Genomic DNA, 114,012 nt, shown 5'->3' with positions numbered 1-114,012 from the left:
CTTTGATATCCAAGACATCGTTCCGGTGTTGTCAAAACCACTTAAGGAGGTCGAGACTGCCTGGAAAATTTTACAACCGCACTTCGGCGCTCAATTGAGCTTTGGCTGCCACAGAGTTGTGGCAGTGCCGAATTTCTTCGACGTCATCGCAATGACTGTACTTACTGAAATTCTTAAGGCACCTCAAAACGTCGAAAATTTGAAGATAACCTCAATAGAATTCGCCGAAAATGTAGCAGTCTTTCTGGACCAGTCCGAATTCGAAAACCCGTTCGATCATCAACAAAGAACCTTAGTTCTCTCTCATTTAGTTTCCTTGTTTGACAAGGGCGCTTTTCAAAATGGTGTCCGACTTGACTTCAACGAATTCTGGGCTGTCGCAACGAGTATAGTAGCCGTATTCAAGAATATCCAGTTATCCCTTGAAAGCAGCGTTCCCGCCGAACTCTATTGCACGAAAAGAACGCGACCACAAATTGACCAAACCGCGTGACATCATATGCAGATTAGTCTTCCGCGCTGGAATAGCGAGTTTTCCCGCTTGCGATGACATTACGTGGAAAGGCTATCGGGTAACAGATCATTCAAAACACGTTGAATTTGGGAGACACAAACGCATCCCCCAAAGTCTCAAAGGTTATTAGCTTCACAATCGACTCTATTTAATTAGGAGTCAAAAAATTTTCATCTTTGGTAATTCAACTCGCTAGATTTTCTTGTATTCTCCTGCATCAAGGCATAAACAACTTTTTTTTCTTCCTCAGTTAGATCAGATTCATCGCAAAACACAGATAGTGCCGTGCGCAACCCATTCAAAACATTAAAAAGGTTATCTCGCTTTGCGTCGTCGACCATCTCTGATACCGCTGCGACGAACCAATGGTTGTTTTTCATGGAACACCTCGAGTTTTGTTTTTTACAACTACAAGGCGTCTTGGTTAACACTCGGTTAAATCAGACGGTTCTTCAGATGTTTTTCTGTCATTCCGCGCCGCCGTGTGCTCGGAATGCTCCAAAACGTATGTATTGACAACTTGCCTGATCGCTTCGGCAGTGAGAAACATCCCCTCTGCCTCCAGCCTCAACTCAATGTCGGTGGCGCGCTGCAAAAAGTTCTCATCCATCACTAAAATTCCCATTGCCACATCTGTGCCGAATTTGAACCGATTCCATTAATAAATGGTAAATTGTCCGAGTTTTCGCTATCATTCGTATGTATTTTGAGATCACCAAACACAATATATACGATTGCGCTCACCCAGACTGGCTTTTACTACAGCTTTGTTTCCAAATCGCGTTCAACGCGGTGGTAGCGTTCCTCTTGCTCGACCCGGTGAAGTGGGGGTTAGTGACTTAGCGTCGCTCGCGACACTCTTTCCAGTCATCAGAGGTAAACAAGACCTTACTTGTCTACCGGGTTAGCGACGAACTTTTAACCACGATCCAACACCACTTGTTTCCGTCACAGAATCAGGAGGTGAGGTTGATGCTCAGGTATGTTTATGCGGACGAGTTGCACAGATATTCATTGCTGTCTGAAGGGATGTTCAAGGATAGAGCGGATCAATTCAAAGCAAGGTTGGGTTGGGACGTTCAAGTTAATTCTCGGGGAGAAGAAAGAGACCAATACGACGAACTGAACCCGCTTTATGTAATCTGGGAGGAGGCTGATGGTAGCCATGGCGGATCAATGAGGGTTTTGCCTACGACCGGTCCAGTAATGATAAATGATGTGTTTGGGCATCTTACCGGCGGCTCTCCGGTGCGCGACCCGCGGATTTGGGAGGTAACCCGTTTCTGCCTGTCGCGGACAGCGAGTCCACACACAGCCGGATCCATAATGTTAGCCGGTGGAGAGTTGATGGAGAAATTCGGCCTCACTCATATCGCTGGTGTTTTCGACGCAAGAATGATCCGAATATACCGCATGATTGGGTCTTCTCCGATCGTCTTGGGGTCGGAAGGACAAGGCCGTGAAGAAGTCTCGGTGGGACTTTGGCCTTATTCTGCGGAAGATTGCAATCGGGTTGCGTGCAGAGCTGGTGTTTCCAGAGATCTTTCCAGGGTCTGGATAAACACTGCATTTGATCGTTTTGGGCCCGCCACGATGCGGTTTCAACGCTCGGCTTAATGAGAAGAAACTTAAGCGGATCCGGTAACTAGCGCCCTGGTTTCCTTCGCTGTTCTTATAGCAGTTCCAACCATTTTGGAAAAGGATGCCGTACGTACAGGGCTATGAAAACTAGGTAAAGAGGGGTTAGAAATGGTATCACACCAAGGTGTTTTGGGAACAGCAAACCTGCGTATTTTGTCTGACGTCAGCGTCAGCGGGACAATTTAGGGCGATTTGATAAGGGAGGGTTTCTGGCTCATCGTAACCGCCAAGGAGTGGAGATGAGACAGAAGCCCAGAACCACGGTGATCAGCCCCACCTGAGTGGTCCAGTTTGATTGTTAGTGCATAACCGGCCTTTGGTCCATCGGGACGACGGTTTCCGGCGCAGGTGGGCGAGATAGCCGAGAGCACTGTGCGGTCATTTGGTGTTGTAATGTTACTTCCATCGTTCGATAGGGGTTTGCGCCTCCAGCAGATTGTAGAAGACTTCTCCGTTTATGATCCCTACAGATACCTCGTTTGGCTGTTTGATGAGTTGTCGGTGTTATTCGCTCATGGGGCATCACGGGTAATCGATTACCGGAAATTCTTGCCCTGGAATGCCCCGGAGCAGTGTAAGGCTGGCATGAAGCAGGAAGACGGAGATGTGCCGCAGGCTGCTTAACGGCCAGGGCGGGAAGCGGGAGTTCGCCGCACGCGCGCCCTGCAAATTGGGTAGTTCTGATAGCGGACGTTCACGCCAATCATTAAAAGCTCAAGTTAGGTAGCACGAACCGAGGAGCCTAACCTTTTCCATTATTCGCCACCAAGATATCCAAGTAAACCGTCCGTCTTCGACTTCCCGTGCAAGCCTTTTATTGCGTGCAGATGAGCAGATTCTGGATTTCTATGTGACGTTGATGTGCTGCATTGAGAGAGTGCCATAGCGCCATCTGATCCAACTTGTGTCTAGAACAGGAGGTCTTCAACGAGCTGTGAGATCAATTGGCTTTTGCCAGACACTCCTGCCTTTCTGTAAATCGCAGTACATTGAGCCTTAACAGTTCCAATTCGGGTTTGCCTCAGATTGGCGATTTCAGCCATAGACATCCCCTTCAGAACAAGCCATGCGATCTCTGTTTCCGCGCTGGTCAGGCCGAGCTTCTCGAAATACCCCTCTACTACGGTTGTGAACTCGCCGGACGTGATCCGGCGGGCAGTTTCGGCCCGATGTGTCGCTTTTTGGGCCACGAGCGCAAGCCGGACCCCCAGAAATGCGCCAAGTATCAGCCCGATACTGGCGCCTGCTTCGACAAGCTCTCGCACACTCCAACGTAGCGGAACCGATGGGATGCCCAAAATAGATGCCAGGATTTCCCACAGGAAATACGCACCACACAGGCACTGGATGAGGACAAGGGTCCACACGACCCATGCGCGGTTCATCATGCGCGGCACTCTGTGCAGGTCAATTCCGTTACAGTAGGTTGCCTCATGTCAGATCACCCACCGTTTTTTCCGTGGCCGCCATGTCCGCCGCCACCTTTGGGGCCGTTGGATTTGCCAGCTCCTTTGGGGCCGCTATGCGCATTTGGTTCGCTCGGCTGGGCACGTTTGTCTGGTTCATTGGCTGGCGGAGCAGGGCGCTCGTCGCCATGTGTTTCCTTTGAGAACCTTTGGTCTCGCAAAACCTCTCCGGACGTACGGTTCAGCACCACTTCGCGCAGTTCATTCTGATCACTCGCGGTGATGACGATACGGCCGAGCCAAGACCGTTTTACTTCGTCGATCGTGAAACCTTCGGCCTCAATCCGCGCGATGACGCCGTCAGCAACGGAAACCTGAGCCTGCGCCGGCGAGTGCAATAGCATGAACACCGCCAGGCTTGCGAGGATATGTGATCTACGCATAATAAAGTTCCCGTACATTTGCACATTGGCTAAGTGGTTACCGCGCACCGTGTCAACCGGTGCACGGTGGCTTTATGTTACCCGCGAGGACCGCCTCGACCGCCGTGGCCGCCACGACCTTCGCCGCCGCGCCCTCCACGACCTTTGCCACTGCCGTCCCTTTCGCCAGAGTCAGCCGTCTCGCTGCCGGACTCTGCACTTCGGCCTTCACCGCCGCGCCCTGCTGGGATCCCTTGTTCGGCCAGTTGATCGCCGATGTTTCGCCGATCTTCGGGGCTCAGGCTCGAGTGGTCGATATCCCCCAGCGCCACGGTTTCACCGGATGAAGGGTCGACGACCTCAACCTCTGAAATATCAATGGCGTTCCGATCACGGCCTCGGGGCTGGACTCCCTGTTCTTTCAGCTGATCCCGAATATCGGCGCGTTCTTCCTCGGACAATGCTTCGAAATCCACTTCGGACAGCTCGACGGTTTCGCCTGTACTCGGGTCAACAACCGAGATGCTTTTGGCAAGTAGCGGCTGGAACGACACTGCGGTGATTAGGGCTGCAAGGATCAACGGGCTGTGAGGGAGTAAGAGAGTACGCATGTTTATTCTTCCTGTTAGTAAGATTTAACGCGGCTTGGATTGGCGCCGTGAAGCCTAGATGCAGTGAAAACTACGATCGGAATACTGGACGCGGGCCCGATCTTTGGCGCCATAAGCCAAAGTCATAGATCGGTGTAGCAGGACCGAAATGCTCAAGATCGACACGCTTACAATGTGTTCTTACGGTGAAGTTTTCGGTGTCAGACGTCTATATGACTTTGGCTTAGACCGCGCATTTGCAGCCTGGGTTCAATGGTTTTCAGGTGGAAAAACATGCCACTCAAGTTCCTTCAGCCGTCACGAATAGACTGGCCAGCAACCGAGAAGTGGACACAATATGCGATCAAGAATTCTGTGCTTTGTTATGGCAAGCCTAACACCAATGGCGGTCTTAGCAGAGGAGGAACCTGCGCCCGTCGATCAGCACAAATTATCGCGCATGATACAGAACGGAGAAGCAACCAAGGCGTTTTTAGAGGCCTTCGAGGCAGGGGATGAACTAACCGAGTTCGGTATTGACCGTATACACTTCTTGAATGTTAGAGCCAAAGCTCGGAAAGGCCTATAGTTGAAACGTTTGATAATTCATATCGGTTGGGAAAAAACGGGTACAACGTCGCTACAAACCTTTATGAGTAGGAACTCTGGCAAACTTGAAAACGTTGGCATCTGCTACCCTAATGATCCCCACCTAACGTTTGTCCAACAAAATGGGCATTTCCCGCTGGCGGGAGCTTTGATGAATCAGAATAAAAAGAGAGAATTCATCATAGAGCGCAAGCAAATCGATGGACAAACCATTCTTTCCGACTTTGTTTCTTACCTGCAAGACGCCGAAAAAACCACGGTGGTTTCTTGCGAGCATCTCTCCTCTAGAGTTACCTCCGAGAAAGAAATTGAGCTGCTCAAAAATAGCATAGAAACCGCGGAACGCGATGTGAAAATTGTTTGTTATATTCGTGATCCAGTGAGTTTAGCTACATCGTCATATTCTACGAGCGTCAAAGCTAGTAATCGTCACAAGCTACACTGGTATAGCGTAGGCCCGCAGAATGAGTACCTAAACCCAGTTCAATGCCTTCGTAGATGGACCAAGGTCTTCGGAAGAGAAAATGTAATTGTGCGAGAATATCACCCTAGTAAATTGGTGGATGGCGACATTTGCAAAGATTTCTGTGAATTGATTGGGATCGACTCTAAGGATTTCGCATTTCCAAACCGGCTGAATACTGCTCTTTCTGCAGATCACTTGGAGATATTGCGTCGTTGTAATCTGTTCTTGCCAACCCCCGAAGAGAATATGGCAGCTTGGCGAAAGAGTATTCCTGTGAGAAAAATTTTGACAAAGGTCAGTACACAACGAGAAATCGCTGAGTCAAATTTTTCCATCCCAGTTGGGGTATTGGACAGGTTCTCGGAGACTTGTGACGAAATTGAGCGTGAGTTTTTGCCGGAAGGGCTGTCTGAAAATTGGCGTAGGGCTAAACGGCCACTGGAAAACGAATCAGACAGAGACCCTCCAGAAACCGCTTCGAAATTGGATGATCTTTCGGCAGAGTGGTTAGTCTGCCTGGCAAAAAAATCAAGGGAGCTTCAACAGGAGCTTGATAAGGCAATCGCCGAACGTGACAAGGCAAGACGATACCCTTGGAAGTACTTCAAGTATGCCGTAAAGTTACGTCTCCACCAAAAGTAGTGACCTATAATCGACATGGAAATTGATGTGATTGGTGTGCTGCCAACCCGACAGCATGGAATGCGCGGTGCGCCACGTAACATATGACCTTTAAATGTGCGGAAAACTCATTTCGTATTTTCCGTAATATCGCACTTCAAGAGATGTTAAATGCGTAGGTTACACTCCCAGAGGTATTGCCAAGTTGAATAGGTGGGTATTGAAGTACTCGTCTATAGTTGCTGCACGGGCGCAATCGAAGAAGCGACCAACGCTGAAATCCTGGCGTATGGACGAAACCTGAGCAGCCTCATCTGACTGGTCCAAGTTGATTGTTAGTGCATCATTGGCCTTTGATCCATTGAGATGATGGTTTCGGGCGCTGGCGGGCGGTAGCCCAGAGCACTGTGGGGGCGTTTTGTGTTGTAGTGTCTCCTCCATTGTTCGATCAGGATTTGTGCTTCGCGCAGGCGGTAGTAGACCTCTCCGATTAGCCCAGCGCTAAAACCCCAAACCATATTGACCGGCAATTGAATCGACGCACGCGAACTAATAACGCTGCGCAACTTGTAGCAAGCCGCAAAACCTCTCAGTTGCCGACCTGGTGGATTCCAGTTTTGTAACCAGCCCGGCGCAGTATTTCATTGGCGCGTATTCGCCGCTCTTCCAATGACTTTTTTTCTTCTGATCTTCGAATAGGCCGGCTTGTAGTGATCGAGGCATCCTCTATGCACATAGTCGAAGACCCTGACTCGAGAGCAATTCGTGCTGCCCGAATTGGCCCCATAATCGCTCGGCACTGTTCGACAATATCGCCTTCCAAAGGACGTTTGCGGCGATTGGGGTTATCTGCCGATTTCCACCAACGGGCCGCACTCTGAACAGCCCATAGGGGATATTCAGAAAGTGCTTCTGCCCAATCCTCCGCTTCCATCTGCCGAATACTCTGAGGTACATCCTTTTCAAAGTATGGGCTAAGCAACGCAGCAACTCTGGCCATCGTCCATGTGGGATTTGCAGGTTTGGTCAGTGCCGGCAACATCGCCTCAACTTCCAGTCTCGTCACGTTGCATTCGCGCAGCAACGGCAGCGAATGCCTCAACCGTTCCAGATCGCACGCAGCCTGATCCACTGATTTTTCGTTCGCTCTTACGCCGGTTACTGCCGCTGCCATGATTTTTGCCTATTGCTGTGAAATACCATTCCGGCTGAACCGTCGACCACCCGCGCTCCTCAGCCATTCCAAGCGCATCATCCACGTCCCCGCCGGCGGCGAATATCTCTTGTAAGTGGTTTGCTAACCGCTTTGCCGCCGTGTCGGTGAGGGGACCGCCCTTTTTCTTGCGGCGGTAGGAAATGAAACTGCGCGCCGCGTCCGCGGTTGCAACTGTGCTGAGGATTTCCAGAACTTCACGCGCGTTACTATTTAGAGAAGGTTCCTTTACCGGTTCTCTTACTGGTTCCTCTCCGATGGAATGGAGTTTGCTTGCTCCATTTGTGGAGTTTGCTTGCTGGCAATCTCCAGAGAGTTGGAGTTAGGCTCGTCTCCAATTGTTGGAGTTTGCCCAAGAGCTACCTCCAGTGGCATAGAGCTTGCATCTTGTTGGCAAGCCTCCATTTGATCGTTGGTTAGCTTTAGTAGGTAGTATGTTCGGCGCGTAGACGATCCGGGAATTGTACTTCGAACCCGCTCAATATGCCCAGCGCGTTCTAGACCGTTAAGGGCGTTATTCAGCGCCCCGTTGGATAATCCTGTTTTGTCTCTTAGCAAGCTTTGTGATGGGTAACACGCAACATCATTCGGCTTGCCAGCGTTGTGATGTTCACAGAGGAAAAATAGGATCTTAAACTCGGACCCCTTAAGGTCTCTGGTATCGAGGCTTGCAAGCCAATCTTTCGCAAAGTGACTCACTTCCAGACTCCCACCCCTACCATGCTCAGAATAATCTGAGTCGAGTGTCTATAAGGCTTAGGGCTGGCCTCTGTGCCGCAACTATTGTACTTTTCCATTATTCATCCACGCTTACAGATGAAGTTTGTTTAAGCGCCTCGGTTGTGCCGACCGGGGCGCTTAATTCTCATGCGCACGTGGCGTCACGGGCTTCAGAGAGATCGGCTAAATAAGCTTCCAACTCGGATTGCCACCATCGCGAGCATGTGCCCATTTTCAGTGGTTTCGGTAGATCTCCACACGCGACCCAACGATGAAACGTTGACCTTCCGATGCCCAACAGAGCCGAAGCTTCTGTGTCGCGTAGTAGCCGGTCGGGACGATTACGAAAGTGGAGATTTGGTACGTTCTTGCTCATTGCGCTCTCCTGCGTGGTAACAATGTCCCCACGATTCCCGCTCCGCCCCAGTGTTCCCTCTGGCGGTTCCCCCACTTTTCAAAAAGCGGGGGGATAAGAACTTGATTTTTCAGGTATATTTTTTCTATTTTTTTAGTGAGAAACCCGGATCCGAGCAGCCCTTTCGGCGGCTTCAAAACAGAAGTGGTCGTGCCGCATCATAGAGTACGCAAAAAGCTTCCCCCATGCCTTGAATTCCGTTTCATCAGGGACGCAAGTCTTGATCCGCTCCAGTAAGCTGAAATCGGCGCAGGGTACCTCTGAGCTTGCCTGTTTATCTCCCTTGTAGATGCGCTCGAAACATACCTTCAACGCATCGGCGAGTTTGGCCTGCTTGTCGGCGTAGGCTGTGAGCAAGAGATAGAAACATGACTGTTCTTCTGGATTGAGCTTTTCGTAAAACTTGAGGATCTTTTCGTCACTCTTCCCTGTGAGGTTAGCATCCTCAAAAGAGTTTTCCTCAGCCAAGCCATTCCCATTCGCGCGGGCGCGTTCGATTTGCATTGTCGTATTCTCCAAACTGGGGTAATAGTAACAGTGTTATAAAACCGTCACGCTCGACCGTCAACCAAAATGATAACAGGGTTATAAATGAAAGATATTCAATGCCGGATGGCCCGCGTGGCTTTGGGACTCGGCGTCCGAGACCTGGCCAAGCTTTCAGGGGTATCGCAGGGCACAATTTCACGTCTTGAGCGTGGCGAGGAGCTAAAACAAAGCACAGTTGAAAGTATCCGCAATGCCCTTGAGACTGCTGGCGTAGAATTTATTGCGGAAAATGGCGGAGGGCCGGGTGTACGGCTTCGAGAACCAACAAAAACTATCTGACAAGGCGCCAACTAAGCCCCGCGAACGAGTTCCACTACGTCGCCGGAATCGCCGCTGCAGAACCCTCCCCAGGCGTCCATAAGAGTACGACGGCGCTCAAAGAGATCGGAACGGCTGTATGCCTGTTCGACGGAATTGCCGATTGCATGAGACAAGGCCGCTTCTGCGACTTCACGATTGGCGTTAGCGGCTTCGTTACACCAATCGCGAAAACTACTTCGAAACCCATGAAGCGTGATATGGCCGTACCCCATCCTTTTCAAAAGTGATGTTCCGGCGTTGATCGAAAGCGGCTGATCGTCAGTGGCGCCAGCGCGCCTCTGTCTGGAAGGAAACACCAGGTCAGGATTTAGCAGCTTGACACGTTCAAGTACGCCCAGCGCCGGCTTGCAGAGTGGCACTCGGTGCTCCCTACCCCGTTTCATGCGGTCAGCTGGGACAGTCCACACATTGCCCTCAATCTCATCCCATGTAGCAAGCCGAGCCTCTACGGATCTGGCAGCGGTATAAATAACCCACTCGACCAGTCTCGCCGCAGTACCATCTTTTTCTTTCAACTCGCAGATCAACTTTGGGACTTCCTGCCATGGTAGAGCGGCCATGTGTTCCGGCCTTCGATCTACCTTTGGCAACGCACGTGTCACCCCATTGGCAGGGTTTTCGGCACCATAGTGGCCGGCAGTCTTGGCCCAATCGAAAATCACGGTCAACCGCTGCAGGATACGTCGCGCTGTTTCTGGTTTCTTTGTCCAGATTGGGCCCGGCACTTCCAAAATCTCCGACGAACCGATAGTCTCAATCGCTCAGAAACCAATTCTTGGCAAAACGTGAATTTCAAGTGATCGAATCCACGTCTCAGCGTGCTTGGCATTCTTCCAAGTTGGTCGTTGAGCCTCGTAGACCTTTCGAGTGGCCTCCTCGAGGGTCAGAGTTTGGCGAGCGCGCACAGATTCCGGAACCCCACCCATTCTCGCCTCTTTGCGCATTTCACGGGCCATTTCCCGGGCTTCTGCGAGAGAGACCCATTTGACGGAACCCAGTCCGAATTCACGTCTTTTCCCGTGCACCGCGATGCGCAAGACCCAAGATTTCGAACCGCTGACAGCGACGCGCAACCAAAGCCCTTCACCATCGCCATACATGCCTGGTTCGGACATCCCCTTGACGCCTTTGTGGGTCAACTTTCCCATTTTGACTGTCCACCCTTTGTTCCACCCTTGGGCTCGCGCTTAAAAACCTAACAAATTCAATGACACAAGCTACACGGACTACTTCTTGCGATACAACAAGATATAGCGTGAGACAAGTCGGGACACGCTTTATGTGGACCTAGGCTCCACCAAAACCTAACAATACAACTAGATAGCAAGCATTAGAGCGGTGTGACACACAGGTGTGACACAAAATGAAGCTGCATGCGTATCTCTCACTGTCCCGACATGGCATCTACTACATCCGTTGGCCACTGCCCGACACACGACCAAATCCCCGCACTAGACCAAGCACCACACGTAGGACCCTTCGGGTTTCGTTGCGTACTAGATGCCCTAAAGAGGCTGGTATTCCGCTCCGGATTTGTGGCCGAGCTCGAGGCTGTAGCCGCCGCCACAAAAAAACCGTTTGCGGACAAAGTACTGCTTGTTACCGAAAAGCAACTAGATCGGAGGGCCGCCGTAGAAGCAGCTCGCCAGCTGATGCATGCACGCCCTCAACTCACGGAGGCGGTCGCATGACTTACTGTTTCAATCCAAAGCTGTCGGACCTCCTCGTGGTGTCCTCGGTTCGGTATCGCCCCTGCGACGTCAACTCTGAGCGTATTCTGTTCGAAAACGCGGACCTGCCTGGCATTGTTGAGAGTTTCACCCACGAAGAACTTTCCGACCTGCTCAAGTCGCCGGACGTTGGGGGCCTTGGGAACTTCTAGTAGAGCAGCGAAACGACTTGATCAGTTTCGGGCCTTCGCCTCGAATCTTCGGGCAGTCGAGCGCACAAATGACGCCCCGTACGGCAGGTACGCTCGCTGGTACGTTTCAGCGAACCGTTCGCGAGCGCTTCTTCGATCAGGCACAGATGCCCGATCAAGACGCCGGCACCGGCTTTGGCCTCTTCCACGGCAAGGCTGTAGAGGGAAAACTTCGGACCGTGTATCGGATCGCTTGTGGGCGTGGATGTCGCCTTTGACCAAACGGCCCAGTCATCTGCCCATGTCTGGTCGTGGAGAAGCGTCGTTGTCTCGAAGTCTACGACCCGTTCAAGAAGCGCGGGTGCGCAGACCGGTGCAATCTCATCGGCACAAATTGGGACCTGATCGGGGGATCCATCGGGCACATCGAAGAAAATCGCCAAATCGAACAGTTCTCTCGACAGGCTCGGCGGGGTTTCCATGGCGGTGACCGAGAAGTTGATCATGGGCAATTGCGCTCTGACCTTGCTCAGTCTTTTCGGCAACCAAAGCTGAGCGACGGAAGGAAGGGCTGCGATGTGAAAATCCACGTCCGGACCAAGGTTGCGCAAGGCGCGCGTTGCATCCGCCAACGCGTCAAAGGCAGATGTGAACCTTGAGACCAGCGATGCTCCGGCCTTCGTCAACTCCACCCCTTGGGCGTTGCGGCGAAAGAGTGACATGCCTGCCCAATCTTCCAACGTCTTGATATGCTGAGAGATCGCGCCGGGAGTGACGCAAAGCTCATCCGCAGCCGCAACAAAACTCACATGCCGCGCAGCAGCTTCAAATGCCCGCATGGCGTTCAGCGGTGGGCCCTTCGGACGTTTGGGGACGATGCTCATTTCCTAGCCTTAGTTTTTCTACGTCCAGAAATAGCAAATCTGCTTTGCGCTGTCACGCTCAAGGCGCCAGATTGGTGCAAACAGGAGGATGGCGCATGACACTTGCACAACGAAACTGGGTTCCCGTAACGAGTGAAACTCTGATTCAGGACATTGCCACCAAGGCTGCGTCCACGTCCTCGGCCGATCTTCTGGCCCGGGTCCAGACACTCGCTGAGCGGAACCGTGTGATCCACGAGGAAGAATGCTTCAACCTCAATCCGGCGACCAATGTTATGAACCCCAAGGCAGAGGCGCTCTTGTCGTCAGGTATCGGATCGCGTCCGTCCTTGGGCTATCCCGGTGACAAGTATGAAATGGGATTGGAGGCGATCGAAGAGATCGAGGTTATCACCGCCCAGCTTTGCGCAGAGGTGTTCGATGCCAGTTTCGCAGAGGTCCGCGTGCCCTCTGGCGCGATTGCCAACCTGTATGGCTTCATGGCGACCTGCAAACCGGGTGACACGATTATCGCTCCGCCCGCGTCGATTGGCGGGCATGTGACGCACCATATCGCAGGCTGTGCGGGGTTTTATGGCCTGCGCACGGTCGAGGCTCCCGTAAACAAGGATGGCTACACGGTCGATCTAGATCAGCTTCGCGCATTGGCCCTGGCCGAACGACCCAAGCTGATCACCATCGGCGGCAGTCTGAACCTGTTTGAGCACCCCGTGGCCGACATTCGTACCATCGCGGACGAAGTCGGCGCTAAGGTCATGTTCGACGCTGCCCACCAATGCGGGATCATAGCCGGGCGGGCGTGGTCGAACCCGCTGAAGGAAGGCGCGCATTTCATGACGATGAGCACCTACAAAAGCCTTGGGGGACCGGCCGGGGGACTGATCGTCACCAATGATGCCGAGATCGCAAAGGCGCTGGATGCCATCGCGTTCCCCGGGATGACTGCCAACTTCGATGCTGCGAAGACGGCCGCTCTTGCGGTGACCATGTTGGATTGGAGGGACTTTGGGAAAGCCTATGCCAGGGGGATGATCGCAATGTCGCAAGCATTGGCGACCGCATTGGACACAGAGGGCGTTCCGGTCTTTGCTGGGGCCGAAGGCTTTACGAACTCCCACCAGTTCGCCGTATTGGCCGAACCCTTTGGAGGCGGTCAGGCGGCGTCGAAAAAGCTGCGCCCGAATGGGTTCCTTGCTTGCGGCATCGGACTGCCTTTGGCCGTGGTTGACGGCGATATGAACGGATTGCGCATTGGTACGCCAGAACTGGTCCGTTGGGGCATTACGACGGCCGATGCAGGTCAGCTTGCCGCGCTAATTAAACGCGGTCTCAACGGCGAAAATGTTGGAGAAGAGGTGGCGTCTTGGAGGCGAAACTTTGACACTCTCTGCTTTGTTCACTGAGACAGAAAGCGGACATTTGTGCATTCTTGGTGAACGTCAAGAAAGTCCGCAACGGAGCCATCTGCAAATTACAAAGTCAATGTCCGGTTTGCGCGGTGTGCGACCTGCTGCATGAACGAAAGGCTGCAATCGGATCAATGGCAGCTCTGGGCTCTTACCTCCCATTGATGCCCGCTGCGGAAAACGGCGGGAGAGAGCCCATAGTTCCGAATGCTGCACCTTGCACCAGTAGCTGCGAAGCGTTGATTGCTGACATTGGCGTTGGTCAGGACAGCCCCAAGCTGCCATTTGACCACATCGTCGGTGCTGCAGTGCAGCTTCGCTAACGCGGACATCGGACTTTCTGGCAAACAGTGTCGTGGATGTTCAGATAGTTGAGTTACCAGCCTTCTCGTTAACGATCTCGAGTATCCTGTTTCTTTGGATTTTCCCTGACGGCCCCTTAGGAAGATCAAGCAAGATATGAACTTCATCGGGCGATTTGAAACGGCCTAATTGGGCTTCGCAAATCTCGTAAAGTTCCATTGGCGTCAATTTCGAACCTTCGCGAATTTTAACTGCCGCCTCGACGGTTTCGCCGTAGCTGTGGCAGGGGCGGGCAAATGCCGCTGCTTCCACAACATCGGGGTGAGAGTAAAGTGCCTCGTCGATCTCTCGCGGGGCGATGTTCTCGCCGCCTTTGATGATCAATTCTTTCAGCCGGCCGGTGACGTATACATAACCGTCCTCATCCATGCGGGCGAGATCTCCGGTGCGCAACCAGCCTTCAGCGGTAAATGTATCAGCCGTCGCTTCGGGGTTCTTGAGGTACTCCACCATGACATTCGGCCCGCGTACGACCAACTCGCCTTCCGTTTCGCGCGGCACTGGTTGGCAATGCGCGTCAAAGATTGCCGCCTCATTCCCGAATGCAATACCCGGCGACCCAATTTTACGGATGCCCGGCGGCAATGGGTTGGACAATATCTGTGCAGCGGTTTCAGTAAGCCCCATAGTCTCAACGATCGGGATTTGAAACCGGTCTTCAAACGTACGCTGTACATCTGGTGCCAATGCGGAAGACGCAGAACGCCCGAACCGCACCCGCTGGCGGGTTTGGACGTCCGGTTTGGTATCGGACTGCAGCAGATGGGAAATTATGGTAGGCACGACCGAGAACCAAGTTGCTTCTACATTTCCCAAGTTTTCCCAGAACCGGCTGGCGGAGAACCGTTCGCTCACAGCTAGTGATCCACCCGCAACCAGCGTTCCCATGACCGTCACGCACAGCCCGTTGATGTGGTAGATCGGCAAAACGCAAAACCCGCGATCAGCCTCAGACAACTCGTGCGCAATTGTAGTCGTCCAGCCCCCTGCCAACAGGCTGGAATGCGTGTGGACCACGCCCTTGGGGCGCCCGGTAGTGCCGGACGTATACATCAATAGCGCATGACTGTCGGACGAGATGCTATGTAAGTTGTCGTCGGTATCGGTGGCATCCGCCGCGTGCAGCGGTGTGATCTTAGCGGGATCGGCGGTCCGATCGAATAACTCCGTTTGTCCGGGATGTACAAAGCTATAGCGTGCGCCACTGTGTTCCAGTGCGTAAGCTACGGCGCTGTCGCCCGCGACAAGGTTAATCATCGTCGCCCGGAATCCTCCGTAGAGAACGCCGAAAAGGACCTCAATCGCCTCCCGGCAATTGGGGTAGAGGATGGCGACGCTTTCTCCCTTTTCCACTCCCATACCAGTTAGCATGACTGCGATGTGGCGGGCTGTTTCGTGCAAGTCACCCCAGCGCAGGTCCGGCGCCCCGTCCGGGAAAACAAATCCGGTTCCTCCTTGGCTTGCTCTCTGAATCAACCAGTCGCGGACGGTTCCCTTGGGCGGTTCCATCATCGTCCAGTCTCCGACCAGTAGACGCCGAATATCTCGTCCAGCTCAGGTTCGCGCGGCGATGTTTCACGCACGATTTTAGTGGTTTGGATGAAATGTCGCCAGTGCAGGTTGGTGTCGATGGAATTCCCCCCCCAGCTGCCACAGCCCATCGAGAGGGAAAACGGCATTCCGTTAGTAAAGCTGCCACCGGTGGCAAAGGTATGCGCCTGATTTACGATCACCCGACAGGTGGGTAGGTCACGGCCCAATCCAACCGCACGGGTGTCGTCACCTGTATGTATGCCAACTGAATGCCCCGCCCCTTGATGCGCCAATATGCGGGTGGCGGTGGCCTTGGCCTCTTCGAAATCCGCCGCGCGATAGAGCGCCAACACCCGGCTAAGTTTCTCGCCTGACAACTGATGATCCCGGCCTATTCCGTCAGTTTCCACCGCTAGGAACTTGGTCCCCTCGGGTACTTTATCTGCCATCTCCAAGGCTTCGAGCATTTTGTCGGCGTCCTGTGCAATGACGGACCGGTTAAGATAACCGTCAGGCCACAGCCGTGCGACGATGTCATTTGCACCGGAAGACGGCACTAATGCACCGCCCTCGGCAGCCATCGCTGCGACAAAGGCATCATAGACCGCGTCCACTACGACCAGCGAATTCTCAGAAGAACACGAGGTCGCGTTGTCAAAACACTTTGACGCGGCAATCTTAGCCGCGGCGTCTTGCAGATCAGCAGTCTCATCCACAATCACCGTGACATTGCCAGCACCAACCGCCACAGCCGGCGTACCGCAGGACTGTGCGCGGTGGACGTTGTTTTGACTGCCGGTGCAGATCACCCGATCGACTGTTTCCATCAGTCGTTGTGTCTTGGCCTTTGATCCGGGCGCGGGGATCATCTGAACCAGATCGCGATCCAGTCCCAGCTTGTCGAATTCTGTGTGTATATAACCGATCAGCATCTCGCAGGATGCCACACCCTTGGGCGACGGTGCCACCACGATGGCATTTCCGCCTTTGAGTGCGTTGATGATGTTGTTCGCGGGCGTTGCGGCGGGGTTGGTCGACGGCACGACTGCGCCAATCACGCCGATAGGGCGCGCAATCTCGGTAATACCGGTGGTCGGGTCGTCGCTGATGATGCCGTGGGTGTTCACCTCAGCTATGTCACGCAATAGGCCAAGTGTCTTGCGATGGTTCTTTGTAATTTTGTCGGGCACATTGCCCAGACCGGTGGTCTCGACAGCAATCTCGGCCAGCGCCCGATTGCGCACAGGTTCCATGATGGCCCACCCCACTGCAATTGACGCTTTGTCATAAAGCGCCTGACTGCCACCAGCTTCGAAAGCCGCCTGAGCCTTACGCGCACGTGCTACGATTCGATCTAATTCAGCGATTTCAGGGGAAACCCCATCCTGAGCGTTCATCTTGGTCCTCGATTGGTTGTTTGGGGCGGACCTACTCCGCCCCGTAAAGAGCGATTGGATCAGAGACCGGCAAGCAATTCGTTCAAAGTCTGCTGGCGCTGCGCCCACATCTCGATCACTTCGTCGCGTGTCATGATGTGCATGGGCGAGCCGCCTGCTTCCATCTTCTTGGCTACGCGGTCGTTCGCGAACATCTCGGGCACGGTGGCGGCCAGTTTCTCGATCACTTCGGGAGGTGTTCCTTTGGGCACCATCACACCCCGGAAGTTGACTGACGAGTTATCCACGTCCAGCCCCTGTTCCTTCATCGTCGGTACGTCCGGCAGGAATGCGCTGCGCTCTAGGTCTGCAACGCCCAGGATTTTGACATTACCCGCCTCTTGCGCGCGGAACGCATCGGACAGGTTGTTGATGCCGCCCATGACTTCACCGGCGATCACGGCTTTCATGGCGGCTGCACCACCGCCTTTGGTCGGGATATAGGCCATCTTGGTCCCCGCTGCCTTGTCGATCTGTAGGGCCGCAATGTGGTGACCTACAAAAAGACCCGCGCCGGATACAGTAAGCTTGCCGGGGTTTTCCTTAGCAAAGGCAACGACATCCTCCATCGAGTTGAACTCACTGTCGGCACCAACCACAAACACAGCCGGATCTGCACCCCAGTTTGCGATGGGTTCAAAGCTGTCGGTCGAATATTCCACGCCACCCTTTATCGACTGGGCAATGAAATGCGGAACGTTATAGGCCGCCAGCGTATATCCGTCCGGATCAGCCTGTGTGGCGAACCAGTTCCAGCCAACGCGCCCACCGGCGCCGGGCTTGTTGATGATGGCGACGGGCATCCCCAACGCATCCTCATTCCCGGCGGTCATGGTCACAATCCGCGCCTGAAAATCCGTCGCGCCACCGGCACCATAGCTGACCATCAACATAAGCGGCCGTTCCGGATATTCCTCAGCCACAGCGGCACCGGTCAGGCTCATAAGGGCTAGTGCTGCCCCAGCAATCATTCGTTTCATTTGCGTTTCCTCCCAGATTAGGTTCAGCCACGTCGCTCGTGTGGTCAGAACAGAAATTCTTTTGGCGTGTAGACGTTCAGCAGCATGGCAAAGAGTCCGTACATCACCGCCACAAAGACCACCGTGATGATCACGCGTTTGATCCAGCTTTTGGCCTCGCTGTGCGGTGCAGGATCGTAGATCGACAGCAGGATGAAAAAGGCGATGGATGTTGCGGTGTAGAAACCCAGCGACTTGGCCGCCCAGAAAACATAGATCAATGTGATGATCAGACCGGGCAGCATGTTTATGAACATCGTGCGTGTCACGCCGTTTCCGACCTTGGACAATCCCATCACCGCTTTGCCGAATGTCCAGCCGGCCAGAACCACGAACACGGATGCGATAAGACGTGGGAACAGGAACGCCTCGGCCGGTTGCTGGGTATAACTGACCCATGTCACCCAGAGACCAACCGCAAAAACCAGACCCGACCCGAAAATGTGCTGCGAGCGGTTCATGCCTGCGCCTCCTCTTTGGTGGTGTAGCGACGGTTACGCAGTTCCATCCAGACCGAGTATGCGATCGAGGCCAGCACAACGGCGATCAACAGCAAGTTCAATCCGCCGGTCAGAAAGTACGACGCTTTGCCGACGGTGGCGTCGGCGATCATGCCGCCTTGGATAAAGTTCGCCTCGGCAATCGGTCCAAGGATAAGACCCAGAACCAGCGGCGCAGCAGAAAAGCCAAAACGTTCCAGAAAGAACATGCCAATACCAAGGCATGCCATGACATAGACATCACCCATCGAGCCCTGCACCGAATAGGCACCGAAGACCGACAAGGCCAAAACGATTGCGGCCATCACCGATTGCGGCACCTGCGCGACGCGCGCTGCAAGTCCAGCTACGTAAAGGCCGAAGATGCACATCAAAACTTGGCCGATCAGCATGGAATTGATGAAAGTCCAGGCTACATCGGGATGGTTATCGAACAGGTCAGAGCCCGGGAAGATCCCATGGATCAGCAATCCTCCCAACAGAACGGCGGCTGTTGGGCTGCCCGGGATTGAAAGCGTCAGCAACGGCACCAATGATGGGCCGACCATAGCGTTATTGGCGGATTCCGCGGCGATAACGCCTTCGGAATGACCAGTACCGAACTTTTCTTTTTCGGATGAAAACTTCTTGGTTTGATCATAGGCGACCAGCCCGGCGATCTGCCCACCCACACCCGGGATCAGGCCGATGATCGAACCGGTCATCGTACCAATGCTCAACGCCCGGGTTCGGCTAAACAGTTCCCGAAAGGCTGCAAGGATCGAATGGCGCTGAACTTCGATCACTTCAGCACCCTCCGTTTGGCGGCCCTTGGCAAACATTGTCAGCACCTGGGGAATTGCGAACAATCCGATCAGGGCGGCGATGATATTGATTCCTCCACCAAGTGCAGGATGAAAAATGAACCGCTGCGCACCCATGATGTCGTCGAATCCGATGGTGGCCAGCCACAACCCGATACACCCAGAAAGTAGCCCCTTGACGACCGAGGCGGAATCCAGCGTTCCGATTACAGTCACCCCTAGGATGGCAAGCCAGAATAAATGCGAGGGGCCAAATGCCAGCGCCCATTTGGCCAGAACCGGAGTCAGAAAGATCAACAGCAGCACGCCAAAGATGCCACCAACGGCAGAAGCCAAAAAGGACAGCTGCAATGCTCGCGCACCTTGACCTTGTTTGGCCATAGTGTGCCCGTCCAACGTCGTAGCGATATTGGCTGGCGCACCGGGGATCTTGAGCAGAATAGCACTGACGGCACCGCCGGCCACGGTCGAGGTGTAGGCTGCGCCCAGCAAGATCAACCCCTGAGCCGCTTCCAGTTGGAAAGTAAACGGTATCAGAAGGGCAACGGCCATTGTGGGCGAAAGCCCTGGCGTCGCACCCAAGATCAACCCACCAATCGTGCCACCAAGCAGCAGCAGAAACGACAGCGGCGTGAACACATCTCCGAAGTAATAAATGAATTCCATTCAGGGCCTCCCAACCCGTCGGTTCACACTTTTACTTTTGTTGACAAATCAGGGTAGGCGATGAAAATAGTATTGCAAATGTTTTCATAAATTCGACCGAACGGGAGAATATTATGGCCAGTTTTCAAAAGGGTAAGGTGGATATTGTGGCGGTCGCAAAGGCTGCAAAAGTGTCACCATCCACAGTTTCCCGCACATTCAATCACCCGGATCTGGTGAATCCTGCGACTCGCAAAAAGATCAACAGGGCAATTCAGAAATTGGGGTACATTCGCAACCGGGCAGCACAGACGATGCATGGCAAACGATCAGGCACCATCGGTTTAGTTGTGCCCACAATCAACCACGCCATTTTTGCCGAAGTGATACAAGCCTTTTCGGATTCAATCGGTAAAGCAGGGTTCAGTCTTTTGCTGGCATCGCATGGGTATGACCTTGACCGGGAATACGCGATGGTTCGAAAGCTGCTGGAGCATCGTGTGGACGGAGTGGCGCTGGTCGGATTGGAGCATTCCAACGCTACCGCCCGACTGATCGAGCAGCAGAAAATACCGGCGCTGGCAATTTGGAATTACTCGGAGGATTCTGCACTTCCATGCGTTGGGGCTGACAATCGGTTGGCCGGGCGTCTTGCGACAGAACATCTGCTGGCATTGGGGCACCGCGACATTGGGCTGATTTTCCCAAATACCACTGGCAATGACCGCGCGCAAAATCGGCTTTCTGCCGTACATGATGCACTTAACGAAATTGGCATTTCCGTTCCGAGTGAGCATGAGTCGGAAACCCCGTATAGTGTGTCTCAAGCCAAGCAAGCTGCCATTTCCCTATTGACTGAACGCTCTCGCCCGACCGCTCTGCTTTGTGGAAATGACGTCATTGCGCAGGGTGCATTGTTTGCAGCCCAGAGCCTTGGTTTGAGGGTTCCTGATGACTTGTCGATCATCGGTATCGGTGATTTTAAAGGTTCCGCAGACGTTGAACCGGGGCTTACCACCATCCGTATTCCTGCAGAAACCATCGGGAAGCTCGCTGGCGAGCGGTTTACAAACTACATTACATCAGACGACCCGGTACCCTTTAGAATCTGCTGCGAGTTGGAGCGCGTCGTTAGAGAAACAACAAGTCTTGCATCGACTTAACAGGCAACTAAGACATACGCATTCTCGCAAGGAATTTACGAGTTTTTGACGTCTGACTGAATGCAGAGACTAATTGCCTTGGTATACTAGGGTCAGGATTCATAACCAATAGGTGACGGTTGCTGCGAGGGCGATTGCGTAGAGGAAGACCTTGGGACAGCGATCAAAACGTGTGGCCACGCGTCTCCAATCCTTGAGCCTGCCAAACATAATCTCTATGCGGTTGCGTCGTTTGTAGCGGCGCTTGTCGTACTTCACGGCAGTCTTGCGTTGCTTTCGACTAGGTATACAGGCGCGTATCCCTTTGTCTTTCAACGCATCTCGGAACCAGTCGGCATCATAGCTACGATCCCCGAGCAGCCAGTCCACATTTGGAATACTGCTGAGCAGAGCCCGAGCACCAATGTAATCGCTCACTTGCCCCGCAGTGACAAAAAGGCTGAGCGGCCGCCCTTGGCTGGTCAAAAGGTGAGTTTCAGGGGTGTCGAGGCCAATTTCCCTGCACAATTGTATGAAGGCAAATTTGTTGTGAACCCGTTTCAGCAAGGCGAATTCTGGCGCGAACAGCTCGGCCTCCATGCGGTTCTGCGCCCACATCGCGCCCAGATGCAACGCTTCCTCGCAGGTGGGAATGACGAGTTCGATGTCTTTGGACGCAATGATCTCTGACAGCGCCGCACGGGCAGCTTGGGGCTCGGCCGCGAAGGTGGGAATGCAGTGATACCCGAGATCCAACCGGCTGGCGGCAGCAACCGGGTATTTCAGGTGATCAACCAGGGTCACCGGGTGGCCAGCCTGAACAAGCAATCGCGCCAGATGCAGCGCAACCGGCGCACGGGCACCCGAAATCAAAACCGGCATTGCTGATGCCATCACACCTTCACCGAAATGGCCGCCATGGACGGGGCCTCATTCATAGGATCAGTCGACCCAACCCCATATCCACAGAGTTTACAAGCGGGCATTGACGCAGGGCCGGGATGTATTGCGTGGGTCCCAGCTGTGCTCTCCCGCGCTGGTTCTCAAGGGGATAATTTGACAGAACACAAAGTCGATGTTTACCTGAGCGCAGCGCGATACAGGTAATCTGAATTTCCAAGGTTTATCAGCGTACTGAGACGTCTTTCGAGGCGGCGTTAAGACCAGACTTGCAACCTGGAGATTTTGAGATGGAATTGATCACAGAACAGCTTCGCGCCTTTCCAATCATGGCGTTGTTTCTTTGTCTGGGCCTGGGTTATGGCTTCGGCAAGTTCCGGGTCGGAAAATTCGAACTGGGCGGCATCGCCGGAACCCTGCTGGTGGCGGTCTTCGTGGGTCAGATCGGCGGCATCAACCTGAGCACCGATGTTCAGAACGTCTTTTTCTCGCTGTTCATCTTCATGGTCGGCTATAATGGCGGGCCGCAGTTCTTTGCGGCCTTGAACCGAACCGCCCTGACCAAGCTGCTGGCCGCATTCATGATGACCCTTTGGGGGCTGTTCTTTGTCATCGTCGTCGCTCGATTGGCCGGGCTGGACAAGGGGCTGGCGGCCGGACTGGCCGCAGGTGGACTAACGCAATCAGCCATAATCGGCACCGCAGGCAACGCCATCGACCTTCTGGGGCTGGCCGCGGATGAGGCGGAAAAGCTTAAGACCAACATCGCGGTGGGGTATTCGGTCACCTATATCTTTGGCTCGATCGGTCCGATCCTGGCCGTCAGCGTCATCCCGATCATCATGCGCGTCGACCTGCGGCAAGAGGCGATAAAACTGGCCCAGAAGCTCAGCGGTGGCGGCCGCAAGCTGGAGGAAGGCGAGTTCCTTCCGATGAACCGTTTTGATGCGCGCGCCTATCAGGTAAATGACGACGCCGCCATCGCGGGCCAGACGGTGAAAGCCATCGAAGGCGGATATGACGGCGACCTGATCGTCGAGAAGCTGCTACAGGACGGCGCCCCGGTCGATCCGACACCCGAGACGGTCGTCAGTGCGGGTGACGTAATCGTCGTGTCGGCGCTGGTTGCAACCCTGACACAGTTCGAGGGCACCGCAAGCGGTGAGATCGGAGAATACCCGCCCGAACTGACCGTTGTGGAAGAACGCCGCAACGTCGTCATCACCAACCGCAAGCTGGCGGGCAAGACCCTTTCAGAACTGCGCGAGGCACTGACAGCGGATCAGCGGCGCGGCGTCCATATCTCGAAGATCACGCGCATGGGGCATGACGTGCCTGTCCTGCACAACACCGAAATCCACGCGGGCGACGAGGTTTCAATCGTCGGCCACAAGGACGATCTGAACCGGGTGTCGAAAGTGGCGGGTTATGTGCCGCCCTCGGCCTCGGTCACGAACTTCATCGCACTGGGGATCGGCGTGGCGGTTGGTTACCTGATCGGGGAGATCAGCTTTGTCATCGCGGGCACCAAAGTGGCGCTGGGGTCCGGCCTTGGGTGCCTCGTGACCGGGCTGATCATCGGGTACCTGCGCATCCGGCGGCCCAAGATCGGCGGCATCAACCGGGGTGCTGCGAATTTCCTGCAAAGCTTTGGCCTTGCGGTGTTCGTCGGGGTCGTTGGCCTGAATGCGGGCAAGCCCGCGCTCGAGGCGATACAGCAATACGGCATTATACTGTTGCTGCTGGGCGTGGTCGTTACGCTGATGCCGATGATCGTTCAGTTCCCGATCAACTATTTCGTCCTGCGCATCAAAAACCCGGTCGAGGCCTGCGCGGTTGTCACCGGGTCACGCTCGGGCAATCCGGGCTTTGCGACGCTGTTGGAAAAGACCGGGAACGCGACCCCGACACCGGCCTTCACCATGACCTATGCGGTGGCGAACATCTTCCTGACCTTGTGGGGGCCGTTGGTGGTCGCCTTCGTGCCCTAGGTTACATCAGCAGGATCACGATGACCGAGCCCCACAAGGCCAACAGCACATTTCCCACAGCATAGCCGAGGCCGTAACCCAGCGTCGGAACCTGGCTCTGTGCGGCCTCCTGCACCGCGGCCAGACCGGGTGCCGACGTCCCTGCCCCGCAGCACGTGCCAGCCAGAACGCCTTCGTTTATGCCAAAGACCTTGCGGCCGACGAAAACCGCAGTCCCGTGGGCCAGCAACACGATGGCAACCGAGCCAAAGATCAGCGACGGCCCGCTTTCCATCACCCCTGTCACAAAGCTGGGTCCCGAGGTGATGCCCACGCAGGCCACGAACACGCACAACCCCAGCGAGTCGAAGATCCACAGCGTTGCCTCGGGCACAAAGCCAAACGTCCGATGGACCGAGCGCAGCCACCCCGCCACCAGTCCGCCCAGCAGCACCCCGACCGAGGTGCCCAAACCCAGTTCAATCGCGCCATATTTCAGCGCCGGGATGCCGATCAGCCCACCCAGCAGGATGAAAAAGGCCACAAAGACCATGTCGGTCTTGTTGGTCTCGCGATCCAGATAGCCCAGCCGCTTGGCGGCATCTTCTATATGGCCGCGGGTGCCCGATACGGTCAGAACATCGCCCTTGTGCAGGGTCACGCCACGAAAGACCGGCAGCCGCTCACCGCTGCGCATGATGCCGCGCAAATAGATTGTGCGTGCTTCGGGGCGCGCCGACAGTTCGGCCAGCGTTTGGTTGACCACCTCTTTATTGGTCACGACGATATCGTTGGTCTGAACCGGCAGGTCCAGAAGTTCGGGGTCTTCGACCTCTTCCCCCAGCATGGCCGTGTGGTCGATCAGATAGGACCGCACGCCTGCGATGGCAGCGATGTCGCCCTGTTGCAGCACCATATCGCGCGAGGTCGGCAGGATCTTGTTCCCGCGCCTCACCCGATCGAAAAAGGCGCGTACATGATCGGGAACGCGGGCCTCAAGCTCGGAAATTCTGTGACCCGCAAATTCGGGATTGATGCGATAGGCGCGGGCCTCGAAGTCGCGATGTTCCGACACCATCGGGGCGCCGTTGTTGTCTAGCTCGGCCTCATGTTCCGCGCAGGCCTCTTGCAGCGAACGGCCATAGAACCGGGGCGCCAGTTGAGTGTGGAAAAAGATCGTGGCGATCACGCCGACGAAATAGGCCACGGCGAAACCGGTGGCGATCTCACCATCGAAAATCTGCTGTGCGGCTTCGTCTGCCCCGGTTTTGGCAAAGGCATCAATAGCCACGCCCAGCGTTGCGCTTTCGGTCACACCTCCCGCCAAAAGGCCTGCTGCAATCCCCACCGACAGCCCCATCAGCGGGGCCAAAAGCGCAGCAACAACCAGCGCCACAACACACAGCAGCACGGTGACGGCAATCTGCGGCAAAGCGTGCAGATTCAGGGATCGAAAGAACTGCGGCCCGGTTCGGTAGCCGATGGAAAACAGGAACAGCAGAAAGAAAGCCTGTTTCAGGTCATCCGACACCACCACCCCGGTCTGGCCGACCAGCACACCAGCCAGCAAACAACCCGCCACCGATCCAACCGAAAATGAACCGATAGTGATTTTACCTAGCGCATAGCCAAGGGCGAGGCTGCAGAACAAGGCAAGGGCTGGATGATGACCAAAGATCGACCCGATCAGTTCCAAAGCAGCAGCCTCTCTGCAGTTCCGTCTCAGCCGTGCAGCGGCAACCCTTTCGAGGCACGATAGGCCTGCACATATCCTATGGCTACCGCTCGCACCGCCCGGCCGATCTGACGATAGGCGCTGTCATCCAGATTGGCGAAGGACACTCGCGCCGACCAGTTCGGGGCATCAAAACCCGACCCGTTCAACAGCACGATCCCGTGGTCCTGCGCCAGCTTGAAGGAAATATCCAACGGGTGGACATTCTCCTTGATCCACTCGACCACCTCTTCGCCGACGTATTTGCGCAGCCAGAATTCGAAATCGATGATGCCGTAATACCGGTCAAACAGCGGGTTGTCGGGGACTTCGATACCCATCCCATCGACCAATTCATCAAAGCGGTGCTTCAGGATGCCCCAGCAGAACTTCTGATAGGCCTTGTCCTCGTCCATCAACTCGACCAACGAAAATAGCGTCATCATCACCTGCTGCGGCAGCGACAGTCCTGCCGTGTGGTTCAGCGCCACGTCGCGGCTGTCGGCAACAATCCGGTCGATGAACTTAAACGAGTTCGGGTCCGGGGTCAGAGTCTCGTACCGCGCATTCACAACGGCTTTGGTCTCTGCCGGGGCCTCGGCGATCATCTTGTCAAAGATGTTGTTCTCGGCCACCAGAATAGCGCCCAGCCGCCAGCCGGTGCAGCCGAAATACTTGGAATAGGAATAGACCCCGATTGTATTCTCGGGCAGGTGCCCCATCACAGACTGAAAGTTCGGAATGAACGTGCCATAGACGTCGTCGGTCAGGATGATCAGGTCCGGACGGCGGGTTTTGACGAACTCGACCAGCCGGGCCATCACCTCGGGGCTGATTGCAACCGAGGACGGGTTGCCCGGATTGACCAGGAACAGCGCTTTGACCTTCGGATCGGCCAACTGTTCCAGATCGTCATCGGTGAGCTGGAAATGATTTTCCTCTTCCGAGGACACATCCACGACGTTCAGCCCGTAATCTTCGAGCACCGGTATTTCCAGGTATGGCGTGAAGATCGGCGTGCCCAGAGCGATGGTGTCACCCGAATTCAGCAGTCGCTGGTTCTTGAGCGCCTTGAAGATATAGCACATCGCGGCGGTGCCACCTTCGACCGCGTAGATGTCGAACTTTGCGTCAGGCCGATGCCCCGCACACATCGCCCACATCACGTATTCATGGACGATCGCCTCATTGTACTTCATGCACCGGTCCGGCATCGGATAATGGTCGCCAACGACGCCGTCGGTCAGTTCCAGCACGAAATCGTCAGGCGTGAAGCCGAATTTCTCAATCGCAAAGTCCACTACGGCGGCCAGAGTATCCGCGCCCGGAGGACCGTTCTTGGCAACTGAGTCCGCACAATACGCCTTGAGCCGATCATAGCAGCCCGGCCCTTGCGGCATCCCGGCCAACCCAACCTGCGGCTCATTGCGGTGACGCTGAGCTTCGGTCATTGCGAACTGACCCAGCAGGAAAAACGCTTCGCGGGCCTTGGTGGCGATCCAGTTGGGATTGCCTCGTCCTGCATTCAGATAGGGCAAGGCCATCTGGCGCGACTCTTTCTCGGCCAACTTGATGAGTTCGTCTTTGATCTGGAAAGGACTCAGATTTTCAAACTTATGCAGGTCCAGTGTTTCTGACATCGCATCAAACCCTTGCGTTAAATCAATCGGAGAAATTCAACCGGATGGTACGCAAGGGTTTGTGTTTGTGTAAACTGTGCAGTCAGACTCTGACGTGGGGGCAACCGCTGCCAATGCGTCAGTTGATCCGTGCCGACGCTGCCAGAGCGCCGGCCAGCGCGTGCTGAATCTCATCCGGGAAATCCCGGCCTTTTTCATGCAACCCGGCGGCAACCCAGCCCACGGTGTGCCCACGGCTACCGATATCATTGGCCCGTACCACCGTGGGCGACGTGCGCTCGACGCTGACCAGCGCCATCGAGCGTTCAATCTCGCGTTCGGTCAGAACCATCTTGACCGCGCTGAAGATGTCCACAGACACCTGTAGGGTTTGATGCTCCAGCCGATGCTCGGCATCCGTCAGTAGACGCGTGCAAAAGGCCGAAAGAAAATACCAGCGGAAGATGGAAAACACCCGATCCTGCAATTCGCTATGCACCGCAACACCACCGGTAGCCGCACCGGCGATACGTTCAAACGCGGCTTCGGCTGCTTTGGACGCCTGGCAGATCTGCCGCTCGCGCTTGGCAATAGAAATAATACGCGGCGCAAACTCCACTGCGGCTTGGTGGGATTCCAAATTCATATGCGTCCTCCAAAGTTAACTCCTGATGAGGACTTGGAAACTCTCAAAGAAATTCGGTTGCGATTTAACGCCATTATTTGCAGAAATCGTTCATTTGTTGGCTAAATAAAAATGACACAAAGCAAGTAATAACGCAAACATAACTCACCTCCGGCACTCAGCGCCTGTTTGTTTGCGTGGGTTTTCTGCTCAATCTGAATTGGGGCACGAACGGTAGGTTAGGCCACAACCTACATATATCTGACACGATCTTGTAATAGTTATGCCCATTTTGGCATCTATGAATGCTTAATCCTGCTGATCAGTTTACGAGTTTGAATTTAACGAGGGGGTACGAGCGGGACCAGGGGGTGAGCGCCTGACCAGCCGGGCTCGCCGACGGCCAGAGCAGCTCCCCCCGCCGCTGACACTCAGTCGATTTTGCTTTTCTGTGCATGTGGCGTGACGCCAAAGCTGGACCGATACACCCGCGAAAAATGCCCGGGGCTTTCAAACCCGCAGGCCATGGCAACCTCAGTCACCGACGCCTCGGTCTGAAGCAACAGCTTTTGGGCCCGCTCCAGGCGCAATTCCATAAAGTACTTCTTGGGAGACGAGTTCAGGTACTTGCCGAACAACCGTTCCAGCTGTCGGGTCGATATGCCCAGGTCCGCGGCGATTTGCGACGGCGACACCGGTGCCTCGATACCCTCCCGCATGATGTGGATCGCCTTGGCCAGATGGGCGTTCCGCATCCCGTTGCGCGACTGTAGCGACACCCGCTGTTTCGCTGTGGCGTTGCGTACCGCGTTATAGACCATCTGATCTGCGACTGCGATGGCCAGTTCTTCACCGTGGTCGCGTTCGATCAGGTGCAGCATCAGGTCGGCGGTCGCAGTACCACCCGAGGCCGTGATGTGCTTTTCGTCAGCGACAAAGACGCTGCGCACCAGATTCACTTCGGGGAACGCCTCCATGAACGCGTCATGGTATTCCCAGTGGATCGCCGCCTGCATCCCGTCCAGAAACCCGGCCTCGGCCAGCAGCCAGGCACCAGAGCACAACGCACCTATGGCGGTTCCCTTCGCACGTTCGCGCCGCAACGTTGCCAGCAACGAGCGCGTCGCATGGTTACGCATATTGATGCCAGAAAGCACGAACAGCTGATCGGTCTTCTGCAGCGCGTCCAAACCGCCATGCACCAGCGTGACCGACCCGTTGGAACAAACCGCCTGTTCGCCATGTTCGGAAAGGAAGCTCCACTCGTAAAGCTCCTCACCACTGACGAGATTCGCGATCCGTAATGGCTCGACCGCGCAGGAAAAGGCGAGGTGCGAAAAGTCCTCGACAAGAATGAAGGTGATGTGGCGCGGTTGGCGCATCGGGTGTTCCGTTCAGTTTTACGTAGTCAATAGTCTATGCTGCACGATTCTTTTCTATATACAATATGTATTTTCTTCGAATACTAGTGATGCATCGAAGCAACTCCGCGATTCGCGCCATACGTCCGGGGAGGGCGAATGAAAGACGACGCCAAATCCCGCAAAGCCAAGCTGGTCCAGTATTTGCGGGCCACGATCCTGCCTCCGCGCGTGCATCCTGACGCGGATCGGGCTGAGTCAATTGCGGGGGAGTTGGCGATTGATCATTGGAATCTGTCGCGCGACCAGATTGAGCTGTTTGTCACGCCCACGGGGCTTGACCTGCCGCTGGGATCGACGGCGCGCAAAACCCCTGCATGAGGAATTAGATGACACCCCTGTTCAACTTCGAAGGGATCTACACGCCGGTCGTGACCCCTTATCACGCCGATGGCAGCGTCAACCGGGACGCGTTGTCGGATGTGATTGAATACCTGATCGAAAACGGCGTGCATGGCCTGATCTCGGGCGGTTCGACCGGCGAGAACTATGCCCAGACCGTGGCGGAACGTCTGGAGCTGGCCAGGTTCACCCACGAGCGCCTGAAGGGCCGCCTGCCGCTGGTGGTGGGCACGGGGGCGATGATGACGCCGGATTCGATTGCGTTGGCCACCGGCGCGCGCGAGATCGGGGCGGATGCGATCCTGCTGGCCAGCCCGGCCTATTCGGTGCCGACCGACCGCGAGAACGCGCTGAACGCATTGGCCATCGACAAGGCGGCGGATCTGCCGGTGATGCTGTACAACTATCCGCACCGCACCGGCACCATGATGGGCCCGGAATTCCTGGACCGCGTGGGCCGCAGCCGCAACTTCTGCGGCATCAAGGAAAGCTCGGGCGACATCAACCGGGTGCACCTGCTGGCGCGCGACTATCCGCATATCCAGATGGGCTGCGGTATGGACGATCAGGCGCTGGAATTCTTTGCCTGGGGCGCCCCGTTCTGGGTCTGTGGCGGGTCGAACTTCCTGCCCGCGGAACATGTGGCGCTGTACAATGCCTGTGTGGTCGAAGGCAATTTCGACAAGGGCCGCCGCATCATGAGCGCGCTGCTGCCGTTGATGCATGTGCTGGAACAGGGCGGCAAGTTCATCCAGACCATCAAGCATGGCGTCACCATGAACGGGTTCGACGCAGGCGCCATGCGCGCGCCGCTGAAGGGTCTGAACAAGGATGACAAGCGCGCGCTGGAACAGGTCACGCGCGTATTGAAACGCAAAATCGCCGACATCGTGGCAGAAGGATAAGACACATGGATCTGCTGACACAGGACGAATACAAATCCATTGCCGCGGGTCTGGACCTGCCCACCGGCGCGTTCATCGACGGCACCTTCCGCCCGGCGATTTCCGGCAAGACCTTCACCAGCACCAACCCGGCCACCGGTGAAACTCTGGCCGAGATCGCCGCCTGCGGATCCGGGGATGTGGATTTTGCCGTCGAGAAGGCGCGCGAGGCGTTTGACGATGGCCGCTGGTCGAAACTGCACCCGTCCGAGCGCAAGGACGTGCTGATCCGGCTGTGCAAGCTGATGACCCGCAACGCGCGCGAATTGGCGGTGATGGAAAGCCTCGACAGCGGCAAGACGATCTACGACTGCGAGACCGTGGACGTGCCGGAAACCATCCACTGCCTGAAATGGCATGCCGAGGCGATCGACAAGATCTATGATCAGGTGGCGCCCGCCAGCGACGATCACATCGCCATGGTGGTGCGTGAGCCGATCGGCGTGGTCGGTCTGGTGCTGCCGTGGAACTTCCCTCTGCTGATGCTGGCGTGGAAGATCGGCCCGGCGCTGGCGGCGGGCTGTTCGCTGGTGATCAAACCGGCCAAGGAAACCACCCTGACCGCACTGCGCCTGGCCGAGCTGGCGATGGAGGCCGGTGTCCCTGCCGGTGTTCTCAACATCCTGCCCGGCGGCGGTGGTGACGTGGGCGAGCCCATCGGCCGTCACATGGATATCGACATGGTGTCCTTCACCGGCTCGACCGTGACCGGCAAGAGGTTCCTGACCTATTCGGCGGAATCGAATGCCAAGGAGGTTGTGCTGGAGATGGGTGGCAAGAACCCGGCCATCGTGATGGACGATGCCGAAAACCTGGACCGCGTGGCCCAGCATCTGGTCAACGGTGCGTTCTGGAACATGGGCGAGAACTGCTCGGCCAGCTCGCGCCTGATCGTGCACAAGGACGTCAAGGCCGAGTTGCTGGAGCGCATCGCGCATCACGCCAAACAGTGGAATATCGGCGACCCGCTGGACCCGGAAACCCGCATGGGCGCGCTGGTCAGCGAAAGCCACTACACCAAGGTCTGTTCCTATCTGGATCAGGCCGAGAACGTGGTGATCGGCGGCAAGGCCAAGGACGGCTTTGTCGAGGCCACGGTGGTCGAGGTCGCAGACAACAACGCCCTGCTGGCCCGCGAAGAGATCTTTGGCCCGGTGCTGTCGGTGATCGAGGTCTCGGGCTTTGACGAAGCCATTCAGGTTGGCAACGACACCGAATACGGCCTGTGCGCGTCGATCTTCACCGCCAATGCCAAACGCGCCATCCGCGGTGCCCGCGCCCTGCGGGCCGGCACCGTGACAGTCAACAGCTTTGGCGAGGGTGACATCTCGACCCCGTTTGGCGGGTTCAAGCAATCGGGCTTTGGCGGCCGCGACAACTCGGTCCATGCCCATGATCAGTACACCCAGCTGAAAACCATCTGGATCGACCTGGCCGATGACGCGGACGAGGCAGTCGATTGAGCAAATACTCTGCCAGATCCCTGCCGGTTCACCGCGGACCGGCAGCCTGGAGCGCCATCCTTGGCGCTCCTGCCGCCGCGCAAGAGCTGGCCGGTGACCTGACCGCCGACGTCACGATCGTCGGTGCCGGTTTTGCGGGCCTGGCGGCGGCGCAGCGGTTGCAGCAGTTGCAGCCCGACGCCAAGATCGTCGTGCTCGAAGCCGGGCGCGTGGCCGAGGGCGCGGCGGGGCGCAACTCGGGCTTCATGATCGATCTGCCGCATGACCTGGCCTCGGATGATTACTCGGGCGGCGGCGATGACCGCAAGATGATCGCGCTGAACCGGCAGGCGATTGCCTTTGCCCGCGCGGCGGTCGAGCAATATCAGATCGACCCGAACTTCTTTGACCCCGCAGGCAAGGTGAACGGTGCCGCCAGCGCGGCGGGCCATGCCCATAACGTCAGCTATGCCCAGCATCTGGAGACATTGGGCGAGGCCAGCGAGATGCTGGATTCTCAACAGATGCACGACCTGACCGGCTCGCGCCACTACCGGTCCGGGCTTTATACATCCGGAACGGTCATGCTGCAGCCGGCAGGCTATATACGCGGGCTGGCGGCCGGATTGGCCCGCGCCGGTGTGGCGCTGCATGAAAACTCGGCCGTCACCGGGTTCGAAAAGCAGGGCGGCGCGTGGCAGGTGAAAACCCGGCGCGGCACGGTCAGCACCGGCGCGGTGATCCTGACGGTCAACGGCCATCTCGAAAGCTTCGGCATCGAACGCAACCGCCTGATGCAGCTGTTCCTGTTCGCCGCGATGACGCCCGAGCTGGACGCCGACGCGTTGGCCAAACTGGGCGGGCAGCCGCGCTGGGGTGTGACCCCTTCCGATCCGATGGGCACCACGATGCGGCGCATCGATACCGGACAGGGCGGCAATCGCATCATCACCCGCACCTGCGCGGCGCTGCGCCCCGGCATGGCGGCCTCGGCGCGCGATCTGACGCGGGCATCGCGGGTCATGCAGCGCAAGTTCGAGCAGCGCTTTCCGCAACTGGCCGGGACAGAGATGCAGTACCATTGGGCCGGCCACCTGTGCCTGAGCCTCAACAGCGTCTCCGTCACGCGCGAGATCGAACCCGGCGTCTATTCCGGCTGCGTCCAGAACGGCCTGGGCACCGCACGCGGAACCCTCACCGGCATCGCCGCAGCCGAACGCGCCTGTGGCCACAGCTCGGACATCACCCGCCACTTCGACGCCGAAGACAAACCCAAACGCCTGCCCCCACAACCCCTCCGGGAAATCGCCGCAAACGCCATACTCAGATGGAAAGAATGGAAAGCACGAGAGGAATAACCCGGGCAGACCTGGCTGAACCAACTGCCCGCCATTGACGGTGTAGATCAGCCCGGTGGCGATATCTGTTCGCAGGTCACGACACCGTTTTTCGGAACGAAAAACGCCGCCCCAACGGGGCGGCGTCTGATTTGATCGTTGGTGCGTTCTTACTCGGCGGCCTGCGCCGCGACGCCGTGCTTGTCACGCAAGCTGTCGCGATAGAGCGCCTTGGCCAGAGCAACCATCATCAGCCCCATCACCATGGTAAAGGGCAGTGCGCCGATGATCATTGCATTGCGCAGCGCATCCATCGGGTTGTTTTCCCCCGCCGCCAGGATCAGCGCACCGATCACTGCCGTCAGGATCACGCCCCAGATGATGCGGTGCTTGATGCCGGTTTCCTGGTTGCCGCCGGACATGATGGTGTTCATCACCAGGATACCCGAGTCCGCAGACGTCACCAGGAAGGTCATGATCAGGATCACGCACATGACGTTCAGCATGGACAGCAGCCCACCGTCGATCATGTAGGACAGGGTCACGAACAGCTTGTTGGTGTTCGACGCCCCAATGATCGCACCTTCAGCAGCTCCCGCCAGTTCCAGATCGATCGCGGTACCACCCAGAATGGTCATCCATGCAAAGCACACCAGCGCCGGTGCGAACACGCAGCCCAGGATGAACTCGCGCACCGAACGGCCTTTCGAGATGCGCGCCAGGAACAGGCCCACAAACGGCGAGAACGCGATCCACCACGCCCAGTAGAAGGTGGTCCAGCCTGCCTGCCAGCCAAACTGACGGCCCTGCTCACCTGCGGCGTAGGCTGCGGCCAGAGTTGCTTCGTCCAACTCGGCCGCTGCGCCTTCAAGCCCGCTCTTGAAGCCGTCAAAGCTGCCCCATGCGTTGGTCGCGCCACCCACCAGGTCTGCCGCATGCGCCTGTGCCTCGGCGGGCAGAGCTGCCGCGAAGGCCTCGGTCGACAGCGGGCCATAGGCGTTGAAGCTGAGCGACAGGAAGTGCAGGATATAGTCGACCATCGCCGTGCCATAGGTCGTCATGGCAAAGACGAACGAGCCGAACACGACAAAGGTACCCAGCAGGATGATCGACAGCACCAGGTTCAGGTTCGACAGGTACTTAACGCCGCGGCCAACACCCGACACAGCCGAGATGATCGACAGCCCCATGATGACGATCAGTCCGGAAATCAGGCCCACTTTGCTGGGGGTCGGAACCTCGCCACCCAGATCCATGATCCACTCCATCCCGGTGATGGCATAAAGACCGTCGATAAACTGGCTGACGCCATAGCCGATGGTCACGGACACGCCAAGGATGGTCGCAACGACGCCCAGGACGTCGACCACGTGGCCCAAAAAGCCGTTCATCAGCCTGCCGAACAGCGGCGTCAGAGCCGCACGGATGGTCAGCGGCATGTTGCGGGTATAGGCGTAGTAGGCCAGCGACAGGCCGGTGACGACATAGATCGCCCAGGCGTGAAAACCGTAGTGCAGATAGGTGAAGCGATAGGCCGATTGCAACGCTTCGGGCGAGTTGCCCTCGACCGCGCCTGCCACAACCTCGGGATTCGACCCCCACAGGCCCAGCGGTTCAGCCGTGGCAAACACCATCAGACCGACGCCCAGGCCGGCACCAAACATCATCGAAAACCACGAGAAGTTCGAAAACTCGGGCTTTTCCCCGGGCACCCCCATGATCCGACGCCCGGTGGCAGGGATGATGGCGACAATGGCCAGAAAAAAGAAGAACAAACCTACGATGATGACGTAGAAGCTGTTGAACACTTCCAGCAGCTTGAAGTTCCAGCTGCCCAGCGTGCTGTTTGCGTTCGCCGGGGAAATCAGCGCCCACAGTACCAGCGCAACCATGATCCCCTTGCTGATAAGCGCGATAGGGGTGCTGTAATTTTCATAAAAACCGGCATCCGCCGTTTTTATCTCAAGATCCGTAAATGGTTCGGGTACCGACATATTTTCCTCCGTGTTGATGGTACGCTGGATTGAACTCACCTAATGGCGAGTCTCCAATCTTGACCTTTTTCTCGACCCGTCCCTTGAGGTACATCACCACTCCTCCGACGGGGCAGGTCCCTGAAAACTCCATCTGGGCAAAATGCCCAGACGACCGCCCAGACGCGGTATTTTTTGGCCTACCTGCCTATATCGGTGCCATTCAGCTGATTGCTTGGAACCGACATTATCTGTAGCTTTGCGACACATATCCCTAGACGGGATCAAAAAACACATTTTTGGCGCGATGAGCTCAGGGCTTTACCCAGAAAAAATCTAATGTTCGATTTAGCTTGCCTCATGCGTCGCTCGGCAGCCACCTGCAATTCATGAATTCCGAGCGCAGCCCAATCCCGCCGTGACCGATCACCCGCCTTTGGGCGCCGCGCAGCACCATCGCGCGGGGCCGCAATACAACGCTTTGGTCAGGACCTGGATCCGAGTATGAAAAGCGTAGGCCCGATCCGGGCTGGAAAACGACCACCCTGCCCCACCCCAAGGCGGAGACCGCTGAGATGAACACATTCCTGATTATCCTCGTGCTGATTGTTGCGTTTTTCATCGGCATGAACCTGTGGACCCGAAAGCTGACAGCCGATGGGCAAAAACGTGTCCCGCAGCTGGGCGATATCATCGCCGTAAATGGCGGCAACATTCACTATGTCGAACGGGGTGATCCCTCGCAGCAGACCCTTGTTATGATCCATGGGCTGACAGGGCAGCTGCAACACTTCACCTATGCTCTGACCGATTTGCTGGCCGACGACTATCACGTCATCGCGGTTGACCGACCCGGCTGTGGGTATTCGACCCGGGACACGGCTGATCTGGGGCGCCTGCCCGAACAGGGGCGGATGATACAGGAGTTTCTGGACGCCAAGGGCATCACTGACGCGATTCTGGTCGGCCATTCCCTGGGCGGTGCGGTGTCGCTGGCCATGGCGCTGGACTATCCCGAAAAGACCAAGGCGCTGGCGCTGCTGGCTCCTCTGACGCAAAAGCTGCCCTCTACGCCGCAGGTCTTCAAACCGCTGGAGATTCGCACCGAATGGCTGCGGAGCCTGATCGGCAATACACTGGCCGTACCGCTGGCTGCCAAAACTGCACCGCACACACTAGACGTTGTTTTTGCCCCTGAACCTGCCCCCGCCGATTTCCTCGATCGCGCTGGCGGTGCTCTGGGGCTGCGGCCCTCGGCCTTCATCACCGGGTCGCAGGATGTTGTGGGCCTTGAGACCAGCCTTGAGGCACAGATGGCACGGTACGGCGACCTGACCGTACCGGGCGGGATTCTGTACGGGGCGCAGGACGCGATCCTGCAACCTCGGGCACAGGGCGATCCGATGGCGCAGTTCGGTCTCAGCAACGAGCGGATCGACGGGACGGGTCACATGATCCTGATCACAGCACCTGAGACCTGCGCCGCATTCATCCGCCGGATTGCCGAAACCGCAAGCGCCGAGCCCAAGGCAGTTTGATCGGAGGAGAAAAGAATCCGGCTTTGACCATCTTTTCCCTCTTGACCCCCTCCGGCCCCTCCCTTAAATCGCCTCTCACTCATGGCGGAGTAGCTCAGTTGGTTAGAGCAGCGGAATCATAATCCGCGTGTCGGGGGTTCAAGTCCCTCCTCCGCTACCATCACCCCCCCACTTTAGTTTCTTGGCTTGAGACGAAGGCGATTACGCGACCCTTAACCTCCACGGGAATAGCGTCGTTTTCCACCGGGGACACAGTGATTTCAGAAACGAGGGACCTGATGATGTCCAGCGCTTTGGCATCTGGTTTTTCAGCAGGATTACCCATTGAGGCCACGAGACCCTGAATAGCGCGTATACATTGTTTCGGAGTTGCTGGATCAAAAGAGATCGCATCAGTGCTCGCATCCGATGAATGCAGTTATTCTTACGCCTTCCTCAATTGAGTCTTCGCTTCAACGAGCTTTGCTTCCCTATCCTTGCCGTTCAGGATGCCTCGTTCGAAAAGGTTGAGACGTCTTTCAAACAACGCCTCGGCTTCCTTTACAACTCCAACCAGGGTGCATCAGATGCGCCTCCAGTCGTTCAAGGATTTCCCCTTCAATTAAATCCAATCTGAACTTTCCGGTGTTTTCACAGGATCCACTTTCCTTGGCAGTTGAGCAGCGGATGCGAATGGCGGTGTTCGCGTCGCATCACAAAGCTGTTCTGTCGTGCGGCGAAGGCCCAGTGTCCGCCCTAAATTCCAAATGCAACGGCCAACTTTTAGCTGCCCTTCCAAATGGGTTTAAGGCTGCTGCAGTTCATACTCTTATTGGCTTAATCTGAGTGTACGTAGAATTCGGGAACGAGTACCTTTAGCCCGCCGCAATGCAACAGTACTGCTGATCGCATACAAATCTTTTGACGGCGGGCTACTGACGCGGCTTACCGCGCTAAGTGTCTTTAGGTCGCGACGTGGGAAACCTCTTTGTCAGGAGAGTATATGTCCAAGATGTTCCAATGTCCGGTCGTTGGTGTCGGGTTGTTGATCATTGGCACATCGAGCACGGTTGGCTTGCCACTGGCGATTGCCGCGTCCAATGCGGGCAACAGTTCGTCGGCAGCGCTGAGCCTGTGCCCTTCCGCGCCGTAGGCTCGCGCAATGTCGGCATAGCCTGGCCCGTTTGCGGGTGCGGCGGCTGATCCGGGGAACGTTGTTCCATAGGTCAGACCGTAATGCGCCTTTTGAAGGCCCGCGATGGTGCCGAAGGCGTTGTTGTTCATAACCAGCCAGATGATACCCAGATCAAGTTCGACGGCCGTTGCCAGCATTGACGGGTTCTGACCGAAACCACCATCGCCAACCAAACTGAGTACGACGCGATCAGGTGCTGCGAGCTTCGCGCCGATCGCGCCCGGGGGGCCAAAACCCATCGTCGCGAACCCGCCCGGGGTCAGTATTGAGCCGGGGGTCAGGATATCGAATTGCTGTCCGACACCGTTCTTGTTCCACCCAACGTCCGTGGTGATGATGGCATCCTCAGGCAGTGCCTTGCGGGTATCTGCCAGAATACGCTCGGGCATCATTGGAAAGGCTGACGAGGTCGCCATTTCCACGTTGCGGGCTTTGAATTCTGTCCGGAAATCCGTGATCTTTTGTTCTAGCGCGGGGTGTTTAAAACCGTTCGGATACATCTCGCGGGCAACCCGGTTGAGGGCACGCAACGCGGCCTTGGCGTCCGCAACGACGCCGATCTCGGTGGGATAGTTGCGGCCGATCTCTTGCGGTTCGATGTCGATGTGAATGACCTTGGAACCGGGAATGTTGAACGTGTAGCCAGGGTACCAGCTGGAGCAATCGGCCTCTTTGAACCGGGTTCCCACGGCAAAGATATAGTCCGCGTTCAGGCAGGATTGGTTTACCAACTCGGTGCCCCAAAACCCGGTCATTCCCAGCACAAGCGGATGGTCGTCCCGCAGGGCGCCTTTACCCATCAAGGAATGCGCGACAGGCAGTCCCATATGTTCAGCGAACTCGCGCAACTCCTCGCTGGCTTGCGCCAACAGGATACCGCCGCCGACATAAGCGACCGGATTTTCGGCCTGCGCCAACGCTTCGACAATCTCTCGCGCTGTCTCATCGTCAATCGACGGTTTCTTGAGCGCGCGGGTGTTGTCGCGGATACGGTCGAAGCTGTCCGAAGGGATCACCTCAGAGAAGATGTCCATGGGAACATTGACCAGCACGGGGCCGGGCTGACCACTTTCGGCGAGATGGAACGCCTTTTCCAAAATCTCGGCCATCAAGTCTGCCCGATCCACCCGCCAGGCGCGTTTGACGAAGGGGCGATAGATCTCCCACTGGGCAGCGTCCGCATGCAGGTTCACTTCCTGATGCGGATGTTTGCCGTAGTAGTGGGTCGGAATGTCGCCTGCGATCACGACCATGGGGATACAGTCCAGCGCCGCATTGGCGACCCCGGTGGCGCAATTGGTCAGCCCCGGGGAGAGATGGGACAGCACCACCGAGGCCTTGCCCGTCACGCGAGCATAGGCATCTGCCGCGTGGCTGGCGATTTGTTCGTGCCGCACGGTGACGAAATCGATGGGACTTTCCGCCAGCGCAGCCAGAACCGCGATATTGGTATGGCCGCATAGGCCGAACACGTGTTTGACCTCACGACGTTCGAGGAAATCAACGATATGTTCAGCAACGGTTTTGCCGTCCAGTTTCGCTCCGTCCATCACGCGACCTCCTGTCCGTAGAACTCACCGAACAGCTCCGGCTCCGAGGGGCGATCCTCAGGGATCGGACGGCTGACCCAGGTGTAGTTCATCATATGTTTCATGGTGACGTTTTCATTGGTGATGTTCCCGCCCCAGATGCCGCAACCGAGGCTGCTTGTCATGGGCATACCATTGGTCCATGCGCCTGCGTTGGCCTTCGATTGTGGCTGTCGCACCATCATACGGCTGACCGGGGCCAGACGCGCCAGTCGGTCTATATGATCGTCATTGTGGCTGTAGATCCCGCAGGAGTGACCTTTCCCGCCTGTGTCGTAAATCTGGCTGACCGTTTCCAGCGCATCATCGAAAGTGTCGAAGTGATAAAGCGCCATCAGCGTGGTCAGTTTTTCCTTAGAAAACTTATGCTGCGGTCCGATTTTCCCCTGATTTTCAACCATCAGGAACTTGCGATCTTCGGGGATCGAGAAACCGGCGACCTTGGCCGTTTGCTGCGGCGGACAGGCGATGGTCGGGAACGTACGGCTACCCTTCTCGTCCCACATAGCCGCCTCCAGCATGGCCTTCTCTTTATCTGAACACAGGTACCCGCCTTCGGCCTCAAGCGCTTTGACCATATCGTCGTAAACCGAGCGCTGAATAATAATGTTACCGTCGGCCGAACAACCTGACCCAAAGTCAGAGGTCTTTGAAATACGAGTGTTCTGAGCGGCGATGTCCAGGTCGGCGGTCTCATCAATGACTATCGATGAATTGCCCGCGCCGACGCCATACGCTGGGCGCCCTGAACTATAGGCCGCTTTGACCATCGGCTTACCGCCTGTCGCCAAAGTCAGGTCGCAGATCTCCATCAAATGTTGCGTCAATGGGATCGACGGTTTGCGAATGGATTGAAACAAATCCTCAGGGGCTCCGGCAGCACGGCAAGCTGCACGCATGACCTCGACCATTTCAAAGGTGGTATGGGCGGTTCGTGGGTGCGGACTGAAGATGACCGCATTTCGGGCGTTGGCGGCGGAAACACCAGTGACCGGAGGCGTCATCGCCGGGTTGGTCATCGGGATCAAGGACGCGATCACTCCGGCGGGCTTGGCATATTTTACCAGGCCCTTTTCCTCATCCACCTCGACGATACCGGTCGATGGTGTGCGCAGGACATCACGCAATACCATGTGAATCTTGAACCGTTTTGCTGGGCGTCCTGCACGATCTCCGATGCCGCTTTCATCCACACCCTGCTGGGCCAGACGCGTGAAGGTTTTCTCGTTCCCCGCATACCACGCAATGGCCTGAGACAGGCGGTCCAGCCTGTCCTGATCCCAGTCCTCGATCTCGGCCATAGCAGCGCGGGCGCGTGCCAGCATGTCGGCCGCCATGTTGCGGTCGTTTTCAGTGAGCTCTTTGCCCATGATGATCCTCTTGGTGTTTTGGAATTGCTGCATCGGGCATACGACGCTGTGACTGCGCCGCGCCGAATGTTCGCTTGGCGTGGCTGAGACAGCGACGCGCGTGTTCTTCGTATCCCAACTCGGCAACGCGGCTTTGGTTGGGCAGTTCGATGGAGTAGTCGACAGGGGGCATCCGTTCGATGATGCCGGTAAAGTCAATCCAGCCTTCGCCGGGGTACAGCCTAGCATCGCGGGCCAACTGGATCATGCCCTCGCGCGTATCGGCGATGCCGGGCAGGCAGTCAGAGATATGCAGAAAGTGAAACAGGTCCGAGGGGACGTGCAAAAGCTCTCCCAGATCTACGCGGCTGAGGTGCAGGTAGAGCGTGTCGACCAGAATACCGCCGTTGGGCTGATCGGCCGCGCGGACGATATCCAGCGCCTCGTCCAAAGTGCGCAAGCGGGAGAAGCTTGGGAACTCCAGGTCCACCGTTAATCCGTAGGGCGCTGCCAGTTCGCAAGTCTCAGAATAGACGTCGATCAGGAAGTCACGATCATCGCGGGTGTTGGTCCACGCGCTCATGATCATGCGCTTGGCGCCGAGTTCCCCACCGATCTCCAGAGAAGGCTCAAAGCTGCGAGGGTCGACGTCTTCAGTGATGCGCGCCAGCTCGACATCAAGGACTTTCAATCCGGTTGTGGAAAGCGCGGTTTTGGTGGCCTGCACCTGCGCCTTGTTGATCGGGGATTGAGTGAATTCACCGGGCACATGCATCGGAATAAATCGAGGACTGACAGCGTCGTAACCGGCCCGCGCGGCGATATAGACCAACTCGGGCGGCGTACAGCCAATCAGCGTCAGATGCGCCAAGGAATAGAGAGAGGGGCTTGCGCCAGCCTCTTCGGGTTTCACCATGAACGGCAGCTCCACGTGTCTGCGAATCTCAAATTCATCACATGTAGTTAAAAATATCTGATATTTTTTAAAATATCAACTTTTAAAGCTGCGCAGGAAAAGGAAACGCCCGGGCAATGACCCAGGCGTGTTTAACCCTTGTGTTGGCAGAGCTTTAGATAGTGACCCAGTCGCCTCCGGACTGGTGAGAGCGCACAGAGGCATCAATGAATCGGACACCGTCTGCGCCTTGATCGACACTGGGATAAGTAAGCCAATCGGCAGGAACTGTGACACCATCCCGGCGCGCGGCCACTGCCATGGCAAATTCAGTATACATGTTGGCCCAGGCTTCGATAATCCCTTCGGGAAAGCCGCGCGCGGTACGGACCAGACGTTCCGCGCCGGGGCCAATGCCGTGCCCGTGACCTCGGCTGATGATACGATCTGGCTCACCGAACCGATTGAACTTCAGCTGTTCCGAATTCTCCAAGTCCCACTCAAGACCGCCTTCACTCCCGAATATCCGCAACCGCAACCCACCCCGATTTCCGGGGGCAAGGCGTGTCGCCATCAGGGTTCCCGGAACCTCGTTTTGATAGCGTGTGAACATGAAAACTGTGTCTTCCAAAGGCTTTGGCGCACCGCAGACATGAAACTCGGCCCGTAGGTCGGTCAAGGGCAGGCCCGAGACAAAACTGGCGAGATGAGCGGCATGGGTACCGATATCGCCGACACAACTCGTTGGTCCTGAAATCTTTGGGTCCAGCCGCCATTTGACATGCGGCGCATCAGCCACATCTTCGGGCGTCATCCAGTCTTGCATGAACTCAACATGGATTTGGTTGATTTTGCCGATGCCTCCTTCGGTGACAATTTGCTTGGCCTGCCGGATCACTGGAAAACACGACATTGCATAACCGACAGCAAATACCTGCCCCGTACGCGCGGTGATCTCCTCAAGCCCCTCGGCTTCGGCGACTTCGTTGGTCAGGGGCTTGTCGCACAGCACGTCAATGCCCGCCTCCAGAAACGCGTTGGCCGCGTCGAAATGAACGTGGTTTGGGGTGGTGATCATGACCGCATCCACGCCATCCGGGCGCGCCGCCTCGGCCCTCACCATTTCGTCGAAGGACGCATAACACCTGTCTGGCGGCAGGAACCACTCAGCCCCACGCGCCTTGCTGCGCGCGGCGTCAGAACTCAGCGCGCCTGCGGCGACCTCCCACCGGTCGGTCATCCGCGCAGCCGTTGCTTGCGTGACAGAGATCCGCCCTCCGCCAACAACGCCCAGCCGCAAACGGCGAGACAACCGCGGGAAAGGGCCGTCGAAGTTCAGGTGTTCGGGTAAAAGTCTCTCAGCCATTCTGAACCTCCATGTCTGGGACCCGCGCGCCTTCTGGCAGTATTTCGACAGCCATGAAAATGCTGGGGGTAATCGTCTCGTATTGATGCCAGGGATAGTTGCCTTTGGCGTCATACATCGGCTTGTGCGTCGTGCCCGGAGCCAGGAATTCTTCGAGATAAAGGGTCTCAACGTCCCGTTCTCGGCATTGCTGCATTTTGCCAAAGCCAACGATTTGCGTATGCACTTCGCGAAAACCCGGTACCGGGCAGAACGGATGATCCTTGTGCAATCCGACATTCAGTGGAACCGAACCGGAATGGTACATGGTCAGTCCAACGTTACCCACGAAGACCTTTGGCGACATGTAATGGCTGACACCGCGCAGACGCTCCTCTTGGCGAACATCAAAAGCAGATGGCCACGTATCTTTCACCCATGCGAACAGCTCGGTGTCATCGGTATGGGCGTCGAAACCGTGGACAACTACTGCGCATTTCACGTTATTGAGAACGCTATTTTGGACGATCACAGAAGAAAGCGGCGCAACGGTTTGATCCTCGATGGAGATATCCCGTTCCCCAAGGTTAAGAGCGATTGCACGACCCTCGACTGATACTCTGTCTTCATCGGTGATGTGCTGAACACGAAAGAATGGCTGGGCAAAGTCCAGTGTCTCAATCGGCATGGACCAGCTCCTTCCTCTCAGTGTTCAGGAAATCGACCGGTAGAGGCTCCGGGGCCACGCAACGGCTTTCTATCGTCTGATAGGCGCCGAATTTCGGCGCCCGTTCAATCGCGTCCATGACCTCGAAAACGTGGTAAGCAAGCGCTCCACTTGCACGGGGTTGGCTTCCTTCTTGTGCCGCCAGGGCCAGATCCAAAAGGCCGAGCCCGCGGCTGTCTTCGTTAAACCCATGTTTGTTTTCGACCACCTGCCAGTCTTCACGACCGGTTGGACGGGGCTGATGAGACCAGCGCGAGGTATCCCGCGTTTTTAGCCAGACATCCCCCTGAAAGATATTGGCACCATGGACCGGGTCAGGGTCAGGGATGCTGATGGTGCCGTTTTCACCATAGATCTCGAACCGCGGAGTTTCGCTGTCCCAGATATCGAAGCTCATGGTCATTGACCCAATGGCTCCTGATGAGAACTGCAGCAGGCTTAGGGAGTGCGTATCGACGTCGACATCCATCCACTCCCCATTGCGCGGGCCGTTTTCGATCATTCGCTGGTCAAATGTCCGCCGTGCCATTCCGGCGACACGGTCAACGGGACCAAGACAGCAGATCATGGCGGTCAGGTAATAGGGACCAAGGTCCAGCAATGGCCCACCACCCGCCTGGTAGTAGAAATCCGGGTTGGGATGATGGCGTTCCGTCCCGTGGGTACCGACATGGGCAAATACCCCTGTCGGATTCCCGATAGTACCTTCATCAATCAAGCGCCGAACGGTTTGCCAACGACCGCCCAGAAATGTGTCGGGCGCGCAACCGACCAGTAACCCCTTTTCGGCGGCCGTATACAGGATCGCCTTTCCATCCGATCGGTTCATGACCAGAGGCTTTTCCGAATAGACGTGCTTGCCAGCCTCCAAGGCGCGCAGACTTATTTCCGCATGCGCTGCCGGAATTGTCAGGTTCAGAACGCAATCAATCGTCGGATCGTCAAGCACTTCCTCTGGCGTGCAGGCCTTGGCGATGCCGTATTGATCAGCCTTGGCGCGACTTTCAGAAGGATCAAGGCTTGCGCAAGCCACGACCTCAACGCTGGAAAATTTAGATAGTGTTTTTAGGTAGATATCGCTGATACGACCACAGCCGATAAGGCCGACCCGGAAGGATTTCGATGTCTCACGTGTCATCATTCCTGTCTTCGTAGAGGGGCAAGTAATTTGGGGGCATGGGCCCTTTGTTCCGACCGCCCTGGTTCATCTGTTCCCAAGCATGGGCGAGTATTCCAACCGAGCGGGACAGACAGAACAGCCCCCGCGACAGGGGCGCGGGAAAGCCAAGTTCGCAGAAGATCACAGCTGTCGCGCCATCGATATTCATGGCAATTGGCCGACCACCACGTTGACGACCGAGTTCGGCCTGAACCTCTTCTCCGATATCGGCAAAGCGGCCAGAAACTGTGCCTTCTGCCGCCGCATCACGAACAAGTTGCATCAAACGGGGCGCACGTGGATCGACGGGTTTGTGAAATCGGTGTCCAAAGCCCGAGACGATCTTGCCGTAGGTTTCGCGCCAGCTGTCCAAGCCATCTCGAACAGCGTCACTCAAGGATGCCCCAGCATCCATCCTGGCCGCGATATCATAATAAAGCTCGGCACATTGCTCCCCTGCCCCGCCATGCACATCGCCCAACATGTTCACCGCAGTCGCTATCGCGTTGTTGAGGCCAACCCCGCATGTGGCCGCCATACGGGCCGCCGCGATGGAGGGGGCTTGAGGGCCATGATCAACGCCAGCCACCAGAGCGGCCTCGAACAGACTTGCCTGCGCATCGCTGGGTATATCGCCCCGCACCATTAGCCAGATCATCTGCGGGAAGGACACGTTCCCTATCAGATCTTCTATAGCATTCCCACGAAACGCGATCTGTCCGGGTTTCATGTCGATGATGGAGGTGCGCCACCATTGGCGGATTGCTTGCTCGTCGGTTGTCATACCGTTGCTCCTCTAACGTCGCGCATGCGCTGCTGACGAAGTGAAGCGAAAACGCTTTGAAGACGACTGATCGAGGCAATGCGACCGGTGAAGATTTCAAAAGACGCTGCTGCCTGATGAACTGCCATTCCGGCACCATTCATCACTTTCAACCCAGTTGTTCGGGCGCTGCTCAGAAGGCGTGTCTCGAGCGGGAAATAAACGATATCTGCCACCCAAGCACCGGGCCGCAAGAGTGATGGTTCAATTACCGACCCGGGGTACTTGTCCATCCCCAGCGGTGTTGCGTTGACCACTCCGTCCACCAATTTGACCCGGTCCAGCGAAATCGTAGGTGAAGCCTGAAGCACTGCATAAGGACGCAAGACCTTTAGTCGACTGACCAGCGCCTGCGCTCGGTGGAAGTCAGGATCGACGATCTCCAGATTTCGGGCACCTGAATCAAGCAAAGCCAAAGAAACCGCACTGCCCGCGCCACCGGCACCAAACATGAGAACCGTTTCAGTCTTCGATGATTCCAAAAAGTCTCCGAAGGCACTGTGGAAGCCTATGTAATCGGTGTTGTGGCCGACCATTCGACCGTCACAAAAAACCACCGAGTTGACTGCTTGAAGCTCCTCAGCAGTTCTGGAAAGCTCATCGAGATGATCAATGACTGATGTTTTGAAGGGGTGTGTCACGTTGACCGCCACACAGCCTAAGTCAACGGAATAATGCAGTAAATCAGCAACTGACATTCCGCGAAATGGGTCTTTTGCAGTATCGATCCTACCGTAGCTGAGATCAATACCCTGCGCCCGGCCCTCTGCCTCGTGCATCTCAGGCGTCATGGAGCCAGCAATCCCTTGCCCGATTAATGCGGCCTTCATATTAGGTTGTTCCTTCCGCCATGTGGTGTCGCGTTTGCGCCGCCAATCGAAACGCAGCATTACGCGCGCCATAGCCGGCGTAGCCAGTTCGACGCTCAACAATTTCAAAGAAGAAGCCGTTAAAGATTGGGCGGCTGTAGATCTGAAAATACTCGGCCCCCGCCGCCCGGTCATAGAGAATGTTACCCTCGCGCAGTTGGGCGATTATGTCGTCATCCAATCCGAAAGTCGCTTGCAGATCAGCGTAGTAGTTCTCCGAAATCGTTAGGCTGGGAAAGCCGGACTTCTGCAATTGGGCTGAGGTTTCGAAGATATCGTCCGACTGGAAGGCGATGTGCTGAACACCGGCCCCAAAGCCATCTTCAAGGAACGAAGCCGCCAGAGTACGGCGCCCTACTGCCCCGTTCAGGTTCAGGCGCACTTCGCCTTCGGGGCTTTCGATAGCCTGGCTTTGCACGACGCCGGACGGGTCCGCAACATTCACGATTGGAGACTTCGCCATCTCAAAAGTCGAGATGTAATAAAGCAGCCAGCTTTGCATTTCATCGTGACGCATTGTCTGCGCCAGATGGTCGATACGACGCAGACCGGCGGGCTGGGTCGCTTTGGTTTTCGCCACTGGCTCAAACTCGATGTCCCATACCCGATGCAGATCGGATTTCTCATCGATGAAATGGACGACATTGCCGCCGACACCTCGGATGGCCGGGATGTCCAGTTCCCCTGTTCCCACCGGCTGTGAGAAATTCGGAGCGCCCAGCGCGGTCGCCCGCTGCACCGTCTGATCCGCATCCTTGACCCGCAACCCCATGTCACAGACCGAGGGGCCGTGGCCGAGAAACGCCGAATGGGCGAAGCCATCCTTTTCAGTGTTCACAACGATGTTTATCGCGCCTTGCCGCCACAGCTCGACGGACTTGCTGACGTGCTTTCGCTCCATTCGAAAACACATTGCTGACAGCATGTCTGCCAATTGGGCCCCACTTGTTTCGTCGGCTGTAAACTCAACGAATTCGAAGCCTGAGGCGTAAACGCGTTCAGGCAACTTCGGGATACCAAAGTTCGTTCCTGGCTCGGTCCGCGACACCTCGTCCAAGAGGTTCACCAGCGACCTGTAGCTGTCTCGGGCCAGTGTTCGACCGCCGGGTTGCGGTGCCGCTTCGTTGACGCGCGCAATGGACCAGGGCCCCTTGTACCCGGCGCGGGACAACACCCGCACGAAGCCTGCAAGGTTCAGCGACCCAAGCCCCGGCAGAAGCCCAAAGTGCCGTTTGAGCCGACGTATATCCATCTCAAGCCGGGGGGCATCGGACAGTTGCACATGGAACAGCCGCTCTCCGGGAATGTTCCGAAGGCGGGCGGGTTTGGACCCGTCGGCAAGCGAGAAGAATGAGTTCAAGGCCAACCCCAAATGAGGGCTGTCGATGGCTTCAACGACGCCTAACGCCTGCTCATCCGAGTGCACAAGATCCGACCATGGCAAGCCCATATAGGCCAGACGCAACCCCATCTCTTTTGCGATCTTGGCCGCCTCGCCAAGGTCCGCGATTACCTGTTCTTCGGTTGCAGCAGCATCGACCTCGAAGGCCGACCCGATTAGCAGCAATTCTGTTCCCAACTCGCTCATCAGGTCGAGTTTGCGCTTTAGCCGGTCAAAAGCACGCTGCCGACCGCTGCCGGATTGACCTTCGAGGTTATGGAAGGGTTGCAGCAGGCAAATCTTCAGGCCGAGGTCTGATGCAATGTTCCGAATTTGCGATGGCGGCCCGTCAAAAGCGGTCAAATCCGGTTCGTGTAATTCGACACCCCCGAATCCCGCGTCAGCGATAGCACTCAGTTTTTCGGCCAGATCACCGGGGATCGACGTTGTCGAAACCGAGAGGCACATTATCCCTGATATCCAAACATACGCGGCAACCACAGGACCAGATCCGGCATCAGCATCATGATCACCAGGGCGAAGATGAGCACCGCGAGGAAGGCCCAGATTTCCGAGATGATTTCGCGCAGCGGAATGTCCGTCACGGCGTTGATCACAAAGAGTAGAATGCCATAGGGCGGCGTGATCAAACCGATCATCGAGTTCACGACGACCAGCACTCCGAAATGCACCAGATCAATCCCAAGCGCTTCGCAGGTTGGAATGAACAGGGGCACGATCACCAGAATGATCGTCGTTGCGTCCAATACGCATCCCAGCGCGAGGATCAGCAGGTTGACGAGGATCAGGAACACAATCGGGCTGACATCCGAACCCTCCAGCAAGGCCGAGATCGACTGTGGAATCTGTTCCTGAATGACGATGAAGTTCAGAATGAACGCGCCACCAATGACCACCCCGACGGCGGCGGAAGAGCGCGCGCTGTCGACGAACACTTGATAAAGGCCTCGGAAGGTCAGCGCGCGGTAGAACAACGCTGCAAGTAGCAGGGCGTAGAATGCAGCAACTGCGGCGGCCTCTGTCGGAGTAGTGACGCCGCCATATATACCGTACAGCAGAATTGCGGGCATCAGCAGTGCCGGGAACGCGTTGGCGGTTTTAGCCGGCAACTCGCGCAGCGGAACAGGTTCTTCCAATGCAAAGTTCCGCTTTCCGGCCAGATAATAGTTCATCGCCATCAGGACGATGCCCATGATCAGGCCCGGCAGAATGCCAGCAAGGAACAGCGACCCGATAGACGCCTTAGAGACCAGCGCATAAAGAACCATCGGAATCGAAGGCGGAATGATCGGGCCGATCGTCGCCGACGCCGCGGTGATTGCGGCTGCATAGCCCCGGCTGTAACGGCCATCCTTGGTCATCATCTCAATGATGATCTTCCCGATACCTGCCGCGTCCGCGACGGCAGAGCCGGACATGCCGGAGAAAATCAAAGACGCCACTACGTTGACGTGCCCCAGGCCGCCCTTGAAACGGCCGACTGCAGCGACGCAGAAGTTCAGCAGGCGGTCCGTGATCGACCCGGCATTCATGATATTGGCGGCGACGATGAACAAAGGCACAGCAAGCAGGATCGTGCTTTTGTAGAAGCCTTGCAGGATCTTCTCGCCCGCGAGGGCGACGTCCAATCCCGCCGTGCCCAGATACACCAAAGAGGCCAAAAGGATTGAATAGCCGATAGGGGTCCCGATGCCTGCCAAAACAAAGAGCGCGAGCAGGCAGGAAAGAAGTTCAAAACTCATTTGTCTGCTTCCTCGTCTTCACCGTCGACGCGGGGATGATCGTCAACCACGTTGTATCCAACAACCAGTTCAAGCTCTGTTTTAGGTGGGCCATTACGCAGGATGTCAAAGAACAGCCATCCATACCGCGCGGCAACGACCAGCATGAACACCGCATATATCGAGAACACAGTGCGCAGCGGTATCTTCTCACCCGAGAACGGATTGCGCACGGTCGAGGTTTTGCGGATTTTCATCCAGTCGATGTAGTCCCACGTCGGCAGGAAACTGTAGAGCATCCCGACCACGATCGCCGCGGCCGCCAGCATTGCAAAGACCTGACGCACCCGCATCGGGACCGAAAGGTAGATGATGTCGAACTTCACATGATCCCGCTCGCGCACGATGAAAGCGCAGCTGAAGAATATCACCCAGACCCAAAGTATGCCGATGAGTTCAAGCGTCCATCCAGCCGGGGTAAAGAAGTACCGCAAGAGAATTTGGAGAAGGAAGATCAGGAAGATTGCCGCCAGCATCCCGCCGGCAATCGCTTCAGTCAGTCGGGAGAACCCCTTGATGAACGCCTTCATTTTGGTTCTCCCTCCCTAACTACTCAGGTTTAGTTGCCCAGAGCGTTGATCTGCTCCAGAACACCGTCCGGCCATGCCCCGGCGAATTCGCTTTCCAGATACATCGACTGTACCTGATCGCGGAACGCCGCGAGGTCGGGTTCGTAGACCTCCATGCCCTGTTCCTTGAGGAAACTGACGAGGTCCTCTTCTTTCTGAAGCTGTTTCTGGCGACCAGCTTCAGCCGCTGCGTCGGCAGCTTCCTGAACCTTGGCTTGCTGTTCTGGTGTCAGCCCGTCCCAAACCTCTTTGCCGATGGCGATATAGTTCAAGTCGACGAGGTGCGACGTCAGGATGATCTGATTGGTCACTTCGTAGAATTTGGCATCAACCACAGTCGGCAATGGGTTGTCCTGACCGTCAACGGCACCGGTAGACAGCGCGGTATAGACTTCGGAAAAGGCCATTGGTGTCGGGGCGGCACCCAGCGCTTTGCCAAGGAACTGCCACGCATCTGTGCCCGGCATCCGCAGGTTCACGCCTTCCAGATCGGCCGGAGTTGTGACCGTCAGCTCATCCTTGGGCTGGCGCAGGTTGACCTGACGACGACCCAGATACATGACCGACAGAAGTTTAACGCCCAGCTCTTCTTCTGCTTTTTGTTTGAACGCATCCATCAAGGGGGCGTTGAAGACAGCCACCTGATGCGCGGCGTCCTGGTGGACATAGCCAGCGGTAAAGATCGAAAACTCGGGGAAGAACTGTGCCAGTTCCTGCGCCGAGGTGATCGACATTTCCAGGTTGCCCCGGCTGATGGCATCAAGCTCGGTGCCCTGAGCGAAGATGGTGCCATTATAGCTTGGCTCATAACTTGCGAAATCGGCGACCATGGGCGCGAAAACCTCGGCCATGGCGACCGAGCGCTGGTCGGTCTCCGACCCTGAAGTTGCGAGACGTAGTTGCACTTTGTCTTCCGCCAGCGCACCACTTGTAGCACTAAACAGAACACCGGTTGCGACCAGGGCTGATACAGCAGCCCGGCGGGTAAGTTTGGTAATCACTTTGCTCCTCCCTGAGACATCATGATGCATTTTTCCGATTCTGAGTTTTGACCTATTTTGGACATTTTGCAAGATTTTTTACAAAATATCAGATATTTTTCATTGCCTGCAATCTCTGTTGTTGCGTTTCCTGAAGGTTTCTTATCCTGACAGTCTCGCCAGTCCTGCAGGAATTCTGAATAGCTTCAATAACTTGAAGCGTTCTGAAACCTTCCCATCCGGACACAATCGGATCTGCTTCGTGCCGAGCAACCTCGACAAAATGCCTGAGCTGATTGACCAGCGGGTCAGAGGAACCCTTCTTTAGCGCGGTTGACGAGATTGGCATCCACCAATCCCTTTGCTCATTCTGGTAGCTCCAAAGTCGAAGATCTGGGACGGACAATGACCCATGAGATCCACCAATCATGTAGCTACTCTCAGTGGTCGACGGGTAGATTGGATATTCCCGAGACGTCATCTCCCAGCTCCACGGAGCAACGATGCTGTCGGACACAGTTATGGTCCCAATCGCCCCGCTTTCAAACGTCAACAGCGCGCCGGCAACATCTTCGTTGTCGTAACCGCGTTGCGATGCAGCCGACTGCGCCTGAACGGTCACGACCTCTCCGGCCAGATACCGCAGAAGATCCACATCATGGACAAGATTGACCGAGATGGGTCCTGCACCAGGTTTCTTTCGCCAGGGCGCGGCGTCAAAATATTCGTCGGGCTTATAGAACCAGCAATTAGCGTGGACAGCGCGAACATCTCCGATCTTCCCATCTACAATAGCTTCTTTGGCCGACTTGATAAGGGGGTTGTGCCGGCGATGATGTCCGACCATCAGTGGCACATTGGCCCTCTCCGCTTCCTGGACAAGCTCCAGTGCTGCAGCGGCTTCCACGGCGATCGGTTTTTCGACGAGAACGGGACAACCATGTCGAATACACGTGAGGCCTTGTTCGACATGAAGCGTCGTGGGAGTCGCAAGCACAGCTCCGTCCGGCGTCTGATTTGCAAACATTTCCTCGAGGGTCTCGTAACATGCGACCCCGTGCTCAACAGCGTACGCGCGGCCTTCGTCGCTGGGATCGACTACCGCAACAAGATCAACATGACGTAGCGCTCGGATGGCGTCTGCGTGGCGGCGTCCAACAAGACCAATGCCGACAATGGCAATGCGAAAGTTCTTAGACACTTTGCTTCCTTCCGGAGGGTCCGGGAAAATCCCGAAACCGAAGATTGCGACCGGGCTGCATTGCCCAACTTGGCCACGACCGTATTGGGGTTTTGCCGATTCCACAATAATGTATGGTATTTTTATTTTTACCATACATCAGTTTGGATTGCTGATGTCCGCGAAAAATGCTAAATGAACGAAGAAACTAATAATATCAGGTGAAACGCATGGCGAAACAGTCGTCTACGATAGGCGCAAGCACTTATCAGCGCATCAAGCGGGATATCATCTTCGGGGAGTTGCAGCCCGGCTCCAAACTGAAGTTGGACGCCTTGAAGGAACGCTATTCGGCAAGCCTTTCGACACTTCGTGAAACCCTGAACAGGCTTGCCAGCGACGGATTTGTCGAAGCTCCAGAACAAAGAGGCTTCCTGGTTACGCCGGTCTCCCGCGAAGACCTGACCGAGATATCAGAGTTGCGTGTCCTGCTGGAATGCCACGCGTTGGAAATGTCCATCGCGAACGGTGACACGGATTGGGAAGGGAACCTGGTTGCCGCGCATCATAAGCTGCACTTGATGGAGCAGCAGCTTCTCAAGGGCGACGAGTCCGAGAAAGAGACTTGGAAACGGTATGATTGGGAGTTCCACCAAGCGATGATCGCGGCCTGCAACTCCAAGAACCTTCTGTCTCTGCACTCGATCATCTACGACAAATACCTGCGGTATCAGATGCTCGTGCTAACCTATCGCGGCGAAGAGGCCGTCAAGGAGCACAAGGGCATGTTCGATGCCGCGTTGGCCAGAGACGCCGACACGGCCAAGAAACTGTTGGTAGATCACATCCGAAACGGCCTCGCCCACACGTTGGAGGCTATGTAGGCCATTCCCCCTTGCCGCAATTGCGACGACCTTCAATTTAGGGCAACTCAGCGAAGACCAATTTCGTTAGATCGAATTCGCAAGGCAGGATACCGCTACGACAATTGATCTTTCTGCTTACCCCTCGAAGGTCGCGGGACCCTTACTTTAAAGAGGTTTATTGTGTGGGGTTTGTGTCCAAGACGGACCTCCGCTACCAAATCCCCTCACTTTAGATTCTTGGTTCGAGACGAAAGCGCTTACGCGCCCCTTAACCTCGACGGGAATGGCCTCGTTTTCCACCGGGGGCACAATGACTTAAGAAACGAGGGACTTGGTGATGCCCAGCGCGTTGGCCTTTGGTATTTCAGCGGGATTACCCATTGAGGCCGCGAGACCCTGAATAGCGTGGATATATTGTTGTGGAATTGCGGGATCGAAAGAGGTCACGTCAATGCTCGCGTCCGATGCATGCAGTTCAATTTCCGCATTCCTCTTTAGCACGGCAGCGGCTTCCGGACAATTTGGCGTAGTTGCCCGCCCAGAAATTGGGGCCACGCGGTGATAGCGCGAGCCTGGTTAAACAGCATCCGCCACCTGCGGCCCCAACCGCGCCAGAACAGGCCGCCGAATTTTGGGCGCTCTCCGAGCGAAAGACTGCTCTGAGTTGGTTGCCGCATGCGAGAACCTCGGCTTGTCCTGACTGGGCTTGATCGGCCGCGCATTCGTATTGATTTGCGGCCTTAACCTGTCGTCGATCGGCGGAGTGGCCGCTGCAATGCGGTGTCCTCAAACCGGCCGGCTTGCTGCACCGCATTCTTGGCTGGCCGAAGCCTTCCCTGTGCAACCAGACTATCTGTCGCGAGGGTTTCAGAGATCAGCATCGGGTGAGCAGTTTTGTCCCGGTATCCGCATCAGAATTCACCATGGCTCAGTGCGGCGAGTGCGCTGTCGTTCAGGCACTTCTCGTTGGCTTTCCTGGTGGTGATCGTAGTACCGGACGCTGGTATCGTGATCGCCTCCGAATACATCCGGCACAACAAAGTTAAAGATACCATCTTCAAGACCGCCCTCTTTGCATCAATGGATGCGCATCGCCCGACCGCCAAGAAACGTGGAAATGCGCCGTTTCGGCGCGTGTTTTGCAGAATTTGTGATGCCACCTGCGAAACAGGGTGCAAAATTTTCGCGCGTCAATTATTGTAACCGGTACCTTTCGGGTTCGGTCACATTGACCTTGTCACACCCAGCATAGACAAAGCGAGCATCTTCATGGATGACAAAAAGATAAGGAACATGGAGGAGTTCGCGGCGGTCAGCGGCATTTCCCGTCCGACTCTGTCGAAATTCTTCAACGATCCGTCCAGCGTAAGGGCCTCGACCAGACAGCGCATCGAAACTGCGCTTGACCGCTACGATTACCGTCCCAACCTCTATGCAATCAATCAGAATCGCCGGTTGACCAAGAATATCGGCATCGTCGTTCCCTATCTGGCTGACCCCTTTTTTGCTGAAATTGCGCGCACCATCGAAGATCATATTTTGCGCACCGGGTTTCGTCCGGTCTTGCTGGGCTCCCACGGCAGCCCAGAGCTGGAAATCGAAAACCTCGAAAACCTGCGCCTGATCAAACCAGCCGGTGTTCTGCTGGCCCCCTTGGGACGGGCATCGGATCACGTGCGAATTGCCGCTTTCTGTCGTGAGGTTCCAACGGTTCTGTTTGACGCAAATATTGACGATGTGGGTGAAGCGTTCGTCGGCTCTGACAATGAGCAAAGCATTGGTCTCATGGTGGATTACCTGTGCAGAACAGGCGAACCACCTGCGTTCTTTGAGATGAAGGAGCCCACGAACCCAAATGCCCAAAAACGGCGTAATGCGTATCTCGCTGCCATGAAGCGGCTGAACCACACACCGCATTTGATCCAGGCCGCCGGTGAAGGCTGGGAGTTTGAAGAGATTGGTTTTCGGGAAGGAACTCGGGTGGTTCGCGACAGGAATCTTCCAACAAATACGATTCTTTGCAGCAATGACCGCCTTGCGATCGGTTTCCTGTCGGCCGCCTATGAGGCCGGGATACGGGTTGGCCTGGATGCAGACTGCACCATGCGTGTTGCCGGGCATGATGATCACCCGTTCTCACGTTACACATGCCCGACATTGACGACAGTCTCGCAGGACTACGAGGCCATCGCGAAGAAAAGCGCCGAGACTCTGATGAACCTTATTGAAAGAGAAAAACCGGCTGATTCGCGGGAGGAAACCCTCTTTGATGGTCGGCTGGTCATGCGAGGGTCCGCCTAAGCTACTGATTTTTCTAGCAGGCACTATAAACTTTACGCGCGTAAAAATTTAAATTGACGCCAGGACACATGCGCAGGTAATCTTGAAAGCGACATCTCAACAGGGAGGTAGAAGATGTTTGCCAAGTACACATTAGGTGCCGCAACGGCCCTTTCAATGATCTCAGCAGGCAGCGTTTCTGCCGAGACAATCACCATCGCCACCGTGAACAACGGCGACATGATCCGCATGCAGGGTCTGACAGACGACTTCACCGCCAAGACCGGCCATGAGGTCGAATGGGTGACGTTGGAGGAAAACGTGCTGCGCCAGCGTGTGACCACTGACATCACCACCAAGGGCGGACAGTTCGACATAATGACCATTGGGATGTACGAGACCCCGATCTGGGGCAAGAACGGCTGGCTGGTACCACTGGATGACCTGCCTGCCGAATATGACACCGATGATATCCTGCCGGCCATGCGCGGCGGCCTGAGCGTTGATGGTACGCTCTTTGCGGCGCCCTTCTATGGTGAAAGCTCGATGATCATGTACCGGACCGACCTGATGGAGAAGGCTGGTCTTGAAATGCCCGACGCCCCGACCTGGGAGTTCGTCGCCGAAGCAGCACGTGCCATGACCGACAAGGACAACGGGATCTATGGTATCTGCCTGCGCGGCAAGGCGGGCTGGGGCGAGAACATGGCCTTTTTGACCGCCACCGCCAACGCTTTTGGCGCCCGCTGGTTCGATGAGGACTGGAAAGCCCAGTTCGATCAGCCTGAGTGGAAAGAAACGCTGGACTTCTATGTGAACCTGATGACCGACGCCGGCCCTCCGGGTGCGTCCAACAACGGTTTCAACGAAAACCTTTCGCTATTCCAGCAGGGAAAATGCGGCATGTGGATCGATGCAACCGTAGCGGCATCCTTCGTGACCAACCCCGACGACTCGACGGTTGCGGACAAGGTCGGGTTTGCGCTGGCGCCGGATAACGGCAAGGGCAAGCGCGGCAACTGGCTCTGGGCCTGGGCGCTGGGTATTCCCGCCGGCACCCAGAAAACCGACGCCGCAAAGGAATTCATCCAGTGGGCCACATCCAAGGAATATATTGAGCTGGTAGCTGAGAAAGAAGGCTGGGCCAACGTTCCGCCGGGTGCGCGCACCTCGCTCTATGAAGATCCCAACTACAAGGACGTCCCCTTCGCACGGATGACACTGGAAAGCATTCTGTCGGCCGATCCGACCAATCCGACGGTGGACCCCGTTCCTTATGTCGGAATCCAGTTCGCAGCGATACCCGAATTTGCCGGCATCGCAGGTCAGGTTGGCCAGGAATTCGCGGCCGCACTGGCGGGTCAGCAAAGCGTCGATGAAGCGCTGGTCAAAGCCCAAGCACTGACCACCGACGAGATGGAAGCCGCAGGCTACTGATCTCCCACTCGGACACCCGGGGGCGGCCAAGCCGCCGCCCTCTGGCCCCAGCGATCCCCCACAGCGCATAATCGTCTAAGGCGGCATGCTTGCCGTCAACGGAGGAGGTACACCAAATGGCAACGCAACACTCCCAATCTGCAGACCGGCTGGCGATGGCCCCGCCCCCACCCAAGGCGGCAGATCAGCCAGCTGCGGCGGACCACGAGAGTGGCACGAAACACGCCCGGACCGCAGCCCGGCTGATGATGGCGCCGGCAGTGATCCTGCTTCTGGGTTGGATGCTCGTACCGCTGACGATGACGCTCTATTTCTCGTTCAAAAAATTCCTGCCGCTGCGTGGCGGAGACCTGGGCTGGGTCGGTTTTGACAACTACGTCCGCTTCGTGTCCTCAAGCGCCTTTTGGCCCAGCGTGCAGGCGACACTGGTTATCGTCGGCGGTGTCCTGGTGATCACCGTGGTGCTGGGTGTGCTGCTGGCGATCCTGCTCAATCAACCGATGTGGGGTCGGGGAATAGTCCGCATCCTGGTGATTGCGCCATTTTTCGTCATGCCCACTGTGTCGGCGCTGGTGTGGAAGAACATGTTCATGGACCCGGTGAATGGCTTGCTGGCCCACGTGTGGCGCGCCTTTGGCGCCGAGCCGTTGATCTGGCTGACCGAAGCCTCGACCCAATCGATCATTCTGATCGTCAGTTGGCAATGGCTGCCCTTTGCAACGCTGATCTTGCTGACAGCCATCCAGTCTCTGGACAGGGAACAACTGGAAGCCGCGGAAATGGACGGCGCGCCGCCGATGAAACGGTTTTCCTACATCACCCTGCCGCACCTGTCGCGCGCCATCACCGTGGTGGTGCTGATCCAGACCATTTTCTTACTTTCGATCTTCGCCGAAATCTTCGTCACCACCCAGGGCGCCTTCGGCACCAAGACACTGACCTATCTGATCTTCCAGCGCGTGCTGGAGAGCCAGAATATCGGGTTGGGCTCGGCCGGAGGGGTCTACGCCATCATCCTCGCCAACATCGTTGCCATCTTCCTGATGCGCATCGTCGGCAAGAACCTGGACGCGTAAGGAGGCCCCCATGGCACGTGCAACAACATCGCAACGCAAAGCCCTGAATACCGCCCTGGCCTGGGGCGTGGGCCTGCTGATCTTCTTTCCAATCCTCTGGACCATCCTGACCAGCTTCAAAACCGAAGCCCAGGCTATCAGCGATCCGCCGGTCTTCCTGTTCTTTGACTGGACGCTGGAGAACTATTCGGTGGTGCAGGAGCGTTCTGACTACGGTCGGTTCCTGTGGAATTCGATCATCATCGCCGGGGGCTCCACCATTCTGGGCATCATCATCGCCGTGCCCGCCGCCTGGTCGATGGCTTTCGTGCCCTCGAAACGAACCAAGGATATACTGTTGTGGATGCTGTCTACCAAGATGCTGCCGGCCGTCGGCGTTCTGTACCCGATCTACCTGCTGTTCATCAAACTGGGGCTGCTGGACACGAAAACCGGGCTGGTGATCGTGCTGATGCTGATCAATCTGCCGATCATCGTCTGGATGCTTTACACCTACTTCAAGGAGATCCCTGGCGAGATACTTGAAGCGGCCCGGATGGATGGCGCCACCTTGCGCGAAGAGGTGCTCTACATCCTCACACCGATGGCTATTCCCGGCATCGCCTCGACGCTTCTCTTGAACGTGATACTGGCCTGGAACGAAGCCTTCTGGACACTGAACCTGACCGCGGCCAAGGCGGCACCGCTCACCGCTTTCATCGCCAGTTATTCCAGCCCCGAGGGCTTGTTTTACGCCAAGCTGAGCGCGGCCTCCACCATGGCCATCGCACCAATCCTGATCCTTGGCTGGTTCAGTCAGAAACAACTTGTCAGCGGCCTGACCTTTGGCGCTGTGAAATAAGGAGACGAAATCATGGGACGTATTACTCTGGACAAGGTCTCCAAAAGCTTTGGCGACGTGCAAGTCATCCCGCCCCTGGACCTGACCATCGACGACGGTGAATTCACGGTTTTCGTTGGCCCTTCTGGATGCGGTAAGTCGACCCTACTGCGCCTGATCGCCGGGCTGGAAGACGTTACCTCCGGCCAGATTCGCATTGACAAGCAGGACGCCACTCACGTGCCGCCTGCCAAGCGGGGCCTCGCGATGGTGTTTCAGTCATACGCGCTCTATCCGCACATGTCGGTGAGAAAGAACATCGCCTTCCCGATGAAGATGGCCAAGGTCCCTGTTGAGGAACAAAACAATCGCATCGAAGCCGCCGCCAATGCCCTGAACCTCACCGACTACCTGGATCGCCGCCCTGGACAGCTATCCGGCGGCCAGCGCCAAAGAGTAGCGATCGGCCGCGCCATTGTACGAGAGCCTTCGGCCTTTCTTTTTGACGAACCGCTGTCGAACCTCGACGCGGCCCTGCGCGTGGGGATGCGGCTGGAAATTTCAGAACTGCATGAACGTCTGGAAACCACAATGATCTATGTGACCCACGATCAGGTCGAAGCCATGACCATGGCAGACAAGATCGTGGTGCTGCAAGCTGGTGTGATCGAACAGGTCGGCTCCCCTCTCGAACTCTACCACACGCCGCGCAACAAGTTCGTGGCCGGCTTCATCGGCTCGCCCAAGATGAATTTTATCGAAGGCAAGGAGGCCGCCAAACACGGTGTCCACACCATCGGCGTCCGCCCCGAACATATCGAGGTCTCCGGTGATGACGGCGACTGGTCGGGTGTGGTCAGCGTTTCGGAACATCTTGGATCTGACACGTTTTTCCACGTTCACGGCACCGGTCTGGCAGAAACCATCACAGTGCGCGCCGACGGCGAAGTCGGGTTTCGCCATGGCGACCGCATCTTCCTGACCCCGCGCGCCGATGTGATCCATAAGTTCGATGCCGAAGGGCTGAGGGTTTCGTGAAACGGCTGGCAGGCAAAATGGCGTTGATCACCGGCAGCGCCCGCGGGATAGGGCGTGCCTTCGCTGAGGCCTATGTCCGCGAAGGTGCCCGTGTGGCAATCGCTGATATTGACTTCGAAGGCGCGCGGTCAGCGGCTGAGGAACTGGGCGGCGGGTCGGTCGCCATCCGGCTGGATGTCACAGATCAGAACAGTATCGAACAGGCCGTTACCGAAACGGTCCTAAAGCTGGGCCGGATCGACATCCTGATCAACAACGCGGCTGTCTTCACTGCCGCTCCGGTGACAGAGATTGCTCGTGACGACTATGAGCGCACCTTTGCCGTCAATGTCGCCGGCACGCTGTTCACACTGCAAGCCGTGTCGAGGCACATGATCGAACGAAATGAGGGCGGCAAGATCATCAACATGGCGAGCCAGGCCGGGCGGCGCGGAGAACCGCTGGTTGCCGTCTACTGCGCCACCAAAGCCGCCGTCATCAGCCTGACTCAATCTGCCGGGCTCAACCTGATCCGGCATGGGATCAACGTGAACGCCATCTCGCCCGGTGTGGTCGAGGGCGAGCACTGGGACGGCGTCGATGCGCTCTTTGCGAAATATGAAGGCAAGGCGCCCGGCCAGAAGAAACAAGAGGCGGCGAAAGCGGTGCCCTATGGGCGCATGGGACGTGCACAGGACTTGACCGGCATGGCCGTTTTTCTGGCGTCTGACGAGGCCAGCTACGTCGTCGCCCAAACCTACAATGTGGATGGCGGGCAATGGATGAGCTGATGGAAAACCAGACAGCAAAACGAACTCCGACAAAGCTCAGCCAAGCCGCATTGGCTGAGTTGCACGAAGGCATCGCAGTCCCCGGATACGACCGAGCCGCGTTGATGCCCGGGATCATCCATATTGGGCTCGGCAATTTCCACCGCGCCCACCAGGCGTGGTACCTGCACCGGCTGATGCAGCAGGGCCTTGCACAGAACTGGGCCATCATCGGCGCTGGAGTGCGCCCATATGATGCCACGATGCGACAGAAACTACTGGCGCAAGATTGCCTGACCACCCTGATCGAATTGGCCCCTGACAGGGTCTCTACCGAGATCACCGGGTCAATGATAGGATACCTGCCTATCGAAGATGGAAACGGCCCGCTGATCCGCGCAATGTCCGATCCCTCGATCCGCATCGTGTCGCTGACCGTGACAGAGGGCGGCTATTTTGTGGACCCGGAAACCGGCGGGTTGGATGCGGGGCATCCCGACATCCAGCATGACGTAGTGGACCCGGCCCATCCACGTACCGTTTTCGGGGCAATTGTGGCCGCGCTGAAAACCAGGCGCGACACCGGAGCAGGCCCATTTACCGTTCAAAGCTGTGACAACCTTCGCGGCAACGGCAGAGCAACCCGGCAGGCGGTGGTCTCGCTTGCGCGTCTCACTGACAAGAAACTGGCTGATTGGATCGATCAGGCCTGCAGCTTCCCGAATTCCATGGTCGACTGCATCGTGCCCGCCACCGGCCCTGAAGAGATCGCCCTTGCCCGCAAGTTAGGCATAGATGATGCCGCACCAGTCACCCATGAAAACTACCGCCAATGGGTGATCGAGGACGACTTCTGCACGGGCCGCCCTGATTGGGATAAGGCCGGGGCAGTGTTTACACCCTCTGTGCATGACTATGAGGTTATGAAAATCCGCATTTTGAATGCGGGCCATCAAGTGCTTGCCAATGCTGGGGAGCTGCTGTCGGTTGAGACCATCGCCGATTGCATGGCGCATCCGCTGATTGCCGCGCTGTTCCGCAAGGTCCAACAGGAGGAGATCGCCCCCTACGTCGCAGCGGTACCGGGACTGAACCCACAAGACTATGCCGAACTGATCGAGCGACGGTTTTCCAACCCGGCCATCCGCGATACAGTCCGGCGGGTTGCCTTTGACGGCTCCTCCCGGCACCCGGGGTTTATTCATCCTATTCTGCGTGACGCGCTGGCGGCAGGCGGCCCGATCGCAGGCCTGAGCCTGGTCGAGGCGCTTTGGGCGCGCATGTGTGCAGGCACGCGGGAAGACAGCACTGGGATTGAGGCCAACGACCCCAATTGGGGGGGGCTGGCAGAGGCTGCCCAGGCCGCAAGGCTGCGCCCGCAAGCTTGGCTCGAACAACACACTATCTACGGCGGTCTGGCCGACAGCCATTCGTTCGCCGTGGAATTTTCTCGTTGGCTCAGCCTGATCTGGTCGGAGGGATGCGAAGCTGCTTTGCGCGCCTATACCGGGCAGGAGCAGACCAAGGGTGACTTGGAAACATGATCCTATGCTGCGGAGAAGCCCTGATCGACATGATCCCCGCGCCAATTGTGTACGGACCGGACGGGTTTGTGCCTCATCCCGGCGGAGCCGTGTTCAATACTGCAATTGCGCTGGGGCGGCTTGGGGTGAGGGCGGGCATGCTGACCGACATGTTCACCGACATGTTCGGGCGGCAACTGGCCGTGCCGCTAAAGGCCTGCATGCCGACACATCCCACGTGATCCAGTCCAGCCGCTCCACGACGCTGGCCTTTATGCGCCTTGTGGACGGTCATGCCACCTATTGCTTCTTCGACGAGAACTCAGCCGGGCTCATGCCGGCGCCTAGTGACATGCCCCAGGTTCATCAAGGACATCTCCAGGTACCGCGCCCGCCTGAACCGCATGGTGGCACAAGCAGATATCGCGAAAGTTTTCGACGAAGACTTGAATTGGCTTCTCCCTGATCCCTTATCCCTACGCGAGAAAACTTCTGCCTTTCTTGAAATTGGACCAGTCAGATGAGGCTGCTCAGGCCGCTTGCTGCCAACGATGGGGATTGGAGCACCTGCGAGACCTGACCGCAGCCGCTTTATTCGACCAGAAAATCGATCATAGCACGGATCTTTGCGGGTAGGTTGTCGCGGCTGGCATAGATCACGTTGATCCCGATCGAGGGCGGGCGGGAATTGGGTAAAATCGTCTCCAATGTCCCGGCATCCAGTTCAGCCTGACAAAGCTCTGGCAGACGAGTAATTCCGCAACCCGCAAGGGCAAGCATGGGCTTCGCTGCGCCTTCAACAACCACCAAACGCGGCACGACGATATCGACGGCTTCTTGCATGATGTCGTGCGTGTGGGCGAGGAGATTGCCACGGAACAGGACCGTTAGGGTATTCCGCGGCCTCCGGTACACACGGACGGACTGCAACAACCTTGTTTTGCCTTTGCAATTCCTTTCAACTGCTAGAAGGTCAGGCAATCTTAATTCGGTGTTTCACTGACCTGCATGCCTCACCAACGGGAGAGCGCATAAATGAACCGATCCAATGGTCACGGTGCGTCAAAGCCGGATAGCGCGAAATGGGCGCTGCGCTGAATTGCGATGCTTGCACCTTGGTGTCGCGCGGCCACGTTGAAACCCCAACCCGGTTTTACGCATCACCGATCAGGGCAAACTGATTTACGCCAACAAGGCCAGCGCTCCATTGATCAAAGCGTTGCAGCTGAGGGTCGGCGACCGGTTGGAAACAGGGTGCGAAGGATATCGCCGAAGTTGCCAACAAGACCAAAAGCACATTCCTTGCCAATATGAGTCACGAACTTCGAACGCCGTTGAATGCGATCATCGGTTACAGTGAGCTGATGCCGGAGGAAGCCATCGATCAGATTGACGAAGCAAACCTTGGTAACCTGACAAAAATTCAATCCGCCGGTAAACACCTGTTTGCTCTGATCAACGACGTTCTGGACCTGTCCAAGATCGAAGCGGCAAGATGGAGTTCGATCTGGAGCCTTTTGATGTTTTCCAGATGATCAAGGACGTCAGCACCATGGTGCAACCGCTGGCCGAGAAAAACAGGAACAGGCTTGAGGTTGCCTGCCCCGGGGATGTCGGCGAAATGGTCTGCGACCTGACCAAGGTGCGTCGGGCACGGCTCAACCTGTTGTCAACTGCCTGTAAATTCACTGAAAACGGAAGAATCACGCTGTCGGTTCGCCGGTCGGCTGAGAAAGATCAGCTGGAGTTTGCAGTCGCCGATCAGGGCATCGGTATGTCTCCGGAACAAGTCGACAGGGTCTTTGACGCCTTCACCCAGGTGGATTCCTCCGCACCCGCAATTATAGTGGAACCGGCTTAGGGCTGTCGATCACCAAGGTCTTCTGCGAGCAACTGGGCGGCGACATACAACGCGCCAGCTCTCTCGGAGAAGGTTCGAGCGTCACCCCCGACTTCCGAGTATCTGCCACGACCCGGCCATTGCTCCGCTTCGCGACGTGGCGCTTTCCAGCGACCATCCGCAAGACGATCCAAGTGTTCCTCTGGTTCTTATGGTCGACGACGACCCCACGGTGCATGACCTATTGGAGCGGCGGCTGCGCAAGGATAGGTGTCGGGTTCTTTCCTCGACCAAGGGTGAAGACGCGATGCTGCTGGCCCGAGAGGCCAAGCCGGACACCATTACGCTAGATGTGTTCATGCCAAAGTTTGATGGCTGGGCCGTGTTGTCCCAACTGAAAGAATATCCGGAACTGGCCGACATACCGTTCATCATGCTGACAATCGCAGAGGACAACACCAAGGGCTTTTCCTTGGGTGCCAGCGAGTATCTGGGCAAACCCTTCGACACGCTCGAACTTCTGAACGCTCTGAAAGAGCATTGCCCGATCCGACCATCCCCCCGGGCACTGATCGTGAAAGACAAGGCCGCAACGCGTGAATTGATCGGTCGCGCCCTCGGCAAGGAAGGCTGACAGGTCGAACAGGCCGTCAACGGACTGAACTCCCTTCAACAACTTGCCAAATCCGTACCAGACGTCGTTCTGCTGGATCTCATGATGCCCGAGATGGACGGGTTTGAGTTTCTGGCGGGGACGAGGTCGAAGCTCTCCTCGGACAGTTGAAGAAACTCCTGGCGGCTTCCCGGCTCGCAACTACAAGGGAAACATACGTTGTGAACGGTGGCCGCGAAAGCCAAGCGCAGCACGCAAAGGCAGTGTGCCTTGCGAATTTGCGCCAAAACCTGATCTACCGGTCAGCGCATTCGTGGGCTTCAGCGAAATGCTTCAAAGCGAAGCCGGGCGCTTGACGATGGTCGAAGCTGCTTCGGATCTGAACCGAATTTCCCAAGCAACGACTGAGCTGAACATTCTGGCCGACCGGCTTTTGCACCCTGAGATGGCCTTGAAACTAACGGTCATCGGTGACGAGGGCTAAAACGGCTGTGCCAGGATCTGCGAACCCCGATGAATGCGATCAAGGGCTACAGCGAGATGCTGCTGGAGAATCTGGATGACCTGAACGCCAGGCATCTGGAGGCGGACTTGCTTGGACTTCTCGGACACCCCGACGCCCTGCTGAAACAAATCGTGACGCGTTTATGGTCACCGCCGGTGTGCAGGATAACCGCAAAGACCATGCCGAAGTGATCATCGAGATGGCCCTTCGGAAGCTCTCGCGGGTAAAAGCGCTGAACGGCGAAGCGGATTTCCCGATGCACATCAGGATGGGCGTGCACAGTGGACCCGTGGTTGCTGGAATAATCGGGTCGCACCGTTTTCTATACGATGTCTAGGGAGACACGGTTAATCTTGCCAGCCGCCTTGAAACACCCTGCGCGCCGGGCCGGATACAGATTTCAGAGGCCACCGCCAGACGGATCGAGCATCTTTTCGATGTGTCTGACCCCATCGACACAAGAATTATAGGCAAGGGTCAGGTCAGAACCTACCATGTCATCCAACGCAAAAATTCTGCGGGTTGAGCGATTTTGCGTCGGGATGCAGGTCGTAATTTTTCCTTCTTTTCCAACAGACGGTCAAACTCAACCGGCTTGGTATCGAAGTCATCGCAACCGGCCTCCAACCCACCTTTCGCAACAACGACAAGGTATCCTTTGCGCGCCAATCTGCGCGATGGCATCTCGCGGTTCATTTCTTTGTCTTCAACCAACAGAGCTTTCGTCAAGATCCCCCTTGCGGCTTTGCGCCGTTTGCCTAAAAGGGCAGGTTCGGCATGGATCGCGTGACCTCGTGCATCTGCACCTCGCCGGACCGGTCAACCTTTACGACCAGTTTTTGGGCGTTCGGAAATCGCTCGAAATAGGCGAACCCGATGGCCTCTATCACGTCGATCGTCTGGCATTGAATCTGGTAGTCGGCCTGAAATTCAGAGTGCGGGTCCTGATCTGATGCCGGGGCGGCATCTGCCTCGGGGCCAAGCCCTTCTGCCGGCAGTGTAACATTGGCAGTGGCCGTGAAGCACGCCGCGTCTTCAGGCAGGACAAACAGTTCCAGCGGCTTGGACAGAACGGAAATCGCTCCGGCGACCAGGGTCCGGTCCTCATCGGTTTGCGCCGGGCGCTCAAACCCGACGATATCCGCAGCAGGCACCGCAAGCGACAAGGACAACTCGGCCCCCGAAACCGCTATATCCAAATGACCCGTGCCATGTTCATGCTCAATCCCGGCATGTGTCTGCGACAGGGCAACCGCAGGGATCAGAGTCAGGGCGAGAGCTGCGCTTCTCATAAACAGGCACCACCTACCAAGGAATCACGGGTTTTATCTTAATATGTTTCAAAAGCGGCGCAATCTCGGCCCGGGCCATGCCACCCCGCCAAATATGGGGAGAGCAAAGATCAGCTAACCCGATAATAAAACTCAGGTTGACATAGGCGACTAAATAACTCAGGTATGCGCCCATATGCGTCGCACTGGCGGCGCTTGTGAATTTATATCTGACAGGAAAGTGTCACCCTTATGACCCGATTTTTCGCAGCCACCAGCGTCCTGACCCTTGGCATCGCATCCGCAGCCGTTGCCGCCGACGCCCCGTCGAAGGCTGATGTTCTGACCACCTATGCGAATATTGCCGAAGCCAAATACGATGACAGCCTGATCGCGGCCAAAGCCCTGCAAGAGGCCGTGAACGCCCTGATCGCCGAGCCGTCCGACGCCACTCTGAACGCAGCTCGGGCCGCTTGGGTGGCCGCACGCGTGCCCTATCAGCAGACCGAGGTCTATCGTTTCGGCAACGCCATCGTTGACGATTGGGAAGGCAAAGTGAACGCATGGCCGCTGGATGAAGGCCTGATCGACTATGTCGACGCGGCATATGGCGGCCCGAGCGATGAAAACGAATTCGCCGCGCTGAACGTGATCGCCAACCCCAGCTTCGAACTGTCGGGTGCGACCATCGATGCCAGCGAAATCACCCCCGAGCTGCTGGCCGAAACTCTGCACGAAGCCGACGGGATCGAGGCGAATGTCGCCACCGGCTACCACGCCATCGAATTCCTGCTTTGGGGTCAGGACATGAACGGCCACGGCGCGGGCGCAGGAAACCGTCCCTTTACCGACTATGCCCAGGGTGACGACTGTACCGGCGGCAATTGCGACCGCCGTGCTCAGTACCTGAGCGCCGCAACCGAGCTGCTGGTCAGCGATCTGGAATGGATGGCGGCGCAATGGGCCGAAGGTGGCGAGGCGCGCGCCGCACTGTCCGCGGATGAAACCGCAGGCGTCAGCGCCATCCTGACCGGCATGGGCTCGCTGTCCTATGGTGAGCAGGCAGGTGAGCGGATGCGTCTGGGCCTGATGCTGAACGACCCCGAGGAAGAACATGATTGCTTCTCGGACAACACCCACAACAGCCACTACTATGATGGGCTAGGTATTCAGAACGTCTATCTGGGCAGCTACACCCGTATCGATGGCACCCCTGTCAGTGGCGCGTCGCTGTCGGATCTGGTGATCGCCTCTGATCCTTCGCTGGATGCTGAAATGAAGGTCAAGCTGGCCAACACCATGCAGGCGCTGGGTCGTCTGAAATCGACCGCCGAAGCCGGTTTCGCCTATGACCAGATGCTGGAACGCGGCAATGAAGGTGGAGAGTTGCTGATCATGGGCGGCGTCGACGGTCTGGTTGATCAGACCAAAACCATCGAGCGGATCGTGACCACTCTGGGGCTGGACCAGATCAGCTTCGAAGGCTCGGACAGCCTGGACAACCCCGACGCGGTCTTCCAGTAAACTTTGGGGCCGGAAGCGTGAAGGGCTTCATGCTTCCGGCCACGCAAGTTTGTGGCTGGACAAAGAGACAATACCTTACTAATTAAGTAGGAAATCTACCGAGATTAGAATCGCCATGATCGTCTGTCACTGCACCAACATAACTGACCACGATATTCGCGCCGCAATCGACTGGATGCGTACATCGGACGCGCAGGCAATTATCACCCCCGGAAAGGTCTATCACGCCCTTGGGAAATCCGCGGACTGCGGCGGCTGCATGCCACTTTTCCTAGACATGATGCGTTCCAACGATAATCTGGAAGTTCCCATGCAGCTCCGTGCGCTACGCACCAGAGCATCACAGGAGAGTGAAGATGAAGGGCGATCCCAAAGTCATAGAATACCTCAACAAATCTCTGCGGCATGAACTTACGGCGGTCAGCCAGTATTGGCTACACTACCGCCTGCAGGAAGACTGGGGCCTTGGCCACATGGCCAAGAAAAGCCGCGAAGAAAGCATCGAAGAGATGGGCCATGCAGACAAGCTGATCGAGCGGATCATCTTTCTGGAAGGTCACCCCAATCTGCAAAAGCTCGACCCCCTGAGAATTGGCCAGAACCCCAAGGAAACCCTGGAATGCGATCTGGCTGCCGAAAATGACGCGCGGACCCTGTATGTCGAAGCGCGCGAATACTGCCGTGAGGCCGGTGACTATGCGTCGATGTCCCTGTTCGAGGAATTAATCCGCGACGAAGAAGGACATATCGACTTCCTCGAAACGCAGCTTGATCTGTATGAAAGGATTGGCGAAGCCAATTATGCGCAACTCAACGCATCGAAAATGGACGAAGGCGAGTAACCTTGCCGTCGTGACGGTGGCCGCCCTTGCGGCCACCCAGCCCCTCGCAGCCGAGCTGCAGGATCTTCACCTTAACTTCAAACCCAGAACCGAGGACGAGCGCACCCGGATCGCCAACGTCATCGTTGCGCCCGAGGATTTCAGCGCCCCGCAACGGTTCGAGGATCTGTCCGCCGGGGCCGCCACCGTCCGCGCCCGCACCGACGCCGATGCGTTCTCGCAACCCTCCGGCAACCTGAGCTTTGAGCAGGAGCTGGACTTCCGGGTCGGCAATGGGTTGTTCAAGAAAATCTGGGTGTCTTCGCCGGCGTCCACATTGGCCTCGGACGGGCTGGGGCCGCTGTACAACGCGCGCTCGTGCCAGCGCTGCCACATCAAGGACGGGCGCGGCCATACGCCTGCCGGGCCGGGCGACAATGCGACCTCGATGTTCCTGCGCGTTTCGATCCCCGGCGGTGACAGCTTCGAGGAAATCGAGGACTATATCGCCACCCAGCCCGACCCGAATTATGGCGGCCAGATGCAGGATTTGGCTCTGCCCGGCCATCCGGCCGAATACCGGCTGGACATTACATATGAATATGCGCCCGTAACCCTGTCCGATGGTGAAACCGTCACCCTGCGCAAGCCGACCTATCAGGCGGCGGATCTGGGATACGGCCCGCTGCACCCCCAAGCCATGCTCAGCCCTCGTGTGGCGCCTCAGATGATCGGCCTAGGCTTGCTCGAGGCGATCCCGGTCGAGGACCTGCTGGCCAATGCCGATCCCGATGACGCGGACGGGGATGGTATTTCCGGACGCCCGAACATTGTCTGGTCGAAGGAATTCGGTGCGCCGATGATGGGCCGGTTTGGCCTCAAAGCCGGGATGCCGACGATCATGGAGCAATCGTCCGCAGCCTTTGCAGGCGATATCGGCATTTCCAGCCCGCTCTACCCTGCGGGTCACGGTGACTGCACCGACGCGCAGGTGGATTGCGTGAGCGCCCCGCATGGCGACGGCGACGACCGCGTGTTTGAAATCGACCAGATCGGCATGGATCTGGTGGCCTTCTACAGCCGCAATCTGGGCGTTCCGGCACGTCGGGATGTAGACGATCCGCAAGTATTGCGCGGTAAGCAGGTGTTTTATGACACCGGCTGCGCCTCTTGCCACACACCCGCCTTCGTCACCCATCGCATGGATGACCGCCCCGAGCACAGTTTTCAGCTGATCTGGCCCTATTCCGACCTGCTGCTGCATGACATGGGCGAGGACCTGGCCGACAACCGCCCCGAGGCCCGCGCCACCGGACGCGAGTGGCGCACGCCGCCGCTGTGGGGGATTGGGCTGACCCGGCAGGTCTCGGGCCATACCCAGTTCCTGCATGACGGCCGCGCACACTCCTTGCTTGAGGCCATCCTGTGGCACGGGGGCGAGGCTCAGGTCGCCCGCGATACGGTTGTGGCGATGCCCAAGCCCGACCGCGATGCCCTGATCCGTTTCCTCGAAAGCCTCTGACCCATGCGTTTCCTTGCTTTTGCCCTGGCCTTGACGCTGCCCTTCCCTGCGCTGGCACAAGATCGCGGTCCGATCCTGACCGCGACGGTCGATGAGCATATCCTGCCCGGCTTCGCCGCGCTTTCCAATGCGAGCGGCGCGCTGGCGCAAGCCGCCCAGTCCGATTGCACCGCAACATCGCCCGATCTGCGCGCGGCCTATCACGCGGCCTTTGATGGCTGGATTTCGGTCAGCCATCTGCGGTTTGGCCCCTCGGAAACCGGCGACCGGGCCTTTGCGCTGGCCTTCTGGCCGGATACCAAAGGCTTCACGCCCAAGGCCCTGTCCGGTCTGATTACCGCCGAAGATGACGCCATCAAAACCCCTCAGGCCTTTGCCGAAACCTCGATCGCCGGACGCGGGTTCTTTGCGCTGGAACAGATGCTTTATGACACGCGCTTTGCAGATCAGGGCAGCAACACCTATCGTTGCGACCTGATACGGGCGATCGCCACTGATATCGATCTGAACACCCGCGCGATGGATGAGGATTGGGCAAACTTCGCAAACGCTCTTACGCAACCGGGCGAGAACAGCCCCTACCGGTCCGGCAATGAGGCGATGCAAGAGCTGTACAAGGCGCTTGTCACCGGTCTTGAGTTCACTGGCGACACCCGCCTTGGCCGCCCGATGGGCAATTTCGACCGACCGCGCCCCAACCGCGCCGAGGCACGCCGCTCTGAACGATCCCTGCGTCATGTGGAACTGTCCCTGATCGCACTGCGCGACCTGGCGGCGCATCTGTCGGCGGATCACCCTGAAATCGCGGCCGATCTGGATGGCGCGTTCGACAAGGCCATCACCCGCGCGCAGGCGTTGGATGATCCGGCCCTTGCAGGCGTGGCCGATCCGCAGGGTCGGTTCCGGATCGAGGCACTGCAGCAGTCGATCAACGACATTCGCGCTATCGCCTCAACCGAGCTTGGCCCGACATTGGGCATCAGCGCCGGATTCAACTCATTGGACGGGGACTGACCCATGCCAAACCGCCGACATTTTCTGGCCGGACTGGCCGCAAGCAGCCTGACCCCACTGCGCGGCTGGGCCTCGGTCGGCGCACCGGATTATCTGGCGGCGGCGTTGTTTCCGGACGGCAGCTACCGTCTGGCCGGGCTGGATACGGGCGGCGATATCCTATTCTCACTCCCCCTGCCCGCGCGCGGCCATGCGGCTGCAGCTCATCCCGTCAACGCGCAGGCAGTGGCCTTCGCCCGCCGCCCCGGCACTTTCGCTTTGGTCATTGATTGCGCCACAGGCACCGAGCGCACCCGGCTGACCGCCCCCCAAGGCCGCCATTTCTTTGGTCATGGTGTATTCTCACCCGATGGCACACGGCTTTTCACCACCGAGAACGACTATGAGGCCGGAGAGGGTGTAATCGGTATCTGGGACGCTGCCGACTATCGACGCTTGGGCGAATTTCCATCAGGCGGCGTTGGCCCCCATGACATGCGGCTGATGCCCGACGGGCAGACATTGGTCATCGCCAATGGCGGCATCGAAACGCACCCTGACATGGGCCGCACCAAACTGAACCTGCCGACCATGCAACCGCGCCTGTCCTATCTGGACCTGAACGGTACGGTCGTGGAACAGGTGGAACTGCCGCAGGCCCTGCACAAGAATTCGATCCGGCATCTGGCCGTGCGCCAGGACGGGCTGGTGGCGTTTGCGATGCAATGGCAGGGGGACAAGGCGCAACATCCGCCGCTACTGGGCCTGCACCGTCGCGGCGAGGCACCGCGTCTGCTGTCGGCCCCTGACGCCGAGCAAAGCACGTTGCAAGGCTATGCCGGCAGCATCGCCTTTTCCGGCGACGGAGAGGCCGTTGCCATCACCTGTCCCCGTGGCAATGCCCTGCACCGGTTCGACGTGGAAAGCGGCCTGTTAACCGGTGCATTCCCGCTGGAGGACGTCTGCGGCTTGGGTTCCGGGCCCACAGGTTTTGTCTTCACCACCGGCACCGGTATCGTCGGCGAACTGACCTCCGAGGTCCAAATTTCCGCCCGCCCGGACTGCCAATGGGACAATCATCTGATCCCAATTCGCCCGGCCGCATAAATTCGGCAAAACCCGTCACATAGATTACACTTGGACGAATCAAGCTGCTGCCGTATTGGCGGGCGCTAAACTGGCACCCCTACGTTAAGGACCGACTTGATTGAAACAGACGCCCGACGCACCGCATTCCATCTACGGGGTTGAAAAATGGGGCAAAGGCCTCATCGAGGTGACGGAGGATGGCGAGATCGGTCTGCGCAATCCCATGGCACCCGAGGCGGCGCCGATCAGCCTGCCCGGTATCCTGCACGACCTGGACGAACGCGGCATCAAGGCGCCGATGCTTTTGCGCATCAGCTCGTATCTGGAAAACGAGATCGCCCATATCAACGAGAGCTTTCGTGATGCCATCGCCCGAACCGGGTACAAGGGCACCTATCGCGGCGTGTTTCCGATCAAGGTGAACCAGCAGGCGCAGGTGGTCGACCGGATCGTCGAGTTTGGCAAAAAATACCAATACGGGCTGGAAGCCGGATCCAAACCGGAACTGGTGATCGCCCTCGCCCATCGCCTGTCGCGCGAGGCCCTGATCGTCTGCAACGGCGTCAAGGATGCCGAGTTCATCCAACTGGCGATCCTCAGCCGCAAAATCGGTTTCAACACGGTCATCGTTCTGGAAAGCCCGAAAGAGGCAGACACGGTGATCGGGGTCTATAACGAGCTGGGCATCGAACCCTTACTGGGCGTGCGGGTCAAGCTGACCAACCAGATTAGCGGCAAGTGGGAAGAAAGTTCGGGCGACCGCTCGGCCTTTGGCATGAATACCGACCAACTGGTCGCGACGGTGGACAAGCTGAAAGATGCAGGCCTGCTGCATTGCCTGAAGCTTCAGCACTCGCATCTCGGATCGCAGGTACAGGACGTCAATGACGTGCGCCGCGCGGTGGGGGAGGCCTGCCGCTACTACACCGAACTGACCCGTGAAGGCGTACCGCTGACCCATCTGGACCTCGGCGGCGGTATGGGCGTGGACTATACGGGCGAGAAAAAGGCCGCCGAGAACTCGATCAACTACACGGTCGAGGAATATTGCGCCAACGTAGTGGAAACCGTGGCGTACGCGATGGACGAGGCCGAAGTCGGGCACCCGACGCTTGTCACCGAAAGCGGGCGCGCGGTGGTGGCCACATCCTCGATGCTGGTTTTCAATGTGTTGGAAAGCACGCTCTATGACGCGGCAACCGCCCCGGCTGTCAAGACCGACGATCACCATATCCTTTCGGACCTGGCGGCAGTGCAGGGATACCTGTCCTGCGACCGGCTGCAGGAATGCTGGAACGACGCCAACTTCTATCGCAACGAACTGCGCGCCCTGTTCCGCCGCGGCTATGTCGACCTGCGCCAGATGGCTCGGGGCGAACGCATCTATCTGTCCCTGATGGCCCGGATCAAGGCTTTGGCGGCCAGCGACGAGATGGAAACCGATGTGGACGACCAGCTTGAGAAGGTCGCCGATATCTATCACTGCAACTTTTCGCTGTTCCAATCCCTGCCCGACGTTTGGGCCATCGACCAGCTTCACCCGATCGTGCCGCTGCAAAACCTGAACCAGACGCCGGACCGCCGCGCGGTTCTGTCCGACATCACCTGTGACAGCGACGGCAAGATCGACCGCTTCATTCTGGCGGACGGTGTCTCACCCAGCTTGCCGGTGCATTCCCTGCCCGAGGACGACGAATACTACATGGGCGTCTTCTTCGTCGGTGCCTATCAGGAGACACTGGGCGATCTGCACAACCTGTTCGGCGACACCAACGTGGTCACCATCGACCTCCGGGCCGATGGCGGGTTCGACCTGCTGCACGAACAAGAGGGCGACACGATTTCCGAAGTTCTGTCCTATGTCGAGTTCGACCCGCAGGACTGCGTCGCCGCCTTCCGCAAAATGGTGGACGAGGCGATCTCGACCGGTACTCTGAAAGCCAAGGACCGCAAAACCCTGATGAGCGCCTATCGCGACTCGATCAACGGCTACACCTATTACGAATAACCCCCTGTGAGAGGAGATTACCCCCATGGGTACTTTGAGTGGCAAAACACTGGTTGTCGGCGCAGGCGGCGTATCGCACGCCGCCGTGCACAAGATGGCAATGAATTCGAACATCTTTACCGAGATCACTCTGGCCAGCCGGACCAAATCAAAATGCGACGCCATCGCCAAAGCGGTGCAAGAGCGTGTGGGCGTTGACATCGCGACCGCTGAACTTGACGCCTACAAGGTTGAAGACACGGTCAAGCTGATCAAGGAAACCGGGGCCGAGATCCTCGTGAACCTCGCCCTGCCCTATCAGGATCTGGTGCTGATGGATGCCTGCCTTGAGGCCGGTATCCACTACCTCGATACCGCGAATTATGAGCCTGAGGACGAGGCCAAGTTCGAGTACCACTGGCAATGGGCTTACCAGGAACGGTTCAAAGAGGCTGGTCTGACCGCCATCCTCGGCTCGGGCTTCGATCCGGGCGTTACATCCGTTTTCGCCAAATGGCTGAAGAAGCACAAACTGGACACGATCCGTCAGATCGACGTTCTGGACGCCAATGGCGGCTCGAACGATCAGGAGTTTGCTACCAACTTCAACCCCGAGATCAACCTGCGCGAAGTGCTGGCTGAAGTACGGCACTGGGAAAACGGCGCGTGGCAGCACAGCCCGGCCATGACCCATAAGGTCGAGTTCGACTTTCCCGCCATCGGCCCCAAAAACATGTACCTGATGTATCACGAGGAGCTGGAGTCGCTCTCGACCCACTTCCCCGAGATCGAGCGCGCGCGGTTCTGGATGACCTTCGGCGACGCCTACATCACCCACGCCAAGGTGCTGGAAAATGTCGGCATGACCCGCATTGACCCGGTGATGCATGACGGCAAGGAAATCATCCCGATCCAGTTCCTGAAAACCCTGCTGCCCGATCCCGGCGATCTGGGCGCGGAAACCAAGGGCAAGGCCTGCATTGGCGACATCGCCACGGGTCAGGCCAAGGACGGCTCGGGCGAGAAGACCTATTACATCTACAACATCTGTGACCACGAGGAATGCTACGCCGAGGTCGGCAGCCAGGCGGTCAGCTACACCACCGGCGTCCCCGCCATGATCGGCGCGGCGCAGGTGCTGAAAGGCAACTGGACCGAGCCGGGCGTGTGGAATATGGAACAGCTCGACCCGGATGACTTCATGGACATGCTGAACGAACACGGCCTGCCCTGGCAAGTGCATGAGCTCGACGGCCCGGTCGATTTCTGATCCTTCGGGGCGGTCAGCGCGACCGCCCTACTTCATCTGGCCCCAAATACCTCGGGGGTCCGGGGGCAGAGCCCCCGGCCTCTCCACTCGACGGAGACGCCGATTATGGCAGATATGATGACCACACAGGCCGGGGATGCCGGAGCCTTCCGCAATTTCGACCTCAGCCGCGTGCCCACCCCCTGCTTCGTGGTCGATGAAAAGGCCGTCGAACGCAACCTGACGATTCTCGCCGATATCGGCACCCGATCCGGCGCGCATGTGCTGAGTGCGCTCAAGGCGTTTTCCATGTTCTCGCTGGCCCCGCTGGTCCGCCAGCACCTCGGCGGCACCTGCGCAAGCGGTATCTACGAGGCGCGTCTGGGCCGTGAGGAATACGGCGGCGAGGTCGCAACCTTCTGCGCCGGGTACAAAGACGCCGACATGGATGAAATTCTGTCGCTGTCCGACCACATCATCTTCAACTCTCCGGCACAAAAGGACCGGTTCCTTGCCAAAGCCCAAACCGCGAATGTTCAGGTGGGCCTGCGCATCAACCCGGAGCATTCCGAGGGCGAGGTGCCCAAATACGACCCCTGCGCGCCCTGCTCGCGTCTGGGCACGCCGGTCAGCCAACTGACCGCCGAGACCCTGACCGGAGTTGATGGTCTGCACATGCACACGCTGTGCGAACAGGGGTTCGAGCCGCTGCAGCGCACGTGGAAGGCCGTCGAACCAAAACTCAAACCTTTCCTCGCACAGCTGAAATGGCTGAACTTCGGTGGCGGTCACCACATCACCCGTGATGATTATGACCGCGAGGGTCTGGTGGCGTTCATCAAGAACATCCGAGAGACATACGGCCTCGACGTTTATCTCGAACCCGGCGAGGCTGTGGCACTGGATGCGGGCATTCTGGTCGGCGAAATCCTCGACCTGCCAACCAACGGCATGAACCTCGCGATCACCGATATCTCGGCCACCTGCCATATGCCCGATGTGATCGAAGCCCCCTATCGCCCCGCCCTGATGGACGAGGCCGAGGCGGGCCATACCTACCGTCTGGGCGGGCCGTCCTGTCTGGCCGGTGACGTGATCGGGGACTACACATGGGACACACCGCTGGAGATCGGCCAGCGCTTTGCCTTCCTCGATCAGGCGCATTATTCCATGGTCAAGACCAACACGTTCAACGGCGTTCCCCTGCCCACCATCGCCCTGTGGAACAGCGAAACGGACGAGCTGAAAATCATCAAACAGTTCGGCTATGACGACTTTAAGGACAGACTCTCATGAGCATTTTCCTCGACAGTGAACTCACCGCGTCAGAGCGTACCGAAGACGCCCGGTTCCGCGTGATCCCGGTGCCGCTGGAGCGCACCGTGTCTTACGGCTCGGGCACGGCCAAAGGCCCCGAAGCCATCATCAAGGCGAGCAACGAGTTGGAACGCATCACCGGCCATGCCGAGCCCTGCGTCGAAGGCATCTTCACCGAAGAACCCGTGGATTGTGACGCGGCACTGTCCGAGATCATGGAGCGCCTCGCCCAGCGCACCGAGGCCGCCATCCGCGCGGGCAAAGTGCCGGTGACATTGGGCGGAGAGCATTCGCTCAGCTACGGAGCGGTCATGGGTGTGGCCCGTGCTCTGAACCAGCCGATCGGCATCGTTCAGATCGACGCCCACGCCGACCTGCGCGATGCCTATCAGGGTGAAAAACACTCTCACGCTTCGGTCATGCACCTGCTGGCCGAGGAAGGTGTCCATTTGGCGCAATTCGGCGTCCGCGCCTTTTCCTCCGAAGAGGCCAAAAGCCGTCTGAAGAACCACGTCTTCCATGTGGATGCCGAGGAACTGGTCACCGGCAACATCCACGCCGTCGACCTGCCCGAGGATTTCCCCGCGCTGGTCTATGTCAGTTTTGATGTTGACGGGTTGGACCCGGCCATCATGCCCGCCACCGGGACACCGGTTCCCGGCGGCCTGGGCTATTATCAGGCTTTGCGGCTGGTGGAACATTGCCTCAAGGGCCGCAGATGCGTCGGCTTCGACGTGGTTGAACTGGCCCCGAACGGCAATGCTGCGTGGGACTTTACCGCAGCTCAGATCGTCTATCGCTTGATGGCGGCCTGTTAATCCTCGGCGGTCTCGTTGAGTTCCATGTGCCCCTCGCCCTTGTTCAGGATGCGGCGCAGCATGGGCTCGAAGAACTCAAGCGGTTTGGTCGGGTAGTCCGGGTCAAAGGCTTTCTGATCGTATTCATGGCAGAAATAGCGGCAGTCCTCCCAATAGGGGCTGTCGCGATACTTGTCGCGCGCATTGCGGTCCCCGCCCAGGTGGTGGTTGTAGTAATAGCCCTGAAACACGCAGTGGTGCTTGAGAATCCAATAGGTCTTCTCGCTGACATAGGGCTTCATCATCGCCGCTGACAACTCACCATGGTTATAGGGCGACAGGATATCGCCGGTGTCATGGATCAGGGCGGCAACAACCAGTTCTTCATCCGCACCATCCTCATAAGCACGCGTCGCGGCCTGCAGGCTGTGCTGATACCGGTTGATCGGATAGGGCGTCCACTCCTCGTCCAATGACCGGATCGCGTCCAGAATCCGATCCGGCAGGGCAGCGTTGAAGCTCTCTTCATACTCCATGACGGCGTCCCAGTCGGCTTTTGTGGCCTCTTCAAAACTGGTCCAGGTGGGCTTGTGGCTTTTGTCCAGCATGGCGCGTTCCTTTGGCTGTTCTGCTGGCGTCAGATTAGCCCGGATCGTATGCTCAAAAAAATGAATTGATTTTATCGCTACGATGAAAAAATACTTTCAACATGCAACTCAAGGCAATCGAGACCTTTCTGTGCGTGGCCGAGACCGGCGGCTTTCACGCCGCCGCCCGCAAGTTGAACGTGACCCAGACGGCTGTCAGTGCCCGCATTCGACTGATAGAAGAGGAAACCGGCAAGCCGTTGTTCACGCGCGGCGCCGGTGGGACAAGTCTAACCGATTTCGGACGGCAGTTCCGGCCCTATGCCGAGCAGATGTTGTCGCTGTGGTCCTTTGCCTCACACGACCTGCCCGCGCAAACGCAGAACCGCATCGCCCTGCGCCTTGGCGCGCAGCTGAGCATCTGGGACCCGTTGCTGGTTGATCTGGCCGTGCGGTTCGAAAAGCGCCTGGGGCATCTGCTGCTGACGCTGAACTATGACCACGACCTGAACATGGTTGATGCGGTCGCGACCCATGTTCTGGACGCGGCACTGACGCATGAACAGCCATCCGACCCGCGCGTACAGGTGCACGAGCTGAACCCCGAGCGCCTGTTGTTGGTTGAAACCCAGGCCACGGATGACCCGGTTTTCATCAATCTTGAACTGGGTGAGGTTTATCAGGATCACGTGCGCTCGGCGGCGCGGCAGGCGACGGGGCAGACTGTTTTTCTTGGCAATTGCCTGATGGCTTTGCGCTATGTCCTGCGGCGGGGCGGAACGGGGTATTTCCCGGAATATGTCATCAGGGATCACCTGTCCGCGGGTGAGTTGATCCCGGTGGCCGGTGCCATCGATCTGATACTGCCCCTGTTTCTGGTAACCCGTCGTGACAGCACCACGACCGAGGACATCCTGTCATGCCTGACCGATCTGCGCGCGACAGGCTAGGCCTGAGACAGTACTCCCGGCGCGTCCCTATGCCGTCGGCGTATCAATGGCCGCCCTGCCACCAGTAGAAACAGGCACGAGATGGCGATGCCGATGACCGCCGGCAGGTAAAGCAGGCCCCACAGCTTCGGATCATCAATCACAACAGGGGATACAAAACCGCGCACGCCTTCCAGCAGGACCAGAATGGTAAAGGCACCCAGGATCTGGGGCCAAAGCCCAAAGCGCGAGAAACTGCCCAGCATCAGGGTCGCGTATCCGGCCATGGCAACAGCGATACAAATGGCAATCCAGGAAAACCGCTGGTGCAGCTCGTCGACCAGCACGCCTTCGGTAAACCCTTCTGCGGCGCTGATGGTTTCGCGGTCCTGTAAAAGCTCGATTGTCGAAATGGCCTCAATGCTGCGCTTGGCCATACTGTTGGTATTGGTCAACTCGGAAATGTCGTACGAGGCATCCTCGAACAGGGTCGAGGACAAGGTCAGTCCCTGCTGGTTCAGACGCAGTGCAATCCCGTCCAGCATCACAAGGTGGATGCCGGTGTCGTTGTTGACCAGATAAGCCGTTTTGGACGAATAGCTGACCGGGTTCAGCGGGTCGCGCCTGTCCGAAACGAAGACCTCGGACAGGGTACCATCCAGATCAATCTCACCGATATAGACCGTGACACCGTAGGCCGGGTGCAAAAACTCGCCCTCGTTCAGCAGTTGCGCGGTGACGTCGCCCGCAACCTCGGCCTGACGCTGTTCAAGCTGCTCGACCGAAGCCGGGCGCAGAAAGACACTGATGACGGCCATCATCAGCCCCGCCACCAGACCAAACACAAAGACGGCCCGGGCCAGACGCCACGGGCTTGAGCCGGTGGCCAACATCACTGTCATCTCGCTTTCGCGGCTGAGGCGGTTGGTGGCATAAACGGCGGCCGCGAACACCGCCATCGGCATCACTGTCCGGATCAGTGTCGGCAGGGTGAGGGCGGTGAATTCCAGAAACACCATGGCCGATTGCCCGCCACTGATCACGCGGTCGAACAGGCTGACGGATCGGGTGATCCAGAACACGCCGACCAGAACCAGAGTGAAAAAGCCGAACAGAATCAGCAATTGCCGCAGGAAGTATCCATCAAAGCGCGACATGTATCCTCATCCGCCTGTTCGTAATGGACGGGACCTTATGCCATTCCGGTGGCAGAGGAAACCGGGATTGGCCGGATCGCGCCCACCGGAACAGCGACCTGCCGCAGGGCTTGGCAGCTTTCCTAACGGCAGCTTTCAAGGCCGGGAGTTTTGCAGAGACGGCGGTTCGTGTCAGAATTCAGGGATTATACAAAAATGGAGTTCATGACATGGCACTGTTTTTTTCCCGCCGCACTTACAATTCGAAAAAGAAAAAGTTCACCCTGAAACCCGCGGCAAAAACAAGATACGTCAACATCACCAAGAAAACTGCCGATGGCAGCATTCGCAAGGGCAGCATCGTCAAAAAGGCAAAATGGCTGGACCTTGTGCGCCAACAGGGCGGAGACACGGCGGTTCTGATCTATGTTCATGGCTTCAACACCAGCCAAAAGGACATGTTGGATCGTTTGGAGAAAATAGAAACCGGCGTCCGGTCCAACGGGTACAAAGGCGCGGTCATTGCGTTTGACTGGCCCAGCGATGGATCGCTCCACACCTATGACCGGGACCGGGCCGATGCCAAAGCGGTCGCACGCTATTTCGTAGGTGAAGGTATTCTGCCGCTGTTGGGGATGTCTCCCAGGCCCAAGCTCCACGTGATTGCGCACTCGATGGGCGCGTTGGTCGTGCTGCGGGCTTTTTCCGATTTCGGTGATTCCGCCGGACCGGGCAAAAAGGTCTGGTCTGCAGATCAGGTCATGTTCGCTTCGGGCGATGCCGAGGCAGCCTGGCTGGAAAAAGGGGCATGGGGGGATCTTGTTCTGAAAAAACGCAGCAAGCGTTTCACCAATTACTACAGCGGTATGGACAAGGTTCTGGCGATTTCCAGCGGGATCGTGAACGCCGGACGGCCGCGTGTTGGCCGCGCGGGAATGCCCAAGCTGACGTCGAAGGGTCATTGGGACATCTTTTGCGATCATCAATACAAGCGCGATGTCCCCAAAGGAAAACGCAACAGGACCACATCCCATCGGTGGTGGTTCGACAGCAAGGTTTTCTACAAGGACCTTGCCCAGACAATCGACGGTCAGGACGCGAAAACGATGCCGACCCGGCATTACTCAACCGTCGGGGATCAGGTACTGCTGGCCTGACGAACTAGCCGGGCCACCCTTTGCGTGAATGCTGGCTGAGTTTGGGCGCTTCACCACGCCGAAGCAGGGCCGGTTCACACAGCACAGATAACGCTTGCCCCTGCAGACACCGTTAAATTCACAGGAATGGGAGGAATGGCAGGGGCAGCAGGGTTCGAACCCGCGACCTACGGTTTTGGAGACCGTCGCTCTACCAACTGAGCTATACCCCTAACGTGCGCCTCAGATATGCCAGCCGCGCGGCGGACTCAAGAGGCTTTTTCAGATTCCGCGCGACTAATGCATCCGACAAACAAGTTGCGCGCGGCGTTGAGTTCTATAAGACACGGTTTGGTCAGTACGAGGGACCCCAGCCGTGAATATCCGCAAAAAGATCGCCGACAGCGAAGCCGTCCTGAATTGGGCCGCTCGACGGATTGCGAGCTATATCCGGATGGTCAATCGCAACACGTCATGGCAGCGCATCGGGTATGAAGAGCTGGACCAGCTGGCCGAACAGGGCGAACCGGTCATCGTTGTCCTGTGGCATCAACGGCTGGCGCAGTCGCCGTATTTCTTCCCGCTGGACAAGGCGCAGATTTGCTCGATCACCTCCTCTGCCCGGGCGGGCAGCATGGTGGGTCGGGTGCAGAAACTGTTCGGAATGGACACAATTGCGATGGCCAGCCAGAAACGCCATGTCGCGCTGTCCCGCGAGGTTCTGGGCAAGATGAAACAGGGGATTTCCATCGGCATTGCCGCTGACGGTCCTCGCGGGCCGGAACGGGTGTTGTCCACCGTTCCTCTGGTCTGGGCGCGCACCTCGGGCAAGCGGGTGTTCGGAATCACGTTTTCCGCCAAGCACGGTCGCGAGGCGGGCACATGGGATCGCCTGCTGATGCCACGCCCCTGGCGCAACGAAGGCGTGTTTTTGTGCCGCGAATGGACCGAAACCGTGCCACGCAAGGCCTCGGAAGAGCAGATCGAAGCCCTGCGCCAAAGCCTTGAGCAGCACATGAACGACATCACCGCCGAAGCCGACCGCATGGTCGGCCGCGAACCGTGGTCGCCAGCGGCTTAACCGCCCCTCAGACGCTGCATCAGGTAAACCTCGCTGCCTTCGGGAATCGGTTCGGTTAACCCGCTGGCAATGACGCGCCCATCGATGGCGATGGATACACCCGCATCTACTGGCCCCTGAAGCTGCGGGTGCAGCCTTACCAGTTCCCGCAACAGCTCGCCGGTGGTTTTGGCCTCTACCGCCACCACCTCGCGACCCCCGGTCAAAGACCGGAGGCCGGACCAGAGGTGGACCTCAACCATTGTCCTTGAGCGCCGCCAAAATGCGCGGCGGCGACATCGGCAGTTGCTTCATGCGAACGCCCGCTGCGTGGGACACTGCATTGGCGATGGCCGCGAGCGGCGGCACGATGCCGGTTTCCCCCACGCCGCGCACACCGAACGGATGGCCCGGATTGGGCACTTCGACGATCACCGTGTCGATCATCGGCAGGTCACTGGCAACCGGGATGCGGTAGTCGAGGAAGATCGAGTTCTGCAGACGACCATCCTCGCCGTAGATGTATTCCTCGTTCAGCGCCCAGCCGATACCTTGCGCGGCGCCGCCCTGATACTGGCCCTCGACATAGGTCGGGTGGATGGCCTTACCTGCGTCCTGAATGACCGTGTAACGGGTGACGCTGGTCTTGCCGGTTTCCGGGTCAACCTCGGCATCGACGATATGGGTGCCAAAGGACACGCCCGCCCCTTCGGGGGTGGCTTCGAAATGGCCCGAGATCGGACCACCGGTCGAACCCATATGAGCGGTAATATCCGCCAGCGGGCGCGGGTCGAAGTCCCCTGCATTTGGGCCCGAAGGCACGGCACAGCCGTTTTCCCATTTCACTGCGTCAGTTGGAATGCCCCAGCTGGCCGCCGCGCGTTCGCACAGTTTCTCGACCGCGTGTTTTGCCGCCTTGATGGTCGCCAGACCGCTGGCATAGGTCACGCGCGAGCCGTGGCTGACGTCATTGTAGCCCAGCGTTGCGGTGTCTGCGATGGTGACGCGGATGTTCTCATAGGGAATACCCAGAACTTCGGCCGCCATCAGCGCCATCGACGCGCGGGAACCGCCGATATCCGGCGTGCCAACCATCAACTGGGCCGAGCCGTCCTCGGACAGGGCCAGCGAAACGCTGGTCTCGCCGCCGTGGTTGAACCAGAAGCCACAGGAAACCCCACGTCCTTGCCCCGGTTTCAACGGGGCCGTGTAATGCGGATGCGCCTTGGCAGCCTCAAGCGTTTCGACAAGACCGATACGTTCGTACCGCGGACCATAGCTGGCCTTGGTGCCTTCGTGTGCGGCGTTCTTAAGGCGGACATCGATGGGGTCCAGACCCAGCTTCTTACACATTTCGTCGATGACCGACTCAACGGCAAAGGCCCCCATCGGCGCGCCGGGCGCGCGGTAGGCGGCCTGTTTCGGGCGGTTGGCCATGACGTCATAGCCGATCTGTTTGACATTGGTCAGGTTGTACGCCGCGAAAGCACACATAGCAGTCATATCGCCCGGAGCCCCCGGAAACGCACCGCCTTGCAGGCGGAATTCGCCGCGCGCCGCGGTGATCGTGCCGTCCTTCTTCATGCCGATCTTGATGCCCATCGAGGCCGAGGCGGTCGGGCCGGTCGCCCGGAACACTTCGGACCGGGTCATGACCAGCTTGACAGGACGGTTGGCCTTGCGGCTGAGCGCCAACGCGACGGGCTCGATGAAAACAGTTGTCTTACCGCCGAAGCCGCCACCAATCTCGGACGCCGTCACCCGCAGTTGCGAGGTTTCGATCCCCAACAAGGCCGCACAGGTCTTTTGCGCGATCCAATGGCCTTGGGTGGTGCACCACAGCTCACCCTTGCCGTCATTGCCCAGCATCCCCAGACAGGCGTGCGGTTCAATATAGCCCTGGTGGGTCGCCTCGGTGACAAAGCTGTCTTCCATCACCAGATCAGCCTCGGCAAAACCGGCCTCGACGTCACCGTGACCGCTTTCGTGATAGCGGACGACGTTCGGGTGCATCCCTTCGGGCACGGAATAGTCCGCAGCACCTTCGCGGATCACGGGTGCGTCGGGTGCCATCGCCTTGTCCACGTCGGTGACGTGGGGCAGAACCTCGTATTCAACCTCGATCAGCTTGAGCGCATCGCGCGCCGCCAAGGCCGACGTGGCCGCAACGGCTGCCACCGCGTGCCCGTCATACAAGGCCTTTTCCCCCGCCATGACGTTTTCCAGCACGTTCCAGAACTCACCTGCCAGACCGGGTTTGAACGGCACTTCGGCAAAATCCGCACGTGTCACAACAGCTTTGACGTCCTTATGCGCCTCAGCCTTCGAGGTGTCGATCTTCACAATCCGCGCATGGGCGTGGGGCGAGCGCAGGATGGCTCCGTGCAGCATCCCCGGTGCATAGGCGTCGGCCCCGAACTTGGCGCGGCCCGTGACTTTGTCCAACCCGTCGGGGCGATCCGGGCGCGTGCCAACAAAGGTAAATTCAGATTTGCGATCGTCGAGTGCCATTACGAAGCCTCCCGCAATTCTTCGGCCGTTTCCATCACAGCGCGAATGATCTTGTCATAACCGGTGCAGCGGCAGAGGTTTCCTGCCAGCCAGTACCGGGTTTCCTCTTCGGTCGGGTTGGGGTTTTTCTCCAGCAGGGACTTGGCCGCCACCAGAATGCCCGGGGTGCAGATCCCGCATTGCAGGGCAGCATGTTCGATGAACTTCTTCTGCAGCGGGTGTAGGACGTCACCATCCGCAATACCCTCGACGGTTTCGATTGACTTACCGTCTGCCTCAACGCCCAGCATCAGGCAGGAACAGACCAGACGGCCATCAACCGTGACCGAGCACGCGCCACAATCGCCAGTGCCGCAGCCCTCTTTCGCGCCGGTCAGGTTCAGCTTGTCGCGCAGACAGTCCAACAGGGTTTCGCGCGGGTCGCAGAGGTATTCGACCGCGTCCCCGTTCACTGTTGTGGATACGTGGAACTTGCTCATGCTTGCTCTCCCTTCGCACGGGCATAGGCGATCTTCGCGGCGCGCTTTGCCAGAACGCCGGAGACCTCGGTGCGGAACGCGATGGTGCCGCGTTTGTCGTCAATCGGGTTGCAGGCGGCTGAAGCGGCCGCGGCCAATGCGTCCAACGCCGCGTCGTCCAGCGCGGTGCCGATGATGGCCTTGGCGCAATCTTCAACCAGCAGCACGGTCGGCGCGACAGCACCCAACGACACGCGTGCCTCGGTGATAATTTCGCCATCCAAACGCAGGTTTACACCAACGCCGACCACGGCAATGTCCATCTCGGTGCGGGGGATAAAGCGCAGATAAGCGTCGCCGCCATTCTCACCCCGCGCAGGGATGTGGATCGCCGAGATCAGCTCCCCCTTGGCCAGAGACGTTCTGCCGGGACCGGTTGGGATATTCTCAACCGCCACTTCTCGGTCGCCATCGGGGCCGGTCACGGTGACGGTCACGCCCGCCGCAACCATCGCAGGCACCGAATCCGCCGCCGGAGAGCCATTGCAAAGGTTCCCCGTCAGCGTCGCGCGCCCTTGCACCTGAGTCGAGCCGATCAGGTCCATCGCCTCAACCACTCCCGGCCAGTCGCGGCCAAGCTCGGGGTGCTCGCTCATCTCGGCCCCGGTGGCGGCGACGCCCAGCGTCCAGCTGCCATCGGCGTTGCTGTCAATGTCGCGCACGCCGCCAATTTTCTTGATGTCGATCAGCGTATCGGGCGTCACCAGTTCCGAGCGCAGCTGCACCAGCACATCAGTGCCGCCTGCCAGAAACCGTGTAATGCCCGTCGCATTTGCGGCCAGAGCCGACGCCTCGGCAAAGCTGGCGGGGCTGTGATAATCCATGAAATACCTCGCACCTGTTGATCAGGATTCACTGGGTTCGCTGGGGACGTTAGTGCAGCAGCCCCCCGGCGTCCATGGCAGGAGCGACCAATTTTATCACTACCGGATGTCGTTTCCGGACCTTAAGTCAGAGGTCAAGCTCGATCACGCCATCGGGTTGCGCCGCCCGGCTTTGGCACAGGATGATAGCGCTCTCGCGTTGTTTGTTGGACAGAACGAAATCGCGATGCTCGATGTCGCCGGAAACCACGCCGCATTTGCAGACCCCGCAAATGCCATCGGCGCATTTCACATCCACGTGAATTCCGGCCTCGTTCAACACCTGCGCGGCATCTTTTTCGGCTGGAACCGTCAGCTCGCGCCCCGACTGCACCAGCTTCAGGGTGAACGGGTGGTTTTCATAATCCGGCTGTTCGGGAACCGAGAAGTACTCAAGATGCCGCGCATCCTCGGGGAAACCCTGCCGTTCCGCCGCCTGCATGACGCCGTCCATATAGCGGTCCGGGCCACAGGTATAGACATGCCAGCCGTCCTGATAATCGGACAGGATCGAGTCCAGATCAGCGCGCGTCCCTTCGTCCGAGAAATGGTAATGCACGTGTTCCGCCCATGGCATCGCAGCCAGATCACCCAGATACCCCGCCCCGGCACGGGTGCTGGCGGAATAGTGCAGCTCGAACGGTTTGCCCAAGGCGTGCAGACGGTGGGCAAAAGCGATCATCGGGGTGATGCCGATGCCGCCCCCCATCAGGAAGGTTTTGGTCGCCGCTTCCTCCAGCTCGAAATGGTTGATCGGTTTCGAGATGAAGACCTTGCGCCCCTCGTTGAAGATACGATGCAAAAGGGCCGAGCCACCGCGGCCTTCGTCCTCGCGCAGTACGCCGATCTGATAGGTCGCCCGGTCCGAGGGGTCACCGGACATGGAATATTGCCGCAGGAATTCCGGTGCGACCAGCACATCCAGATGCGCGCCCGCGGTCCATTCCGGCAGCGGCGCACCGTTAAGCGCCGAGAACTCGTACTTGGTCACATCCGCCGTCATTTTTTCGACCTTGGTTAGTTCCACCCGCATCACCGGCGCGTCACCGGCGATGGTATAGCGGTGGACCACCGAAAGATCGCCCGCGGCCTTACGGGCCTTGTATTCCTCTGCCGTGACCATCGCCTCATAGGCAGCGATCCCGGCCTCGCGATCCATGGCAAAGGGATAGGGCCACGGGTGCGGCGCCAGATAGGCGGGGTAAACGGCCAGCGTCTGATCCTCGTATTTCAGATCCAGATCGGTTTGCAGATCGCGCCGGTTCAGCGGGTGTTCAGTCGGGCGATAAGCGCCATCCGGCTGCAATTCGATATCCCACCACCATTTCTTGACGTCGTTCAGGCCACCATTGCCGGCGGCATCATCGAGGCGTGCCAATGCAGGCGCAGCTTGGGGAATGTTCATCGCCGCCCAACGGAAGGGGCGTTCCTTGAAGATACCTTCGAGGTTCCACGGGCACGTCTTCATGCACCGCCCGCACATGGCCCCGCCCGGCGTGGTCACCCGGTAGGTGGCACATTTCTGGCTGTCGGATTTCCAGATTTCATAGCCGTTGAACATAAGCTTCGGCCCGGCGGTGATCGCCCCCGAAGGACATTCGCGCGCGCATTTGTTGCAGCTTTCACAGAAGGTCTGCAGACCGAAATCAATCGGTTTGTCGTGAACCATCGGCATATCCGTCGTCACAGCACCGGACTTCAGGCGTGGCCCGAGATAGGGGTTCAGAATGACCTCGCCGATCCGGCTGACTTCGCCCAGCCCGGACAGCAGCAGCAAAGGCGGCTGCAGCACCTCGCCATCCATCACCGTGTGCGCCTTGGCCTTGTAGCCCAGGTTGCGGATCTGCTGCGCAATCACGCCCCCCAGCAGGGAAAAACGCAAGTAAGCGCGCATCGACTGGGCAACGCTGATCCAATCATCGCCGCTGGCGCCCTCCATCGTTTCATAGCCCTGATCGATGATCATGCTGACGGCCTGATCGTGGGGCGGAGTGATCTCCTCGCCGGTCGCGTCATGGGAATACCACGCCCAGTCCGGGCACCGGCTGAGGCCCACTGCATCGATGCCAAGGAAATAGGTCGCCGCCTTGATATTGGCGGCATTGCGGGCGGCATCAGTCGGTGGCGCGGCCTTTGCGCTTTCGCCATCCTGCAACAAAACAAACGCGCCCAACGCGCGGCGCTGAGCGAAACTCGGCGCGGCCTTGCGCACATAGTACCCGCCCTTCGCTGCATCCTGCAGATGCTTACCCATGTCCCCGAACTGCGCCCGCGCGAACATGTCGGCGCGTTTGGGCACACGGGCAACGTTTTCCTCATCGATATAGGTGGTTGGCGTCTCAACTCGTTTGAGGTTCTCGAACGGATGCGCCCCGTCCACGTAACGCCGCTTGGCATAAGGGTCACGGTTCAGCGCGTTCTTGGCGAACCCCGCGCCCAACCACCACGCGGGCCCTTGAGTGCGGAACCACGGTTGCTGCGCCATCGGCTGCAGAGGCTGGTCGTGGGCAATCTGCATCTCAGTAGTCACGGCGGCCAGACCGAACCGCTTGCCCAGCCAAGGGGCCACGACATCGCCGCCCTCGACCGACACCAGACCCGCCGCCACCGCCAGCCTGCCCAGATCAACCTCGGATGACAGTGCCGTATGCGCCCGCGCGTCGAAACCTAACAGGCGGATATAGTTGGCAATGACCACCGCGTTCTCGGTCGCCAACAGACAGGCCCGGTGATCCTGCGCGTCGACGATCCACTCTGCGCCGGGTTCCTCGGGATCAGGGTCGCGGTTGTATTCATACAGAAAGACGATGGCATGGCGGTGCGTATCCATCGGCTTGGGTGCGGCCTCCATGCTTTCCTTCAGGTCGGCCATGATCAGGTCGATTCCCGAGGCCAGCGTCTTGGTCTGCCGCGTTTTCAGCGCATGAGCCAGGCGGTCGATATCGGGGTTGCGGCGGGGCTCGGGCAGCATCGCTTCGGGTGGTATCGGGCCACAACCCATCATCGAAGCATCGTTGAAATAGCCAAAAGCCTTCAGATGGTTGGCGCGCTCGGCCGGGTCGGATGGGATCTCCGAAGTTACCGGATTCACGAACCCGTCGCGGATCGTGTCCATCATCGCCTGAAATTCGCCCATTGCGTTGACGATGCTTTTGGGTTGATCCGGGCGATGAAAGCTGAGCGCTCGCATCGGCTTCACCGCAGACACGTCAGGCATGGATGCCTGCCGCGCCAACCGTTCCAGCGGGAACTTACCCATATGAACCGGTCGGTTCTTGTCCGAGAAAAAGCGGATTCCCATCGCGTGCCTCCTGATGATAACTGTCACCTAATGCGCGGTGGACTGCAAATCCATTCATGACTAGTCATAGATGGTATGAGCAAAACTGATTTCACCGATCTGGACGGTAAGGTCCTGCGCACCTTCCTGATTATCCTCGAGGAAAGTTCGGTCTCGAAAGCGGCTGACCGTCTGGGTGTGACGCAATCGGCGATCAGCCACACGCTGGCCAAGCTGAGGCAGGTGTTGGGTGACCCGCTGTTCGTGCGCTCGGGTCAGGGCCTGATGCCGACCGAGCGTGCCCTCTCCCTGAAAGAGCCGGTTCAACAGGTGCTGGACGGAATGCGCGCGCTGACCGATGATCGCCCGTTCGACCCTCTGGCTGAAGAGATCAGCGTCCAAATCGCCACCAACGACATGCCGCGCGAGTTGGTCTTTCCGCCGTTGCTGCGTACCCTGCGAACCGAGGGCGTCAGGCTGCGGCTGGGGTTCATACCGTCGGGCGTCCCTGACCCGGATCTGCTGCGCAGTGACCGGTGTCAGTTGATGCTGACCCCGCTGCCCCCCGATGGGCCGGATATCTTTCAAAAACGTATTCTGATCAGCCCGTTAATGATCTTCTACGACGCCACGCGGCGCACTCCTCCGGACAGTTGGCAGAGCTATTGCGAAACTGAACATGTCGAGGTGCGTTTTGCGGATGGCCGCAGCTCTCGTGCTGTGATGCGTGGGGTGGATCAGAGCCAGATCAGGCCACCAACCGTGACCCTACCTCATTTCAATGCCATCCCATCCTTCGTGAAGGGCAGCGACCTGATTTCGACCGACACATTGCTGATGAAGCAGGGGCCTTTGGCGACGCTGGATATTGCGCCGTTGCCGTTCGAATGTGAGCCGGTCTCGATCTACATGGTCTGGCACCAGCGCTCGACCAACGATCCGGCCCATCGCTGGCTCCGCAACCGGATCGAGGCCGTTGCGGCAGCGCTGCAGGGCTAAGTCACCGTGATCAGAACCGCGCCTTGACGAAATGGGTCAGCACCGCACCGGTTTCGAAATAGGCGCGGCGCAGGCCCGTCCAGACCTCGTGGTATTGCGGAACCGCCGGGACGGGCAGCAGCGATGGATCGTCCTGCAGCAGGCTTTCCGCCGCAAGCCGGCCAAAAACGGTGCCCGGCCCGATGCCGCGCCCGGAATACCCATGAACTGACAGGGCATTGGGGCCGATCTGCGTGATCTTGGGAATATGGTCCGAAGTCATTGCGATCCGCCCGTGCCATCCCTCGATCAGCGGCTGGTCGGCCAGTTGCGGGAAAAGCTCGGCCAGTTTGCGTCTGATCCAGGCGGTATGAGCGGCACGGCCCGCCTGCGACAGATCACCCATGGCACCAATGATCATGCGCCCCTCGGCGTCCATCCGGAACGAGGTCATGATCAGGCCGGTATCCCAACACCCCTCTCCGCCCGGGAGGATACTGGCGCGCAGATTGTCTGACAGCGGAGCGGTTGCGAACTGGAAATAATAAACCGGCACATAGGCCGGAGCCGTCTTCTGCAGCCCCTGATGATAGGCGTTTGTGGCCTGGATCACCGATTTCGCACGCACCGTCCCCTGATCGGTTATCAGCGTCCAAACGTCGTCGTTGTGCTGCATGGACTGAACTGGGTTTTGGGTCGCGATACGCGCTCCGGCCTCGGCAGCGGCGCGAGCAAGACCCTGGACATAGCTCAGCGGCTGGATCGTGCCCGCGCGGGGATCAAACAGAGCACCCAGAAATGCGGCGCTGCCGGTGCGCCGCGCTGTCTGGTGCGCAGATACCAAATCAACCGGCGCACCCGTTGCAGACAGTTGCGCGTGTCGGGCCTGCAGGTCTCGCAGTCCCTTGGTGGAATGCGCGCAGTGCAGAGTCCCGTTCCGCACCGGTTCGCAGTTGATTTCATGCTTTTCGATCAGATCAAACACATCGCCGGGCGCAGCGGCCAGCAGGTCAATCAGACGATCGCCGGCCTCGCCCCCAAGATGCTGGCGAATATCGTCGGGCGGCAGCCACAACCCGGCATTCGCAAGCCCAACATTGCGGCCGGAACCGCCATGACCGATCTCCTGCGCCTCCAACAGGCAGACCGACGCCCCGGCCTGAGCCGCTGTCAGCGCGGCGGAACAGCCTGTATAGCCGCCACCGATCACCGCCAGATCAACGGTCAGATCCCCGATTAGGGGAGAGCTTTCGACATGCTCCTGACAGGTCTTCAGCCAGAGGGACTTATCATGGTCGCTCACGCGGGGCTCCTTGAATTTGCGCGGATCATCGGGGCTGGATCAGCCGGTTGCAAGCGCCCTTTGATCGTCGCGGCCCATGGCGATCAGGAAGGGTTGGGCGTCCTGCCGTGCCTGGAACGCCGCCTTGTCGGACATGCCGCGCCAGTCGGCCAGAACCAGCGATTGCGCCACGGCTCCGCCCAGAGTCGCACCGGGGCCCGTCACGATGAACAGGTCGGGTGCAAACTCGTGCGCGGCGGTCTGGATTGCGCGGGAAAAGTCATAAGCCTCGGTCACCTGATGGCCCAGCGTATAATCCCACAGCGCTTGCGTGTCCGTGGCACCCGGCCACCAGATTTTACCGCGCCCGTCGATCAGAGGACGTTCTGGCTGGCCAAACATTTCAGCACCTAGCCGGGCCCGCCCTTCGGCCGCAACGGGGGCCTGCAACGCGGTGTGAAAGGCCGCGTGGTTGGGAAGCCGCATCGGGAATCGGTCCTGAATTGTGGGGTGCGCAGCCTCAAACGCCTTGAGGCCCGGCTCATTCCCCGCCAGAACCAGCATCCCGCCCAGATCAATGGAAAGCGCCAGATCGCACCCGTCGGACGCGTTGATCCGCGCCACGTCGGCCAGCAACTCAGCCTTGCGGGCGGCATCGTTTTCCCAGTTCTCCCCCGCGAACGGATAGACCAGCTGGCCACCGATCAGCTGGTCCTGCATCAACGTGCCCATGGTGTTCACCACACGGAACCCGTCCTGCGGCGACAGGGCGCCACCTGCAGCCAGGGCGATGTACCACCCCATCGAATTGCCGGTGACGGCGACGACCTCAATATCCTCTTCCAAAGCCTGCGCATCCGCCAGCGAGGCCGCATAGATCAGGGGTGAGGCCACATCTCCGCGGGAATACTTGCTGACCGTAAACCGGCTTGCGCCGTCCAGCGCGGTAACGGCCTCCTGCCCTGCCTCGGCGCGGATAGCGTCGAAGCTTAGGAACAGGTCCATCCGCTGCGCGTGATGGCGGTGCAGATAGCCCAGTTCGGGTTTGTTATAGGTGCCCCGCCCGGGGCAGATGACGACAGCGGTGCGGGTCATGCGCGGCCTCCGGTCAGTGCCAACGCGGCGGCGACAATGCCGTTTTTCGACGGCAACGGAGCGGCATAGGCCGGGCCGGTGGCAATAAAGCAATCCTCGGCCACAACGCGGGCGGATGGAGTATCGGGGCTTTCCTCGGTGAAGAACGTCATCAGCGCCTCGGACTGGCTGCCGGTGCGGCGGCATTCGTCCACCACCAGAACATGCGCACAGGGTTTGGTGGCCTCGCGCAGGGCCTCAACCGGCAGAGGCGCGAGCCAGCGCATATCAATGATCCGGGTCTTCACGCCGGCCGCCTCCAGTTCAGGCAAGGCCTGTTTCGACAGATAGTGCCCGTTGCCGTAGGTCACGATAGCCAGATCGGTGCCGTCCCCATGCACGCCAACCTCGCCCAGCGCAATGCGCTGATCGGGCGAGGGATAGGTGGTCATCCACCCGCCATCCTGCGCCTCATGCAGATCTCGCATCGGATAGAGCGCAATCGGCTCCAGAAACACCACCACCCGCTGCTCTTCCCGCGCCAACCGCACGCATTCACGCAGCATCTGCGCCGCGTCCGCGCCGGTAGAGGGGCAGGCAATGATCACACCCGGAATATCCCGCAGCACGGCCAGAGAGTTGTCGTTGTGGAAATGCCCGCCGAACCCTTTCTGATAGCCCAGCCCGGCAATCCGCAGCACCATCGGGTTGGTGAACTGACCATTCGAGAAAAACGGCAGCGTCGCGGCCTCGCCCCGAATCTGATCCTCGGCGTTGTGCAAATAGGCAAGGAACTGAATCTCGGGGATCGGAATGAACCCGTTATGCCCCATGCCGATGGCTAGCCCCAGGATGGATTGTTCATCCAGCAGCGTGTCGATCACCCGGTCCGGACCGAACCGTTGCTGCAATTTCTGCGTCACACCATAGACGCCCCCCTTGCGGCCCACGTCTTCACCCATGCAGACGATCTCACCATGTTCCAGCATCAGATCGGTCAGCGCCCAGTTGATCAGACGGCTCATGGGCTGAGGGTCTTTCATCGCGCGCATATCGCCACCAAAGGCTTTGGCCCGGGCCTCGGTGCTGGAGCCATTGGTGGGCTTGCAGGAACGTTTCGGCGGGATCAGGCTGGCCATCACCTCGGTTGCATTGGCCAGATGCGGGCGCGTGGCCGCCTCGGCCGCGACCCGATCCGTGCGGGCGCAGGTGTCTTCATAAATTTTCAGCGCGTCGGCAGGGGACAGTGCACCAGCTTGGTCGAGTAAACGTACAGAGTGCAGCAAAGGGTCGTTGGCCTCGTCCGCCTCGACCTCGGACTTCGACAGGTAGGTGGTCGGCACATCCGCCCCGGCATGGCCATAAAGTCGCACGGTTTTCAGGTGCAGGAAGGCGGGCTTTCGTCGGGTGCGCACATAATCGGCGGCCCGCTGCGCCACGGCGTATGTTTCATAGATGTCCAACCCGTTGGCCTGGAAGTACTTGATCCCGGGGCGATGTTCCATCGACGCCTGTATCCAGCCCTTCGGCGTTTTCACCGAAATCCCGATCCCGTTATCCTCGCACACGAACAACAGCGGCAGCGGCGTGGATTGCACGCTGGTCCATCCGGCAGTGTTGATCGCGCCTTGCGCCGTCGAATGGTTGGCCGAAGCGTCCCCGAATGAACACATCGCAATCCCATCCTCGGGCAACTCCCGATGCTCGGGGGCGTGCCGCCGGGCCGCGCCCAAGCTATAGGCCGCGCCGACCGCCTTGGGCAGATGGCTGGCAATGGTCGAGGTTTGCGGCGGGATCATCAGCGCCTTGGAGCCCAGAACTTTGTGCCGCCCGCCTGAGGTTGGGTCCTCTTTCGAACAGGCAAAGCTGAGAAGCATGTCCCAGGCGATCTGCTGACCCGGCACCTGCTCGGCCCGGGCGATTTGAAACGCCGCATCACGATAGTGCAGGAACGCGATGTCGGTTGGGCGCAGGGCATGGGCCACAGCCGTCATCCCCTCGTGACCGGATGAGCCGATCGTATAGAACCCCTGTCCCGCCTTCTGCATCGCGCGACTGGTGCGATCCAGCGCCCGGCTCAGAACCTGAGAGCGGAATAGCGACACCGCGTCACTGTTGCTGAGACCCGGCCGCGGGGCCGCACCATCGGGAAAGTCACCTTTCGCGACCCGGGTCAGGAAATTTTCGTGAACGATCTGAGCGCGATCCATGGCCTGTTCCCCGGTCTTCCAAATCTTCTGGTGGGCGATTTCATCATGGATAGCACGCAGGTTCTGGGCCGGTCATCCAAAAGAAAAGCCTGTATGTGTATCGGGCTGGCGCGCGGCAAATGCCAGTGATATTCCATCCGAAAGGTATGAGGATTAATCATATGATTGCCCCCCGTCGGTTCTTGCCCTCAATCCCATCATTGCTTGCGCTTGAGGCCGTTGACCGTCTCGGCAGCGCCTCGGCCGCTGCCGAAGAGCTATCACTGACGCAAAGCGCGATCAGTCGGCAGCTCAAGTCCATGGAGGAGCAACTGGGTGTGGATCTGATCCAGCGCAGCCAGATGCGGCTGCACCTGACACCCGCAGCGAAAGAATACGTACTGGTCGCGCGCACCGCGCTCAATCAACTGGCCCAGGCATCGCTGAAGCTGAAAGCCAACCCTACCGGAGGGTCGTTGAACCTGTCGATCCTGCCCGCCTTCGGAATGCACTGGCTGGCCCCGCGCCTGCAAGATTTCGCGCGCCGCCACCCGGAGGTCACGGTGAACCTGAACACCCGCCTGCGCCCGTTTGACTTTGACACTGAACTTTTCGACGCCGCCATACACTTTGGCCAGCGCGACTGGGCCGGTGTGAACTACCTGCGCATCATGCGCGAAGATGTGTTGCCTGTGTGCTCACCCGATCTGCTGCCCGATGACGTTGAGGACATCGGTTGGCTGACGGAAGCCCCATTGCTGCACCTCGAAACGCGCCCTGATGCCTGGGAACGGTGGTTCGCCGCGCAAGGGCACGAGGTTTCCGGAATTCGAGGCATGTTGTTCGACCAGTTCTCGACAATGGGGCAGGCCACGATTCACGGGCTGGGCGTGGCATTGCTACCTAGCTACCTGATTGAAGCAGACCTGGAGGCGGGTCGACTGGTAACAGCCTGGCACGGGCCGGGGGTGAGCCTTGGGGATTTCTATCTTGTCTGGCCGCAATCCCGCGCAGAATCCGAGCCGCTGAGGTCTTTCCGCACTTGGCTGCAAGCGCAGATTGACCAAGCGGGCAAAGCATAGATTCAGGGTCAGAATATCCTGCGCGGCCTTCGGCCTTGCGTCCTGCGGACGGCAGGGGCCAGGCAGGCGCGGACTGTGCCCGCGCCTGCCTGGCCCAACGGGAGGAGATGTTTCGGCAGAAACGTCGACGACGGGCGGGAGGAGCCCCGGTTTGGTTAGGTGTCCAATGACCGGGCGATGAGTTCCTTCATGATCTCATTGGTACCGCCATAAATCATCTGAACACGCGCATCCGCGTAGAGACGCGCAATCGGGTATTCCATCATGAACCCGTAGCCGCCAAACAGCTGCAGGCATTCGTGCATGACTTCATTCTGAACTTCCGACCCCCAGTACTTCACCATCGAGGCCGTGGCAGCATCCAGCGTTCCCGCCTCGAGCCGCGCAATACAATCATTGACGAAGCTACGCAGGACCTCGGCCTTTGTCTTGCACTCGGCCAGTTTGAACCGGGTATTCTGGAAATCCATTACCCGCTGACCGAACGCCTTACGCTCCTGTGTGTATTTCACCGTTTCAGCGATGGCGAAATCTATCGCGCCCAGCGCCCCGATGCCGATGGTCAGACGCTCCCACGGCAACTGTTTCATCATCTGATAAAAGCCCTGCCCCTCTTCCGCACCCAGAAGATTGGTCATCGGCACCTTGACGTCTTCAAAGAACAACTCAGCCGTGTCATTGGCCTTCATTCCCAGTTTCTTCAGGTTTCGACCCTTGCGGAATCCCTCTGCGCCCTCGGTCTCCACAGCTATCAACGAGACACCCTTTGACCCCTCCGTCTTGTCGGTCTTGCAGGCCACAAGGATCAGGTCCGCCGACTGGCCGTTGGTGATAAAAATCTTGGACCCGTTCAACCGATAGGAATTGCCGTCCTTGTCTGCGGTCGTTCGAATGGCTTGCACATCGGACCCGGTTCCGGGCTCGGTCATGGCCAGTGCCCCAACCATCTCGCCCGAGGCCAGACGCGGCAGCCATTTCTGCTTTTGATCCTCGCTGCCATAGGTGCTGATGTAGTGAACGACGATGGTCTGGATCGCATAGCCCCACCCCGAATCCCCGTGCGAGGCCTGCGCATAGAGCGTCACCGCATCAAACCCGACTCCACCGCCGACGCCGCTATAGGCTTCGGGGATCGCACCGGCCATCAATCCCATGTCACCTGCCTTGCGCCACATGTCACGATCAACAACACCGTTTTCATTCCAACGGTCGAGGTTCGGTACAAGTTCATCTTTCATGAACCGGTCCGCCATTTCGGCAAACATCTGATGCTCTTCGGTCACCCAACCCGCAGTAGTGGTAAAAAGCGGCATACGACATCCTCCCCTCGCCTTTGCCTCAACAGCCTAGCTTTGGAGGTTTCGCTTTCCAATCCGCCGAAGGGCATCGCAACGCAACGTCGTTTTGCGATCAGGCGCCTTTCAGACCAGCGCGTTGTCCAGAAGAACCTGCGCGGCCGACTTGGCATTATGTGCCGGGTCACAGGATTTCAGAAACACCGCCGCGACAATCGCGCCTTCCTGCAACAGCACGATCTGGCAGGCCAGATGCTCCGGATCACGCGCACCGGCCTGACGGGCCAGGTCCGTAAAATGATCCATCATGATCTGTTTGTGTTCCGCCGACTGTTTATGGATCGGGTGATCCTCTTCCTGATATTCCGCCCCGGCCTTGATGAACATGCAGCCGCGATAGTCTTCTTCACTGAACCACTCGCCCAGCGCGTCGAAACTGGCAATCAACTGCCCCGCCGGAGTATCCGACAGCTCGCTGATACGGTGCAGAAAATCCTTGCGAAAACTCTCATCCCGCAGCTGCAGCGCGGCCAGGATCAGGTCCTCTTTGGTGCGGAAATGCTTGTACATCGAGGTTTTGGAGACACCTGTTTCAACCACCAGCTTGTCCATACCGGTGGCGTGAAAGCCATCGCGGTAAAAGACCTGCAGGGCTTTGCGGACCAGTTCGTCACGTTTGTTCGGGCGCATTCACGGGCTCCTGAGTGTACAGATCAGTACATAATGGCAGATTGCCGAAACCTCAACATCCGAGAGAGCCCGCTAGAGATTTCAAAATAAGACTTGCAAAAGTTTACCGATCAGTACACATTACTCACAAGATGTACCGATCTGTAAACCTTGGAGCGATCAGATGAGACGCCATGCCAGCCTTTTCTCCCCTCAGTACGTCCCCGTTCTTTTGACCCTCGCGCTGATAGCCGCCGCATTGACGTGAAAGACCAGCTCACGGGCCGAGAAAGGACAAGTCATGCCACGCGCCTTTTCCGAACTGACCTTTACCCCCGCAGTTCGGGCTCATCAGGAAAGAATGGGCTCGGCCAGGACTTACGCCAGGTTCATCGAAGGCGGTCCGCAGCAGGGACACCAGATCGGACCGGCCGAAAAGGCGTTCATCCAGGCGCGCGACGGGTTTTACCAATCCACCGTGTCCGAGACTGGATGGCCTTACGTCCAGTACCGCGGTGGGCCGGTCGGGTTCCTGAAGGTATTGGGACCACAGACCATCGGATACGCCGATTTTTCCGGTAACAAACAGTATATCTCGCGCGGGAATCTGGACGGGAATGACCGCATCGCACTGATCCTGATGGATTATGCCAACCAGCGGCGCCTCAAGGTACTTGGCCGGGTGGATTTCACAGAAGGCGAGGCCGCAGCGGCCAGCCTGTACCCAGAGGGCGCCGAAGCCCCCGCCGAACGCGCTGTCATTATCCGGGTCGAGGCGCTGGACTGGAACTGCCCGCGCCACATCACTCCACGTTTTACCGAGGCCGAACTGCGCCCGCATCTGAACGCGCTCGGGCAGCAATTGGCCCAGCTTCAGGCCGAGAACGAAAAACTGAAACAGCAACTGGCCCAACGGCCCTGACCCCCTGACCAGACAGGTCACAACAGATACAAGGAGCCCCCCATGCTGCGATCAGCGCTGAACATTGCCAGCCTTTGCGTGATTGGCGCCTTGCTGTTGGTGACGGGTTTGACACTGGCCTTTTTTGCCTCGCCGCAATCTGTCCGCAGCTCTCCGCCCGTGATGTACGATTCCCTGTTGTTGGATCAGCTATTGGATCGCTGACTTAAGCACAGAGAAATTGCGCAGAAACCTGTCGTGACCCCTTGACCTTCCCGTGACTGGAACCCCCATCTGGAGGGAGAAGTTCTCTACAGGATGAGTCGGATGACTACGTCGCAGACAATTCAGCTGAAAATCTCGGGCATGGGATGCGCGTCTTGCGTGGGGCGGGTGGAAACCGCACTGCGCGACGTGCCGGGGGTGTCGGAGGCCTCGGTCAATTTCGCAACCGAAACCGCGCAGGTTACCTATGACGGCCAGATCGGGGCGCTGACCGAAGCGCTGAGCCACGCCGGTTACCCGGCAGCGACACGGGAAACGACGCTGAAGATCGGCGGCATGAACTGTGCCTCCTGCGTGTCCCGGATTGAACGCGCCCTGACCGCCGATCCCGCCGTTGTCGAGGCGCAGGTCAATCTGGCCACGGAAAGCGCCACGGTCACCTATATTGACGGTGCCACCGACCCGCAGACGCTGGCGAAACGGTCCGAGGATGCCGGATACCCGGCGCGTGTGGCCGATAGCTCCGACACACCGACCAACCAGGCTAAAACCGAAGAAACCCACGCGCTGACCAAAGCCACAGTTTTTGCCGCTGTGCTGGCTTTGCCTGTATTCGTGCTCGAAATGGGTGGCCATATGGTCCCGGCCTTTCACCACTGGGTACAGGCGACCATCGGCACGCAGACCAGCCACCTGATCCAATTCGCGCTGACCACTGTTCTGTTGCTGGGGCCGGGGCGGGTTTTCTATGCCAAGGGCATCCCCTCTCTGCTGCGCGGATCACCGGATATGAACGCGCTTGTGACTTTGGGCACGGGGGCGGCCTATTTGTTCTCGGTCACCGCAACCTTCGCACCGCAGATTCTGCCGCAAGGCAGCGCCAATGTGTATTTCGAGGCCGCCTCGGTCATCGTAGTCCTGATCCTGCTTGGGCGGGTGATGGAGGCACGCGCCAAGGGCCGCACCGGCGCCGCGATCCGCAAGTTGGTGGGGCTGCAGCCCAAGACCGCACGGGTCGAAATGGACGGCACCTACATAGACCGCCCGATTGCCGACATCACTGTTGGAAATATCCTGCAAATCCGCCCCGGCGAGCGGGTCCCGGTGGATGGGGACGTGCTTGAGGGGACCTCATACGTCGATGAAAGCATGATCACCGGCGAACCCGTACCTGTCGGCAAAGCGCCGTCAGATCAGGTCGTGGGTGGTACGGTCAACGGCACCGGTGCGCTGCGGATCCGCGCCACGCGGGTTGGGGCTGACACCGTTCTGGCGCAGGTCATCCACATGGTCGAACAGGCGCAGGGGGCCAAGCTGCCGATTCAGGGGCTGGTCGACCGGATCACCGCCTGGTTTGTGCCCCTGGTCATTGCCGTGGCCCTGCTGACCATCGCGGTCTGGCTGATCTTTGGCCCTGCACCCGCCCTGCCGATGGCTCTGGTCACCGGAGTTTCCGTCCTGATCATCGCCTGCCCTTGCGCCATGGGTCTGGCAACGCCAACCTCGATCATGGTGGGCACCGGGCGCGCGGCTGAGCTGGGCGTTTTGTTCCGAAAGGGCGACGCGTTGCAGCAGTTGCAACAGGCCAAGGTGATCGCGCTGGACAAGACCGGAACGCTGACATTGGGGCGGCCCGAACTGGAAGGCATCACCGTCACAAACGGCTTTGACCGTGACACTGTTCTGCGGCTGGCCGCAGCAGTCGAGGCGCAATCCGAACACCCGATCGCCACAGCGATCACCCGGGCTGGACCGCCGGATTTGCCATCGCCGTCCGAATTCCAATCCCTGACCGGGCTGGGCGTTCAGGCAACGGTCGAAGGGCGCGACATTCTGATCGGCTCGCCCCGCCTGATGGCGCAACACGGGATCGACCTATCCGACTTGACCGCTGAGGCCGACCAGCGCGCCAACGAAGGTGCCACGCCGCTGTTCGTCGCCATTGACGGTCAAGCTGCGGCGCTGCTTGCGGTCTCGGACCCGATCAAACCCGGCACAAGGCAGGCGTTGGAGCGGCTGCACGCGATGGGCCTGACGCTGGCGATGGTGACCGGCGACAACGCCCGTACCGCGCAGGCTCTGGCCGACCGGCTGGGCATCGACCATGTCACGGCCGAGGTTCTGCCGGATGGCAAGTTGGCCGCGATCACCGCGTTGCGCGAGAAGTTCGGCACGCTGGCCTTTGTCGGGGATGGCATCAACGACGCACCGGCTCTGGCGGCGGCCGATATCGGTGTGGCCATTGGCACAGGAACCGACGTGGCCATTGAAACTGCGGATGTGGTTCTGATGTCCGGCGATTTGCGCGGTGTTGCCAACGCGGTTGAGATCAGCCGCCGCACCATGCGCAACATCCGCCAGAACCTCGGCTGGGCCTTTGGCTATAACATCCTGCTGATCCCGGTGGCTGCGGGCGCTCTGTACCCGTTCAGCGGGCATCTTCTGTCCCCTGCCCTGGCCGCCGGGGCGATGGCCTTGTCCAGCGTCTTTGTGGTGTCGAACGCGCTGCGCCTGCGTCGCGTGCGCGCCAGCCTGCCTGAAGTGCAGCAGGGCCACGAAACCCATGAGGTGACGCCATGAATATCGGAGACGTCGCAACCCAGACCGGCCTGCCCGCCAAGACGATCCGATATTATGAGGATATCGGCCTGATCAAACCTCTGCGCGACGACAACGGCTATCGCCGGTTTCGGGAACAGGACGTGCACAAGCTGAACTTTCTGGGCCGTGCCCGCGCCTTGGGGTTCACGATCGAGGATTGCCGCACGCTAATGGCTCTGTACGAGGATGAAACCCGCGCAAGCGCCGACGTCAAAAAGGTCGCGCGGGCGCATCTGGCTCAGATCGAGGCCAAGATCGCAGATCTCAACGCGATGCGCGACACGCTGGGCCATCTGATCGATGCCTGCGCCGGGGATGACCGCCCCGATTGCCCGATCCTGCAGGATTTGGGCGGCAAGTCCTGACGCGGGGTTGCTCTTTGCGCGCGGCTTTGCTTTGTCTCTGCCCAACACTCCGGCCTACTGAAAGAAATGGGACCGGACAGCAGAGAGGATCACCAAATGGCAAAAATTGCGTTTCTGGGCCTGGGCGTCATGGGCTATCCAATGGCAGGCCATCTGCAGGCGGCGGGACATGAGGTGACCGTTTACAACCGCACCGCGGCGAAGGCAGAAGCTTGGGTTGCTCAACACGGCGGCGCCATGGCGCCCACCCCGAATGAGGCCGCACAGGGCGCGGATTTCGTGATGGCCTGCGTCGGCAACGATGATGACCTGCGGATGGTTTGTACAGGAGAAGACGGCGCGTTCCACGGAATGGCCGAGGGCACCACGTTCGTCGATCACACCACTGTTTCTGCCAAGGTGACCCGTGAACTATACGCAGCCGGGCAGGCTCAGGGCATTGCATTTGTGGACGCGCCGATTTCGGGCGGTCAGGCGGGAGCCGAAAATGGCGTTCTGTCGATCATGTGTGGCGGTGATCAGGCCGCCTATGATGCAGCCGAGCCGATCATGCAGGTCTATTCCAAAATCTGCCGCCGGATCGGCGACAGCGGCGCTGGTCAAATGACCAAGATGTGCAACCAGATCGCAATTGCCGGCCTGGTTCAGGGCCTCAGCGAAGCGCTGCATTTTGCCGAGAAAGCCGGTCTGGACGGGCGCTCGGTCGTTGAGGTGATAAGTCAGGGTGCGGCTGGCAGCTGGCAGATGGCAAACCGCTACGAGACCATGCTGGACGACCACTTCGATCACGGATTTGCGGTGGACTGGATGCGCAAGGACCTGGGCATCTGCCTTGAGACAGCCAACGAGACCGGGGCATCACTGCCGGTGACGGCTTTGGTCGATCAGTTTTACAAGGATGTCCAGAAACTGGGCGGTGGGCGGTGGGATACGTCCTCGTTGATCAAACGGTTGCGTGCTTTGGACTGAAGGCAGGGGGGCTGTCTGCCCCTCTTGGTCCGTTGGGCCAATTCACCCCCCGAAGGTATTTTCAGCCAGATGAAGGGGACCCCGGTGATCGAAGGACAGGGAATCGGATGAGCGACATGACTGAATTCTGGGCGGACGCCCTGCGCACGCATTGGGGGCTGGACGCCAAGTTGGAGCGTTTGGACGGCGAATATGACCTGAACTTTATGGTCCGGGCCACCAACGGTCAGGATTACGTGCTCAAGGTCATGCGCGCGGGCTGCGAGGCCGAATTCGTGGACCTGCAAGTCAAGGCGCTGGCCCATATCACAAGCGAGGCACCGGGGCTGCCGTTCCCACAGGTGTTCGCGGACCTGAACGGGACCCTGCTGCCCGAGATCTCCGATCAGCAGGGAGAGACGCGGCTGGTCTGGTTGCTCGAATGCCTGCCGGGGCAGTGTTATGCCAAAACAGCGCCCAAGTCCGTAGAACTGATCCTGAAGCTGGGTCGCGTTTTGGGGGCGACGGACAAGGCGTTGGAGCGGTTTTCGCATGGCGGGTTGCACCGGACGGATTTCAAATGGGACCTGACGCAGGCGGATTGGATCGCCGATCAGTTGGATGTGATTGCCGATCCCACGCGCCGCGCGTTGTTGACCGGAATTAGCGAGGAATTCGTCGCGATTTCCGGGCAATTGTCCGGTCTGAACAAGCAGGCCATTCATAACGATGCCAACGACTATAACATTCTGGTCGAAGGTGAGTTGGGGCAACGCCAGAGCGTTTCGGGCTTGATCGATCTGGGCGACATGTGCGCGGCGCCGCGTATTTGCGATCTGGCGATTGCGGGGGCGTACATCGTTCTGGATCACCCCAAACCCGAGCGCGCATTGGCGGCGCTGGTACGCGGATACCACGCGGCCAACCGGCTGCGCGCGGATGAGGTCGATCTGATCTGGCCGCTGCTGCGGATGCGGCTGGCGGTGTCCGTCGTGAACTCGACCCTGATGGCGGCTGAAAATCCGGATGATCCCTACGTGACCATCAGTCAGGCCCCGGCCTGGCGGTTCCTTGAGAATTCGGGCGTGAATGGCGACCTGATGTCGACGCGGCTGCGCGCCGCTTGCGGCCTGCCTGTCACCGACGGGGCCGAGCGTATTCACGCCTACCTCTCCGAACATCGCGGCCAGTTCGCCCAGATGCTCGAGCAGGACTTGCGCGATGTGCCGATGGGCTCGCTGTCCGTCGAGAATTCGACCTGGCCACAGAACCCGTTTCACATGCCGCTGGAGGAAGCCGCGCGCGTGGGTGAGGAATTCGGTGAGGGCCTGTGGCTGGGCTACTATAACGAACCCCGCCTGATCTATGCGGAATCCGGGTTCCGCAAGGGGCCGTGGAAGGCCTCGGACCGTCGGACCGTGCATCTGGCGGTGGACGTGTTTGCCCCCGCGGGCACCGTGCTGCATGCGCCGATGAGCGGCCGGGTTGAGGCGGTCGAGAACCGAAACGCGCATCTGGATTATGGCGGCGTGGTGATCCTGCACCACGAAACGCCCGAGGGTGATCCGTTCTATACGCTCTACGGCCATCTGGACCCCGAGGTCTGTGACCGGTTGAAACCGGGAGATCCGGTGGCGCAGGGTGCAGCTTTTGCCCGGCTGGGGGATGCCAGCCAGAACGGCGGCTGGGCGCCGCATGTGCATTTCCAGCTGGCCCTGACCACGGACGGGATGCAAAACGACTGGCCCGGTGTCGGTGACCCGGACGAGATGGAGCTGTGGCACGCCATCTGTCCCAACCCGGCAGCGTTGCTGAACCTGCCCGACGACAAGGTGTTCTACCGCCCCACCGACAAGCAGGCGATCCTGCGGGGGCGGCACGATCATTTCGGCGGCAATCTCAGCCTGACCTACGACGATCCGGTGATGCTGGTGCGCGGATGGAAGCACCACCTGTTCGACGAATGGGGCCGCCCCTATCTGGACGCCTATAACAACGTCCCCCATGTGGGCCACGCACATCCGCGTATTCAGGCGGTCGCGGCGGATCAGTTGAAGCGGATGAACTCGAACACCCGCTATCTGCATCCCGCGCAGACCGCGTTTGCCGACAAGGTGCTGTCCAAGCTGCCGGATCATTTCGAGGTCTGCTTCTTCGTGAACTCGGGCACCGAGGCCAATGAACTGGCCCTGCGGCTGGCCCGCGCCCATACCGGGGCCAAGGGGATCGTAACGCCGGACCATGGCTATCACGGCAACACCAACGCGGCCATTGCGATCTCGGCCTACAAGTTCAACAAGCCGGGCGGGATCGGTCAGGCCGATTGGGTCGAACTGGTCGAAGTAGCGGACGACTATCGCGGGTCGTTCAAACGCGACGATCCCAACCGCGCCCAGAAATACGCTGACCTCGTAGACCCGGCGATTGCCGCCTTGCAGGACAAGGAACAGGGCGTGGCCGGATTTATCGCCGAGACCTTCCCCTCGGTCGGTGGTCAGATCATCCCACCCAAGGGCTATCTGCCTGCGGTTTATGAGAAAATCCGGGCCGCGGGCGGGGTTTGCATCGCCGACGAAGTGCAGACCGGGCTGGGACGTCTGGGTGAATACTATTTCGGCTTTGAGCATCAGGGCGCGCTGCCGGATATCGTGGTCTTGGGCAAACCCATCGGCAACGGGCACCCGCTGGGCGTACTGGTGACAACCAAGGAAATCGCCCGCAGCTTTGACAACGGGATCGAGTTCTTCTCGACCTTTGGCGGCTCGACCTTGTCCTGCCGGATCGGGAAAGAGGTGTTGGACATCGTCGATGACGAGGGCCTGCAGGACAACGCCCGCGACATGGGTGCGCGCCTGATGGACGGCCTGCGCCAGATCGAGGCCGATTTCGGCTGTGTCGGTGACGTGCGGGGCATGGGCCTGTTTCTGGGTGTTGAATTGATCAACCCCGACGGGTCCGAGGGCACCGAGATCTGCAAACACGTCAAGAACCGGATGCGGGACCACCGCATCCTGATCGGTAGCGAAGGGCCAAAGGACAACATCCTGAAAATCCGCCCACCTCTGACGATCGAGGCCGAGGACGTGGACATGATCCTCTGGGCATTGCGAGATGTGTTGGCCGAAGTCGGCGACTATGCCCCTGCCCCGACCTGCGATCATGATCATCACCACGCCGGGTGCGGATGCTGCTGAGGTGAAAAACCCCGGCGCGAGGGAGGCCGGGGTTTTACGCTTGCCTGCTGCTTAATGCAACACGGCTGCGGGGGGATGGTGCCCGGTCGTGGGCATTGGAACAAGCGCTGTCATGCGGCGCAGTGCCAGTCCGAGTTCCTCGGACAATGAAGCCAACGCAGGCGCGAAATCCGCTCGTACTATCAAGGATGCCATCATCATCGCGTCTTCGCGGTCCCCTTCCGAGGCCGCAGCGATCATCTGTGCGAAACAGTTCTCATCCGCACCCAGACAGGAACACCCCAATCCGTGACGGACCAGCGGGCGGCGCCCGTGATGCGCGCATAGCGAACACAACTGGTCCAGTGTCGTTATCGCGGCGCGCCCGCTCTCTGTACCCAGCGCGATTTCAAAGTCACTGGCAGCATCCGAGCGCCCCTGCGCGCCGTCACCCCAGAGCCGCAGATACATCACGGCACCGACCTCGACAGGGCTCAGGTCAGCAAGGCGGCCAACGGCCGCCCCGCCCCGCGGGGAAGGCGCGCTCATTTCGTCAGGATCAGCTTGCCGGCGCGGGTGATGCGCAGGGTGTACAGCTGGTCGCCCAACTCGATATGGGCCAGGTTTCCGCCCTTGGTCAGGTCCTCGGCCTTGTGGGCAGGCAGCATGGATACGGCGTAGGATTGGCTGGGATTCGGGGTCTGCATATTCATCAGGACAACTCCAAGTGGTCTCAGGCGAAATGCCTTGATCTGTTCGCGTTTTTTTCGATCTGGCTGACCCGACATGGGGTTGGCTGCTCACTTGTCGTTAAGTTGATTAATTTAGTCAGGTATGTCAACCCGGTTCTTACAAAATCTTCAAACCAATGTGATTGCGCCAAAAAATCATGCGGGATAACCCTGTGCAGGGCTTTGGACAGACGAGGTAACCGATGAGCGCGACAATCATGTTCGACCTGGACGGGACACTGGTGGACAGCCTTGCGGACCTTGCCGCAGCCACCAACAGGATGTTGCAGGACAACGCTGTCGCGCCCCTTCCCCAGCAGCAAATCCAACAATTCGTGGGCAACGGCCTGCCCAAGCTGGTCGAGCGCGTGATCCTGCATTGTGACCTGTCGATGGATCGTCATACCGACCTAACCCGGCAGACCCTGGCGCACTACAACGCTGGCGCCAGCGACAAGACCGTCGTCTATCCGGGCGTGATACAAGCGCTGGAGCAGTTGCGCGATATGGGCTGCGTGCTGGGTGTCTGCACCAACAAACCCGAGGCCCCTGCACGTCATGTGCTGGAAGCCATGAACCTGGCGCATCATTTCGATGCCGTTCTGGGTGGCGACAGCCTGAACACCCGCAAACCGGACCCGGCCCATCTTGAGGCCAGCTTTGCCGCCGTCACCCCCACCGGTCCGCACCTGTTTGTGGGCGACAGCGAGGTCGACGCCGAAACGGCCCGCCGTGCGCAAGTGCCGTTCCTTCTGTTCACCGAAGGCTATCGCAAATCACCCGTAGCCGAGATTCCGCACACCGCCAGCTATGGCGACTCGTTGCAGCTTCCGACGGTGGTCACACAAGTGCTGCGATCGCTGGAAGAAGACGCCTGACGGCAAGCTTAGGGGAATTGGAACGGATCGCAGCGGTTTGCTGAGGGGCCGGCCGAGGGGGTAAGTAGCCAGCCCCTCACAGGGGAAAAGTGGTATTGCCCGAATTGCTCCGTTCAATAAGTTACAATTAACGAATTGCCCGATAACCTGATATTGGGGGTTTCCCGTAGGCCATCCAAAGCCGTTGAAATTACGAAATTATTTTTTTCTTTTTTTGCGCATCGGATCGGGTATTGAACATAAAATTTCCCAGCAACACCCCGCCAAGCAAGAAAACGGCAATTAAGGCACCACGCCACCGTCGCCGCAGCAAGGGCTGATGTGCCCCGCCCGAATACGGGACACCGCCTTGTTTGCGACACGTGCCCAGCCCTGGGAACAGCCCGAAAGGCCGGCCATCACAGTGTTTCCGAATTAACTTTCTTTGCCTTGCGCACAGAGCTTTAGACCGTGACGCCCTGCAGGGCCTGTTCACGTGAAAGGTCTGCCTTGAGACCTGACATCAGGATCTCTCCGCGGCGCAAGACAACGAACCGGTCAGCCAGATCATAGGCATGGTCAAAATACTGCTCGACTAGAACAATGGCCTTGCCGCCTTGGGTTCGCAGATGGTGGATCACCTCTCCGATCTGCTGGATGATGTTGGGCTGAATGCCTTCGGTCGGCTCGTCCAGCAGCAGGCGTGGTTTGGTGATCCGCGCCCACGCGATGGCCAGCTGTTGCTGGTGCCCTTCGGACAGGTCACCGCCGCGCCGGTTCTGCATTTTCCTGAGCACCGGAAACAGTTCGAAAATTTTATCCGGGATGAAGTGCGCGCCGGCGGGCAGACAGGCAAACCCGGTTTCCAGATTTTCACCACCTGAGCGCGGATGGGTTCCGGATATTGCCTTGATCAGGCCGGTCTTGCAGACGCCATTGGTGCCCATAGTGCAGGGTCAGATCATTCAGTGTCAGCATCGCCTAGCACCCCAGATAGACGTCGATGACGTCCTGATTTGATGTCATTTGGTCCAGCGAGCCCTCGGCCAGAACCGTCCCTTCGAAAAGAACCGTGACCTTGCAGTTCAGGCGGCGGACGAACTCCATGTCATGCTCGACGACTGCAACGGCGCGTGTTTTGGCGGCCTGACCCAGCAGGTCGGTGGTGTCCTCGCGCTCCTGCGGGGTCATGCCCGCCGCAGGTTCGTCGCCCAACAGCAAGCGCGGTTCCTGCGCCAGCAACATCCTGATCTCGAGCCATTGCTTCTGACCATGGCTGAGTTGGCCGGACTTGCGCGTCAGTTCATCCTTCAACCCTATCTCGGCGGCCAGTTCTTCGACCTTCTCCAGATCCTCGGATGAGGGGCGATAGAACAGCATCCCCGACCAACCGCGCTTGTTTTTCAAGGTCATCAGCAGGTTTTCCTGCGAGGTCTGATCTTCGAAACTGTGGGTTTCTGGAAATTCAGCCCGATGCCCGCCTGCTCGATCTTGGCCTCGCTCATCCGAAGCAGCGAGACGGATTTCGCTGACAACCCCTGAAAGAACGGGTCCCGAAAGGGCATCTACTGTAAAGTACGCCTCCTGCCCATATTTGATCCGCCCCATATCGGTTTCATCCACGTTCACCAGAACGACCATTTCCTCAAGGCCCTGGGCTATTGTGAAAAGAGTCGGTGCCTCCAATGTAGCGGCCACTGTTTGACCCTCTTCAATACTTCGATTGATGATCACTCCATCGATCGGGGCGCGAATAAGGCTGTGTTGCAAGGTAAGCGTTGCATCTGGGGCCCTAAACAACGTCTGACGCTTTCGACTTCATCATGAGATACTGCCGCCAAACAGAGAAAAGGCGCTGCCATGGGGTTGGAAACCAGATCTTTCGAAGTATACGGCTTCAAAATTGAAGTGCATGCTGGTGGGCGTCGTGTTTGGCCACCTAGCTTCAAACGCTTCATAAACGAAAAGATGGATCGTGGTGAACTGAGCGTCGGCGAGATCATGAAAACATGCAACGTCTCGCAATCGCTGGTTTACAAATGGCGAGGTGACGTTCGGCGAGCAGGACGAATAACAACCGACGTTCGGGAAGAAAGGGTATTTTCCGAGATCGTCGTCCAAGAAGATCCGATCAAGCCTGATGTTCCTTCCGAGATCGTTCTGCGCAGTAACCAACTCGAGATTACCTTGCCAGCTTACTATCCAGTATCAGACCTTATCTCTGTGATCCAAGCACTCTCATGATCTCGCCATCCGGAAACTTCAAACTCTACCTCGCCTCCAAGCCCGTTGATTTTCGCAAGGGTATGGATGGATTGGCGGCAATCGTTATGAACGAATTTGATCTGGACCCGTTTAGTGGAGCGATCTTTATCTTTCGCGCCAAGCGGGCTGATAGAATGAAGATCATTGTGTGGGACGGGACAGGCCTAGTCATGACCTACAAACGGATCGAGGGTGCAGGATTTGTCTGGCCGCGGATGACCGATGGTGTCATCACCATTAGCCGCTCCCAATTTGAAGCGCTGTTTGAAGGTCTCGATTGGCAACGAGTTGTTCCTCGTCATGTGCGAAAGCCAGTTGCTGTCTGATACCGCAATGCGGACCTTGTGGCAGAACGCAGCGGATGGTGGGAAAGAGCCCATTTTGCCCGATGCTGCACACGACATGAATGGCCGCTTTGCGCAAAGACATCGCCGCGCTCATAAAGATGTAATTGGTGCATAGCTTCCATCTTCGCGGTGAACTTCGCGCCCGCTGAGCGGTGGATTGAATACGCAGACAAGCCTCAAGTCGGCGCCTGTGGCTCGCACCAAGTGCCGGTCATGTTTATCCAATGCATAGAGGATAAATGGTTCAAGGAAATGCCAGGTTTCATCGTCAGACGTCCGGATCTGACCCTTGCCCTCGATACAATAACACGCCTCTAAATGATGGGTGTATTCAAGCTCAAGCACTGCACCCTTTTTGATGATTGTATCAGTGAGCGAAAACCCCATTCCATCAGAGGCAAGCAATAACCTTCTGCTGTTCCAACCCGGACCGGAAATGTCTCTATCTGTATCAAGGATATCTTTGAGTGCCGTAACAATCATCTTTCACCGCCTCTTTGCTATCGAACCGCGCGGTTCATCCCGCCGTCGGACAGTATACTCTGGCCGTTGATATACCGAGCTCCCTCGCTGGCGAGAAACACGCAAGCCTGACCAATTTCCTCAAATGTCGCGGGTCGTTGCGCCGGGATGGAGCGACGCGCCTCTTCCGACAGGTTGACGTTTTCGCAGAAACCGGGGAGCAGATTGTTCATGCGAATGTTGTGCCGTGCATAACGATCTCCGTAAAGCTTTGAGAAACTGTGCAAGGCACCGCGCAGCATACTCATAGGATAGGGCGCACGTGGCTCGATTGTGTTCATGGACGAGATATTTACGAAAGCACCCCCGCCTTGTTCGATCAGGATTGGTGTGACGATACGGGCGATCTTGACGACGTTCAGCACATACATGTCCAGACTCTCGTGCCACAATTCGTCGCTGAGTTCCAAAAGCGGCCCGTCAAAGTCAGGATCGAAGCCGACTGTCTTGATGGCCTCAGGTACCGTTCCGCCGTGACCCATGTTGCTGACGATTGCGTCAATCCGCCCATACTTGCTCATGGTGTCGTCGATCATCGCTTGTAAATCATCGACATCTAAAACAGAACCGCGGCGGCCAATGCCCCCAAGCTCCTCTGCCAGTTCGACCGAGCGATTGGATGGGGACATCAGCGAGACCTTGTAGCCTGCCTTGGCCATTTCAACGGCGCAGCCCCGGCCAATGCCTTGTCCTGTACCAGTCATTAGCGCGACTTTGGCTTCGGGCATGGTGTTTCCTTTCATTAGGCATAAAGTGTGTGTGGTTTTTTTGAGTTGAAGGCAGTGTAACCCCCCAGAATTGGACGCACCTATCGAGTTTAAAGAACATTGCTGTTAGATTTTCTCACATGACAGAAAACCTCAGACACCTTCGTGCCCTTCAGGCTTTTGACGAAACCGCAACCCATTCCAGCCTGACCAAGGCAGCGGATGTTCTGAATGTCACCCACGGGGCGATCAGTCGGCAAATCAAAGTGCTGGAGCTGCATCTCGGCGTAGCGCTCTTTCATCGCCGCCCCAATGGCGTTGAACTGACCAAGGCCGGGGAACGTCTGTATCAATCAACACGTGGGGCATTTTCTGCATTGCAGCTGGGCGTATCGGAGGTGAAGCGATTACATCACCGCCAGTCGATTACAGTGTCCTTGTCCACATCGCTGGCGCTCAAATGGCTTGTTCCGTTACTAAGCTCGTTTCAGCAAGAACATCCGGGTATCGCATTATTGCTGGACACAAATGATGCCTTTGTGGATTTCGATACGTCCGAGGTTGATGTCGCCCTGCGGTTTGGGGAGCCCGGTTGGGACGGGCTGTATCATGAGCAAATAAGGCAAGAGGAATTGATTGTCGTGGCCGCGCCGTCCCTTGTCGGGCAAACACGGCTACCAATGCGCGCCGAGGACGTGGCTGATCTCCCACTATTGCACGATGCATTCAACGTCGGATGGGAAAACTGGGCTGCTCAAGTCGGTCTGAACGCTGATCGGATCAATTCTCAGAGCATCAAGTACGTCGACAGCGCTGTTCTGTTGGAGGCCGCGATTGACGGGCAAGGTGTGGCGTTGGCAAGACATCTCTTGGCAGCAAGAGACTTGGAGCTTGGTCGGCTGATCCGTCTCGACGAAAGCCCTGTTCCAATGGTACGTGGGCTCTACTTCGTCTGCCGCCCCGGCGATCAGGAGCGGGTCACGGTGAGAATTTTCAGGAAATGGCTCATGTCGATTTGAGCTTTGTGCCTTAATCGAAGGCCCGCGACAACTGTCATTAGTCCAAGTATTACAGAAGTCGGCTTTGTCCCGCACTTTACCAGTTCATGCGACGCGCGGCGAAAGTCGATCCATCCCAGACCGACCATTTCCTAAAGGCCCTGGGCTATTGTGAAAAGAGTCGGTGCCTCCAATGTTGCGGCCACTGTTTGTCCCTCTTCAATACTTCGATTGATGATCACTCCATCGATCGGGGCGCAAGTAATGCTGCGTTGCAACTCCACTTCTGCAAGCTTCAGAACCGCTTGCCTTTGCGGCACGTTGGCCTGTGCGCCAGCGAGCACAGCCTGTGCGCGAGCATAGTCGGCCTTTGCGTTCTGGACCCGTTGTGCGTTTGTCTCAAAAAGGGCTTCGGCCTCTCGCAAGACTGCCTGCGCAGAAAGAAGCTCACCGCGTTCGCCTTCCAAATCTGCCTTGATGAGGGGGTTAAGCGAACGGTCCTGTGGAGTGTATTTGGATTGAGCTGTCTTTTTTGGATTTTGGATGCGGGAGCAGGATTTGAACCTCTGAGCTTCAGGTTATGAGCCTGGCGAGGTGAGGAGGTTAAGCAATTGGTTCATTGGATCAATTGTAGTCTGAACGGGTAGTTTTGAGATTATTCGACCTGGTTGCGGGAGTAGGATTTGAACCTACGACCTTCAGGTTATGAGCCTGACGAGC

109 protein-coding genes, 2 tRNA genes and 8 pseudogenes are annotated in these 114,012 nt (G+C 58.1%); 58 read left to right on the top strand and 61 right to left on the bottom strand.

The window, feature by feature from the left end:
- Positions 1 to 28 precede the first annotated feature (28 nt).
- Positions 29 to 493 (top strand): hypothetical protein, encoded by a 465-nt coding sequence (locus GOX88_RS08435; protein ID WP_170400734.1) that lies wholly within the window; start codon positions 29 to 31, stop codon positions 491 to 493.
- 191 nt (positions 494 to 684) lie between these two features.
- On the opposite strand, the gene GOX88_RS08430 is transcribed toward GOX88_RS08435, so the two are convergent.
- Positions 685 to 894 carry a hypothetical protein gene (locus tag GOX88_RS08430; protein WP_170400733.1) on the bottom strand — a complete coding sequence of 70 codons (210 nt, stop codon included), beginning with the start codon at positions 892 to 894 and terminating at the stop codon, positions 685 to 687.
- Positions 895 to 938: 44 nt separating this feature from the next.
- Complete coding sequence (locus GOX88_RS08425) at positions 939 to 1,124, bottom strand: hypothetical protein (protein WP_170431217.1); 186 nt, start codon at positions 1,122 to 1,124, stop codon at positions 939 to 941.
- 362 nt (positions 1,125 to 1,486) lie between these two features.
- Between GOX88_RS08425 and GOX88_RS08420 the strand changes: the two genes are divergently transcribed.
- Positions 1,487 to 2,131, top strand: coding sequence for an acyl-homoserine-lactone synthase (locus GOX88_RS08420; RefSeq protein WP_170400731.1), 645 nt, complete (start codon positions 1,487 to 1,489; stop codon positions 2,129 to 2,131).
- Between the two features lie 932 nt (positions 2,132 to 3,063).
- Here GOX88_RS08420 and GOX88_RS08415 read toward each other — a convergent pair.
- The 3 genes from GOX88_RS08415 to GOX88_RS08405 all read right to left on the bottom strand — a co-directional run bounded on the left by GOX88_RS08415 (position 3,064) and on the right by GOX88_RS08405 (position 4,594).
- Entirely contained in the window at positions 3,064 to 3,543 is a 480-nt protein-coding gene (locus GOX88_RS08415; RefSeq protein WP_170400730.1) for a helix-turn-helix transcriptional regulator, read from the bottom strand.
- 53 nt (positions 3,544 to 3,596) lie between these two features.
- Entirely contained in the window at positions 3,597 to 4,004 is a 408-nt protein-coding gene (locus GOX88_RS08410; RefSeq protein WP_170400729.1) for a hypothetical protein, read from the bottom strand.
- A 77-nt stretch (positions 4,005 to 4,081) separates the two neighbouring features.
- A complete protein-coding gene (locus GOX88_RS08405; protein ID WP_170400728.1) occupies positions 4,082 to 4,594 on the bottom strand; it encodes a hypothetical protein in 513 nt (170 codons plus the stop codon).
- Positions 4,595 to 5,162: 568 nt separating this feature from the next.
- Between GOX88_RS08405 and GOX88_RS08400 the strand changes: the two genes are divergently transcribed.
- Both GOX88_RS08400 and GOX88_RS23420 read left to right on the top strand, forming a co-directional pair.
- A complete protein-coding gene (locus GOX88_RS08400) occupies positions 5,163 to 6,290 on the top strand; it encodes a hypothetical protein (RefSeq protein ID WP_170400727.1) in 1,128 nt (375 codons plus the stop codon).
- A gap of 178 nt (positions 6,291 to 6,468) precedes the next feature.
- Positions 6,469 to 6,570, top strand: a pseudogene (locus GOX88_RS23420) (IS6 family transposase); the annotation flags it as partial.
- Between the two features lie 34 nt (positions 6,571 to 6,604).
- Here GOX88_RS23420 and GOX88_RS08395 read toward each other — a convergent pair.
- The 5 genes and pseudogenes from GOX88_RS08395 to GOX88_RS08380 all read right to left on the bottom strand — a co-directional run.
- Positions 6,605 to 6,763 (bottom strand): annotated as a pseudogene (locus tag GOX88_RS08395) (integrase core domain-containing protein); the annotation flags it as partial.
- Positions 6,764 to 6,858: 95 nt separating this feature from the next.
- A complete protein-coding gene (locus GOX88_RS08390) occupies positions 6,859 to 7,443 on the bottom strand; it encodes a hypothetical protein (RefSeq protein ID WP_170400726.1) in 585 nt (194 codons plus the stop codon).
- 279 nt (positions 7,444 to 7,722) lie between these two features.
- Positions 7,723 to 8,181, bottom strand: coding sequence for a helix-turn-helix domain-containing protein (locus GOX88_RS23740; protein ID WP_367647811.1), 459 nt, complete (start codon positions 8,179 to 8,181; stop codon positions 7,723 to 7,725).
- A 166-nt stretch (positions 8,182 to 8,347) separates the two neighbouring features.
- Positions 8,348 to 8,578 carry a helix-turn-helix transcriptional regulator gene (locus GOX88_RS08385; protein WP_170400725.1) on the bottom strand — a complete coding sequence of 77 codons (231 nt, stop codon included), beginning with the start codon at positions 8,576 to 8,578 and terminating at the stop codon, positions 8,348 to 8,350.
- Positions 8,579 to 8,710: 132 nt separating this feature from the next.
- Positions 8,711 to 9,121 (bottom strand): hypothetical protein, encoded by a 411-nt coding sequence (locus tag GOX88_RS08380; protein ID WP_170400724.1) that lies wholly within the window; start codon positions 9,119 to 9,121, stop codon positions 8,711 to 8,713.
- 87 nt (positions 9,122 to 9,208) lie between these two features.
- Here GOX88_RS08380 and GOX88_RS08375 point away from each other — a divergent pair, with 87 nt between their 5' ends.
- Entirely contained in the window at positions 9,209 to 9,445 is a 237-nt protein-coding gene (locus GOX88_RS08375) for a helix-turn-helix domain-containing protein (RefSeq protein WP_217354198.1), read from the top strand.
- An 11-nt stretch (positions 9,446 to 9,456) separates the two neighbouring features.
- On the opposite strand, the gene GOX88_RS08370 is transcribed toward GOX88_RS08375, so the two are convergent.
- Together GOX88_RS08370 and GOX88_RS08365 are read right to left on the bottom strand one after the other, a co-directional pair.
- Entirely contained in the window at positions 9,457 to 10,236 is a 780-nt protein-coding gene (locus GOX88_RS08370; RefSeq protein WP_437436420.1) for a tyrosine-type recombinase/integrase, read from the bottom strand.
- A gap of 12 nt (positions 10,237 to 10,248) precedes the next feature.
- A complete protein-coding gene (locus GOX88_RS08365) occupies positions 10,249 to 10,635 on the bottom strand; it encodes an Arm DNA-binding domain-containing protein (RefSeq protein WP_170400722.1) in 387 nt (128 codons plus the stop codon).
- A 539-nt stretch (positions 10,636 to 11,174) separates the two neighbouring features.
- On the opposite strand from GOX88_RS08365, the gene GOX88_RS08360 reads away from it, so the two are divergent.
- Positions 11,175 to 11,369, top strand: coding sequence for a hypothetical protein (locus GOX88_RS08360; RefSeq protein WP_170400721.1), 195 nt, complete (start codon positions 11,175 to 11,177; stop codon positions 11,367 to 11,369).
- Here GOX88_RS08360 and GOX88_RS08355 read toward each other — a convergent pair.
- Complete coding sequence (locus tag GOX88_RS08355) at positions 11,366 to 12,187, bottom strand: LysR family transcriptional regulator (RefSeq protein ID WP_254443313.1); 822 nt, start codon at positions 12,185 to 12,187, stop codon at positions 11,366 to 11,368. The genes GOX88_RS08360 and GOX88_RS08355 overlap by 4 nt on opposite strands.
- A 140-nt stretch (positions 12,188 to 12,327) precedes the next feature.
- Here GOX88_RS08355 and glyA point away from each other — a divergent pair, with 140 nt between their 5' ends.
- Positions 12,328 to 13,635: a serine hydroxymethyltransferase gene (gene glyA / locus GOX88_RS08350; RefSeq protein ID WP_170400719.1), complete on the top strand. Its 1,308-nt coding sequence runs from the start codon at positions 12,328 to 12,330 to the stop codon at positions 13,633 to 13,635.
- 366 nt (positions 13,636 to 14,001) lie between these two features.
- On the opposite strand, the gene GOX88_RS08345 is transcribed toward glyA, so the two are convergent.
- Genes GOX88_RS08345 through GOX88_RS08325 form a run of 5 tightly spaced genes read right to left on the bottom strand, consistent with a single transcriptional unit; the run spans position 14,002 to position 19,958 of the window.
- Positions 14,002 to 15,513, bottom strand: coding sequence for an AMP-binding protein (locus tag GOX88_RS08345; protein WP_170400718.1), 1,512 nt, complete (start codon positions 15,511 to 15,513; stop codon positions 14,002 to 14,004).
- A complete protein-coding gene (sauS, locus tag GOX88_RS08340) occupies positions 15,510 to 16,931 on the bottom strand; it encodes an acylating sulfoacetaldehyde dehydrogenase (RefSeq protein WP_170400717.1) in 1,422 nt (473 codons plus the stop codon). Before sauS ends, GOX88_RS08345 begins: the two co-directional genes overlap by 4 nt.
- A 59-nt stretch (positions 16,932 to 16,990) precedes the next feature.
- On the bottom strand, positions 16,991 to 17,950 hold the full coding sequence (locus GOX88_RS08335; protein ID WP_170400716.1) for a Bug family tripartite tricarboxylate transporter substrate binding protein: 960 nt from the start codon (positions 17,948 to 17,950) through the stop codon (positions 16,991 to 16,993).
- 44 nt (positions 17,951 to 17,994) lie between these two features.
- Complete coding sequence (locus GOX88_RS08330; protein ID WP_170400715.1) at positions 17,995 to 18,450, bottom strand: tripartite tricarboxylate transporter TctB family protein; 456 nt, start codon at positions 18,448 to 18,450, stop codon at positions 17,995 to 17,997.
- Positions 18,447 to 19,958, bottom strand: a complete 1,512-nt coding sequence (locus GOX88_RS08325) for a tripartite tricarboxylate transporter permease (RefSeq protein ID WP_170400714.1) — start codon at positions 19,956 to 19,958, stop codon at positions 18,447 to 18,449. The genes GOX88_RS08330 and GOX88_RS08325 overlap by 4 nt, the downstream gene beginning before the upstream one ends.
- A gap of 113 nt (positions 19,959 to 20,071) precedes the next feature.
- On the opposite strand from GOX88_RS08325, the gene GOX88_RS08320 reads away from it, so the two are divergent.
- Positions 20,072 to 21,100, top strand: coding sequence for a LacI family DNA-binding transcriptional regulator (locus tag GOX88_RS08320; RefSeq protein ID WP_170400713.1), 1,029 nt, complete (start codon positions 20,072 to 20,074; stop codon positions 21,098 to 21,100).
- A 99-nt stretch (positions 21,101 to 21,199) separates the two neighbouring features.
- On the opposite strand, the pseudogene GOX88_RS08315 reads toward GOX88_RS08320, so the two are convergent.
- A pseudogene (locus tag GOX88_RS08315) lies at positions 21,200 to 21,562 on the bottom strand (IS5 family transposase); the annotation flags it as partial.
- Positions 21,563 to 22,269: 707 nt separating this feature from the next.
- Between GOX88_RS08315 and aspT (GOX88_RS08310) the strand changes: the two are divergent.
- Positions 22,270 to 23,970, top strand: coding sequence for an aspartate-alanine antiporter (aspT, locus tag GOX88_RS08310; RefSeq protein ID WP_170400712.1), 1,701 nt, complete (start codon positions 22,270 to 22,272; stop codon positions 23,968 to 23,970).
- 1 nt (position 23,971) lies between these two features.
- On the opposite strand, the gene aspT (GOX88_RS08305) is transcribed toward aspT (GOX88_RS08310), so the two are convergent.
- From aspT (GOX88_RS08305) to GOX88_RS08290, 4 genes are all read right to left on the bottom strand, one after another.
- On the bottom strand, positions 23,972 to 25,645 hold the full coding sequence (aspT, locus tag GOX88_RS08305) for an aspartate-alanine antiporter (protein WP_170400711.1): 1,674 nt from the start codon (positions 25,643 to 25,645) through the stop codon (positions 23,972 to 23,974).
- 26 nt (positions 25,646 to 25,671) lie between these two features.
- Positions 25,672 to 27,303 carry a bifunctional aspartate transaminase/aspartate 4-decarboxylase gene (locus GOX88_RS08300; RefSeq protein WP_170400710.1) on the bottom strand — a complete coding sequence of 544 codons (1,632 nt, stop codon included), beginning with the start codon at positions 27,301 to 27,303 and terminating at the stop codon, positions 25,672 to 25,674.
- Positions 27,304 to 27,421: 118 nt separating this feature from the next.
- Positions 27,422 to 27,928: a hypothetical protein gene (locus GOX88_RS08295; RefSeq protein WP_170400709.1), complete on the bottom strand. Its 507-nt coding sequence runs from the start codon at positions 27,926 to 27,928 to the stop codon at positions 27,422 to 27,424.
- A 410-nt stretch (positions 27,929 to 28,338) separates the two neighbouring features.
- Positions 28,339 to 29,289, bottom strand: a complete 951-nt coding sequence (locus tag GOX88_RS08290; RefSeq protein ID WP_170400708.1) for a GlxA family transcriptional regulator — start codon at positions 29,287 to 29,289, stop codon at positions 28,339 to 28,341.
- A 138-nt stretch (positions 29,290 to 29,427) separates the two neighbouring features.
- On the opposite strand from GOX88_RS08290, the gene GOX88_RS23415 reads away from it, so the two are divergent.
- The 4 genes from GOX88_RS23415 to GOX88_RS08270 are packed head-to-tail and all read left to right on the top strand — an operon-like array spanning position 29,428 to position 33,414.
- Positions 29,428 to 29,649, top strand: a complete 222-nt coding sequence (locus GOX88_RS23415) for a hypothetical protein (RefSeq protein ID WP_254436269.1) — start codon at positions 29,428 to 29,430, stop codon at positions 29,647 to 29,649.
- 8 nt (positions 29,650 to 29,657) lie between these two features.
- A complete protein-coding gene (locus tag GOX88_RS08280) occupies positions 29,658 to 30,575 on the top strand; it encodes a dihydrodipicolinate synthase family protein (protein WP_170400707.1) in 918 nt (305 codons plus the stop codon).
- A 5-nt stretch (positions 30,576 to 30,580) separates the two neighbouring features.
- The gene (locus GOX88_RS08275) at positions 30,581 to 32,077 is read left to right on the top strand and encodes an aldehyde dehydrogenase (RefSeq protein ID WP_170400706.1); all 1,497 of its coding nucleotides are present in this window, start codon (positions 30,581 to 30,583) and stop codon (positions 32,075 to 32,077) included.
- The gene (locus tag GOX88_RS08270) at positions 32,074 to 33,414 is read left to right on the top strand and encodes an NAD(P)/FAD-dependent oxidoreductase (protein ID WP_170400705.1); all 1,341 of its coding nucleotides are present in this window, start codon (positions 32,074 to 32,076) and stop codon (positions 33,412 to 33,414) included. The genes GOX88_RS08275 and GOX88_RS08270 overlap by 4 nt, the downstream gene beginning before the upstream one ends.
- Before the next feature lie 149 nt (positions 33,415 to 33,563).
- Here the strand turns inward: GOX88_RS08270 and GOX88_RS08265 are convergent, their stop codons facing one another.
- The gene (locus GOX88_RS08265) at positions 33,564 to 35,387 is read right to left on the bottom strand and encodes a BCCT family transporter (RefSeq protein WP_170400704.1); all 1,824 of its coding nucleotides are present in this window, start codon (positions 35,385 to 35,387) and stop codon (positions 33,564 to 33,566) included.
- A 554-nt stretch (positions 35,388 to 35,941) separates the two neighbouring features.
- Here GOX88_RS08265 and GOX88_RS08260 point away from each other — a divergent pair.
- Both GOX88_RS08260 and GOX88_RS08255 read left to right on the top strand, forming a co-directional pair.
- A complete protein-coding gene (locus GOX88_RS08260; RefSeq protein ID WP_170400703.1) occupies positions 35,942 to 36,904 on the top strand; it encodes an alpha/beta fold hydrolase in 963 nt (320 codons plus the stop codon).
- Positions 36,905 to 36,987: 83 nt separating this feature from the next.
- Positions 36,988 to 37,064 (top strand) — tRNA-Met (locus tag GOX88_RS08255).
- A gap of 782 nt (positions 37,065 to 37,846) precedes the next feature.
- Here the strand turns inward: GOX88_RS08255 and GOX88_RS08250 are convergent.
- The 13 genes from GOX88_RS08250 to GOX88_RS08190 all read right to left on the bottom strand — a co-directional run bounded on the left by GOX88_RS08250 (position 37,847) and on the right by GOX88_RS08190 (position 52,767).
- Entirely contained in the window at positions 37,847 to 39,628 is a 1,782-nt protein-coding gene (locus tag GOX88_RS08250) for a thiamine pyrophosphate-binding protein (protein ID WP_170400702.1), read from the bottom strand.
- On the bottom strand, positions 39,628 to 41,037 hold the full coding sequence (locus GOX88_RS08245; RefSeq protein ID WP_170400701.1) for an aldehyde dehydrogenase family protein: 1,410 nt from the start codon (positions 41,035 to 41,037) through the stop codon (positions 39,628 to 39,630). Before GOX88_RS08245 ends, GOX88_RS08250 begins: the two co-directional genes overlap by 1 nt.
- Positions 41,018 to 41,932 (bottom strand): sugar phosphate isomerase/epimerase family protein, encoded by a 915-nt coding sequence (locus GOX88_RS08240; protein WP_170400700.1) that lies wholly within the window; start codon positions 41,930 to 41,932, stop codon positions 41,018 to 41,020. Before GOX88_RS08240 ends, GOX88_RS08245 begins: the two co-directional genes overlap by 20 nt.
- A 154-nt stretch (positions 41,933 to 42,086) precedes the next feature.
- Entirely contained in the window at positions 42,087 to 43,277 is a 1,191-nt protein-coding gene (locus GOX88_RS08235) for a Gfo/Idh/MocA family protein (RefSeq protein ID WP_170400699.1), read from the bottom strand.
- A complete protein-coding gene (locus GOX88_RS08230; protein ID WP_170400698.1) occupies positions 43,270 to 43,944 on the bottom strand; it encodes a hypothetical protein in 675 nt (224 codons plus the stop codon). Before GOX88_RS08230 ends, GOX88_RS08235 begins: the two co-directional genes overlap by 8 nt.
- On the bottom strand, positions 43,934 to 45,121 hold the full coding sequence (locus GOX88_RS08225) for a Gfo/Idh/MocA family protein (protein ID WP_254443304.1): 1,188 nt from the start codon (positions 45,119 to 45,121) through the stop codon (positions 43,934 to 43,936). Before GOX88_RS08225 ends, GOX88_RS08230 begins: the two co-directional genes overlap by 11 nt.
- A complete protein-coding gene (locus tag GOX88_RS08220) occupies positions 45,111 to 45,926 on the bottom strand; it encodes a citryl-CoA lyase (RefSeq protein WP_170400696.1) in 816 nt (271 codons plus the stop codon). The genes GOX88_RS08225 and GOX88_RS08220 overlap by 11 nt, the downstream gene beginning before the upstream one ends.
- Positions 45,923 to 46,795, bottom strand: a complete 873-nt coding sequence (locus GOX88_RS08215; RefSeq protein WP_170400695.1) for a shikimate dehydrogenase — start codon at positions 46,793 to 46,795, stop codon at positions 45,923 to 45,925. The genes GOX88_RS08220 and GOX88_RS08215 overlap by 4 nt, the downstream gene beginning before the upstream one ends.
- A 1-nt stretch (position 46,796) precedes the next feature.
- Positions 46,797 to 48,683, bottom strand: a complete 1,887-nt coding sequence (locus GOX88_RS08210) for a bifunctional sugar phosphate isomerase/epimerase/4-hydroxyphenylpyruvate dioxygenase family protein (protein ID WP_170400694.1) — start codon at positions 48,681 to 48,683, stop codon at positions 46,797 to 46,799.
- A complete protein-coding gene (locus GOX88_RS08205) occupies positions 48,683 to 49,978 on the bottom strand; it encodes a TRAP transporter large permease (RefSeq protein WP_170400693.1) in 1,296 nt (431 codons plus the stop codon). Before GOX88_RS08205 ends, GOX88_RS08210 begins: the two co-directional genes overlap by 1 nt.
- A complete protein-coding gene (locus GOX88_RS08200; RefSeq protein WP_170400692.1) occupies positions 49,975 to 50,547 on the bottom strand; it encodes a TRAP transporter small permease in 573 nt (190 codons plus the stop codon). The genes GOX88_RS08205 and GOX88_RS08200 overlap by 4 nt, the downstream gene beginning before the upstream one ends.
- Positions 50,548 to 50,576: 29 nt before the next feature.
- Entirely contained in the window at positions 50,577 to 51,587 is a 1,011-nt protein-coding gene (dctP, locus tag GOX88_RS08195; RefSeq protein ID WP_170400691.1) for a TRAP transporter substrate-binding protein DctP, read from the bottom strand.
- A gap of 88 nt (positions 51,588 to 51,675) precedes the next feature.
- Positions 51,676 to 52,767 (bottom strand): Gfo/Idh/MocA family protein, encoded by a 1,092-nt coding sequence (locus tag GOX88_RS08190; RefSeq protein ID WP_170400953.1) that lies wholly within the window; start codon positions 52,765 to 52,767, stop codon positions 51,676 to 51,678.
- Positions 52,768 to 52,976: 209 nt separating this feature from the next.
- Between GOX88_RS08190 and GOX88_RS08185 the strand changes: the two genes are divergently transcribed.
- From GOX88_RS08185 to GOX88_RS23850, 10 genes are all read left to right on the top strand, one after another.
- Positions 52,977 to 53,630, top strand: a complete 654-nt coding sequence (locus GOX88_RS08185; protein WP_170400690.1) for a GntR family transcriptional regulator — start codon at positions 52,977 to 52,979, stop codon at positions 53,628 to 53,630.
- Positions 53,631 to 54,506: 876 nt separating this feature from the next.
- Complete coding sequence (locus tag GOX88_RS08180; protein ID WP_170400689.1) at positions 54,507 to 54,815, top strand: hypothetical protein; 309 nt, start codon at positions 54,507 to 54,509, stop codon at positions 54,813 to 54,815.
- Between the two features lie 66 nt (positions 54,816 to 54,881).
- Positions 54,882 to 55,913, top strand: a complete 1,032-nt coding sequence (locus GOX88_RS08175; protein WP_170400688.1) for a LacI family DNA-binding transcriptional regulator — start codon at positions 54,882 to 54,884, stop codon at positions 55,911 to 55,913.
- A gap of 114 nt (positions 55,914 to 56,027) precedes the next feature.
- Complete coding sequence (locus GOX88_RS08170; protein WP_170400687.1) at positions 56,028 to 57,329, top strand: ABC transporter substrate-binding protein; 1,302 nt, start codon at positions 56,028 to 56,030, stop codon at positions 57,327 to 57,329.
- A 245-nt stretch (positions 57,330 to 57,574) separates the two neighbouring features.
- Positions 57,575 to 58,405: a carbohydrate ABC transporter permease gene (locus tag GOX88_RS08165; protein WP_170400952.1), complete on the top strand. Its 831-nt coding sequence runs from the start codon at positions 57,575 to 57,577 to the stop codon at positions 58,403 to 58,405.
- 10 nt (positions 58,406 to 58,415) lie between these two features.
- A complete protein-coding gene (locus GOX88_RS08160; RefSeq protein WP_170400686.1) occupies positions 58,416 to 59,246 on the top strand; it encodes a carbohydrate ABC transporter permease in 831 nt (276 codons plus the stop codon).
- A 12-nt stretch (positions 59,247 to 59,258) separates the two neighbouring features.
- Positions 59,259 to 60,263 (top strand): ABC transporter ATP-binding protein, encoded by a 1,005-nt coding sequence (locus tag GOX88_RS08155; protein ID WP_170400685.1) that lies wholly within the window; start codon positions 59,259 to 59,261, stop codon positions 60,261 to 60,263.
- Positions 60,260 to 61,033, top strand: a complete 774-nt coding sequence (locus GOX88_RS08150) for an L-iditol 2-dehydrogenase (RefSeq protein WP_170400684.1) — start codon at positions 60,260 to 60,262, stop codon at positions 61,031 to 61,033. The genes GOX88_RS08155 and GOX88_RS08150 overlap by 4 nt, the downstream gene beginning before the upstream one ends.
- Complete coding sequence (locus tag GOX88_RS08145; protein ID WP_170400683.1) at positions 61,021 to 62,556, top strand: mannitol dehydrogenase family protein; 1,536 nt, start codon at positions 61,021 to 61,023, stop codon at positions 62,554 to 62,556. Before GOX88_RS08150 ends, GOX88_RS08145 begins: the two co-directional genes overlap by 13 nt.
- Positions 62,553 to 62,777 carry a hypothetical protein gene (locus GOX88_RS23850; protein WP_170400682.1) on the top strand — a complete coding sequence of 75 codons (225 nt, stop codon included), beginning with the start codon at positions 62,553 to 62,555 and terminating at the stop codon, positions 62,775 to 62,777. Before GOX88_RS08145 ends, GOX88_RS23850 begins: the two co-directional genes overlap by 4 nt.
- Positions 62,778 to 63,126: 349 nt before the next feature.
- On the opposite strand, the gene GOX88_RS08135 is transcribed toward GOX88_RS23850, so the two are convergent.
- Positions 63,127 to 63,378, bottom strand: coding sequence for a LysR substrate-binding domain-containing protein (locus tag GOX88_RS08135; RefSeq protein WP_170400681.1), 252 nt, complete (start codon positions 63,376 to 63,378; stop codon positions 63,127 to 63,129).
- A gap of 422 nt (positions 63,379 to 63,800) precedes the next feature.
- On the opposite strand from GOX88_RS08135, the gene GOX88_RS08130 reads away from it, so the two are divergent.
- The 7 genes and pseudogenes from GOX88_RS08130 to GOX88_RS23730 all read left to right on the top strand — a co-directional run bounded on the left by GOX88_RS08130 (position 63,801) and on the right by GOX88_RS23730 (position 66,019).
- Positions 63,801 to 64,070: a sensor histidine kinase gene (locus GOX88_RS08130; RefSeq protein ID WP_367648066.1), complete on the top strand. Its 270-nt coding sequence runs from the start codon at positions 63,801 to 63,803 to the stop codon at positions 64,068 to 64,070.
- Positions 64,031 to 64,396, top strand: coding sequence for a sensor histidine kinase (locus GOX88_RS08125; protein ID WP_170400679.1), 366 nt, complete (start codon positions 64,031 to 64,033; stop codon positions 64,394 to 64,396). The genes GOX88_RS08130 and GOX88_RS08125 overlap by 40 nt, the downstream gene beginning before the upstream one ends.
- Positions 64,397 to 64,532: 136 nt before the next feature.
- A complete protein-coding gene (locus tag GOX88_RS08115) occupies positions 64,533 to 65,009 on the top strand; it encodes a response regulator (RefSeq protein WP_170400678.1) in 477 nt (158 codons plus the stop codon).
- Between the two features lie 15 nt (positions 65,010 to 65,024).
- Positions 65,025 to 65,159, top strand: a pseudogene (locus tag GOX88_RS23735) (response regulator); the annotation flags it as partial.
- 157 nt (positions 65,160 to 65,316) lie between these two features.
- Positions 65,317 to 65,472: a hypothetical protein gene (locus GOX88_RS08105; protein ID WP_170431837.1), complete on the top strand. Its 156-nt coding sequence runs from the start codon at positions 65,317 to 65,319 to the stop codon at positions 65,470 to 65,472.
- Between the two features lie 5 nt (positions 65,473 to 65,477).
- On the top strand, positions 65,478 to 65,684 hold the full coding sequence (locus tag GOX88_RS08100) for a histidine kinase dimerization/phospho-acceptor domain-containing protein (RefSeq protein WP_367648065.1): 207 nt from the start codon (positions 65,478 to 65,480) through the stop codon (positions 65,682 to 65,684).
- Positions 65,636 to 66,019 (top strand): annotated as a pseudogene (locus GOX88_RS23730) (adenylate/guanylate cyclase domain-containing protein). Before GOX88_RS08100 ends, GOX88_RS23730 begins: the two are co-directional and overlap by 49 nt.
- Here GOX88_RS23730 and GOX88_RS08090 read toward each other — a convergent pair.
- Positions 65,983 to 66,222 carry a hypothetical protein gene (locus tag GOX88_RS08090; protein WP_217354195.1) on the bottom strand — a complete coding sequence of 80 codons (240 nt, stop codon included), beginning with the start codon at positions 66,220 to 66,222 and terminating at the stop codon, positions 65,983 to 65,985. The pseudogene GOX88_RS23730 and the gene GOX88_RS08090 overlap by 37 nt on opposite strands.
- Before the next feature lie 29 nt (positions 66,223 to 66,251).
- The gene (locus GOX88_RS08085) at positions 66,252 to 66,785 is read right to left on the bottom strand and encodes a ZrgA family zinc uptake protein (protein ID WP_170400675.1); all 534 of its coding nucleotides are present in this window, start codon (positions 66,783 to 66,785) and stop codon (positions 66,252 to 66,254) included.
- A 231-nt stretch (positions 66,786 to 67,016) separates the two neighbouring features.
- Between GOX88_RS08085 and GOX88_RS08080 the strand changes: the two genes are divergently transcribed.
- The 10 genes from GOX88_RS08080 (at position 67,017) to speB (ending at position 78,084) form a co-directional block, all read left to right on the top strand.
- On the top strand, positions 67,017 to 68,288 hold the full coding sequence (locus tag GOX88_RS08080; RefSeq protein WP_170400674.1) for an imelysin family protein: 1,272 nt from the start codon (positions 67,017 to 67,019) through the stop codon (positions 68,286 to 68,288).
- A 115-nt stretch (positions 68,289 to 68,403) separates the two neighbouring features.
- Positions 68,404 to 68,697 carry a (2Fe-2S)-binding protein gene (locus GOX88_RS08075; protein ID WP_170400673.1) on the top strand — a complete coding sequence of 98 codons (294 nt, stop codon included), beginning with the start codon at positions 68,404 to 68,406 and terminating at the stop codon, positions 68,695 to 68,697.
- Positions 68,645 to 69,130 (top strand): bacterioferritin, encoded by a 486-nt coding sequence (bfr, locus tag GOX88_RS08070; RefSeq protein WP_170328569.1) that lies wholly within the window; start codon positions 68,645 to 68,647, stop codon positions 69,128 to 69,130. Before GOX88_RS08075 ends, bfr begins: the two co-directional genes overlap by 53 nt.
- Positions 69,090 to 70,631, top strand: coding sequence for a di-heme oxidoreductase family protein (locus GOX88_RS08065; RefSeq protein WP_170400672.1), 1,542 nt, complete (start codon positions 69,090 to 69,092; stop codon positions 70,629 to 70,631). The genes bfr and GOX88_RS08065 overlap by 41 nt, the downstream gene beginning before the upstream one ends.
- Before the next feature lie 3 nt (positions 70,632 to 70,634).
- On the top strand, positions 70,635 to 71,645 hold the full coding sequence (locus tag GOX88_RS08060) for an imelysin family protein (RefSeq protein ID WP_170400671.1): 1,011 nt from the start codon (positions 70,635 to 70,637) through the stop codon (positions 71,643 to 71,645).
- 3 nt (positions 71,646 to 71,648) lie between these two features.
- Positions 71,649 to 72,731 carry a DUF1513 domain-containing protein gene (locus tag GOX88_RS08055; RefSeq protein ID WP_170400670.1) on the top strand — a complete coding sequence of 361 codons (1,083 nt, stop codon included), beginning with the start codon at positions 71,649 to 71,651 and terminating at the stop codon, positions 72,729 to 72,731.
- 100 nt (positions 72,732 to 72,831) lie between these two features.
- Entirely contained in the window at positions 72,832 to 74,721 is a 1,890-nt protein-coding gene (speA, locus tag GOX88_RS08050) for a biosynthetic arginine decarboxylase (RefSeq protein WP_170400669.1), read from the top strand.
- Between the two features lie 25 nt (positions 74,722 to 74,746).
- Positions 74,747 to 75,970 carry a saccharopine dehydrogenase family protein gene (locus GOX88_RS08045; RefSeq protein WP_170400668.1) on the top strand — a complete coding sequence of 408 codons (1,224 nt, stop codon included), beginning with the start codon at positions 74,747 to 74,749 and terminating at the stop codon, positions 75,968 to 75,970.
- A gap of 105 nt (positions 75,971 to 76,075) precedes the next feature.
- Positions 76,076 to 77,245, top strand: coding sequence for a carboxynorspermidine decarboxylase (nspC, locus tag GOX88_RS08040; protein WP_170400667.1), 1,170 nt, complete (start codon positions 76,076 to 76,078; stop codon positions 77,243 to 77,245).
- On the top strand, positions 77,242 to 78,084 hold the full coding sequence (gene speB, locus GOX88_RS08035) for an agmatinase (RefSeq protein ID WP_170400666.1): 843 nt from the start codon (positions 77,242 to 77,244) through the stop codon (positions 78,082 to 78,084). Before nspC ends, speB begins: the two co-directional genes overlap by 4 nt.
- Here speB and GOX88_RS08030 read toward each other — a convergent pair.
- On the bottom strand, positions 78,081 to 78,671 hold the full coding sequence (locus GOX88_RS08030) for an HD domain-containing protein (protein WP_170400665.1): 591 nt from the start codon (positions 78,669 to 78,671) through the stop codon (positions 78,081 to 78,083). The two genes, speB and GOX88_RS08030, sit on opposite strands and share 4 nt — an antisense overlap.
- Before the next feature lie 101 nt (positions 78,672 to 78,772).
- Between GOX88_RS08030 and GOX88_RS08025 the strand changes: the two genes are divergently transcribed.
- Positions 78,773 to 79,600: a LysR family transcriptional regulator gene (locus tag GOX88_RS08025; RefSeq protein ID WP_170400664.1), complete on the top strand. Its 828-nt coding sequence runs from the start codon at positions 78,773 to 78,775 to the stop codon at positions 79,598 to 79,600.
- Here GOX88_RS08025 and lptF read toward each other — a convergent pair.
- Positions 79,597 to 80,736: an LPS export ABC transporter permease LptF gene (gene lptF, locus GOX88_RS08020; protein WP_170400663.1), complete on the bottom strand. Its 1,140-nt coding sequence runs from the start codon at positions 80,734 to 80,736 to the stop codon at positions 79,597 to 79,599. The two genes, GOX88_RS08025 and lptF, sit on opposite strands and share 4 nt — an antisense overlap.
- 209 nt (positions 80,737 to 80,945) lie before the next feature.
- Here lptF and GOX88_RS08015 point away from each other — a divergent pair, with 209 nt between their 5' ends.
- Entirely contained in the window at positions 80,946 to 81,872 is a 927-nt protein-coding gene (locus tag GOX88_RS08015; RefSeq protein WP_170400662.1) for an alpha/beta fold hydrolase, read from the top strand.
- Positions 81,873 to 82,008: 136 nt separating this feature from the next.
- Here the strand turns inward: GOX88_RS08015 and GOX88_RS08010 are convergent.
- Positions 82,009 to 82,084, bottom strand: a tRNA-Trp gene (locus GOX88_RS08010).
- A 143-nt stretch (positions 82,085 to 82,227) separates the two neighbouring features.
- Here GOX88_RS08010 and GOX88_RS08005 point away from each other — a divergent pair.
- A complete protein-coding gene (locus GOX88_RS08005) occupies positions 82,228 to 82,932 on the top strand; it encodes a lysophospholipid acyltransferase family protein (protein ID WP_170400661.1) in 705 nt (234 codons plus the stop codon).
- Here the strand turns inward: GOX88_RS08005 and GOX88_RS08000 are convergent.
- From GOX88_RS08000 to GOX88_RS07980, 5 genes are all read right to left on the bottom strand, one after another.
- A complete protein-coding gene (locus GOX88_RS08000; protein ID WP_170400660.1) occupies positions 82,929 to 83,174 on the bottom strand; it encodes a MoaD/ThiS family protein in 246 nt (81 codons plus the stop codon). The genes GOX88_RS08005 and GOX88_RS08000 overlap by 4 nt on opposite strands.
- On the bottom strand, positions 83,167 to 85,422 hold the full coding sequence (locus tag GOX88_RS07995; RefSeq protein ID WP_170400659.1) for a xanthine dehydrogenase family protein molybdopterin-binding subunit: 2,256 nt from the start codon (positions 85,420 to 85,422) through the stop codon (positions 83,167 to 83,169). The genes GOX88_RS08000 and GOX88_RS07995 overlap by 8 nt, the downstream gene beginning before the upstream one ends.
- The gene (locus tag GOX88_RS07990) at positions 85,422 to 85,901 is read right to left on the bottom strand and encodes a (2Fe-2S)-binding protein (RefSeq protein WP_170400658.1); all 480 of its coding nucleotides are present in this window, start codon (positions 85,899 to 85,901) and stop codon (positions 85,422 to 85,424) included. Before GOX88_RS07990 ends, GOX88_RS07995 begins: the two co-directional genes overlap by 1 nt.
- Positions 85,898 to 86,764, bottom strand: coding sequence for an FAD binding domain-containing protein (locus tag GOX88_RS07985; RefSeq protein ID WP_170400657.1), 867 nt, complete (start codon positions 86,762 to 86,764; stop codon positions 85,898 to 85,900). The genes GOX88_RS07990 and GOX88_RS07985 overlap by 4 nt, the downstream gene beginning before the upstream one ends.
- Positions 86,765 to 86,891: 127 nt before the next feature.
- The gene (locus GOX88_RS07980) at positions 86,892 to 90,104 is read right to left on the bottom strand and encodes a reductive dehalogenase (RefSeq protein ID WP_170400656.1); all 3,213 of its coding nucleotides are present in this window, start codon (positions 90,102 to 90,104) and stop codon (positions 86,892 to 86,894) included.
- 75 nt (positions 90,105 to 90,179) lie between these two features.
- On the opposite strand from GOX88_RS07980, the gene GOX88_RS07975 reads away from it, so the two are divergent.
- The gene (locus GOX88_RS07975) at positions 90,180 to 91,082 is read left to right on the top strand and encodes a LysR family transcriptional regulator (RefSeq protein ID WP_170400655.1); all 903 of its coding nucleotides are present in this window, start codon (positions 90,180 to 90,182) and stop codon (positions 91,080 to 91,082) included.
- Between the two features lie 10 nt (positions 91,083 to 91,092).
- On the opposite strand, the gene GOX88_RS07970 is transcribed toward GOX88_RS07975, so the two are convergent.
- The 3 genes from GOX88_RS07970 to GOX88_RS07960 are packed head-to-tail and all read right to left on the bottom strand — an operon-like array spanning position 91,093 to position 95,627.
- Positions 91,093 to 92,364, bottom strand: a complete 1,272-nt coding sequence (locus GOX88_RS07970; protein WP_170400654.1) for an NAD(P)/FAD-dependent oxidoreductase — start codon at positions 92,362 to 92,364, stop codon at positions 91,093 to 91,095.
- A 39-nt stretch (positions 92,365 to 92,403) separates the two neighbouring features.
- Entirely contained in the window at positions 92,404 to 93,438 is a 1,035-nt protein-coding gene (locus tag GOX88_RS07965) for an ACP S-malonyltransferase (protein ID WP_170400653.1), read from the bottom strand.
- Entirely contained in the window at positions 93,435 to 95,627 is a 2,193-nt protein-coding gene (locus GOX88_RS07960; RefSeq protein ID WP_170400652.1) for a dehydrogenase E1 component subunit alpha/beta, read from the bottom strand. Before GOX88_RS07960 ends, GOX88_RS07965 begins: the two co-directional genes overlap by 4 nt.
- Here GOX88_RS07960 and GOX88_RS07955 point away from each other — a divergent pair.
- Both GOX88_RS07955 and GOX88_RS07950 read left to right on the top strand, forming a co-directional pair.
- Positions 95,604 to 95,756, top strand: a complete 153-nt coding sequence (locus tag GOX88_RS07955; RefSeq protein ID WP_170400651.1) for a hypothetical protein — start codon at positions 95,604 to 95,606, stop codon at positions 95,754 to 95,756. The two genes, GOX88_RS07960 and GOX88_RS07955, sit on opposite strands and share 24 nt — an antisense overlap.
- Positions 95,757 to 95,788: 32 nt before the next feature.
- Positions 95,789 to 96,688: a LysR substrate-binding domain-containing protein gene (locus GOX88_RS07950; protein WP_170400650.1), complete on the top strand. Its 900-nt coding sequence runs from the start codon at positions 95,789 to 95,791 to the stop codon at positions 96,686 to 96,688.
- A gap of 155 nt (positions 96,689 to 96,843) precedes the next feature.
- Here the strand turns inward: GOX88_RS07950 and GOX88_RS07945 are convergent, their stop codons facing one another.
- The gene (locus tag GOX88_RS07945) at positions 96,844 to 98,001 is read right to left on the bottom strand and encodes an acyl-CoA dehydrogenase family protein (protein ID WP_170400649.1); all 1,158 of its coding nucleotides are present in this window, start codon (positions 97,999 to 98,001) and stop codon (positions 96,844 to 96,846) included.
- Positions 98,002 to 98,109: 108 nt separating this feature from the next.
- Complete coding sequence (locus GOX88_RS07940; protein ID WP_170400648.1) at positions 98,110 to 98,673, bottom strand: TetR/AcrR family transcriptional regulator; 564 nt, start codon at positions 98,671 to 98,673, stop codon at positions 98,110 to 98,112.
- A gap of 280 nt (positions 98,674 to 98,953) precedes the next feature.
- On the opposite strand from GOX88_RS07940, the gene GOX88_RS07935 reads away from it, so the two are divergent.
- The 6 genes from GOX88_RS07935 (at position 98,954) to GOX88_RS07910 (ending at position 106,886) form a co-directional block, all read left to right on the top strand.
- Complete coding sequence (locus GOX88_RS07935; RefSeq protein ID WP_170400647.1) at positions 98,954 to 99,574, top strand: pyridoxamine 5'-phosphate oxidase family protein; 621 nt, start codon at positions 98,954 to 98,956, stop codon at positions 99,572 to 99,574.
- Positions 99,575 to 99,616: 42 nt separating this feature from the next.
- Positions 99,617 to 99,778 (top strand): hypothetical protein, encoded by a 162-nt coding sequence (locus tag GOX88_RS07930; protein ID WP_170400646.1) that lies wholly within the window; start codon positions 99,617 to 99,619, stop codon positions 99,776 to 99,778.
- Positions 99,779 to 99,880: 102 nt separating this feature from the next.
- Positions 99,881 to 102,358 (top strand): heavy metal translocating P-type ATPase, encoded by a 2,478-nt coding sequence (locus tag GOX88_RS07925; RefSeq protein WP_170400645.1) that lies wholly within the window; start codon positions 99,881 to 99,883, stop codon positions 102,356 to 102,358.
- Entirely contained in the window at positions 102,355 to 102,744 is a 390-nt protein-coding gene (cueR, locus tag GOX88_RS07920) for a Cu(I)-responsive transcriptional regulator (RefSeq protein ID WP_170400644.1), read from the top strand. Before GOX88_RS07925 ends, cueR begins: the two co-directional genes overlap by 4 nt.
- A 96-nt stretch (positions 102,745 to 102,840) precedes the next feature.
- Complete coding sequence (locus GOX88_RS07915; protein ID WP_170400643.1) at positions 102,841 to 103,713, top strand: NAD(P)-dependent oxidoreductase; 873 nt, start codon at positions 102,841 to 102,843, stop codon at positions 103,711 to 103,713.
- A 107-nt stretch (positions 103,714 to 103,820) separates the two neighbouring features.
- Positions 103,821 to 106,886, top strand: coding sequence for an aminotransferase class III-fold pyridoxal phosphate-dependent enzyme (locus tag GOX88_RS07910; protein WP_170400642.1), 3,066 nt, complete (start codon positions 103,821 to 103,823; stop codon positions 106,884 to 106,886).
- A gap of 51 nt (positions 106,887 to 106,937) precedes the next feature.
- Here GOX88_RS07910 and GOX88_RS07905 read toward each other — a convergent pair whose 3' ends face one another.
- Both GOX88_RS07905 and hemP read right to left on the bottom strand, forming a co-directional pair.
- Positions 106,938 to 107,414, bottom strand: a complete 477-nt coding sequence (locus GOX88_RS07905) for a hypothetical protein (RefSeq protein ID WP_170400641.1) — start codon at positions 107,412 to 107,414, stop codon at positions 106,938 to 106,940.
- Positions 107,411 to 107,578 carry a hemin uptake protein HemP gene (hemP, locus tag GOX88_RS07900; RefSeq protein WP_170328602.1) on the bottom strand — a complete coding sequence of 56 codons (168 nt, stop codon included), beginning with the start codon at positions 107,576 to 107,578 and terminating at the stop codon, positions 107,411 to 107,413. The genes GOX88_RS07905 and hemP overlap by 4 nt, the downstream gene beginning before the upstream one ends.
- A gap of 221 nt (positions 107,579 to 107,799) precedes the next feature.
- Between hemP and gph the strand changes: the two genes are divergently transcribed.
- Positions 107,800 to 108,474, top strand: a complete 675-nt coding sequence (gene gph / locus GOX88_RS07895) for a phosphoglycolate phosphatase (RefSeq protein ID WP_170400640.1) — start codon at positions 107,800 to 107,802, stop codon at positions 108,472 to 108,474.
- 443 nt (positions 108,475 to 108,917) lie between these two features.
- On the opposite strand, the pseudogene GOX88_RS07890 reads toward gph, so the two are convergent.
- The 3 pseudogenes from GOX88_RS07890 to GOX88_RS23405 form a co-directional block, all read right to left on the bottom strand.
- Positions 108,918 to 109,406: pseudogene (locus GOX88_RS07890) on the bottom strand (ABC transporter ATP-binding protein); the annotation flags it as partial.
- A gap of 28 nt (positions 109,407 to 109,434) precedes the next feature.
- Positions 109,435 to 109,979, bottom strand: a pseudogene (locus GOX88_RS07885) (ATP-binding cassette domain-containing protein); the annotation flags it as partial.
- 25 nt (positions 109,980 to 110,004) lie between these two features.
- Positions 110,005 to 110,187 (bottom strand): annotated as a pseudogene (locus tag GOX88_RS23405) (efflux RND transporter periplasmic adaptor subunit); the annotation flags it as partial.
- 126 nt (positions 110,188 to 110,313) lie between these two features.
- Between GOX88_RS23405 and GOX88_RS07880 the strand changes: the two are divergent.
- Together GOX88_RS07880 and tnpB are read left to right on the top strand one after the other, a co-directional pair.
- Positions 110,314 to 110,697, top strand: a complete 384-nt coding sequence (locus GOX88_RS07880; protein WP_170400638.1) for a hypothetical protein — start codon at positions 110,314 to 110,316, stop codon at positions 110,695 to 110,697.
- The gene (tnpB, locus tag GOX88_RS07875; protein ID WP_170400637.1) at positions 110,694 to 111,044 is read left to right on the top strand and encodes an IS66 family insertion sequence element accessory protein TnpB; all 351 of its coding nucleotides are present in this window, start codon (positions 110,694 to 110,696) and stop codon (positions 111,042 to 111,044) included. Before GOX88_RS07880 ends, tnpB begins: the two co-directional genes overlap by 4 nt.
- A gap of 111 nt (positions 111,045 to 111,155) precedes the next feature.
- Here the strand turns inward: tnpB and GOX88_RS07870 are convergent, their stop codons facing one another.
- Together GOX88_RS07870 and GOX88_RS07865 are read right to left on the bottom strand one after the other, a co-directional pair.
- Complete coding sequence (locus tag GOX88_RS07870) at positions 111,156 to 111,548, bottom strand: ectoine synthase (RefSeq protein WP_170400636.1); 393 nt, start codon at positions 111,546 to 111,548, stop codon at positions 111,156 to 111,158.
- Between the two features lie 17 nt (positions 111,549 to 111,565).
- Positions 111,566 to 112,315, bottom strand: a complete 750-nt coding sequence (locus tag GOX88_RS07865; RefSeq protein WP_170400635.1) for an SDR family oxidoreductase — start codon at positions 112,313 to 112,315, stop codon at positions 111,566 to 111,568.
- A gap of 119 nt (positions 112,316 to 112,434) precedes the next feature.
- Here GOX88_RS07865 and GOX88_RS07860 point away from each other — a divergent pair, with 119 nt between their 5' ends.
- Complete coding sequence (locus GOX88_RS07860; protein WP_170400634.1) at positions 112,435 to 113,313, top strand: LysR substrate-binding domain-containing protein; 879 nt, start codon at positions 112,435 to 112,437, stop codon at positions 113,311 to 113,313.
- A 131-nt stretch (positions 113,314 to 113,444) separates the two neighbouring features.
- Here GOX88_RS07860 and GOX88_RS07855 read toward each other — a convergent pair whose 3' ends face one another.
- Entirely contained in the window at positions 113,445 to 113,759 is a 315-nt protein-coding gene (locus tag GOX88_RS07855; protein ID WP_170400633.1) for a hypothetical protein, read from the bottom strand.
- Between the last annotated feature and the right edge of the window lie 253 nt (positions 113,760 to 114,012).

Source organism: Ruegeria arenilitoris, from assembly GCF_013030985.1.
Taxonomy (GTDB): domain Bacteria; phylum Pseudomonadota; class Alphaproteobacteria; order Rhodobacterales; family Rhodobacteraceae; genus Ruegeria; species Ruegeria arenilitoris_B.
Note: the sequence above shows the minus strand (reverse complement) of the source record. Positions and strands in the feature narration are given on the sequence as shown.

Coding starts and splice junctions, on each gene's coding strand:
- GOX88_RS08430 (WP_170400733.1), bottom strand. CDS start 894: ATGAAAAACAACCATTGGTTCGTCGCAGCGGTATCAGAGATGGTCGAC.
- GOX88_RS08425 (WP_170431217.1), bottom strand. CDS start 1,124: ATGGATGAGAACTTTTTGCAGCGCGCCACCGACATTGAGTTGAGGCTG.
- GOX88_RS08420 (WP_170400731.1), top strand. CDS start 1,487: ATGCTCAGGTATGTTTATGCGGACGAGTTGCACAGATATTCATTGCTG.
- GOX88_RS08415 (WP_170400730.1), bottom strand. CDS start 3,543: ATGATGAACCGCGCATGGGTCGTGTGGACCCTTGTCCTCATCCAGTGC.
- GOX88_RS08410 (WP_170400729.1), bottom strand. CDS start 4,004: ATGCGTAGATCACATATCCTCGCAAGCCTGGCGGTGTTCATGCTATTG.
- GOX88_RS08405 (WP_170400728.1), bottom strand. CDS start 4,594: ATGCGTACTCTCTTACTCCCTCACAGCCCGTTGATCCTTGCAGCCCTA.
- GOX88_RS08390 (WP_170400726.1), bottom strand. CDS start 7,443: ATGGCAGCGGCAGTAACCGGCGTAAGAGCGAACGAAAAATCAGTGGAT.
- GOX88_RS08385 (WP_170400725.1), bottom strand. CDS start 8,578: ATGAGCAAGAACGTACCAAATCTCCACTTTCGTAATCGTCCCGACCGG.
- GOX88_RS08380 (WP_170400724.1), bottom strand. CDS start 9,121: ATGCAAATCGAACGCGCCCGCGCGAATGGGAATGGCTTGGCTGAGGAA.
- GOX88_RS08375 (WP_217354198.1), top strand. CDS start 9,209: ATGAAAGATATTCAATGCCGGATGGCCCGCGTGGCTTTGGGACTCGGC.
- GOX88_RS08365 (WP_170400722.1), bottom strand. CDS start 10,635: ATGGGAAAGTTGACCCACAAAGGCGTCAAGGGGATGTCCGAACCAGGC.
- GOX88_RS08360 (WP_170400721.1), top strand. CDS start 11,175: ATGACTTACTGTTTCAATCCAAAGCTGTCGGACCTCCTCGTGGTGTCC.
- GOX88_RS08355 (WP_254443313.1), bottom strand. CDS start 12,187: ATGCGGGCATTTGAAGCTGCTGCGCGGCATGTGAGTTTTGTTGCGGCT.
- glyA (WP_170400719.1), top strand. CDS start 12,328: ATGACACTTGCACAACGAAACTGGGTTCCCGTAACGAGTGAAACTCTG.
- GOX88_RS08345 (WP_170400718.1), bottom strand. CDS start 15,513: ATGATGGAACCGCCCAAGGGAACCGTCCGCGACTGGTTGATTCAGAGA.
- sauS (WP_170400717.1), bottom strand. CDS start 16,931: ATGAACGCTCAGGATGGGGTTTCCCCTGAAATCGCTGAATTAGATCGA.
- GOX88_RS08335 (WP_170400716.1), bottom strand. CDS start 17,950: ATGAAACGAATGATTGCTGGGGCAGCACTAGCCCTTATGAGCCTGACC.
- GOX88_RS08330 (WP_170400715.1), bottom strand. CDS start 18,450: ATGAACCGCTCGCAGCACATTTTCGGGTCGGGTCTGGTTTTTGCGGTT.
- GOX88_RS08325 (WP_170400714.1), bottom strand. CDS start 19,958: ATGGAATTCATTTATTACTTCGGAGATGTGTTCACGCCGCTGTCGTTT.
- GOX88_RS08320 (WP_170400713.1), top strand. CDS start 20,072: ATGGCCAGTTTTCAAAAGGGTAAGGTGGATATTGTGGCGGTCGCAAAG.
- aspT (WP_170400712.1), top strand. CDS start 22,270: ATGGAATTGATCACAGAACAGCTTCGCGCCTTTCCAATCATGGCGTTG.
- GOX88_RS08300 (WP_170400710.1), bottom strand. CDS start 27,303: ATGTCAGAAACACTGGACCTGCATAAGTTTGAAAATCTGAGTCCTTTC.
- GOX88_RS08295 (WP_170400709.1), bottom strand. CDS start 27,928: ATGAATTTGGAATCCCACCAAGCCGCAGTGGAGTTTGCGCCGCGTATT.
- GOX88_RS08290 (WP_170400708.1), bottom strand. CDS start 29,289: ATGCGCCAACCGCGCCACATCACCTTCATTCTTGTCGAGGACTTTTCG.
- GOX88_RS23415 (WP_254436269.1), top strand. CDS start 29,428: ATGAAAGACGACGCCAAATCCCGCAAAGCCAAGCTGGTCCAGTATTTG.
- GOX88_RS08280 (WP_170400707.1), top strand. CDS start 29,658: ATGACACCCCTGTTCAACTTCGAAGGGATCTACACGCCGGTCGTGACC.
- GOX88_RS08275 (WP_170400706.1), top strand. CDS start 30,581: ATGGATCTGCTGACACAGGACGAATACAAATCCATTGCCGCGGGTCTG.
- GOX88_RS08265 (WP_170400704.1), bottom strand. CDS start 35,387: ATGTCGGTACCCGAACCATTTACGGATCTTGAGATAAAAACGGCGGAT.
- GOX88_RS08260 (WP_170400703.1), top strand. CDS start 35,942: ATGAACACATTCCTGATTATCCTCGTGCTGATTGTTGCGTTTTTCATC.
- GOX88_RS08250 (WP_170400702.1), bottom strand. CDS start 39,628: ATGGACGGAGCGAAACTGGACGGCAAAACCGTTGCTGAACATATCGTT.
- GOX88_RS08245 (WP_170400701.1), bottom strand. CDS start 41,037: ATGGGCAAAGAGCTCACTGAAAACGACCGCAACATGGCGGCCGACATG.
- GOX88_RS08240 (WP_170400700.1), bottom strand. CDS start 41,932: ATGGTGAAACCCGAAGAGGCTGGCGCAAGCCCCTCTCTCTATTCCTTG.
- GOX88_RS08235 (WP_170400699.1), bottom strand. CDS start 43,277: ATGGCTGAGAGACTTTTACCCGAACACCTGAACTTCGACGGCCCTTTC.
- GOX88_RS08230 (WP_170400698.1), bottom strand. CDS start 43,944: ATGCCGATTGAGACACTGGACTTTGCCCAGCCATTCTTTCGTGTTCAG.
- GOX88_RS08225 (WP_254443304.1), bottom strand. CDS start 45,121: ATGACACGTGAGACATCGAAATCCTTCCGGGTCGGCCTTATCGGCTGT.
- GOX88_RS08220 (WP_170400696.1), bottom strand. CDS start 45,926: ATGACAACCGACGAGCAAGCAATCCGCCAATGGTGGCGCACCTCCATC.
- GOX88_RS08215 (WP_170400695.1), bottom strand. CDS start 46,795: ATGAAGGCCGCATTAATCGGGCAAGGGATTGCTGGCTCCATGACGCCT.
- GOX88_RS08210 (WP_170400694.1), bottom strand. CDS start 48,683: ATGTGCCTCTCGGTTTCGACAACGTCGATCCCCGGTGATCTGGCCGAA.
- GOX88_RS08205 (WP_170400693.1), bottom strand. CDS start 49,978: ATGAGTTTTGAACTTCTTTCCTGCCTGCTCGCGCTCTTTGTTTTGGCA.
- GOX88_RS08200 (WP_170400692.1), bottom strand. CDS start 50,547: ATGAAGGCGTTCATCAAGGGGTTCTCCCGACTGACTGAAGCGATTGCC.
- GOX88_RS08185 (WP_170400690.1), top strand. CDS start 52,977: ATGGCGAAACAGTCGTCTACGATAGGCGCAAGCACTTATCAGCGCATC.
- GOX88_RS08175 (WP_170400688.1), top strand. CDS start 54,882: ATGGATGACAAAAAGATAAGGAACATGGAGGAGTTCGCGGCGGTCAGC.
- GOX88_RS08170 (WP_170400687.1), top strand. CDS start 56,028: ATGTTTGCCAAGTACACATTAGGTGCCGCAACGGCCCTTTCAATGATC.
- GOX88_RS08165 (WP_170400952.1), top strand. CDS start 57,575: ATGATGGCGCCGGCAGTGATCCTGCTTCTGGGTTGGATGCTCGTACCG.
- GOX88_RS08160 (WP_170400686.1), top strand. CDS start 58,416: ATGGCACGTGCAACAACATCGCAACGCAAAGCCCTGAATACCGCCCTG.
- GOX88_RS08155 (WP_170400685.1), top strand. CDS start 59,259: ATGGGACGTATTACTCTGGACAAGGTCTCCAAAAGCTTTGGCGACGTG.
- GOX88_RS08145 (WP_170400683.1), top strand. CDS start 61,021: ATGGATGAGCTGATGGAAAACCAGACAGCAAAACGAACTCCGACAAAG.
- GOX88_RS23850 (WP_170400682.1), top strand. CDS start 62,553: ATGATCCTATGCTGCGGAGAAGCCCTGATCGACATGATCCCCGCGCCA.
- GOX88_RS08135 (WP_170400681.1), bottom strand. CDS start 63,378: ATGCAAGAAGCCGTCGATATCGTCGTGCCGCGTTTGGTGGTTGTTGAA.
- GOX88_RS08125 (WP_170400679.1), top strand. CDS start 64,031: ATGGAGTTCGATCTGGAGCCTTTTGATGTTTTCCAGATGATCAAGGAC.
- GOX88_RS08105 (WP_170431837.1), top strand. CDS start 65,317: ATGCTTCAAAGCGAAGCCGGGCGCTTGACGATGGTCGAAGCTGCTTCG.
- GOX88_RS08085 (WP_170400675.1), bottom strand. CDS start 66,785: ATGAGAAGCGCAGCTCTCGCCCTGACTCTGATCCCTGCGGTTGCCCTG.
- GOX88_RS08080 (WP_170400674.1), top strand. CDS start 67,017: ATGACCCGATTTTTCGCAGCCACCAGCGTCCTGACCCTTGGCATCGCA.
- GOX88_RS08075 (WP_170400673.1), top strand. CDS start 68,404: ATGATCGTCTGTCACTGCACCAACATAACTGACCACGATATTCGCGCC.
- bfr (WP_170328569.1), top strand. CDS start 68,645: ATGAAGGGCGATCCCAAAGTCATAGAATACCTCAACAAATCTCTGCGG.
- GOX88_RS08065 (WP_170400672.1), top strand. CDS start 69,090: ATGCGCAACTCAACGCATCGAAAATGGACGAAGGCGAGTAACCTTGCC.
- GOX88_RS08060 (WP_170400671.1), top strand. CDS start 70,635: ATGCGTTTCCTTGCTTTTGCCCTGGCCTTGACGCTGCCCTTCCCTGCG.
- GOX88_RS08055 (WP_170400670.1), top strand. CDS start 71,649: ATGCCAAACCGCCGACATTTTCTGGCCGGACTGGCCGCAAGCAGCCTG.
- GOX88_RS08045 (WP_170400668.1), top strand. CDS start 74,747: ATGGGTACTTTGAGTGGCAAAACACTGGTTGTCGGCGCAGGCGGCGTA.
- nspC (WP_170400667.1), top strand. CDS start 76,076: ATGGCAGATATGATGACCACACAGGCCGGGGATGCCGGAGCCTTCCGC.
- speB (WP_170400666.1), top strand. CDS start 77,242: ATGAGCATTTTCCTCGACAGTGAACTCACCGCGTCAGAGCGTACCGAA.
- GOX88_RS08030 (WP_170400665.1), bottom strand. CDS start 78,671: ATGCTGGACAAAAGCCACAAGCCCACCTGGACCAGTTTTGAAGAGGCC.
- GOX88_RS08025 (WP_170400664.1), top strand. CDS start 78,773: ATGCAACTCAAGGCAATCGAGACCTTTCTGTGCGTGGCCGAGACCGGC.
- lptF (WP_170400663.1), bottom strand. CDS start 80,736: ATGTCGCGCTTTGATGGATACTTCCTGCGGCAATTGCTGATTCTGTTC.
- GOX88_RS08015 (WP_170400662.1), top strand. CDS start 80,946: ATGGCACTGTTTTTTTCCCGCCGCACTTACAATTCGAAAAAGAAAAAG.
- GOX88_RS08000 (WP_170400660.1), bottom strand. CDS start 83,174: ATGGTTGAGGTCCACCTCTGGTCCGGCCTCCGGTCTTTGACCGGGGGT.
- GOX88_RS07995 (WP_170400659.1), bottom strand. CDS start 85,422: ATGGCACTCGACGATCGCAAATCTGAATTTACCTTTGTTGGCACGCGC.
- GOX88_RS07990 (WP_170400658.1), bottom strand. CDS start 85,901: ATGAGCAAGTTCCACGTATCCACAACAGTGAACGGGGACGCGGTCGAA.
- GOX88_RS07985 (WP_170400657.1), bottom strand. CDS start 86,764: ATGGATTATCACAGCCCCGCCAGCTTTGCCGAGGCGTCGGCTCTGGCC.
- GOX88_RS07980 (WP_170400656.1), bottom strand. CDS start 90,104: ATGGGAATCCGCTTTTTCTCGGACAAGAACCGACCGGTTCATATGGGT.
- GOX88_RS07975 (WP_170400655.1), top strand. CDS start 90,180: ATGAGCAAAACTGATTTCACCGATCTGGACGGTAAGGTCCTGCGCACC.
- GOX88_RS07965 (WP_170400653.1), bottom strand. CDS start 93,438: ATGACCCGCACCGCTGTCGTCATCTGCCCCGGGCGGGGCACCTATAAC.
- GOX88_RS07960 (WP_170400652.1), bottom strand. CDS start 95,627: ATGGATCGCGCTCAGATCGTTCACGAAAATTTCCTGACCCGGGTCGCG.
- GOX88_RS07950 (WP_170400650.1), top strand. CDS start 95,789: ATGATTGCCCCCCGTCGGTTCTTGCCCTCAATCCCATCATTGCTTGCG.
- GOX88_RS07945 (WP_170400649.1), bottom strand. CDS start 98,001: ATGCCGCTTTTTACCACTACTGCGGGTTGGGTGACCGAAGAGCATCAG.
- GOX88_RS07940 (WP_170400648.1), bottom strand. CDS start 98,673: ATGCGCCCGAACAAACGTGACGAACTGGTCCGCAAAGCCCTGCAGGTC.
- GOX88_RS07935 (WP_170400647.1), top strand. CDS start 98,954: ATGCCACGCGCCTTTTCCGAACTGACCTTTACCCCCGCAGTTCGGGCT.
- GOX88_RS07930 (WP_170400646.1), top strand. CDS start 99,617: ATGCTGCGATCAGCGCTGAACATTGCCAGCCTTTGCGTGATTGGCGCC.
- GOX88_RS07925 (WP_170400645.1), top strand. CDS start 99,881: ATGACTACGTCGCAGACAATTCAGCTGAAAATCTCGGGCATGGGATGC.
- cueR (WP_170400644.1), top strand. CDS start 102,355: ATGAATATCGGAGACGTCGCAACCCAGACCGGCCTGCCCGCCAAGACG.
- GOX88_RS07915 (WP_170400643.1), top strand. CDS start 102,841: ATGGCAAAAATTGCGTTTCTGGGCCTGGGCGTCATGGGCTATCCAATG.
- GOX88_RS07910 (WP_170400642.1), top strand. CDS start 103,821: ATGAGCGACATGACTGAATTCTGGGCGGACGCCCTGCGCACGCATTGG.
- GOX88_RS07905 (WP_170400641.1), bottom strand. CDS start 107,414: ATGAGCGCGCCTTCCCCGCGGGGCGGGGCGGCCGTTGGCCGCCTTGCT.
- hemP (WP_170328602.1), bottom strand. CDS start 107,578: ATGAATATGCAGACCCCGAATCCCAGCCAATCCTACGCCGTATCCATG.
- gph (WP_170400640.1), top strand. CDS start 107,800: ATGAGCGCGACAATCATGTTCGACCTGGACGGGACACTGGTGGACAGC.
- GOX88_RS07880 (WP_170400638.1), top strand. CDS start 110,314: ATGGGGTTGGAAACCAGATCTTTCGAAGTATACGGCTTCAAAATTGAA.
- tnpB (WP_170400637.1), top strand. CDS start 110,694: ATGATCTCGCCATCCGGAAACTTCAAACTCTACCTCGCCTCCAAGCCC.
- GOX88_RS07870 (WP_170400636.1), bottom strand. CDS start 111,548: ATGATTGTTACGGCACTCAAAGATATCCTTGATACAGATAGAGACATT.
- GOX88_RS07865 (WP_170400635.1), bottom strand. CDS start 112,315: ATGCCCGAAGCCAAAGTCGCGCTAATGACTGGTACAGGACAAGGCATT.
- GOX88_RS07860 (WP_170400634.1), top strand. CDS start 112,435: ATGACAGAAAACCTCAGACACCTTCGTGCCCTTCAGGCTTTTGACGAA.